At 45.5% G+C, this 115343-nt stretch carries 99 protein-coding genes, 2 tRNA genes and 1 pseudogene (1 of these 102 cut by a window edge); 43 read left to right on the top strand and 59 right to left on the bottom strand.

The annotated features are described in order from the left end of the window. From QZ938_RS05165 to QZ938_RS05145, 5 genes are all read left to right on the top strand, one after another. Positions 1-8608: the 3' portion of a DUF4114 domain-containing protein gene (locus QZ938_RS05165; protein WP_293365378.1), read on the top strand. It extends 5942 nt beyond the left edge of the window; the window shows 8608 of its 14550 coding nt (coding positions 5943-14550); its start codon lies off the left edge, out of view; its stop codon occupies positions 8606-8608. A 128-nt stretch (positions 8609-8736) separates the two neighbouring features. Beyond that, the gene (locus QZ938_RS05160) at positions 8737-8889 is read left to right on the top strand and encodes a hypothetical protein (protein WP_293348440.1); all 153 of its coding nucleotides are present in this window, start codon (positions 8737-8739) and stop codon (positions 8887-8889) included. 44 nt (positions 8890-8933) lie between these two features. Then, positions 8934-9704 (top strand): hypothetical protein, encoded by a 771-nt coding sequence (locus tag QZ938_RS05155; protein ID WP_293348443.1) that lies wholly within the window; start codon positions 8934-8936, stop codon positions 9702-9704. 685 nt (positions 9705-10389) lie between these two features. Then, complete coding sequence (locus QZ938_RS05150) at positions 10390-10557, top strand: hypothetical protein (RefSeq protein ID WP_293348446.1); 168 nt, start codon at positions 10390-10392, stop codon at positions 10555-10557. Continuing rightward, positions 10547-14458, top strand: a complete 3912-nt coding sequence (locus QZ938_RS05145; RefSeq protein WP_293365376.1) for an FG-GAP-like repeat-containing protein — start codon at positions 10547-10549, stop codon at positions 14456-14458. The genes QZ938_RS05150 and QZ938_RS05145 overlap by 11 nt, the downstream gene beginning before the upstream one ends. A gap of 318 nt (positions 14459-14776) precedes the next feature. Here the strand turns inward: QZ938_RS05145 and QZ938_RS05140 are convergent, their stop codons facing one another. Beyond that, a complete protein-coding gene (locus QZ938_RS05140) occupies positions 14777-15058 on the bottom strand; it encodes a hypothetical protein (protein ID WP_293151889.1) in 282 nt (93 codons plus the stop codon). Positions 15059-15351: 293 nt separating this feature from the next. On the opposite strand from QZ938_RS05140, the gene QZ938_RS05135 reads away from it, so the two are divergent. Next, on the top strand, positions 15352-16398 hold the full coding sequence (locus tag QZ938_RS05135; protein WP_293348455.1) for a GNAT family N-acetyltransferase: 1047 nt from the start codon (positions 15352-15354) through the stop codon (positions 16396-16398). A gap of 21 nt (positions 16399-16419) precedes the next feature. Here the strand turns inward: QZ938_RS05135 and QZ938_RS05130 are convergent, their stop codons facing one another. Next, a complete protein-coding gene (locus QZ938_RS05130; RefSeq protein ID WP_293151895.1) occupies positions 16420-16689 on the bottom strand; it encodes a hypothetical protein in 270 nt (89 codons plus the stop codon). A gap of 117 nt (positions 16690-16806) precedes the next feature. Here QZ938_RS05130 and QZ938_RS05125 point away from each other — a divergent pair. Further along, positions 16807-16950, top strand: a pseudogene (locus QZ938_RS05125) (Uma2 family endonuclease); the annotation flags it as partial. 5 nt (positions 16951-16955) lie between these two features. Here the strand turns inward: QZ938_RS05125 and QZ938_RS05120 are convergent. Further along, positions 16956-18242 carry a folylpolyglutamate synthase/dihydrofolate synthase family protein gene (locus tag QZ938_RS05120; RefSeq protein WP_293348458.1) on the bottom strand — a complete coding sequence of 429 codons (1287 nt, stop codon included), beginning with the start codon at positions 18240-18242 and terminating at the stop codon, positions 16956-16958. 82 nt (positions 18243-18324) lie between these two features. Here QZ938_RS05120 and QZ938_RS05115 point away from each other — a divergent pair, with 82 nt between their 5' ends. After that, the gene (locus tag QZ938_RS05115) at positions 18325-19380 is read left to right on the top strand and encodes a DNA cytosine methyltransferase (protein WP_293348461.1); all 1056 of its coding nucleotides are present in this window, start codon (positions 18325-18327) and stop codon (positions 19378-19380) included. Between the two features lie 46 nt (positions 19381-19426). Here QZ938_RS05115 and QZ938_RS05110 read toward each other — a convergent pair whose 3' ends face one another. The 6 genes from QZ938_RS05110 to QZ938_RS05085 form a co-directional block, all read right to left on the bottom strand. Beyond that, positions 19427-19969 carry a hypothetical protein gene (locus tag QZ938_RS05110; protein ID WP_293348464.1) on the bottom strand — a complete coding sequence of 181 codons (543 nt, stop codon included), beginning with the start codon at positions 19967-19969 and terminating at the stop codon, positions 19427-19429. Beyond that, positions 19966-20463 carry a DUF4365 domain-containing protein gene (locus QZ938_RS05105; RefSeq protein ID WP_293348467.1) on the bottom strand — a complete coding sequence of 166 codons (498 nt, stop codon included), beginning with the start codon at positions 20461-20463 and terminating at the stop codon, positions 19966-19968. Before QZ938_RS05105 ends, QZ938_RS05110 begins: the two co-directional genes overlap by 4 nt. 165 nt (positions 20464-20628) lie before the next feature. Then, a complete protein-coding gene (locus QZ938_RS05100) occupies positions 20629-20787 on the bottom strand; it encodes a hypothetical protein (protein ID WP_293151907.1) in 159 nt (52 codons plus the stop codon). Beyond that, entirely contained in the window at positions 20784-22607 is a 1824-nt protein-coding gene (locus QZ938_RS05095) for a CHASE2 domain-containing protein (protein ID WP_293348470.1), read from the bottom strand. The genes QZ938_RS05100 and QZ938_RS05095 overlap by 4 nt, the downstream gene beginning before the upstream one ends. A 3-nt stretch (positions 22608-22610) precedes the next feature. After that, positions 22611-23456, bottom strand: a complete 846-nt coding sequence (locus QZ938_RS05090; RefSeq protein ID WP_293348473.1) for a FecR domain-containing protein — start codon at positions 23454-23456, stop codon at positions 22611-22613. A gap of 296 nt (positions 23457-23752) precedes the next feature. Next, positions 23753-25015 carry a Zn-dependent hydrolase gene (locus tag QZ938_RS05085; protein ID WP_293348475.1) on the bottom strand — a complete coding sequence of 421 codons (1263 nt, stop codon included), beginning with the start codon at positions 25013-25015 and terminating at the stop codon, positions 23753-23755. Positions 25016-25255: 240 nt separating this feature from the next. Here QZ938_RS05085 and QZ938_RS05080 point away from each other — a divergent pair, with 240 nt between their 5' ends. Beyond that, a complete protein-coding gene (locus tag QZ938_RS05080; protein WP_293348477.1) occupies positions 25256-25654 on the top strand; it encodes a gamma-glutamylcyclotransferase in 399 nt (132 codons plus the stop codon). Between the two features lie 327 nt (positions 25655-25981). Here the strand turns inward: QZ938_RS05080 and puuE are convergent, their stop codons facing one another. The 11 genes from puuE to rsmI all read right to left on the bottom strand — a co-directional run bounded on the left by puuE (position 25982) and on the right by rsmI (position 37847). Beyond that, a complete protein-coding gene (gene puuE / locus QZ938_RS05075; protein ID WP_293348479.1) occupies positions 25982-26905 on the bottom strand; it encodes an allantoinase PuuE in 924 nt (307 codons plus the stop codon). A gap of 127 nt (positions 26906-27032) precedes the next feature. Continuing rightward, positions 27033-27725, bottom strand: a complete 693-nt coding sequence (locus tag QZ938_RS05070; RefSeq protein ID WP_293348481.1) for a GntR family transcriptional regulator — start codon at positions 27723-27725, stop codon at positions 27033-27035. A 452-nt stretch (positions 27726-28177) separates the two neighbouring features. Continuing rightward, positions 28178-30460, bottom strand: coding sequence for an iron uptake porin (locus tag QZ938_RS05065; RefSeq protein ID WP_293348483.1), 2283 nt, complete (start codon positions 30458-30460; stop codon positions 28178-28180). 208 nt (positions 30461-30668) lie between these two features. After that, positions 30669-31001 carry a hypothetical protein gene (locus tag QZ938_RS05060; protein ID WP_293348485.1) on the bottom strand — a complete coding sequence of 111 codons (333 nt, stop codon included), beginning with the start codon at positions 30999-31001 and terminating at the stop codon, positions 30669-30671. An 11-nt stretch (positions 31002-31012) separates the two neighbouring features. Continuing rightward, positions 31013-31579 (bottom strand): ABC transporter substrate-binding protein, encoded by a 567-nt coding sequence (locus tag QZ938_RS05055; RefSeq protein WP_293151933.1) that lies wholly within the window; start codon positions 31577-31579, stop codon positions 31013-31015. A gap of 222 nt (positions 31580-31801) precedes the next feature. Beyond that, positions 31802-32308 carry a 2-oxo-4-hydroxy-4-carboxy-5-ureidoimidazoline decarboxylase gene (gene uraD, locus QZ938_RS05050; RefSeq protein WP_293348487.1) on the bottom strand — a complete coding sequence of 169 codons (507 nt, stop codon included), beginning with the start codon at positions 32306-32308 and terminating at the stop codon, positions 31802-31804. A gap of 113 nt (positions 32309-32421) precedes the next feature. Then, on the bottom strand, positions 32422-33435 hold the full coding sequence (locus QZ938_RS05045) for an aromatic ring-hydroxylating dioxygenase subunit alpha (RefSeq protein ID WP_293342575.1): 1014 nt from the start codon (positions 33433-33435) through the stop codon (positions 32422-32424). A gap of 88 nt (positions 33436-33523) precedes the next feature. After that, complete coding sequence (gene uraH / locus QZ938_RS05040) at positions 33524-33886, bottom strand: hydroxyisourate hydrolase (protein WP_293348491.1); 363 nt, start codon at positions 33884-33886, stop codon at positions 33524-33526. A gap of 308 nt (positions 33887-34194) precedes the next feature. Next, positions 34195-35355, bottom strand: a complete 1161-nt coding sequence (hpxO, locus tag QZ938_RS05035) for an FAD-dependent urate hydroxylase HpxO (RefSeq protein ID WP_293348493.1) — start codon at positions 35353-35355, stop codon at positions 34195-34197. A 307-nt stretch (positions 35356-35662) separates the two neighbouring features. Then, positions 35663-36883, bottom strand: coding sequence for a glycosyltransferase (locus QZ938_RS05030; protein WP_293348495.1), 1221 nt, complete (start codon positions 36881-36883; stop codon positions 35663-35665). A gap of 82 nt (positions 36884-36965) precedes the next feature. Further along, the gene (gene rsmI / locus QZ938_RS05025) at positions 36966-37847 is read right to left on the bottom strand and encodes a 16S rRNA (cytidine(1402)-2'-O)-methyltransferase (protein WP_293348497.1); all 882 of its coding nucleotides are present in this window, start codon (positions 37845-37847) and stop codon (positions 36966-36968) included. 172 nt (positions 37848-38019) lie between these two features. Here rsmI and QZ938_RS05020 point away from each other — a divergent pair, with 172 nt between their 5' ends. Together QZ938_RS05020 and QZ938_RS05015 are read left to right on the top strand one after the other, a co-directional pair. Continuing rightward, positions 38020-38883 (top strand): sugar kinase, encoded by an 864-nt coding sequence (locus QZ938_RS05020; RefSeq protein WP_293348499.1) that lies wholly within the window; start codon positions 38020-38022, stop codon positions 38881-38883. 268 nt (positions 38884-39151) lie between these two features. Continuing rightward, positions 39152-40285, top strand: a complete 1134-nt coding sequence (locus QZ938_RS05015; RefSeq protein ID WP_293148913.1) for a cupin-like domain-containing protein — start codon at positions 39152-39154, stop codon at positions 40283-40285. Positions 40286-41562: 1277 nt separating this feature from the next. Here the strand turns inward: QZ938_RS05015 and QZ938_RS05010 are convergent. Then, entirely contained in the window at positions 41563-42846 is a 1284-nt protein-coding gene (locus QZ938_RS05010) for an ABC transporter substrate-binding protein (RefSeq protein WP_293348501.1), read from the bottom strand. Between the two features lie 17 nt (positions 42847-42863). Beyond that, a complete protein-coding gene (locus tag QZ938_RS05005; protein WP_293363119.1) occupies positions 42864-43157 on the bottom strand; it encodes a hypothetical protein in 294 nt (97 codons plus the stop codon). A gap of 77 nt (positions 43158-43234) precedes the next feature. On the opposite strand from QZ938_RS05005, the gene pilM reads away from it, so the two are divergent. The 8 genes from pilM to QZ938_RS04965 all read left to right on the top strand — a co-directional run bounded on the left by pilM (position 43235) and on the right by QZ938_RS04965 (position 54402). Beyond that, positions 43235-44329 (top strand): type IV pilus assembly protein PilM, encoded by a 1095-nt coding sequence (gene pilM / locus QZ938_RS05000; protein ID WP_293148917.1) that lies wholly within the window; start codon positions 43235-43237, stop codon positions 44327-44329. A gap of 443 nt (positions 44330-44772) precedes the next feature. Beyond that, positions 44773-45690 carry a PilN domain-containing protein gene (locus QZ938_RS04995; protein ID WP_293348503.1) on the top strand — a complete coding sequence of 306 codons (918 nt, stop codon included), beginning with the start codon at positions 44773-44775 and terminating at the stop codon, positions 45688-45690. Beyond that, entirely contained in the window at positions 45687-46502 is an 816-nt protein-coding gene (locus QZ938_RS04990) for a pilus assembly protein PilO (RefSeq protein ID WP_293148920.1), read from the top strand. Before QZ938_RS04995 ends, QZ938_RS04990 begins: the two co-directional genes overlap by 4 nt. A 303-nt stretch (positions 46503-46805) precedes the next feature. Then, positions 46806-49253, top strand: a complete 2448-nt coding sequence (locus QZ938_RS04985; protein WP_293348505.1) for a type IV pilus secretin family protein — start codon at positions 46806-46808, stop codon at positions 49251-49253. A 1228-nt stretch (positions 49254-50481) separates the two neighbouring features. After that, positions 50482-50775, top strand: coding sequence for an HU family DNA-binding protein (locus tag QZ938_RS04980; protein WP_293148925.1), 294 nt, complete (start codon positions 50482-50484; stop codon positions 50773-50775). 15 nt (positions 50776-50790) lie between these two features. Continuing rightward, on the top strand, positions 50791-51927 hold the full coding sequence (gene cobD / locus QZ938_RS04975) for a threonine-phosphate decarboxylase CobD (RefSeq protein WP_293348507.1): 1137 nt from the start codon (positions 50791-50793) through the stop codon (positions 51925-51927). Between the two features lie 298 nt (positions 51928-52225). Beyond that, positions 52226-53701 (top strand): NAD(P)/FAD-dependent oxidoreductase, encoded by a 1476-nt coding sequence (locus tag QZ938_RS04970; RefSeq protein WP_293332927.1) that lies wholly within the window; start codon positions 52226-52228, stop codon positions 53699-53701. Between the two features lie 278 nt (positions 53702-53979). Continuing rightward, positions 53980-54402 (top strand): hypothetical protein, encoded by a 423-nt coding sequence (locus tag QZ938_RS04965; protein WP_293148931.1) that lies wholly within the window; start codon positions 53980-53982, stop codon positions 54400-54402. Here the strand turns inward: QZ938_RS04965 and QZ938_RS04960 are convergent, their stop codons facing one another. The 8 genes from QZ938_RS04960 to QZ938_RS04930 all read right to left on the bottom strand — a co-directional run bounded on the left by QZ938_RS04960 (position 54403) and on the right by QZ938_RS04930 (position 64287). Then, entirely contained in the window at positions 54403-55641 is a 1239-nt protein-coding gene (locus QZ938_RS04960) for an FAD/NAD(P)-binding protein (RefSeq protein WP_293348509.1), read from the bottom strand. A 185-nt stretch (positions 55642-55826) separates the two neighbouring features. Next, positions 55827-57200 (bottom strand): ABC transporter substrate-binding protein, encoded by a 1374-nt coding sequence (locus QZ938_RS04955; protein ID WP_293332933.1) that lies wholly within the window; start codon positions 57198-57200, stop codon positions 55827-55829. An 844-nt stretch (positions 57201-58044) separates the two neighbouring features. Next, a tRNA-Ser gene (locus tag QZ938_RS04950) sits at positions 58045-58131 on the bottom strand. A gap of 60 nt (positions 58132-58191) precedes the next feature. After that, on the bottom strand, positions 58192-60843 hold the full coding sequence (locus tag QZ938_RS04945) for a ComEC/Rec2 family competence protein (protein WP_293348511.1): 2652 nt from the start codon (positions 60841-60843) through the stop codon (positions 58192-58194). A gap of 429 nt (positions 60844-61272) precedes the next feature. Continuing rightward, entirely contained in the window at positions 61273-61752 is a 480-nt protein-coding gene (locus QZ938_RS04940) for a DUF4079 domain-containing protein (protein ID WP_293149068.1), read from the bottom strand. A gap of 79 nt (positions 61753-61831) precedes the next feature. Continuing rightward, entirely contained in the window at positions 61832-62647 is an 816-nt protein-coding gene (locus tag QZ938_RS04935; protein WP_363318778.1) for an RNA-guided endonuclease TnpB family protein, read from the bottom strand. Positions 62648-62663: 16 nt separating this feature from the next. Further along, entirely contained in the window at positions 62664-63008 is a 345-nt protein-coding gene (locus QZ938_RS32985; RefSeq protein WP_363318779.1) for a helix-turn-helix domain-containing protein, read from the bottom strand. A gap of 934 nt (positions 63009-63942) precedes the next feature. Then, the gene (locus QZ938_RS04930) at positions 63943-64287 is read right to left on the bottom strand and encodes a DUF1815 family protein (protein WP_293148941.1); all 345 of its coding nucleotides are present in this window, start codon (positions 64285-64287) and stop codon (positions 63943-63945) included. A 154-nt stretch (positions 64288-64441) separates the two neighbouring features. Between QZ938_RS04930 and QZ938_RS04925 the strand changes: the two genes are divergently transcribed. Further along, positions 64442-64573: a hypothetical protein gene (locus QZ938_RS04925; protein ID WP_293348513.1), complete on the top strand. Its 132-nt coding sequence runs from the start codon at positions 64442-64444 to the stop codon at positions 64571-64573. A 32-nt stretch (positions 64574-64605) separates the two neighbouring features. Here QZ938_RS04925 and radC read toward each other — a convergent pair whose 3' ends face one another. After that, on the bottom strand, positions 64606-65337 hold the full coding sequence (gene radC, locus QZ938_RS04920; protein WP_293348515.1) for a DNA repair protein RadC: 732 nt from the start codon (positions 65335-65337) through the stop codon (positions 64606-64608). A gap of 232 nt (positions 65338-65569) precedes the next feature. Continuing rightward, on the bottom strand, positions 65570-65809 hold the full coding sequence (locus QZ938_RS04915) for a hypothetical protein (protein ID WP_293148946.1): 240 nt from the start codon (positions 65807-65809) through the stop codon (positions 65570-65572). Positions 65810-66048: 239 nt separating this feature from the next. On the opposite strand from QZ938_RS04915, the gene QZ938_RS04910 reads away from it, so the two are divergent. From QZ938_RS04910 to QZ938_RS04900, 3 genes are all read left to right on the top strand, one after another. After that, complete coding sequence (locus QZ938_RS04910) at positions 66049-67065, top strand: succinate dehydrogenase/fumarate reductase iron-sulfur subunit (protein WP_293148948.1); 1017 nt, start codon at positions 66049-66051, stop codon at positions 67063-67065. Positions 67066-67293: 228 nt separating this feature from the next. Beyond that, positions 67294-67485, top strand: coding sequence for a chlorophyll a/b-binding protein (locus QZ938_RS04905; RefSeq protein ID WP_293148950.1), 192 nt, complete (start codon positions 67294-67296; stop codon positions 67483-67485). A gap of 240 nt (positions 67486-67725) precedes the next feature. Next, positions 67726-67866 carry a hypothetical protein gene (locus QZ938_RS04900; RefSeq protein ID WP_293148952.1) on the top strand — a complete coding sequence of 47 codons (141 nt, stop codon included), beginning with the start codon at positions 67726-67728 and terminating at the stop codon, positions 67864-67866. Positions 67867-67887: 21 nt separating this feature from the next. Here the strand turns inward: QZ938_RS04900 and QZ938_RS04895 are convergent, their stop codons facing one another. The 6 genes from QZ938_RS04895 to psbX all read right to left on the bottom strand — a co-directional run bounded on the left by QZ938_RS04895 (position 67888) and on the right by psbX (position 74709). Further along, positions 67888-68520, bottom strand: a complete 633-nt coding sequence (locus tag QZ938_RS04895; RefSeq protein WP_293348517.1) for a pre-peptidase C-terminal domain-containing protein — start codon at positions 68518-68520, stop codon at positions 67888-67890. Positions 68521-68685: 165 nt separating this feature from the next. Next, positions 68686-70134, bottom strand: coding sequence for a trypsin-like peptidase domain-containing protein (locus tag QZ938_RS04890; RefSeq protein ID WP_293348520.1), 1449 nt, complete (start codon positions 70132-70134; stop codon positions 68686-68688). A 198-nt stretch (positions 70135-70332) separates the two neighbouring features. Next, positions 70333-71472 (bottom strand): redoxin domain-containing protein, encoded by a 1140-nt coding sequence (locus tag QZ938_RS04885; RefSeq protein ID WP_293348523.1) that lies wholly within the window; start codon positions 71470-71472, stop codon positions 70333-70335. A gap of 294 nt (positions 71473-71766) precedes the next feature. Beyond that, complete coding sequence (locus QZ938_RS04880) at positions 71767-73200, bottom strand: transposase (protein WP_293148959.1); 1434 nt, start codon at positions 73198-73200, stop codon at positions 71767-71769. 284 nt (positions 73201-73484) lie between these two features. Further along, positions 73485-74297 carry a Ycf66 family protein gene (locus QZ938_RS04875; RefSeq protein WP_293148961.1) on the bottom strand — a complete coding sequence of 271 codons (813 nt, stop codon included), beginning with the start codon at positions 74295-74297 and terminating at the stop codon, positions 73485-73487. A gap of 292 nt (positions 74298-74589) precedes the next feature. Continuing rightward, positions 74590-74709 (bottom strand): photosystem II reaction center X protein, encoded by a 120-nt coding sequence (gene psbX / locus QZ938_RS04870; RefSeq protein ID WP_293148964.1) that lies wholly within the window; start codon positions 74707-74709, stop codon positions 74590-74592. An 89-nt stretch (positions 74710-74798) separates the two neighbouring features. On the opposite strand from psbX, the gene QZ938_RS04865 reads away from it, so the two are divergent. Beyond that, positions 74799-74957 (top strand): hypothetical protein, encoded by a 159-nt coding sequence (locus QZ938_RS04865; protein ID WP_293363122.1) that lies wholly within the window; start codon positions 74799-74801, stop codon positions 74955-74957. Positions 74958-74991: 34 nt separating this feature from the next. Further along, positions 74992-75276: a YggT family protein gene (locus tag QZ938_RS04860; RefSeq protein WP_293148966.1), complete on the top strand. Its 285-nt coding sequence runs from the start codon at positions 74992-74994 to the stop codon at positions 75274-75276. A 270-nt stretch (positions 75277-75546) separates the two neighbouring features. Here QZ938_RS04860 and accC read toward each other — a convergent pair whose 3' ends face one another. Beyond that, entirely contained in the window at positions 75547-76899 is a 1353-nt protein-coding gene (gene accC, locus QZ938_RS04855) for an acetyl-CoA carboxylase biotin carboxylase subunit (RefSeq protein WP_293348529.1), read from the bottom strand. Between the two features lie 229 nt (positions 76900-77128). Here accC and QZ938_RS04850 point away from each other — a divergent pair. The 5 genes from QZ938_RS04850 to QZ938_RS04830 all read left to right on the top strand — a co-directional run bounded on the left by QZ938_RS04850 (position 77129) and on the right by QZ938_RS04830 (position 78560). Beyond that, positions 77129-77212, top strand: a tRNA-Leu gene (locus QZ938_RS04850). 228 nt (positions 77213-77440) lie between these two features. Beyond that, the gene (locus QZ938_RS04845) at positions 77441-77683 is read left to right on the top strand and encodes an AbrB/MazE/SpoVT family DNA-binding domain-containing protein (RefSeq protein ID WP_293148968.1); all 243 of its coding nucleotides are present in this window, start codon (positions 77441-77443) and stop codon (positions 77681-77683) included. Continuing rightward, positions 77680-78024, top strand: a complete 345-nt coding sequence (gene mazF / locus QZ938_RS04840) for an endoribonuclease MazF (protein ID WP_293348532.1) — start codon at positions 77680-77682, stop codon at positions 78022-78024. Before QZ938_RS04845 ends, mazF begins: the two co-directional genes overlap by 4 nt. 88 nt (positions 78025-78112) lie before the next feature. After that, positions 78113-78316: a hypothetical protein gene (locus QZ938_RS04835; protein WP_293348535.1), complete on the top strand. Its 204-nt coding sequence runs from the start codon at positions 78113-78115 to the stop codon at positions 78314-78316. 31 nt (positions 78317-78347) lie between these two features. Continuing rightward, positions 78348-78560 carry a helix-turn-helix transcriptional regulator gene (locus QZ938_RS04830; protein WP_293348538.1) on the top strand — a complete coding sequence of 71 codons (213 nt, stop codon included), beginning with the start codon at positions 78348-78350 and terminating at the stop codon, positions 78558-78560. Positions 78561-78757: 197 nt separating this feature from the next. Here QZ938_RS04830 and QZ938_RS04825 read toward each other — a convergent pair whose 3' ends face one another. Next, entirely contained in the window at positions 78758-79126 is a 369-nt protein-coding gene (locus QZ938_RS04825; protein WP_293348541.1) for a hypothetical protein, read from the bottom strand. 4 nt (positions 79127-79130) lie between these two features. Continuing rightward, entirely contained in the window at positions 79131-79619 is a 489-nt protein-coding gene (locus tag QZ938_RS04820; RefSeq protein WP_293348544.1) for a hypothetical protein, read from the bottom strand. Positions 79620-79999: 380 nt separating this feature from the next. Between QZ938_RS04820 and QZ938_RS04815 the strand changes: the two genes are divergently transcribed. Then, positions 80000-80431 carry a hypothetical protein gene (locus QZ938_RS04815; protein WP_293348547.1) on the top strand — a complete coding sequence of 144 codons (432 nt, stop codon included), beginning with the start codon at positions 80000-80002 and terminating at the stop codon, positions 80429-80431. 20 nt (positions 80432-80451) lie between these two features. On the opposite strand, the gene QZ938_RS04810 is transcribed toward QZ938_RS04815, so the two are convergent. Beyond that, complete coding sequence (locus QZ938_RS04810) at positions 80452-81807, bottom strand: NB-ARC domain-containing protein (protein ID WP_293348551.1); 1356 nt, start codon at positions 81805-81807, stop codon at positions 80452-80454. Positions 81808-82023: 216 nt separating this feature from the next. Between QZ938_RS04810 and QZ938_RS04805 the strand changes: the two genes are divergently transcribed. Then, positions 82024-82473, top strand: a complete 450-nt coding sequence (locus QZ938_RS04805; RefSeq protein WP_293348554.1) for a hypothetical protein — start codon at positions 82024-82026, stop codon at positions 82471-82473. Positions 82474-82518: 45 nt separating this feature from the next. Further along, a complete protein-coding gene (locus QZ938_RS04800) occupies positions 82519-83073 on the top strand; it encodes a hypothetical protein (protein WP_293348557.1) in 555 nt (184 codons plus the stop codon). Between the two features lie 17 nt (positions 83074-83090). On the opposite strand, the gene QZ938_RS04795 is transcribed toward QZ938_RS04800, so the two are convergent. The 4 genes from QZ938_RS04795 to QZ938_RS04780 form a co-directional block, all read right to left on the bottom strand. Next, on the bottom strand, positions 83091-83297 hold the full coding sequence (locus QZ938_RS04795) for a hypothetical protein (protein ID WP_293363124.1): 207 nt from the start codon (positions 83295-83297) through the stop codon (positions 83091-83093). After that, the gene (locus QZ938_RS04790) at positions 83297-83761 is read right to left on the bottom strand and encodes a hypothetical protein (RefSeq protein ID WP_293348563.1); all 465 of its coding nucleotides are present in this window, start codon (positions 83759-83761) and stop codon (positions 83297-83299) included. The genes QZ938_RS04795 and QZ938_RS04790 overlap by 1 nt, the downstream gene beginning before the upstream one ends. Before the next feature lie 167 nt (positions 83762-83928). Further along, the gene (locus tag QZ938_RS04785) at positions 83929-84603 is read right to left on the bottom strand and encodes a DNA-binding response regulator (RefSeq protein WP_293348565.1); all 675 of its coding nucleotides are present in this window, start codon (positions 84601-84603) and stop codon (positions 83929-83931) included. A gap of 277 nt (positions 84604-84880) precedes the next feature. Then, on the bottom strand, positions 84881-86152 hold the full coding sequence (locus QZ938_RS04780; protein WP_293348568.1) for an FAD-dependent hydroxylase: 1272 nt from the start codon (positions 86150-86152) through the stop codon (positions 84881-84883). Between the two features lie 39 nt (positions 86153-86191). Between QZ938_RS04780 and QZ938_RS04775 the strand changes: the two genes are divergently transcribed. Next, positions 86192-86425 carry a hypothetical protein gene (locus QZ938_RS04775; protein ID WP_293348571.1) on the top strand — a complete coding sequence of 78 codons (234 nt, stop codon included), beginning with the start codon at positions 86192-86194 and terminating at the stop codon, positions 86423-86425. 79 nt (positions 86426-86504) lie between these two features. Here the strand turns inward: QZ938_RS04775 and QZ938_RS04770 are convergent, their stop codons facing one another. The 3 genes from QZ938_RS04770 to QZ938_RS04760 all read right to left on the bottom strand — a co-directional run bounded on the left by QZ938_RS04770 (position 86505) and on the right by QZ938_RS04760 (position 93093). Continuing rightward, positions 86505-89648, bottom strand: a complete 3144-nt coding sequence (locus tag QZ938_RS04770) for a PAS domain S-box protein (RefSeq protein WP_293348574.1) — start codon at positions 89646-89648, stop codon at positions 86505-86507. Positions 89649-90488: 840 nt separating this feature from the next. After that, a complete protein-coding gene (locus QZ938_RS04765; RefSeq protein WP_293348577.1) occupies positions 90489-91628 on the bottom strand; it encodes a serine/threonine-protein kinase in 1140 nt (379 codons plus the stop codon). Positions 91629-92430: 802 nt separating this feature from the next. Beyond that, positions 92431-93093: a glycosyl hydrolase 108 family protein gene (locus QZ938_RS04760; RefSeq protein WP_293148985.1), complete on the bottom strand. Its 663-nt coding sequence runs from the start codon at positions 93091-93093 to the stop codon at positions 92431-92433. Between the two features lie 99 nt (positions 93094-93192). On the opposite strand from QZ938_RS04760, the gene QZ938_RS04755 reads away from it, so the two are divergent. The 4 genes from QZ938_RS04755 to QZ938_RS04740 all read left to right on the top strand — a co-directional run bounded on the left by QZ938_RS04755 (position 93193) and on the right by QZ938_RS04740 (position 98363). Then, entirely contained in the window at positions 93193-95385 is a 2193-nt protein-coding gene (locus QZ938_RS04755) for a tetratricopeptide repeat protein (protein ID WP_293148987.1), read from the top strand. A gap of 340 nt (positions 95386-95725) precedes the next feature. Then, positions 95726-96310, top strand: a complete 585-nt coding sequence (locus tag QZ938_RS04750) for a tRNA isopentenyl-2-thiomethyl-A-37 hydroxylase MiaE (protein WP_293348580.1) — start codon at positions 95726-95728, stop codon at positions 96308-96310. Positions 96311-96401: 91 nt separating this feature from the next. Continuing rightward, positions 96402-96899 (top strand): GNAT family N-acetyltransferase, encoded by a 498-nt coding sequence (locus QZ938_RS04745; RefSeq protein WP_293148991.1) that lies wholly within the window; start codon positions 96402-96404, stop codon positions 96897-96899. Between the two features lie 72 nt (positions 96900-96971). Beyond that, entirely contained in the window at positions 96972-98363 is a 1392-nt protein-coding gene (locus tag QZ938_RS04740; RefSeq protein ID WP_293348583.1) for a cytochrome P450, read from the top strand. Positions 98364-98782: 419 nt separating this feature from the next. Here the strand turns inward: QZ938_RS04740 and QZ938_RS04735 are convergent, their stop codons facing one another. The 3 genes from QZ938_RS04735 to QZ938_RS04725 all read right to left on the bottom strand — a co-directional run bounded on the left by QZ938_RS04735 (position 98783) and on the right by QZ938_RS04725 (position 106204). Continuing rightward, positions 98783-102619 (bottom strand): PAS domain S-box protein, encoded by a 3837-nt coding sequence (locus tag QZ938_RS04735; RefSeq protein WP_293348586.1) that lies wholly within the window; start codon positions 102617-102619, stop codon positions 98783-98785. A 528-nt stretch (positions 102620-103147) separates the two neighbouring features. Then, positions 103148-104539, bottom strand: a complete 1392-nt coding sequence (locus QZ938_RS04730) for a malic enzyme-like NAD(P)-binding protein (RefSeq protein WP_293348589.1) — start codon at positions 104537-104539, stop codon at positions 103148-103150. Positions 104540-105808: 1269 nt separating this feature from the next. Next, positions 105809-106204, bottom strand: a complete 396-nt coding sequence (locus QZ938_RS04725; RefSeq protein WP_293348592.1) for a hypothetical protein — start codon at positions 106202-106204, stop codon at positions 105809-105811. Between the two features lie 418 nt (positions 106205-106622). On the opposite strand from QZ938_RS04725, the gene argS reads away from it, so the two are divergent. Then, complete coding sequence (argS, locus tag QZ938_RS04720; RefSeq protein WP_293348595.1) at positions 106623-108401, top strand: arginine--tRNA ligase; 1779 nt, start codon at positions 106623-106625, stop codon at positions 108399-108401. Between the two features lie 22 nt (positions 108402-108423). On the opposite strand, the gene QZ938_RS04715 is transcribed toward argS, so the two are convergent. The 7 genes from QZ938_RS04715 to QZ938_RS04685 all read right to left on the bottom strand — a co-directional run bounded on the left by QZ938_RS04715 (position 108424) and on the right by QZ938_RS04685 (position 112209). After that, positions 108424-108822 carry a type II toxin-antitoxin system RelE/ParE family toxin gene (locus QZ938_RS04715; protein ID WP_293149003.1) on the bottom strand — a complete coding sequence of 133 codons (399 nt, stop codon included), beginning with the start codon at positions 108820-108822 and terminating at the stop codon, positions 108424-108426. Beyond that, the gene (locus tag QZ938_RS04710; protein ID WP_293149005.1) at positions 108812-109309 is read right to left on the bottom strand and encodes a hypothetical protein; all 498 of its coding nucleotides are present in this window, start codon (positions 109307-109309) and stop codon (positions 108812-108814) included. The genes QZ938_RS04715 and QZ938_RS04710 overlap by 11 nt, the downstream gene beginning before the upstream one ends. Positions 109310-109372: 63 nt before the next feature. Beyond that, positions 109373-110215, bottom strand: a complete 843-nt coding sequence (locus QZ938_RS04705) for a YheC/YheD family protein (RefSeq protein WP_293363127.1) — start codon at positions 110213-110215, stop codon at positions 109373-109375. A gap of 211 nt (positions 110216-110426) precedes the next feature. Further along, positions 110427-110858, bottom strand: a complete 432-nt coding sequence (locus tag QZ938_RS04700; RefSeq protein ID WP_293348601.1) for a DUF4279 domain-containing protein — start codon at positions 110856-110858, stop codon at positions 110427-110429. A gap of 22 nt (positions 110859-110880) precedes the next feature. Beyond that, a complete protein-coding gene (locus tag QZ938_RS04695) occupies positions 110881-111051 on the bottom strand; it encodes a polymorphic toxin type 33 domain-containing protein (RefSeq protein WP_293348665.1) in 171 nt (56 codons plus the stop codon). A 129-nt stretch (positions 111052-111180) separates the two neighbouring features. Then, positions 111181-111870 carry an ImmA/IrrE family metallo-endopeptidase gene (locus QZ938_RS04690; RefSeq protein ID WP_293348604.1) on the bottom strand — a complete coding sequence of 230 codons (690 nt, stop codon included), beginning with the start codon at positions 111868-111870 and terminating at the stop codon, positions 111181-111183. A 15-nt stretch (positions 111871-111885) separates the two neighbouring features. Next, the gene (locus tag QZ938_RS04685) at positions 111886-112209 is read right to left on the bottom strand and encodes a helix-turn-helix transcriptional regulator (RefSeq protein WP_190739559.1); all 324 of its coding nucleotides are present in this window, start codon (positions 112207-112209) and stop codon (positions 111886-111888) included. A 254-nt stretch (positions 112210-112463) separates the two neighbouring features. Here QZ938_RS04685 and QZ938_RS04680 point away from each other — a divergent pair, with 254 nt between their 5' ends. The 4 genes from QZ938_RS04680 (at position 112464) to QZ938_RS04665 (ending at position 115013) form a co-directional block, all read left to right on the top strand. Continuing rightward, entirely contained in the window at positions 112464-112730 is a 267-nt protein-coding gene (locus QZ938_RS04680) for a hypothetical protein (RefSeq protein ID WP_293149015.1), read from the top strand. A gap of 116 nt (positions 112731-112846) precedes the next feature. Then, positions 112847-113548, top strand: coding sequence for a hypothetical protein (locus QZ938_RS04675; RefSeq protein WP_293149017.1), 702 nt, complete (start codon positions 112847-112849; stop codon positions 113546-113548). Positions 113549-113609: 61 nt separating this feature from the next. After that, a complete protein-coding gene (locus tag QZ938_RS04670; RefSeq protein ID WP_293348607.1) occupies positions 113610-113978 on the top strand; it encodes a hypothetical protein in 369 nt (122 codons plus the stop codon). Positions 113979-114035: 57 nt separating this feature from the next. After that, positions 114036-115013, top strand: a complete 978-nt coding sequence (locus QZ938_RS04665) for a hypothetical protein (protein ID WP_293348609.1) — start codon at positions 114036-114038, stop codon at positions 115011-115013. The last annotated feature ends 330 nt before the right edge of the window (positions 115014-115343 follow it).

Raw genomic sequence — 115343 nt, 5'->3', positions numbered from 1 at the left:
ACAATTAGCCAAACAAGCAGAGCAACAAGCAAGCGCCCTGAAAGAACAGGCAAGAAAGTTAAAAACTAACATTAAAGATTGGCCTGTTTTGAAACAGGGAATTGACTATGAAATTGCCGCAGATGTGTTACGGTTGCAAGCGGAAAAAGATTTGTTTGCTTTGCACGATCCGGTACAGAGGCAAAAGTTAGAAACGCTGTTTAAAGAAATCGATTTAGCCCAAAAAGAACTGCAAAGGCTGGAGAATGAAAAGATTCCCGCGCAACAGCAGTTAACTGATGCAACCGAAAATCGATTGAAAGCAAGTCAAGCTGAGTTAGAGGCAATTCAAGCTGAGAAAGCGGAAGCTGCGAAGAATTTGCAAAACTTCTTAGAAACTGCTGGTTTCTTATTGCCCTATCGCGAGAGATTGTTGGCGGTTGACAAACAAATTGAGAAATTAGAATCGGAACAATTGGATGCGTTCAAGACAGTTTTAGAGTTACAGAATCAATTGCAGAAAAATCCCAGCGATAGTTTGCAGCAACAGTTGAACAACTGGCGAAATTATTTGCAGAATTTAGAGCAAGAATTGGGTTGGGCGAAGTTGCAGCGCGACCAGTTAGCAATGGCTTTGGCTGATTCGCCGGAACGATTGGCAATAGCTGACTTAATCAAAACTCTCGAAACCGCACCTGCATCTCTCAATCCTCAAGCTAAAATTGCATTTTTGAAGTCGATCGAAGGAAGTGGCGCGAATTTCCTGGCTGGTTTTGATAATTTAAATAATCGCTTAACTCAAGGTAAAACCGAGCAAGCACAAACTGAGAAATCTCTGGCTGTATTCCAGAAGGAATATCGCGAATTGGGTTTGAAGAAAGCCGATTTAGAAAAACAGATTCCAGAGAAACAAAAACAAATTGTCGATAAAGACAAGGAAATTGAAGGGACAGAAAGTGCGATCGCCCAAACTAAATCGAATCTATCGACAATTTCCGCAGCACAACTAACAAATATTCCAAATGCGATCGCATCTACAGATACCGCAATTCAGCAGCAAAAATCGGCGGTACAAGGCTATCAAAATCAGATCGGTCAAGCCTTTGCTGCTGCTAACTTCTGGGAAAGGGAACGACAAGGACAACAAGCAGCAGCAGATTGGTGGAATAGTCAGATTTATGTGTTTAATGCCCATGCTTATCTAGCTCATAACCCTGATGTTGCAAAGGCTTTTGGCTGGAACCACGCATTAGCTTATCGACATTATCTCTCCTATGGTCGATACGAAGGACGATTGCCAAATCCACAAGCAGCCATCTCTCGAAATGCCGCCCAAGCTGCTGCTAATAATGCTGCACAACAACGAGATTTAGCTAGCTCAAATGCACAACAACTAAATGCCACTTTGCAGCCTCAAATTGCTGTGGCTCAACAACAAATAGGCAAACTGGAAACAGACAAAAACCTTTTAGTTCAGCTATCAGGATTAAATACCCAACTCTCTCAACAACAACAGCAACGGGATAATCTTGTCAAAGATTTGGATAAGCTGAATCAACAAAAAGCTGATACCGAACAAAAACTGATTGACAAATATCGCGAAATCGAACTAACTAATAAATACTTGGAGCAAGTTGAAGGTGAAGTCGATCGCCTGCAAAGTCGCCTCGATGTTCTCAATCGTACTGGTGTTTTACAAACTAAATACCAGCAGGATTGGAACGCATGGCAGCAAGCAAATCAAACTCAAGTAACTGCTACTGAATCTTTATTAGCCACCCGTCAAGCTGGATCGGCAGACAGGCAACTATTGGCAGATTTGCAGTCACAATTAAAGCCCGCTCAAGAGAATCTGCAAAAAGGTCGATCGCTCCAAACATCTCTTGCCGATACTCAACAAGCCCTCGCTTTTACCAATCTGCAAATCGGCAATCAAAATTTAGTGATTCAAAGTGCGATGGATAACGATGCTGGACTCGCAGCAGCGGAACGCTCTTTCTTGAATTTGGCTGATGCAAGTCGGCAAAAAACCTGGTATTGGAATGGCAGTGCTTGGGCTTACAATGCTGGCGAAGCTGCGGCCGCTCGCAGTCATTTGCAAACAGCTTCATTTATCGCAGATGAGCGGAACAAATTGTGGCAGCGCCGTCAAGATGCAGCCAAGAAAATTAACGAACTAACTCAGAAAGCGGCAGATCAACAGTCACAAATTGCCAGTCTGAACTCCCAGTTACAAGCGCTGGGAGGGATGCCGCAACTTGAGGCAGAGTTTAATCGAGTGCAAAGTGCGATCGCATCTGTGAATCAGCGCTTGCAACCCCTGCAAAATCGCGAAAATCAACTGATTCAAACCATCAAAAATGCAGCGTCTCAGGCCGCAAATCTGGCCGCAGAAATGGCGCAAACAACTCAATTAAAATCAACTTCACTGCGTCAGTTAATTGGTTTGGGAATGCTGGCTTCCGAATCGGATGTTGATTTCTTTGCAACACAAGTCGAGCCGCAAGTCAACACTCATTTGCAAAAATTGCGCGGTCAAGGTCAAGATTTGACAAATCAAATCGACAGCATTAATAACTTAGTTACTAATTGGGAACAGCAACTCGCCAATACAACCGATCCAGAGGAGCAAGAATATCTGAAGAGTTCGATCGAGCTGTCAAAATCTCAAATTAGCAGTTTAGAAGCCTTAAAAGCATCGAGTCTCACTACTGCTGACGATTTAGAAAAATTGCTGAAACAGGCAACAGATGCCCTGCTTCCCTTGCGCCAAAAGCAAGAATTAGAAATCCGCCAGAAGTTAGAAAGCAATGAAAATCGCCTCAATGCTTTGCAGTCTCAACTGAATTCCGAAAACGTGGCGGAGACGGCAATTAAAGATAATACCGTGCTAGCTTATGCCCAACTGAGCGATCGAGTTCGCGAAGATTTAACTAATAGCGTCAATAACTCGACTAAAGCGCTATTAGAAGGCAACCCGATGACGAAAGAATTGGGCGAAAATCAGCAAAAACTGTCTCGATCTGTTGATGCTTTGATAACTGAAATTGACGCTCGATTTGCCGATCCCTACGGTGACTATCAGCGGAGTCATGCGAATCTGGAAGATGGAATTAAGACTCTTGGAGTTGTGGAAAATCGTGCGGATGCACTGGATGATAGTGTTACTCCTACTGAGGAGGCGATCGAGCGAATTAAACTCCGCATCAAACAGGATGAAGAGTTGTGGCAAGAAATTGCTCCGATCGCGATGCGTTACGGTGTTGAATCGCAGGAATTGAAGGGTTATCAGCAACAGTATCAAGGGATATTAGAAGCTAAATCACCTAAGTTAGCTCAAGCTCAGACTTTACTCACCAATGCTGAATCCTTGCAGAAACAGGCTGCATCGGAGTCTAACCGCGCTGCAATTTTGACGCAACAAATTGCAGCCCTAAAAAATACACTCCCACTAGCAATTAGGAATTTATTAGATCGATCGAACCAAAGCAATAATGTTCAGGGGATATCTCCTTTTGCTCAAAAATCAAACATCAATCTAGCCAACCAATTGACATCAATTTTGAAGGCTTATCCTAGTTATGCTGGCATTATCAACCAGATGAATTCGCTGCAACAACAAGTTCAAGCGGCTCAAAATCAATCTTCAGCCCTAACTCAACAAGCAACTAACTTGCGCCAACAAGCCGATCTTCTCAAACAACAGGCGAATGATGATGTTAACGCAGAAGTAAAAACATTGCGTTCAAAATTCCTAGAAGAGCATCCCGACAATGGCACTGCGATCGATTTATTGCAAGGAGCAACTTTAGAAGGACGCAGCCCCGATCCGCACATATCCAAGTTGTTAAATTCAAGAGTGGATGAATTGTTAGCTGCTGATGCTGTCGAAGGGCGAAATCCAAATCAAACACTATTTGATAAAGCAAAAGCCGAACAAGCATCCCACGAAGCGCAAGGTTATGCAGCTTTAGCACAAGCTGATTGGTACGAACAACGAGCAGCATATCATTGGTCTGTTATTAACAGAAATCGCGCCAATTGGCAATCTAGTCCCTATTGGTCAGAAGAACGCTGTTACCGAGGCAGGAGTGGCAAGAGAAAATGTGAATGGGTAACGCACGTTGACCATAATTGGATTCTTTGGGATAGTTACTCTAAGCTATTTCCCCAGTTGCGGCAACAAGGAATTGCACATCTCGCAGAAGCCGATAAATGGCGCAAGGAAAAAGAGCGCATCGAACCGCTGGCAAAACAGTGGACTGACGCAAATAATGCGGCAAATCAAGCTCAACCTCCTGTTACAGAAGCCCGCAATTTCTTTGCACAATTAGAAGAGGCTCGCAAGTCGATTCCCGGTGACAAAATTCAACTTGAATTCTTAGAAAAGCTGTTGCCAACGCTGAAGCAACAGTTAGAACAAGCCGAGTCTGAAGCCGCCGCCCAAAATGCTAAAGTGCAGCAACAATGGGAAGAATACGATACTAATTCTGAGGAGTATCGGGCTGCTGTTGCTGATATCCTGGCACGTCGCGGGGAACTCAACAAACAAGCCATAGAAACTCAGCAAGAAATTGCAGATGTAGAAAAATGGGTTGAGCGGCAAAGTGTAGCCCTAGCACCGGAATTAGCAGGCACGAAAGCGCTAATTGATTCCCTGAAACAGCAACAGCAGGCAATTGCTAATCAAATTGCCGAATTTGTCAAACAAGGTGCTACTGTAGACGGTTTGCAAGACTTATATAGCAAAGAAGCACAGTTAAAACAAACCTTGCAGCTAGTGACAAATAAAGCTGCAATCCTCACCGCCCAGCAAACCGCGCTGACTCAAAAACGGACGCTGTTAACAGCACAAAATGAGGTAATTATTGCCGAACAAAGGTTACTTGACGCCTACACCAAAGACCCCGATGCCGACACTAGCAATTTGCAGAAACAATTGCAAGATGCCCGCGCTGCTTTAGCCGAAGCCCAGCGCTTAGCAGAACAAGCTGAAGCTGCTAGCAAGATTCTCACCGCACCATTGCAACAATTGAAGGAAGATTTGTTGGTGCAAAATGATGAGCATCTCAAACTAGCGAGGGAAAATCAAAAGATTCTGAAAGCGTTGGTAGAAGCAACTCAGGCGAATGCTAATTACACGCTGCAAGCTGCACAAAAACAGCAAGAAGTCAATAACTTTGAGTTCCAGATTTTGCAGCGATTGCAGCAAGCAACTGACGCGGGTTTCCAAGAAGCCAAAGCACTGTTAGACGTGGCTAAGCAGAACGACATGGCGACGGCGGCAGAGATTTACTATCGCGATTACAGCGACTTAGCCAGCGACAGAGGTAGCAAAAGCAGTCCCGGTTTAGCGCAGCCCCAAGACCGGATTTTAGCCGATCGATACTATCAGGAAATGCTGGTAAATCGGGAATTGCAGCGTCGCGCTCAAGCACAAGCTGATGCCTTTGGAGCAGCGAGAAAAACTGCTGAAGCACAGATGAAAACGCTGCAAGCACAGCAAGAAACGGCTGCTAAAATATTGAGCGATTTGAATGACAAAATTGCCACTACCCAGGAGGAAAGGGAGAAAAAAGAACAGGAATTAGCCATTGCACAAGCACGTCTCGATGGGATTACCCGCATCCGCGAACAAACGGAACAAACGTTTATTCAGTTAGTAACCATCGAAAAACTGGATTTAGCCCAAGCTAAATTAGAGCAAGAAATTGCCGAATCGCGTCAGAAGGGAATTGATGAAGCAGTGCAAGCGAGGATGGAGCGAGACAGACTAGAAACGGCACGTCAGAGAACAGAAACTGTTGCCAAAATCGAACTGTTGCGGCAACTGCAAGCGGAAGACAATCTGCGCCAATCGTTAAATGAAGCGCGGGGAAATCTGGGAATGACAACCCTCGAAGCAACGGACGATCCGGTGCAATTGCAAACACAATTAGCGGGACTTCTGGCATCGCTGAAAGATTTGGAAACTCAGCAGCAATCTGATTTACCAGCGGATTTGAAGGCATTGTTAGCAGAAGCGCGGGGTGATATCCATGAAGCGCTGCAAGGGAAAGAAGCGGCGAATATTCAGGAAAATCTGCTGAAGGCAATGGACGGTTTGATCGGGCAAATTCAGCATTACAAAACTGAGATAAATCGCATCGATCTAGAGGAACAGTGGGATAATCAGTTGTTGCAAACTGCTCAGACAGATTTGCAAGGTGCTTCTCAACAATTGTTGAAAGAGTTGCAGCGTGCTGAGGAATTATCGGGTGAAAAGCAGGTGATTGAACCGCTGTATATGGAGGCTTTGACTAAGGTTGCTTATGCGGAACAAGCGGTAGATATTTCTGAGGATTTGGCGAAGCAGTCGAAGGAGATGTTGGATCAAATTATCAAGCAGCGGGTGGCGGAACGGAAGGCTCGAAAAAAGGCTTTTTGGCAAAAACTTTTGGGGATTGTCAGTGGTGTGATTGGTCTCCTGAGTGCCATTACATTTTTTATCCCAGGTTTACAGCCACTTTCCATAATTCTGGGTGCTGCTAGTGCTGGAATTAATGCGATTCAATCAATCATCAACGGCGACTGGTTGGGTGGTATCTTCAGCATTGCGATGGCTGGTATTAACACTCTTACGGGTGGTTTGGGTAGTGCGATTAGTCCAGCCTTGCGGACGGGTTTGATGGCGATGCAATCTCTCGCTTCGGGCGCATTTAATGGGGCGCGATCGATCATGTCAGGTGAGAGCATTATGGGCTTTTTGCAAATCCTGAGTGGTGTGGCGGGTGCTGCGGCGACGGGAATACAAAGTGTCATAAATCAATCCTCGACCATTTTGCAAAAGTCAATGTATCAGGTCTTTAACACGCTGAAGACGTTGCCGATGCAGATTTATGGTGGGATTAAGGCGATTCAGAAGGGGGATTGGTTTAATGCGATTTCTAATATCTTCAATGCGGTGATCACACTAGGTGGCAATCTTGCATCGGTGTTTAATAATGCAGTCGCGAATGTGATTCAGAAGATTGGTGATGTGGGGAATACGGCGTTGGCGATCGGTGGGGCGATTAAGGAGGGGAGTATTGAGGGTTGGTTGTCGGGTTTGACGAGTATTGTCAATATCTGGGGGGATGATATTAAGGGGCTGGTTGAGAAGGTTTCAGGGAAGGAGAAGTGTGAATGTCCGCCTGGGCCTGAATGCGAGCTTTGTATAGAAGATATCGAGTTGGAAAGTATGAGTATTGAGGAAAAAGTTTCTCTGCTCGACACACTCAATGAAGAAGAAAAGCTCGATTTTGCAATTGAAATGATTGGGGTTTCGACTCCAGAAGAGGAGATTGAAATTCTTAATCATCTTTCTGCTGAAGATCAATTGCATACAATTGATTTAATTTCACCACAAGCTAAAGAGGTTATTACTGCTAATTCTATTAAAGATGTAGAGAAATTTTATCAAGAGATACTTGATAGTCGTAGTACCAGTGCGAGTATTGTAGGAATAATTGGAAGCTATTCATCATCGGAAAAACCTCGATTTGAAATTTACAAAAAAATTCTTGGTGAAGCGCTAAAAAATTTGCCTGCTGAAATAGGTGAAGGGCTACTTAAGCAGTTCTCTGATCCTGCACAATTAGCACTTTTCCTGGCATCAGGTGTTGCTACTCGTACTCCAATTGCAGGTTTATTGACTGCATTGCATACCAATCCTTTGACTTTGCCAATAGCTGTAGGAATGGATGCAGTTGCGACAGGATGGTTACTTTATAGTGTTGGAAAGCCTCTTTATGATGCTTGGGAAGCATCTGGTAAAATTGTCAATTCTTCAAATCAATCACTAGATATTCAAGAAGAAGCTCACAAGTTATCTCAACAGGAAGGAATTGTTATTGCAGGATTAGCATCTGGTGCAATTTTAGGTTTGGGTGTCGGTCTCAAAGCGGGAATCGGGCAGCGCTCTGTAAAGGTTGGCACTGCTGCTCCAGAAGATTTTCTCAAAAAGTTTGGACTGGAAACTACTGGACGAGGTTTAACCAGTGTTTCCCCGAACCCTTTAACTATCGGTATTCCGAAGGGAATGGTTGAACGCGCTGGTTCAATAATTAAACCAATTGATAACTCGCTTCCGTCACCTGGATTGTCTTTAATTCCACAGCAATTTATATTGAAAACTTCTTCAGGAAATGTTCATGTTTCATCTGGTTTCAACAAGGAAACCTCGACAATTCTGGTAGACGGAAAGGAGAAGATTAAACAAGAGGGATACTCAGGTGCTCTCAAGCATATTTTTGGTGAAGAATTAAGAACTAAGCCGAAGCCGTATGATTCTGTAGCAGGCAAAAAAGTTGGTTTTGATTTGGAAGTGCCAATTGTTATGGAAGCTCTTGCTATAGAAAAACTTGAATCAGTAACAGCAACAGCTCTTCGCAAATTTGAATCTGAAGGAGTAACTTTCAATCAAGAAGGAAAGGCAACGGTCTATGTGCAAAGTCAAGGTCAAACATGGGAACTTATGTTTGACAAATCTCCTCATTCCAATATTAATGATACTCGAATGAATAACCTCCCTGATTTAAAACTCTTTCACTTACGATCTTTCAAGAAGCCAATGCCAGAGTCTGTTCCAATTATTGATTTTGATGATTAGTTGTTATCTGAGGTTCTGGGGTTTTGCAAATTGACAATTCTTTTGTACTATATTGCTGAATTGATCGCGCTCTATTTAATCTCAAATTCCAAACCCACGCGATCGCCATCAAAAACTCAGAGGTAATCATGTCTTCTCAAAACATCCTGCAACAAATTAAAAACTCCCAATCCCTTTTACCAGCGAGTCGCGATCCGCCTTTGCACCCTACGCGATCGCCCTCTCGCTGTCTCGCCAACCCTCTATTTCTACGCTTGTGCGATCGCCTTAACAAAACTTAGAGATTAGAGGAATAATCGTTCAAAACTTATCTGAAGGAATTTATATGTCTCTTCTCAAAAAAACCAAAATTATGTTGATGGCGGCTTTCATCTTGGGTATGGCCGCTAAACCCAGTTTCTCTGCCATTTTCAACGTCGCATCTGACTTTTCCCTAACCAATAACCCCAATGGCGCTTGGCGCTACGGCTGGTCATCAAGCCTTGAATCTAACTTCAACCTGTATAGCAACGTAGGAAAGCAGACTCCTACCATCGACTCGTGGTACGATCCTGCAAAAGCTTCGTGGCCTTTTGTCACCCACAACTCAACCGCAACCGAAGATAATTCTCATCCGACAACAACTTATCAACCGAATCAACTAGGGTTTCACCCCGGTTATTACGGAGAGTATAGTATTGTCCGCTGGATTGCGCCTGAAGCGGCAACCTACTCACTTGCTACAATGTTTACCGGCCTCGATCATGTTGGGCCGACTACAACAGATGTTCACGTTCTTCATAACAACATTGTACTTTTCAGTAACTTGATTAACGGCTTTGGTGCTTCTAGTATCAAGTCATTTGCGACGGCTGGGACAATTCAAGCTGGTGACACGATTGATTTTGCTGTTGGTTATGGCAGCAACCAGACTTACTTGTTCGACTCGACGGGTTTGGATGCCACTATTTCAACGACACCCGCAGCCGTTTCCGAATCCGTACCCGAACCTTCTACTGTATTAGGTGGATTGGCGTTTAGTGCTTTTATTGCCAAAATGCGGATGAAACGCAAATGGCAACAAAAACTTTTGGAGTCCAAAGATTCTGACAAATGAATCAAAGCAAACATCTTTTCTGGTTGTTCGCAGCGAGGGTCTAAAATTAGAGATAAATCTGATATAACGCGATCGCACCTCTCTCCCAGAAACCGGGTTTCTCCGATAACTTTTGCATCTCACCAAAATATTTAGGCAGAAACCCGGTTTCTCGATCCAAGTCTCTTCATAATTAGAATTCAAGCCACTACAAATCCTGTAAACTGTCGCGGTAATCTAGTCTATCCATAGCGCTATCTCCTCCTTTTTAACAACAAAATTTACCAAAGTTTTGTATGATTAGTATATTGCCAATGTTTTAGCTAAAAATCAGAAAAATTATCTTATTCTCGCCACTCCGCTGTCATCGCCGGTTATTGAGGAGATAAGCTGTTACGCATTTAAACCACTAACGAGGCCTGTAGGGTGCGTCAGCTAGAACACTGACTAGGTAAGGGAAACGAGAAAGGGCTGACGCACCCTACAATACTCCTGCACGCGCCAACTAAAGAAACCGGGTTTTTCAGCAGATTCAAGGCTGTGATTCAGTATTTGCGTAAAAAACCCGGTTTCTGGGGCCTACGTTTAAGTCCTATATATTAACTTTTGTTACAAAAACTCCGATTTTGCGTAAAAACATCCCCCGAAATCCCAATACACAATAGAAGACTTTCACCTTCGGAGCAAATTCACCCCCCAAAAACCGATGACAGCCACAACTATACCGATCGCCCCCATCACCACTTACAGCCATCGTCTAGCCACCGCAGAAGACGCAAACGCGATCGCCCCCCTCTGGCAAGCATTCGCTGCTGAACGCGAAGCGATCGACCCCTCATCGAAATTACCCGGAAAAATCTACTATGCCAAATAGCATTAGTTTCTCACCAGCCACCAACTTCAAAACACAATCCAGTCCTCGATCGATCGCTGTTGCCGACTTTAACGGCGACTCAAAATTAGACTTAGCCACAGCAAACCGTACCAGCGATAACGTCTCAATTTTATTAGGAAATGGTGCGGGAATCTTTACCGAATCCCCTACCTCTCCCTTGTCAGCAGGAGGTAGTCCTCTTTCCATTGCTGTTGGCAACTTTAACTCGGATACTTTGCCAGATTTAGCCGTAGCAAATTACTTATCTCCAGGCGCATCAGCATCAGTTTTATTGGCAGCAGGTGCGGGTAACTTTAACTCTGTTATTACACTACCCACTCCTTCAGCAAAAAGCCCGCATTCGATCGCAACCGGAGATTTTAACAATGATGGCAAACAAGATTTAGCTGTTGCTAATTTATATTCAAATGATGTTTCAATTTTATTAGGAAACGGTGCCGGCAATTTCAGCCAAAGCACAACTATTAAATTGCCAAGTGTTGTATCGCTATTTGGTTATTCTGGTGTTACTACTGCTGTCGCAGTAGCAGATTTTAACGGCGATTCTCGACTTGACTTGGCTGTGACAAATAGCCCGATCGGTCAAGTTTCTATTTTCTTGGGAGATGGGAATGGGAACTTTGCAAAAGCTAATAATTATAGTACCGGTTTGTTTGCTTATTTTGTTGCTACAGCAGATTTTAATCGAGACAGTAAACCAGATTTAGTTGTAGCAGATTCAGGTATCCCTCAACTTGGTTTATCGGGTAATGTTTTCGTTTTGCTAGGAAACGGTACGGGTGGTTTTAGTTCGCCTCTCAAATTAGATGCGGGTAGAAATCCTCTTTCTGTTGCTGTAGCGGATTTTAATGCTGATTCCTATCTCGACATAGCCGTAGCAGACAACAATACTAATGATGAAACAAATCCCGGTAGTGTTTCAATTTTACTGGGCAATGGTACGGGCGGATTTAACGATATTCCGACTAAATTTAATGTTGGGATAAATCCTAGTTCCGTCGCCGCCAGAGATTTTAATGGAGATGGCTTTCCAGACTTAGCTGTGGCTAACAATACATCTAATAATGTTTCTATTTTACTCAATCAACCGAGTATTCTTGAATTTACCTCTGCAACTTACCGCAATCCTGAAGGAAATAATGGTAATATCAAAACTGCTGTTGCTACAGTCAAACGCACTGGCGGAAGTATCGGGAAAGTTGCTGTGTCTGTAGGTTTATCAAATAATGTTGGTAGTGCTGAATCGAGTACAGATTATGTAAATAATTTCCCAATTACTGTTACTTTTAATGATGGCGATACTGCGGATAAACTTGTGGAAATTCCCATCGTTGGCGATACCGTTAACGAGGCTGATGAAACTTTAAATTTTCAGTTAAGTTCGGCAAGCGGTTATGCTAAATTGGGAACGACAACTGATGCTACTTATACCATCGCCAATGACGATATTAATAACAGTACAGTTCCAAGTATTTTAGAATTTACATCGGCAACTTACAGCAATTTTGAAGGCAATACTGGAGAAGTAAGAACTGTTGTTGCTAAGGTGAAGCGCACGGGAGGAAGTAGCGGGAAAGTTACGGCTTCTGTGGATTTAGCAAATAATCTTGGCAGTGCTCGATCGGGCACAGATTATCTGAATGTTTTTCCAATTACTGTTACTTTTGATGGTGGCGATACGGCGGATAAACTTGTGGAAATTCCCATCGTGGGCGATAGGGTTGTGGAGAATGATGAAACTTTAAATCTTAAATTGAGCGATGCGAGTGGAAATGCCAAATTGGGAACAACAACTGCTGCTATTTATACCATTACCAATGATGATGATAATGGTACAGTTCCAAGTATTTTAGAATTTACATCAGCAACTTACAGCAATCCTGAAGGCAATAGTGGAGAAGTAAAAACTGTTGTTGCTAAGGTGAAGCGCGCGGGAGGGAGTAGCGGGAAAGTTACAGCGTCTGTGGATTTAGCAAATAATCTTGGTAGCGCTCGATCGGGCACAGATTATCTGAATATTTTTCCAATTACTGTTACTTTTGATGGTGGCGATACGGCGGATAAACTTGTGGAAATTCCCATCGTGGGCGATAGGGTTGTGGAGAATGATGAAACTTTAAATCTTAAATTGAGCGATGCGAGTGGAAATGCCAAATTGGGAACAACAACTGCTGCTATTTATACCATTACCAATGATGATGATAATGGTACAGTTCCAAGTATTTTAGAATTTACATCGGCAAATTACAGCAATCCTGAAGGCAATAGTGGAGAAGTCAAAACAGTTGTTGCTAAGGTGAAGCGCACGGGAGGAAGTAGCGGGAAAGTTACAGTGTCTGTGGATTTAGCGAATAATCTTGGTAGCGCTCGATCGGGCGCGGATTATCTGAATGTTTTTCCAATTACTGTTACTTTTGATGGTGGCGATACGGCGGATAAACTTGTAGAAATTCCCATCGTGGGCGATAGGGTTGTGGAGAATGATGAAACTTTAAATCTTAAATTGAGCGATGCGAGTGGAAATGCCAAATTGGGCACGATAACTGATGCTATTTATACAATTATTAATGACGATCTAGTGCCGATACCAACTCCGAATCCGAATCTAATTCCCACTCCGAATCCGACGCTGGGAGGGACGGGTACGGCGACAAGTCCCCTACCAATTCCAATCGACTCGATCGACTTTTCAACTATCTCAACTTCCCCGCAGCTAATCAAGGAATTTCTCGAAGTTGCAACTTCCCCGCAGGCGATCGCAAATATACTTCCGATCGCAAATTCCATACCCGAACTTATTAATATTCTAACACCAACTCCATCACCAATTCCCACTCCTGCAACAACACCAACTCCCTCACCAATTCCCACTCCATCACCTATTCCCACTCCCGCAACAACACCAACTCCATCACCAATTCCCACTCCTGCACCAATTTTCACTCCCTTACCTATTCCCACTCCCGTAATAACACCAACTCCATCACCAATTCCCACTCCCTCACCTATTCCCACTCCCGCAATAACACCAACTCCCACGCCAATCATCACTTCTGAAACAACTCCAATTCTCGTACAAAATCAAGAAAATCGAGATGAAAATAATAGCTTTATTTCGCCTATTCCCGAAACAGAATGTATTTGCAATACTCTAATTTTGCCGGATCTCAAATCTTTGATGTCCGATCGCACTTATCATTTAATTCTACCTACTCCTGAAAACGATCGCGCGATCGGTACTAAAAATAACGATCTCATTTTAGGCAATTCTGGTCAAGACTCGCTCTTGGGAAATTGGGGAGAAGATTTAATTAACGGCAGAGAAGGAAATGATACAATAAATGGCTGTCAATTATCAGATTTTATTGATGGTGGCAAAGGCAATGATTCCTTGTTAGGAGGTAAAGAAAGCGATTTAATTGTTGGCAGTAAAGGCAACGATACAATTTTAGGTAATTCAGGAAATGATACTTTATGCGGTGGTGAAGATGACGATTATTTGAGGGGAGATGAATATGGCGATTTAATCGATGGTTGTGAAGGAGAGGATACTATTTATGGAGGTGAAGAAAACGATACTTTGATTGGTGGTAGCGGTAATGATGTTTTGAGTGGAGATTTGGGCGCGAATCTGCTGGTTGGTGGCGGCGGCAGTGATTTATTTATTTTCAAAGCGGGTAGCGGTTTGCAAACAATTGCCGATTTTGAAGATGGTAAAGATACGATATCCCTTGCTTCCAGTATGAGTTTTGCAAATTTAGAAATAGTGCAAAATGGCAATAATACTACAATTAAACTGAGAGATTCGCAAGTGGCGATCGCTCAAATATTGCAATTCAATTCGACACTTATAGGTGCTGAAGATTTGATATTTTTGTAATCTCTGATTCGGGTATTCCGTACTTAGTGTGCCAAACTATTAGTTTAATTAGTTAAAACCCAAGCTATGTATAAATCCAAGGAAAAAATAGATTTAAATTAATCAAGGTAAAACCGAAAATCCTTGCTATGTAAAAAGTTATGTTATTAATTTTAGATAAATTACCACATTAAGTACGGAAGAATCGAAACTCGATTTCTTTATCCCATTGTGTCGCCCTTCTCCCAGAAACCGGGTTTTTGCGATAACTTTTGCATCCTACCGAAATATTGAGGAAAAAACCCGGTTTATCGATCCACGCGATCGCCAGTTTTTCAATTACTTCCGCAACACCGAACTAATAATTATTGTCAAAGTCGCACTGGCAATTAAAGTGAAAGCAAGTTGCACCACCCACTGAGTTGCTTGCTGGTAATTAGAAAAGCGATCGTTGAACTTCTCGGAATCATTCGATAACCTATCCACACGACTAGATAGCTGGCCTACATTCGTCGATAGCTGGTCTACATTATTCGATAGCTGGTCTACATTCGTCGATAGCTGGTCTAATTTTTCGATTACATCCGCCAATCTTGGTTCTACATTTGGTGTACTGGTCATTTGTGGTTTCCTCTAATCCATAATTAGATTATACTATATTTATGGAACTATTGTTATCAAACATCGCATAATTCTTCGCTCCAAAAACCGCAGATGTCAGACAGATAAACACAGATGAACGCAGATATTTTTAGGGTATTTTGGTAAAAAACAAGGTTTCTAGACCCCTATTGTAAGTCCCATATATTAACTTTTATTACAAAAACTCGCCTTTTGCGTAAAAATCCCGCGCAAAATCGCAATACACAATAGAAGTCTTTCACCTTCGCAGCAAATTCACCCCCCAAAAACCGATGACAGCCACAACTATATCTATCGCCCCCATCGCCTCTTACAGCTACCGTCTAGCCACCGCAACCGATGCAAAGGCGATCGCCCCCCTCTGGCAAGCATTCGCTGCTGAACGCGAAGCGATCGACCCCTCAATGCTGGTCAAACCTAACTTTGACTTTGAAAAATACGTCACCAACCAAATCGAAAAACCCCTTTGTTTCTGTTGGTTATCAGAAGACAGTGACGCCATCATCGGCTGTCTATTTATCTATTATTATGACGAAGCCCCGCCCGCTAGTCTTCCCGAATACTTGACTCAACAACACGACATTGAAAATCCCTTTCAATCCCGCCGCGTCGGTTCAGTTTTGGGAATGTACGTTCAACCAGAACATCGGAAATCAGAAGCAATTCTAATGCTAGCTAAAAGTGCGATCGACCATGCTAAAACTATGAAAGTTAGTGATATAGATTTATTAATTGCTGCTGACCAAACTGGCATTCAAGCTATGTTACAGCGGGCTGGATTTACCAAAGCAGCCGTGCAATTTACTCGCCATTATGACATTCCCACTAATGCTGAATTACCGAGTTTGCACCCGCCGCATCCCGAATTTCCTGATGTGGAATTGCCTACACCGAGAGCAATTCCGCTGCGCCATCCCCAAACTAATGAACTCCTGCGCGATTCCCAAGGAAAACCTATCTTTTTGATGCCCTTAGTTGATGATAATGGTGAATTGCTGAAGTCATCTAATGGTCAACCTATTTACCCGGAATTGTTGCTCGATCCGGCTACTAATTCTTGGGTGATTGATGGGGAAGATAAATTGGTTACTTGTCCGATTTTGCGGGATGAAAATGGACAAATTGCCGAAAATCAAAACATGGTTTTATTCTCTCCTCCGGCTTACGATATCGCTGGCGGACAACCTTGTTTGATGCGAGACGCAGCAGGCAATTACGTATTTCAGGAAGTCGAACGAGATCGACAGGGAAAAATTGTAAAAACTCCTGACGGATTTCCAGTATTTAAACAGCCAAAAATTTTGGTAAATTCACTCTAATAGCCCCGGAGGCAGGGAGATTCAGAAACCGGGTTTCTGTGATAATCCTTCGCTGTCGCCGGCAGCAGGAATAAAAAATCCGGTTGCTTTGGATAAATTCTCGGCCTCTGCTTGGGAACCCATTCCTAACATTTGAGGCAGAGTCTCTAGATCTACATTACCAGACTCTGTCTGATAACGAGTAAACCGAAGTGCGATCGCCCATTTTTCAATTATTTCCGCAGCACCGAAGTGATTATCACTGTAATAGTAGCACTCGCAATTAAAGTGAAAGCAAGTTGCACTACCCACTCGGTTCCTTGCTCGTAGTTAGAAAAGCGATCGTTAAACTTCTCGGAATCTCTCGATAGCTTATCCACATCTGTCGATACATTATCTAAATTAGCCGATAGCTTGTCCAGTTTTTTAATTACATCTTATCGATCGACTGGTGAACCGACTATTTTAGCAAATGGGGATATTTTAACAGTACCAGAGCTTTTTCCCGGTTGGGAATTGCCCGTTTCGGAATTGTGGCCTCCGATTTTTACTGAGGAAGAAACACAATCCTGATGCGTTTAAGTTTGAGATTGTTGTTGCAGAAAATAGCCGACTAGATAAAGGGAACCGCACAAGATTGTGAGGTTTTCGTGGGTAACAGCCGCATCTAAGGCTGTGGTTAAGTCGGGAAAAGCTTGACAGACTGCTAATTCAGGGCAGATATTTTCCGCAATGGCGGCTAATTCTGTGGGGGATGTTGAGTTTTGATCGGGTACGGGAACTAGATAAAGCCGATCGCCCTTTTTGAGTAATGCTTGTAAAATATCATCGCAGTCTTTCGTCGCCAGAATGCCGATTACCCAGTTAATCGGTGACGGGGAAGTGGTAAGATTATCGACGTATTCGCGCAGGGCGATCGCAGCAGCGGGGTTGTGCGCGCCGTCAATCAGGATGTTGCGGTTTTTCCAAGTTGTCTGCTGAAGTCTTCCCGGCCATTGGGTTTGAGCGATTCCATTGGCGATGGCGGTTGGGGAGATTTGCCATCCTAGGTTTTGGAGAGTTTGGATAGTGGCAAGTGCGATCGCCGAATTCATTAATTGAACTTGTCCCAACAATGGCAATTTATATCTTATTGTAACCGCAGATAAACTCGAATTAACGCCGATTTCTGGACTTAGATAATATTCTACAAATCCGTCTTTTAAATCTAGCGCAGGTTTTACCCAAACTACCGGACAGTCTAATTCTTGAATGCGTTTTTCTACTACTAATCTAGCAGATTCCGGCAATTCTCCAACAACTACCGGACACTTTGATTTAATAATTCCCGCTTTTTCTCCAGCAATATCAGCGACAGTCGGGCCGAGGATTTGCCAGTGTTCGAGACTGATAGAAGTAATCGCACTCACAAGCGGAGTTTCGCAAACATTAGTCGCATCCAATCTACCGCCCAATCCTGTTTCAATCACCGCGATATCTGCTTTTTGTTCGGCGAAATACAGCCAAGCTGCGGCGGTGATGATTTCAAATTGAGTCGGAGTTTCGGTATTACCTTCCGCAGCCCTGACAACTTGTTCGAGACACTGTTGCAATGCTATTGTAGAAATTGGTTTTTGGTTAATGCAAATTCTTTCTGTCCAATCGATTAAGTGCGGGGATGTGTAGCGCCCGACTCGATAGCCTGCTGCTGTGAGTACCGATGAGAGATAAGCGCAAACGGAACCTTTGCCATTTGTGCCGGCAACGTGGATAATGGGTACTTGTTTGTGGGGGTTGTCGAGTTTTTCGAGGAGTTGGTGAATTCTTTCGAGGCCGAGGTGGACGCCGAAGTGTTGGTAAGATTGGAGGATGGAGTTTGCATTCATTGAGGTTTCATTTTACGAACCGCGAAGGCGCAAAGGGCGCGAAGGAAGAAAGAAGAAGGAAAGAAAGTAAATGTTGATAAATATGAATATTATTTCTCTGTTTGCGGGTTGCGGTGGGTTAGATTTGGGTTTTCGTTTGGCTGGGTTTAATCCGGTTTGGGCGAATGAATATGATAAATCGATTTGGGATACCTATCAATTTAACCATTCTGACACTATTTTAGATCGCAGAGATATCAGAAAAATTAATTCTGATGAAATTCCTGACTGTGTTGGGATTATTGGCGGGCCTCCTTGTCAAAGTTGGAGTGCGGCGGGCGCGAAACGCGGGATTGATGACAGTCGGGGTCAACTTTTTTGGGAGTATATCAGAATTGTCCGAGACAAGCAGCCTTTGTTTTTCTTAGCTGAGAATGTTAGCGGTATCTTAGCTCCTAGAAATCAGGAAGCTTTCACTTATATATTATCGCAGTTTGAGGAACTTGGGTATCGGGTTTCGTTCAAGTTGGTGAATGCTAAAAATTTTGGTGTACCGCAAGATAGGCAAAGGGTGATTGCGATCGGTTATCGTCAGGATATGGGTTTTGGTTTTGAGTTTCCCGAACCTGGAACCGAGGTTTTGACACTGCAAGATGCGATTTTTGACTTGCAGGCGATCGCGCCAATGCTAGTTAAGGGTAAATTAGATAATTATCACGATTCTGTCGCGAATCACGAATGTGCAGATTTGGGATTTTCCAGCATTTATATGTCGCGGAATCGAGTTAGAAGTTGGGGTGAACCTTCTTTTACAATTCAGGCCAGCGGCAGACACGCGCCTCTGCATCCTCAAGCTAATAAAATGATTTTAGTTGGCAGAGACAAGCGCATTTTCGATCCGAATTCGCCTCAGCCTTACCGTCGGCTTTCTGTGCGAGAGTGTGCGCGAGTTCAGACTTTCCCGGATGACTTTGTTTTTAAGTACAAGCAGATTGCTGACGGCTACAAAATGGTCGGTAATGCCGTACCTGTTAATTTGGCTAGAGTTTTGGCAAGTAAGATTTTTCAGGATATTGTCATAGGGCATAAAGTAGTGGGCATCGTCGAACAAAAGCATGATAATCAGTCCTGGATGCAAAAAACCGCTATCTTAACATAAATCTCTCTATTCTCTCTCTGTGTCCTCTGTGTTCTCTGCGGTTAAATCATTCCGATTGGTCATCTAGGATAAAGTTGCGTGAATTTTTCAGAATAAATACTTGATTCTCTTTGATTAAATCACCCGTACATAGAAAAGGCAAGCGTTCTTGATAAGCTTTGATGGCGAGGATATAATCTTTGTCTGCAAGTTCGGTTTTGATTTTCTGTAATTTGTCAGCAATCACACCTAATAAGGTAATCTCACCACTTAATTTGTCAGCGTTAGGAGTGTGGATTTGCATCACAACTCCCTGAATTGTTGTATTGGGAATCCCGGTAATTAAGTCTGCTAAAATTTCAAGTTTTGATCGACTTTCTACGGACTCTAGTATTGCGATTGTCTCCCGGATTCGGGCAGCATAATCTCCGAGATTTTGTTGGTTGGGGAGTAATATTTCAAATTCCTCTCCGGCGACAGATTTGTGCCAAAGCATGGCATTTTCTAAGAAAGGTTGGTCTTCATTCCATCCGTGAATTTGCAGGTAATTTCTAACTTGATTTAGGTTGACAGTTTGGAGGGTTTCGCTATCTGGAAATGTGACTTTCATGGTTGAACTCCTTGGCTAATCCCCTCCATAATTGACTGAAGGGCGATGACTGTAAATTGATTGGTTTTGGGTATAGTGACTGTGACAGCGGTGGTGTTTTGTGTTTCTGGCATTCCCCGCAGAGATATCCAATATCCGCATTCCTTCATGCAGGTTTCTGTTTCCGACTGCGTTAACCAGTCTTCTATTGTTTCGGGGATTAAAACTACAACTAAAATTCTGGGAATGGCGAAGTCATCCATTTTTAAGTCATCGTAGTTTTTGAGTTTGAGGGGGTAGCGGAGCGAGTTATTTTCTCGAATATCTCTTGATGTCGATTTTAACTGCAATTCTAAGCGCGGTGATCGGATGCTACCTGTCCCTCCTTTGGCGGCTATTCCCCAGTCTACGCTATCGTCGTCTACAAATGGTTTGTAAAGAGAATAGCCTGCAACGCTGGCGATGGCTTGCAGGTAAGTGTTACTAAATTGTTCTTTTTGTTGGTTGATATCCACGATGGCTTGTATCTTTTATATGGTAACTCGATAGTCCTAGACTAATACCAATTTAGGTGATAAAACTCTGCTATTATCTAAGATTGCGGTGCGTGACTGCTGAGGCTTTCTACTACCGTACAAATTGATTCACAGTCACGCACCATACATGACTTGAGAAGTAGATTATCGATCGCCCTTAGCAGCATACACAGCATACAGTCGATCGCCCTTAGCAGCAGGTTTGCAGCAGCGCATTCGCCCCCTGAGTACACTCTGCTGGCGAAGTATACTCATCTCTGCATGGCTGATGCCACCCCGAGAAGCCACGAAAATCGCCTTCATTTTTTGCCAACGATCGCACAAATAGTTGTTTCTTGTTTTCTGCCTCTTAATTGAATACTTTTAACGGGTTTTGCTTCGTAGCTATCGCTCACCAAATCCCAGGTTTCTCCTGTTATTAATACCCGATAAGGATTGTCTTCTTTAATATCTTTATTCATTGGTTCTAACCTGGCGGCAATATTCACAGTATCTCCTAAAACCGAAAAATTTAATCGATTCCCGCCGCCGATAGTTCCAGCAATAATCGACCCTGTATGAATGCCTACGCCAAATTCAATTTTTGGCTTTCCTTCCCTTTCAAATTGCTGATTTAATTCTTTCAATCGTTCTGACATATCCAAGCAAGCGGCAATACAATTTTGAGCGTCCTGTTTGATTTCTTCAGGTTTAGTATGAGGAAAAGGAATGCCAAATATTGCCATAATTGCATCTCCAATATATTTATCGATCACGCCGTCGCGATTCATAATACACTCACTCATGGCATTTAAATATTGATTCAGCCAAGGCATCAATTCACTCGGAGATAGTTGCTCGGAAATGCTAGTAAACCCTCGAATATCCATAAATAAAACAGTGGCGACCATTTCTTGCGGTTGCATTTCGCCATTCTTAAATATTTCGTCTTTTCGCTGCCAAATTAATTCAGCAGTTTCTTTTGCCATGTATTTTTCAAACAGGCTCATTAATTGTTGTTTCTCTTGTTGTTCTCGCAGTTGCAGTCCAATTCCAGCTAAGACGATCGTACCAATCGGTGCAGCGATCGGCATTAGTAGAGAATTAAACGTAAATAACAAGAAAGAAACTGCATACCAGATTAGAGGGAAAAGGATAGCGATCGCAATTCGTCCCCTGGGCCCAGATTTCGATAATATCCCGCTAGTAATTGGCCCAACTAAAAGTAATATCAGCCAACTTGTCCAGCCAGGTAAATGTTGCAGCAATCGGTTATTTAGCAAGTTATCAATAACTGCGGCATGAAGGTAAATCCCGTGGGTTGGTGGAATTCGATCGAGAGGAGTCCGGAATGGATCTAAACCTGTTACTGTCGTACCTACTAATACCAATTTGTCTTTAAAAGCATCTTGGGTAATTTTACCTGCCAGAACATCAGCAAACGAATAAGTCGGTAAATATTGCACTTTTCCAGGCCAATTTATCCAAGCCTGCTGAAATTCTAGACTGCCATTATTAGGCGGTGATAAAAACTTTTCTAGCCCTCCAGATTGCGGTTGCTTGTCGGCGTTGTAAACGCGCAGCATGGCAATTCCTAATGAGGGAATATCTCGCACCCACAGGATGGCTTGACGACCGATCCCATCTGTGTCTGAGTTGTGCAAAATATGACCTCGATCGGCGGCTGCGGCCTCTAAAGTTGGTACAATTTGTAGCAGTTTTTTTTGGTCATCCGGAGCCTTGGCTAACACTACATTACCTATTGCACTCATAGCGTCTGCAAGTTGGCCATCTTGGGGACTGGCTTCGGCAAAAATAATGTCGAAACCAACGACTGCGGGTTTAGCAGGGGAAAGGGCTTGTAATAATTGAGTGTAGCGATCGCGCGAAAATGGAAATCTCCCCAACTTCGTTAAACTTGCTTCGTCTATGGCAATGACTACCACTCGTTTATCCCAAATAGGTTTGGGTAAAATTCCACTTTCGTGAAGTTGAAACAGGCTGTTAGAACTCAGTTGTTCCAGCGGTTTCCAGGCATCCAAATGCAATGCACCCAAGGAAATAATAGCAGCAGCAACTCCCGGCAGCAAGGATTGGCCGCGGGCAAAAAAAACTCGCAAACGAGGGATGATTAATTTAGTCATTACCTATTTCTTAATTAAACTTTCACCGAGTTCATAAGATACCTCATTTCCTACCGGACTGCGAACAACTAGCCAGTAGTCAGAGTTAGCTGGCCTCGGCACTACCTCGTCGATTTTACCTGTTCGATCCATCTTTAAGGGTTGGTCATTCAAATAGACTAAATTCAGCGGATCGACAGTACAAACGCATCGAACTTTGCCTGGACTGATGACTGATAAACTGATCAGTTCATAGTTCAGATTTTCTTTGAATGCCTGGGGTGGACTGGGAGGATTGCCGGGAAAAGTGACAGAAGCATAGCCCTTTTCTATCTTCACACTTTGCCCTTGAGCGCTAGCGTCAACCTTCCCCTCAAATAAGGCAGTGGCGGCTTTTCCCTCTGGGCCAACACCCACGGAGAATTCAGTCCCCCTGACGCCCACAACTCCGGCTGGGCTGTTAATTTCTAGGCGCGAATTGGCGTTAGTCAAGCGTCGGGCCGAAACTCTTGCCAATCCTGCGGGGACTGACAGCAGGGTAACTTTACCTCCGCCGACAGCAACGGACAGACCTTTAACTTGGACGGTGCTTAATTCTGCTACATTAATCGTAGCGATGCCAGAGTCTACGGCTAAAACCGCGCTAGATTGTTTGCCTGTGGAGATTTGTTGGCCGGCTGCTGTCAGGCGATCGCCCACTTTTGCTGGTCTGCCTTGATATGTTACGCTTCCCCTAACTTGCCGTACTTCTACCCACCGACTCCCCGGCAGTTGAATCTCCCTAGCCAGCAAAGGCAAGGCGAAAGTGATTAAAATACTAGCAAATAGGATTGTCAACCATTTAGAAATACCAGACCGATTTAATTTCATAACAAAAAATTATTTAGCCGAGACTATTGTCTAGATTACTATTCTTTCGGTAACTTATCAGGAAAATTTTTAACTAACAGGATGTACGCAGACACAATATATGTAGTGTGGATCACAACTACGTTAGCGAAGCACTCGTTGCAGGATCGCACCCCGCTTAACTATTAGGGCATCGGCTGCTCAAAGGCGATCGCCCTTGAGGCAATCGCTAACCCTTCTTGAAATCTCGAAACGGATAATATTGGCGTATTTTTTAGATGCTCAGCAGTCACTTATTATCACGTTTTAATGATGCCTTACAACTCCATGAATCGATCGCCCTCTGCATACAGCCGATCGAGCTTTAGGAAGGTTTGCAGCAGCGCATTCGCCCCCTGAGTACACTGTTCTGGCGAAGTATACTCATCTTCTGCATGGCTGATGCCGCCCCGAGAAGCCACGAAAATCATCCCCATATCGGTAAAGCGTCCGATTTCTTGGGCGTCGTGTCCGGCCCGGCTAATTAAATGCCTGTAACTAAACCCTAATTCTTGACAAACTTCTACAATTGCATTCTGAATCTTTGGTGCTGCTAGTGTTGGCTGTACGTGCAGCAATTGAGTTATTTCGATTTCGGTTTGGGTGGCAGAGGCTATTGCCCCAAACTCCAATTTCATTTTAGCTAACAACTGTTCCAAATTAGTTTCAGACAAATCGCGCAAGTCGATTTTAAACTCGACTTTTCCCGGCACAGTATTCGTAGCATTCGGCCACACAGTTAAGTAACCTACCGTTGCGACTTGTTCTCCTGGTGTTTCTACTGCCAGTTTGTTGACTGCTAGTACCATTTGTGAAGCAGCTACTAGCGCATCCTTTCTAGCGTGCATAGGCGTCGATCCAGCATGATTGGGGGTGCCTGTTACTCTCACTCCCAGGCGGTACTGTCCGACAATACCTTTGACTACTCCTATGCAGTCGCCCGTACTTTCCAAAATACCTCCTTGTTCGACGTGCAGTTCCACAAATGCTGCTATTTCTTTGGGATGGCGTTTTGCCTCCGCAATTTTCGACCAATCTCCGCCAATTTGTGCTAAACAAGTTTGGATGGAAGTGCCATCGCTGCGACGGTAATATTCGGGGTTGTTGACTGTATTTCCCGCCATGGCTTTGCAGCCAATAACGGTGCTTTCTTCGTCGGTAAATACGATCGTCTCAATGGCGTGTTCCAAGCGCAGGCCGTTTTCTCGCAACACCCGCACAACTTCAATTCCTGCCAAAACTCCCAAAACTCCGTCGAAATGGCCCCCCGTAGGAACAGTATCAATGTGAGAACCGGTTGCTAGTGCGGCACCTTCGCGCAATCCGGGATATCTGCCAATTGTATTTCCAGCCGCGTCAATCCGAACTGTCATCCCTGCTTCTCGCATCCAAGACTCAACAAGTTTGCGCGCCAGCAAATCTTCTTTGGTAAAAGCTACCCGACTGACGCCTCCTCCCGGCAGTTTGCCGATTTGGGCGAGTTGGGCAATGCTGCTGTTGAGGCGCGAACCGTTGACTGAAAGTGCTAGCCTAACTGTCATGTTACATTCTCCTATTTTGGTAAATTTAATGATGCGATCGCTCTTGTATTATTAATCATTTAACTAATTTTTTATATACAGTATGCAATATGAGTTAAATGTGTACAATAATGTAGTCTTGCCTACAACAGGCGATCGGCTGTAGCACTTAAACTGCTGCAATCAAAATACAGCACGCAGCATAAAGCGATCGCAGCGATTTAACTGTAGAAACAAGTACATTTTTATCGATCGGGTGATATGAGTCAAACAGCAATTGTAAGTAAACGAGTATTCATTTGCGGTTCCGCCCTGCGGGGCCAGCCGGACAACAGCAACCTGGGAGATGCAAAGTTCATCAGAGAAGCCAAAACTCGTCCGATTTACCACTTACACTCCGCAGAAAATGGCTGGCATCCTGCAATTTACGAAGTAGCTACCGGAGGCGTATCAATTCCGGGAGAAGTGTACGAATTAACTCCAGAAGACTTTGAACAGCTTGCAGCCGGGGAACCTCCACATATGTATCCATCCGATGTAATTTTGGATGATGGAGAAGTGTTGACGGCTTTTTTGTACCCCCGCGAGTTAGTGGAGAAATACGAATGGGAAGATATTTCCGATCGGGGTGGATGGGCCGCTTACAAAGCCGGTTCGTAGTAAGGACTTCAGTCCTCCCAGGTTCGTAGTAAGGACTTCAGTCCTCCCAGGTTCGTAGTCAGGACTTCAGTCCTCCCAGGTTCGTAGTCAGGACTTCAGTCCTCCCAGGTTCGTAGTCAGGACTTCAGTCCTCCCAGGTTCGCAGTCAGGACTTCAGTCCTCCTAGGTTCGTAGTAAGGACTTCAGTCCTCCCAGGTTCGTAGTCAGGACTTCAGTCCTCCCAGGTTCGCAGTCAGGACTTCAGTCCTCCCAGGTTCGTAGTCAGGACTTCAGTCCTCCCAGGTTCGTAGTCAGGACTTCAGTCCTCCCAGGTTCGTAGTCAGGACTTCAGTCCTTCTTAGAAACCATCGGTTTATGATATTCATGCCAGTGTCGAGCAATATCAATGCGGCGGCATATCCAAACCCTCTCATGCTGCTGTACGTAATCCAAAAAACGCGCCAAAGCCGCCGCCCGCCCAGGCCTCCCCACCAAGCGGCAGTGCAGCCCCACACTCATCATCTTCGGTGCAGTCTCGCCCTCGGCGTAGAGTACATCAAAAGCATCGCGCAGGTAAGCAAAAAACTGATCCCCAGAGTTAAACCCCTGACTCGTCGCAAACCGCATATCGTTATTGTCGAGAGTATAAGGAATTACCAAGTGAGGCCGATCGCACTCGTACACCCAGTAAGGCAAGTCATCCGCATAGCTGTCAGCATCGTAGAGAAAACCGCCTTCTTCCACTACTAGCTTGCGGGTGTGCGGGCTCGTGCGTCCCGTATACCAACCGAGGGGACGGCTGCCAGTAACTTGCGTGTGAATGGCGATCGCCCTGTGCAAATGTTCCCGTTCCGCCTCTTCCCCAAAATACTTATAATCAATCCAGCGGTAGCCGTGGCTGGCAATTTCCCAATCAGCCTCCAACATCGCTGCAACGGCTTCGGGATGCCTTTCTAACGCCATCGCCACCCCATAAACAGTCACCGGTATCTTCCGAGAAGTAAACATCCGGTGCAGGCGCCACAAACCGGCCCGACTGCCGTATTCATAACACGATTCCATATTCATGTGGCGCAGTCCCGATAGGGGTTCGGCGCCGACAATCTCTGACAGAAATGTTTCCGAAGAACCGTCGCCGTGCAGGATGCAGGTTTCTCCACCTTCTTCGTAATTGATCACAAATTGCAGTGCTATGCGCGATCGATCTGGCCATTGAGGATCGGGGGGATTTTGCCCGTAACCGATTAAGTCTCGCGGATAATTTTGTGACATATAAGTTATTTGTTAGTGGTTATTTGTTAGTGGTTATTTGTTAGTGGTTATTTGTTAGTGGTTATTGATAATAACCAATGCCCGATGCCCGATGCCCAATTCCCGATGCCCAATTCCCAATCTCAAATTATTGATGTTGTTCGATCTGTTGAATTTCTTTAATAACCCGCGCTTTACTGGCAATTAAATGTTCTTTAATTGCTGCGGCTGCTGCGGCTGCATTCTGTTCGCTGACAGCTTGAAAAATGCGACGGTGTTCGCTGCGGATTTCCAATACTCCGGGATTGTATTCCATCGTGCGAAGCCACACTAATATCATTTTGTCAAATACCTGATCTAACAAAGTTACCAACCAAGGATTGCCGGAACTTTGGGCTAGCAAGCGATGAAATTGGCAGTCAGCGTAGAGCAATTGATAATTTGTCAATTCGCCCGATCGCAAATATGTCGTACTTTCTGCCTGCAACACAATCGCTTCCAATTGTTGAACTTGAGCCGGTGTAGCATTTTGGCAGGCCTCGGCTACCGATAGCTGTTCCAAAGCAATCCGACAATCATAAAGATCCGCTGTATCTGCGATAGACAGCGTAGCGACGCGCAATCCGTGATGCGGATCTGCTGTAACTAAATTTTCACGTTGCAGTTCGCACAAAGCCTCTCTCACCGAAGTCCGGCTGACGTTGAGCATATCTGCCAGTTGAGTTTCGATCAAGCGTTCTCCAGCCGCTAATTCCCCCGACAGGATAGCAGTTCGGAGAGCTTGATAAGTCTGTTCGTGCAGAGATTGAGTGCGGCGAATCGCGCGAAATGAAAGACCCAAAATCAGTTGTCCTTAAGTTAAAATTAGAGTTAATACTGTTGTTAAAAATTTTTGATTCAGCCTCATGTCTAAGATGTTTATGTTAAATAACAGTTTGGTTGGGCTGACTCGTTTTCAATGATACATCACATTGACGCTGGTGTAGCAGGACTGTCGGGAAAGCGCGCGAAATTCGGTTGCATCGGACATCTTGCACGCCTTGTGAAGCGGGTTATTTGGAGCCTATTCGTGGGAGGGGGCGGGTTTATTTAACCTGTTTGCTACGTTTTTACTCCTTGGTGAACCCGCCCCTACAGCGGATGGGAAACGGTGCAATATTTCAGTTAAGATTTACCCGCCAAAACCACGATCGTCCATCCTGTAGGGGCGGGTTCACCGATAATATTTGACCCAGATTCATAATCTCATAAACCCGCCCCCACCCACTAAATAAACCCGCCTCTACCCCTTGCTTAAAAGCTGAACTGAGTGCGAAGATTGCCCACAAACACGGTGGGATTGCCATCAAAGTTGTTGGCATTAAAGATAGCGTAGAATGCCGGGACGATCGCAATATTATTAGTAATTGGGTAATAATACGAACCCTCTACCTCGTACTGAGTACCTCCATTGCCACCGCCCGAGAGCAAAAACCTGCGACCCGAGATATAATCGTGGGGAACTACAAATGAAAGCACGCCCAGCGCGCCCTGTTTTCCCAGATCCGGAAATCCCATTCCAACTTGCAAAGATTGTACTTTAATGTCTCCGCCAGAGCGATCGCGATTTACCGGATTCACCTCAAGCTGGCCGTAGGAATACCGCCCAAACAAACCAAAATTCCGGCTCAACAACCAATCAAAATTAACCACAAAAGTATCGGCACCGGAGTCTCTAACTCTTCCCCCAAAACCGTCATCCGCATAACCGTAAGGCAGCGGTTCGCCCACAGCACCGCCAATAAATCCATTATAAGGTTTGAGGCTCGATCGCGCGTAAAGCAACCGCAGATTGAAAGAATTGCTGGGGGCGTATTCCAACTGCGCTGTCATCGTGTTGGAACTGTTGAACAAACCATCCCTGGGATTGCTAGCAGTATTATATACAGCAGGATTCAAAAATTCGGTATTTTCAGCCATATAAGCAGCCGTAAACCTGAGCGGTTTGGCAACTTGCCAAGTGACAGCAGCGCCCGATCCGCGATCGACTGCATTTAACAGTGTACTTCCGTTCGAGTTAAAACTCGTTGCCCCTTTCAGAAAAAATGTAAAGCGATTGCCGTCAAAATATCGATAATAATTCAATCGCGGCCCGATCGCAACTTGGACTTTATCTCCGACGGGAAACGTGTAGGACATCTCGCGAAGTCCCACAGCATTAGCCGTTGGCGCACCAGTTTGATCTAAAAAAGGACTTCCCCACGAGTTGTAAAAACCACCCGAAACTAATTCGTTTGCAGGCGAGTTGCCGTTGCCAAAAACCAACTGAGTTACGAGGGAATCTTTGCCAGTAAACGAAGTATTTAGAGTCAGGAAAGCGTAGTAACTAAAAGTAGTTTCAGGCTGCCCGCGCTCAACGCGAGTCGGTCGGTTGTTGGCATCGCGAGTCGGGGTAGCAAAGGGGCTTTCCGGGGCGGTGCGGCTGCGTTCTGCGGTGATATCGCCTGTCGGAAATGCTGAGGTGAGGTTGAACCAAACCGTCGCATTGAGTTTTGTGGTAGTTGAGAATTGATTCGATTCTAAATTCGCCGTGCGAGCTTCTAATATATCGATTCTACCGCGCAGCGTTGCTAGTTCTGCGGCAAATTCTTCTTGCAGTCTCTGGAGTTTCTGTAAATCCTCTTTTTTAACTAAATTCGAGGTTCCTGCTGTTATCAACTCAGCAACTTTATCGAGGCACGCATTCAAACCTGCGGCGAATTCGTAGCGAGTCATGGCTCGATTTCCGCGATAGGTGCCGTCGGGATATCCAGCTATGCAGCCGTAGCGTTCAACTAATGATTGCAGTGCTTGAAATGCCCAATCTGTGGGTTTAACGTCGCTGAGTTGAGAAACTGAGGTGACTTGTTCCATCTCCGGCGAGGCGGAAGGATTGGTTGCTTCTAAGCTGTCTGCCTGGACTTGGGTGATGTTTGTCGGTGCTGGTTTTTCTGGGGTTTGAATTGATTCTGATAAGAGGTTTGATTCGCTGGATTCTTGAGTTGCTGTATCTGCCGGTTGCAGATTATTTGGTTGGGAAGCTGCGGCGACTTCCGATTTTTTGTTTGTTGTTAGTTCCGGTGAAATATCGGCAGTTGGTTCTAGGATTTGTGCAGGCTTTGTCTCTGTGGAATTTGGCTCTAGCGCAACTGGCCATCTAGTGGATTTTTCGGATGCTATATTTGTCTGCTTGACATCGTTGGCTTGAGAAATTTCTGCTGTTTTTTCGCTGTTTGTCGCGAGGGAAATACTCTCGGGTTTTTCTGGCTTTTGTGGTTTGGCATCAGCGATTATTTCTGGCGTTGATGCGGGATTTGGTGCTGTTTCAATTTGGGCGATCCTCTTCGTTGGCGTAGCCCCCGTAGGGGCGGGCTTCGCTAACGCACTTTGTGACTGGGCGGCATCAACCAGCGGTAAGTCGGCTGGCGAGGCTATTGCTTGCTGAGTTTCTGTAGCGGCAACTTCCGCAGCAGAGCTTGCCGGAGAATGCAGCAGGCTCATACAAATTAGTGCTGGCGTTGCTGTCAGCAGGATTTGGGAATAAAAATTTTTAGACATTATCCTCACACCGTAAATATGTATGTTCAATCAAATTGTTTGTAGTAATGACTTTAGTCATTATTAAGAGAGGACTGAAGTCCTTACTACGAACCTTTTTAGGACTCTTTGTCCTTATTACCAACTTTTGAGGACTGAAGTCTTTACTACGAACCGGGATGCGGACTGAAGTCCTCACTACAAACCGAAGTAATCATTTTAGTCAGTTTTAAGTCAAGGGTTTGCGATCGGCAGCAGGAGGTAAAGCTCGCTGCTCTAGAGGAGGTAAGTAGCTTTCATCAAATATCTTATTGACTGGGGGAGCTTCTATTTTTAAGGCTCCTGCTACTTGTTTTGCTGTCGCTTCCAGACGAGTTGGATCGACTCCGCCCAAGCCAACTTTTTCAACTTCGGGAGAGATATAGAGTCTTTCTAGGGCGATTTGCAGGCGGCGCTTTTCGGCGTTTTTGTCCATCAAGCTATCTCCCACTTTCGCTACCGACTCCAATCCGGCTGCTGGATCTTTTAATGTGTCTTGCAGTCCTTTAAAATACGCTCTCAAAAATCCTTTGACTACTTCGGGATTCTGGTCGAGAAACGCTTTTTGACCACGATCGCATTTCCGTACAAATCTAGACCGTTCTCATTATAGTAGAATACGTTTATATCTTCTGGCTTTTTGCCTGCTTTTTCTAATGCCGGGATGATGGTTGTGGCAAATCCGCTCACTGCATCGACATCGCCTTTAATTAGTAAGGTTTCCCGCAGCTTTGGTTCCATTGTAATCCACTCTACGCTGTCGGGCTGCACCCCTACTGTTTGGGCAAATACCGGCCACAGTTTGCGCGGTGCATCTCCTGGTGGAGATCCTAGCTTTTTGCCTGTCAATCCTTTAGGATCTGCAATGTTCTTCGACTTGAGGCTGACAATTGAAAAAGCCGATCGATTGTAAGGCACTGCAACTGCTACTACCGGATCGTTGGGATTCTTGGCGTTGAACTCCATCATCGAGTAAATATCGCCAAATCCGATCTCGAATTGACCTGCTGCTACTTTGGTGATGGCGTCTGACGAACCGTAGCCCCGCTCGATTTTAACATCCAATCCTTCTGCTGGGAAATATCCTTTGTCAATGGCGATCGTCAGCGGTGCGTTGTCGCCTTATGTTTTTCTGTGCCTTATGATACTATTCTACAACTATTTTGGGGGAATGTATCGGGCGATCGGGTGATATTTTCCAGTTTGTATGTGGTTGCGCGTTCACTCGCCCTCATGAGCGCTGAAACGCAAGTACGTACCAAAGAGCGCTGAAGCGCAACTACGTACCAAAGAGCGCTGAAGCGCAACTACGTGCCTGAAATTTCAGTCTTGTTTCCCAATTGCTGACTCAAGGCGAAACCGCGCAATCTCATAGATTTCTGTTAAAGCCTGCTGCATTTCAGTTTCTGGGGAATTGTTGAGGCGGCGCTCCAATGCTTCAAGAATGCTGGTTTTTGTGTGGTTTTTCACCGCCACAATGAAGGGAAAACCGAACTTTTTGCGGTACGATCGGTTGAGGAATTGCAGGCGATCGAACTCTGCGACAGATAGCCGATCCAAACCTGCGCCGGCTTGTTCGTTAACCGATGCTACAGCCATTTTTGCTTTGCTTCCCAAGTCCGGGTGTGCTTGAATTAATGCTAATTTTTCTTCCCCAGTCATGGAATTGACGGCTGTTACCATTTTAGCGTGCAAGTCGGCTGTGGAGGCAAAAGGGCGATCGTCCCAAGTGCAACGGGCGACTGTGGGAGTGCGTTCAAAAATCGCGCCCAAGGCTTCTGTAAATACCTCCTGGCTCATTTCGTTGAGTTCAATGAGAGAGTATTGCATTGTCGATCGCATGAATTAATTTTAGTAGTATGTCATTCGGAGTGAAACGAAAAAAATTGCGGACTAAAGTCCTCACTACAAACTGTCAACTGTCAACTGTCAACTGTCAACTGTCAACTGACTTTAGTTTGTTCAACTTCGCCGTGGGCTTTTAACAGTGCAGCAATTTTGCGGCGGATGATGATTCCCGGCTTATCTGTCAGCATATGCTGTTCTTGTGCGATGTCGAGCGGTACGTCCCAATCTGTTGTTTCTAAAATCCGCTTGTCTTCTAAAGTAACAGCGCGATCGAAGGCGATAATATCGCTGGTTTTTGCCTCGCTTTCGGTATCGTTGCGGAGGCAAAACTGCACCATTTGAGAAGTTGAATCGTCAATCGGAGTCATGGTATTGACGATGATGTGAACGAGTCCGTTTGGGTAAGCAATCCGCAGCTTGACGGTAAACGGCAAAAACCAAATTCCGTCTATTGTCCGCACGGTTTCTGCTTGCTCTATGTTTAAGTTTTGCTGTTGTTCGGCGGGATTGGCGACACCCAAAACACTTCGGTAATGCAGTTCCCATTCTGTTTCTGTAAACTCCATCACATCGGGCGTGAGATGCTCTTCGCTGCCGAAAGTTGCGGTATGTACAAAAGTAGGATGAGCCATATCTAATTCGTTTTCCATCACCCGCAATCCCGCACAATTCCAAGGTTCGTAAAATTCGTGAATTTGGCGGTAGTTGGGGTCTGCTGCTTCGGTAATATTGGGAATCTCGGCGATTGGTTCCCCCAAACAAACCCAAACGTATCCGTAGCGATCGCAAGCCTGATAAGATTTTACTTTGTAGTTGCCAGAAATCGAGCCGTTTGGCTGTTGCGGAACGCTGACACAAGTTCCTGACGAGTTGAATGTCCAGCCGTGGTAAGCACAGGAAATGTTGCCGCTGACAACTTTTCCCAGGGAAAGTTTAGCAGTGCGGTGACAGCAGCGGTCTTCTACTGCTGCGGGTTTACCTTCAGAATCGAGCCAAAGTGCGATCGGCTGATCTAATAATACAAAAGGTTTTGGCTCCCCGGACAATTCGGCTGTGGGAATCACTGGATACCAGAATCTTTTGAAAACAGCTTGCTTGGTAACTAACATAATTCCTCCTCTTTTAAATAATAACTCAACCCATCTTCGTTCCATCCGCTACATCCGTTCCAAAATCCGTTGCCGAACTTCCTTCTTTTCAACTACCGCGATAGGTACTGTAAGACCAAGGAGAAACAAGCAAAGGTACGTGATAATGTGCGGTGACATCCGCGATGCCGAACTGAATTGGAACGCTGTTTAAAAAAGGCGGATCGGGCAAATTTTGACCAGATTGCGCGAAGTATTCGCCAACTGCAAATACTAATTCGTAAATTCCCGATTTGAACTCGCTTTCTGATAATAGCGGAGCAGCCGTGCGGCCGTCAGCATTAGTTGTTACAGTTTTTAGCAGGATCTTGGCGCCGGAGTTGGGGTCAATTGATTGTAGGGCGATCGACATATTTGCAGCCGGACAGCCGCGGGCTGTGTCGAGAACGTGAGTAGTAAGTTTGCCTGACATTATTTTCAACAGTTGACAGTTAACAGTTGACAGTTGACAGTTTGATAGCGACATCTACCTAGAAGGAAGAGGATTTGAGTAATGAATAGTCTGATTTTAATTTCTCCCTCAAATGGAGAGGCTTTCAATCCATTCTTTCAGACCAGGTTAAATGCTGATTTTTGCTCGATTTTTCCGCTAATTTTTTCGTGGTAAGATAAGAGAATAACAGAGGTAGAGCCTCTGCATATCCGTTTTCAAGAACAGCCAGGTAACCACTTTACATCCGCTACATCCCGCACATTGCTCGTTGCCAAACTTCCTTCTACTTAGTGTAACGGGCCTGCCATGATGACTTTGGCGATCGCATCTGTCACGTCAGTTGGCCGTTCCTTAGCCAGTTGTTCGTACCAAAGTTGTGTCACCTGCGGATCTTTGCCGTGAATTTGTTCGGCACGCTGGCGCGCTTTTTCGACAACTGCATTCGCCCGCTGCTTGCGCTCAGTTTCGTAGCGTTTGAGGGCGTATTCTACGCCTAAATTCGTAGTCGAAAGGTAGTTGCTGAGTACCAGTCCATCTTCCATGGCTTGACAGCCTCCCTGGCCCAAATCCGGGCAGGTAGCGTGGGCGGAATCTCCCAGCAAAGCAACTCTACCGCGAACGTAGGAGTCGATCGGGCCTACGTCGTGAATTTCCGGGCGGGCGACTGTTGCGGGATCGAATCTTTCTATCAGCAATTGCACTGGTTCGGCCCAACCTGTAAAATGTTCTTTAAGTTCGGCTTTGTAATTGTCGGGATTGGCGGGAGTTCCTGTGGGTAACGGAACATCGAAGAAAAAGTAAAATCGATCGCCCGCTACGGGCATTAATGAGGCGCGCTTGCAGTCACCGACATAAATCGCCCAAGTATTTTTCGGCGCTAGTGCTTCATCCGCCGCTACTAGCCCGTTCCAATTGATATAACCGCCGTATTTCGGCTGTACTTCGCGGCCCAATACATGGGTTCGCAAAATTGAGCGAACACCGTCAGCAGCCACCAACAAATCGCCGCGCGCTTTGTCTCCATTCTCAAAAATTGCAGTTACTCCGGTTGCGTCTTCTTCCACAGCAATACATTTGCGATCGAGCTTGACTTCTCCCTTAAAAGCTGCTAATAACATTTGTTGTAAGTCGCGGCGCGCCACCGGATAAGGACGCTGACCGACTTGTTGAATTAGTGGCATTAAATCGATGTCATTTAGCAGTTGACCGATTTTGGTGCGGTATTCCATGCGCTCCATTTTTCCGCCAATTTGCGCCATTTTTTCGCCTAAACCAAGGCGGTTGAGAACTTTGACGCCGTTCGACCACATGGAGATACCAGCGCCTGCTGGACGCAGTTCTTTGACGCGATCGTAAATTGCAACTTCATAACCTGCTTGTTGGAGGGCGATACCCGCAGTTAAGCCACCAATTCCGGCACCGATAATGACAACTTTTAAGTCGTGCATTCTGTGTTTCTCCTGCTGAGTGAAATCCTAATACATACTATTTTAGATTTTAGATTTTAGTATCGAGAATTACATCTATTGTATTTATATCAAGGTCTGTCAATCACCCGTAATACGAACCTGTTTGTAGTGAGGACTTTAGTCCTTCTTGGATTCGGACTAAAGTCCGTACTACGAACCTGGTTTGTAGTGAGGACTTTAGTTCTTCAGGTTTGTAGTGAGGACTTTAGTCCTTCTTGGATTCGGACTAAAGTCCGTACTACAAACCTAAAAAAACAACTTACACACCATACATATTAATTTGGAATTAGCCTAAAAACTTGGTTAATTCACCAAGATTTTGCCCAATCGCATTTGTCCCGCGAATGTGAGATAGGGGAGAACCTCCGTACAAAAAACTATCCAAGCTGACTTGATAATTTTGCTGCACCGCCAAATCCAGCCACAAATTCTTAAATGCCGCTCCCGGTTTGTAGTCGGGAATGTTATGCTGGTAGTAGGGAAAACTGTCAAGGCAAGTATTGAAAAAGTTCTTGCGGCCGCAATGCTTTAAATACTGATATCGCGGTTTGAATTCAGTTTGATTTTGCAATACTGTATGAATCGTATCCGCTAAGGATTCCGCGTCAAATTTGGAATAAAGACCCGCACCTTCCGGGAAAACGGGCGAGTTTCCTCGGGCGTATTGGTTGAATTCTTCAAAACAAATTACGGGTACGTTGCAACTCATGGCTTCGGTAATTCCCCGGTTTTTGCCTTCGAGGAGGGAACCCAGGACGAATGCTTGCGCCCGCGAATAATAGTTAGGGATTTCTTGGTAGTAGTCAACTCGCGGCAGTAAGTTGATGTAGTCGGAGGTATTTCCTAAAATTGTTTCAACTTCGTGCAATTCTTTTAAGGCATTCTCGTCAAGAGTTTTCAAGTTATTGACATCAAAGTCGTGACCGCTGACAACTGTTAATTTTATGAGTTTTTGCGGATACTTTTGCCGATAAACTTTTAAGGCTTTGGCAATCATCGGCAAGTTCTTTTCTTCGGAAAATCGGGCGACTGCGAGGAGTTCGATGTCTTTGGCGGGGACGTTGCGAGGGGAAATTAAGTATTCGTTGATAAAGTCGGTGTCTTGTAGCGGTATAATTGGTTTGTTGGCGCGATCGGGATATGTTTCGCGAAACCACTTGGCTCGCTGCGGATTTTTGTATAAACTAGAGTAAGCGTCGGCTACGGGTGCCCAGGAGTAGGAGATTCCGGGGGAATAGGTGAAGGAATGAAATACTGAGGAAAGTTGGGGAAATAGTTTATTTATCAGTTCGACTCCTTCGCTGAAGTAAATCCCTTTGATGAATTTTCCTTCGTAAAACAGCGGGGGAAGCAAGACGTAGAAACTGACTGTATCGAAGCGGTGGGGTTGGTCTTCAAATATCTCCCAGCTAAAGGCGTCTAAGTCTGCATAGATTTCGGCGATTGGTTTGTTGATGTGGGGGTTGCGTAAATAGGGTTTTTGGCGATCGTAGTTTCCGCGTACCATAGATTTTGTAGTATGATTGTTTAACTTTTTTATTTAACCGCAGAGAACGCAGAGGGCGCAGAGGAGGAGAAGAGAGAGTTTTTTACAAGTCGTTTAAGGGTTTTTCTGGTGGTTTAGTGTCGTCTATTGTTAGGGCTAGTTGGTAGATTTGGCGGCGGGAGATGGATGTTTGTTGGGCTAGCTGGCGGCTGGCTTGGGAACGGCTTATTCCTGCTTGGATTAATGTTTGCAATTCGGCTTTGATGGCGTCTTCTGAGAAAATTGGTGCGTTTGTTTGGACACCGGCAATCACTAGGGTAAATTCTCCCTGGGGCTCGCGGGTGGTGTAAAGTTCGATCGCACTTTCCATACTACCGCGCCAAAATTCTTCGTGCATTTTAGTCAACTCCCGCGCCAGCACAATCTGTCTGTCGCTTCCCAAGCTGTTTGCTAAATCTTGTAAAGTTTGCCGCAATCGGTGGGGAGATTCGTATAAGATAATAGTCCGAGATTCAATTTGCAAATTTTCTAAACTGAGTTGGCGTTCTTGACCTTTGACTGGCAAGAAACCTTCAAACACGAATCTATCTGTTGGCAATCCAGACGCACTTATCCCAACTATACAAGCACTCGGGCCGGGAATCGGAATAATATTGATATTAGCATCGGCGCAGGCTTTGACTAACTCGTATCCGGGGTCGGAAATTCCCGGCATTCCGGCGTCGGTGACGAGGGCGATACTGTTTCCTAACAGCAGTTTATCGATTAATTCCGGGAGTCGCTGCTGTTGGTTGTGTTCGTGATAGCTGATTTGGGGCGTTTTGATTTGAAAGTGGTGTAAAAGTTTGCCTGTGTGGCGCGTGTCTTCGGCGGCGATGAAGTCTGCTGCTTGCAAAATTCGGATGGCGCGATATGTCATATCTTCCAGATTGCCGATCGGCGTTCCGACAATGTACAGTGTTCCTGTATTGGGATTTGCTTGCATTTTGATAAGAAGAAGGAAGGAGGCAACGGATAATGTACGGGATTTAACGGATGGAAGATGATTAAACCGCGAAGACGCGTTAGGCGAAGCCGCGCGTAAGCGCTAGGACACGAAGGAAGAAGGAAGGAGGCTTTAGGGAAGAACAGATTTAATAATATATGTAAAAGATAATATGAAAACTGGATTGTTTTTGGGATTGGCAACTTTGGATTTAGTTTATTTAGCCGAGAAGCCTCCGGGGGAAAATCAGAAAGTTGTTGCTGTTGATTCTACCATTGTTGCGGGCGGGCCGGCGACAAATGCTGCGGTGGCTTTTAGCAGTTTGGGGAATGCGGCGGTGTTGGCGGGGGTTTTCGGTACTCACGCGATCGCCCAATTAATCCGTGCAGACTTAGCAGAGTACAATGTCAGGATAATGGATTTGCAGCCAGGGCGATCGCACTCTCCGCCAGTCTCTTCGATTATCGTAACTGAACAAACGGGCGATCGGGCAGTAATCTCAGTCAACGCTACTAAATCCCAGGTTGACAGCCAAGCAATTAACCGAGATATTTTAACATCAGTTAATATCATACTCTTTGACGGACATCAAATCCCAGCCAGCCAAGAAATTGCTCAACTCGCCCAATCAAAAAACATTCCAATCGTCCTCGATGGCGGCAGTTGGAAACCCGGATTAGAAAAAATATTGCCCTTCGTTGAATGGGTTGTATGTTCGGATAACTTTCATCCGCCCGACTGCCACAATTCCGAACAAGTCTTTGCTTATCTCTCAGCAGCCGGAATTCCCAACATTGCCATCACGCGCGGCGAAAAACCAATCCAATACTTGTGCAAAGGAAGTTTTGGTAGTTTAGAAGTGCCTCAAATTCAAGCCACAGACACATTAGGCGCCGGCGACATCTTCCACGGCGCATTCTGTCACTACATTTTACAAGAAAACTTTACAAACGCCCTAATCGCCGCAGCTAAGATAGCATCCGATTCCTGCAAATTTTTCGGAACCCGCCAATGGATAAAAAATCTGCAACCTTAACTTTAAATTAACAAAAAAATCCGGACAAAAGCGATCGCACCCAGAAAACTCAAACAGCCAACACTCATTAAGCTAAAATAGTCCTAGCAACCCTTTCAAAACTTTTCAACTCCTCTCCTCTCTTCCTACCCTTCGGGAACGGCTTCGCCGAACGCGCCCTTTGCGTCTTCGCGGTTCGCAAAAAAAAATCACAAATCCAACCAGATTGCTATATTAGTTAAGCAACTTCAAGCAAAACAAAACCACCCCAAAACAAAACACTCCAATCATGCCTGACACCCAACCCCTAACCATCACACTTCCCCCTTTGCGGATTACCCTAACCGAAGAACAACAGGTTAATCTAGAATGGCTGACGCAAAACTTACCCAATCTACTCGCAGCAGCGCCAAGCAAACCAGAAGTCCCCGACAACCTCAAACAGTGGGTGGCGGCCAACAAATTATTAAATCAACCAGATACAGACATCATTCAAGGCCTAATAAATACAGGCATTGATGCCGAAACAGCAACCGCAGAAGTTACCAAAATATCCTCTCATCCGTACTTCCAAGCAGGCAGCCATTACGTGCAGTTATTGCAGAAACTGGAATCGCAACTCACCATTAACAATCAATTAGCAGCCCTCTCTTCCAAGTTTGGCACAATCGAACGCAAAAGCAGTCTTTCCCGAGAGTATTTTCTGGAAAATTATTACGCTAAAAATACTCCGGTAATTATTACCAACATCATGCACAACTGGAAAGCCTTACAGTTGTGGACGCCAGAGTATTTGCAGGAAAAATATGGCGATGCAGAGGTGGAAATTCAAGCCAACCGCAATTCCGATCCGGATTACGAAATTAAGATACACAACCACAAAAAAACCGTTCAGTTCCGCGAATATATAGATATGGTCGTCAACGGCGGCCCTAGCAACGACTGCTACATGGTTGCTAACAACCAAACTCTGGAAAGAGAGGAATTTAAGCCGCTATTCAACGACTTTGAAATTTTCCCAGAATATCTGACTCCCGACGATACCAAAGGCAGAATTTTCTTTTGGTTTGGCCCGAAAGGTACAATTACACCGCTACACCACGACCCGGTTAACTTAGTTTTAGCACAGGTATCGGGACGCAAACTGATTAAGTTGATTTGTCCCCAGCAAACACCTCTGCTTTACAATCATGTCGGAGTTTTCAGCAAAGTTGACGGTGAAAATCCTGACTATGACAAATATCCGCTTTACAGAAATGCAAAAATCATTGAGGTGATTTTGGAACCGGGAGAGGTTATCTTTATTCCTGTGGGTTGGTGGCATCACGTAAAATCGCTGGATGTGAGTATTTCGGTTTCGTTTACTAATTTTGTGTTTCCCAATTATTACGAATGGAAATATCCTCATATTAATTGGTCGTAGGTTGGGGTTCGCTTTACAAAAACACTCCCAAAATCCCGTAGGTACTGTCTTGACAAGTCAAGAAGGGGCGATAGAAAAATTGAGTCGAAAGGCTTTTGGGACTTAAAAACCCCAAAAGCTAAATGCACCAACTAAAGTCTTCTCTTCATCCCTTGGGCTTGCCTTGACAACTAGAATAACTTCTAGCCCTACTTATTCAGCCGATACCATTGTCCTCCATTCAAATCTCTATTCTCTCTCTGTGTCCTCTGTGTTCTCTGCGGTTAAATTATTCCCATACAACTCGAAACGATAATATTAGTTTTACTAAAGAAGGACTAAAGTCCTCACTACGAACCTAGGATAATAATTTTAATGCCGATATTTACCTATATATATTGCGGCACAGATTTCCATTATTTAATGATATGTCAAGTTGCCAAAAAAAGCAAGGGGCGGACTCAAAAAAAAGTCGCCCCAGCTTTAATGAAAAACTACCTTTGATTCCAAGCCACCGCCGTATCAGTGACAGCTTGGTCTACAGGTTTTTCACCTAACATTGCCGCTTGCAAATTGTCATAACCTGCATTCAGATCTCTATTCTCTCCCTCTGTGTCCTCTGTGTTCTCTGTGGTTAAATTATTCCCATACAACTGGGAACGATAATATAGCAGTTCTCAGAAAGATTCGCGGACGTTGTTGGGCTTGGGCCCTCTTAGTTTAAGCGGTTATGTAAGCTGTCAATTATACCTCATCTTTTTGATAAAGGCTATATTACTTTTACTAAAGAAGGACTAAAGTCCTCACTACGAACCTAGGATAATAGTTTTAATGCCGATATTGACCTATATATATGGCGGCACAGATTTCCATTATTTAATGATATGTCAAGTTGCCAAAAAAAGCAAGGGGCGGACTCAAAAAAAAGTCGCCCCAGCTTTAACGAAAAACTACCTTTGATTCCAAGCCACCGCCGTATCAGTGACAGCTTGGTCTACAGGTTTTTCACCTAACATTGCCGCTTGCAAATTGTCATAACCTGCATTCAAATCTCTATTCTCTCTCTGTGTCCTCTGTGTTCTCTGCGGTTAAATTATTCCCATACAACTGGGAACGATAATATTAGTTTTACTAAAGAAGGACTAAAGTCCTCACTACGAACCTAGGATAATAGTTTTAATGCCGATATTGACCTATATATATGGCGGCACAGATTTCCATTATTTAATGATATGTCAAGTTGCCAAAAAAAAGCAAGGGGCGGACTCAAAAAAAGTCGCCCCAGCTTTAACGAAAAACTACCTTTGATTCCAAGCCGCCGCCGCATCAGTGACAGCTTGCTCTACTGTTTTTTCGCCTAACATTGCCGCTTGCAAATTGTCATAAATTGCCTTTTGCAACTTCTTAACATCCTTGAGAGGCGGAATCAACAACTCTGCTTTGTCCAACCCAGAAGCGCTGATAATCCTAGCTCGATCGCTCGAAGCAGCATCGGCAGGCACGCTCTTAAAATAACCGTCCTGCAAAGTCTCAACCGTGGAAGGCAAAACATTGGCAGCCTTGGCAAAAGCTAACTGATTTTGAGAGTTAGTTACGTACAAAGCAAACTTGACAGCATCATCAGGGCGCTTGCTATCGCGAGGGACAACTAAATTCATTACTGCCACAGTTTTCTTGCCAGTTTCTCCGGTAATTTGAGGCGCAGCAGTTGAAACAGCACCAATACTCGGAGCATTCTCGGCGATCGCCTTTAAAAACTGAGGCCCGGAACCCAACAAAGCAGTTTCTCCAGCTTGATAAAGCTCGATCGCCCTCCGGTGTCCCTGCACCAAAACATCCTGCGGTAACAGCCCGCCTTTGTACAAATCAACCCAATACTGAAAAACAGCTTTGCCCTTAGCTGTATTAAAAGCAGCCTTACCTTGAGCGTCCACCAACGGCACACCCATCTGCACGAAAGATTGCAACACTTCCGCCGAATCCTCCGGTACAAAAGTCGCAAAAAAAGCAAACTTACCAGTTTTCTCTTTTACCTGTTTTGCAACAGTTGCTAACTCGGCATAGGTAGCCGGAGGCTTGGTAATTCCAGCTTTTTTAAACAAATCCGTATTGTAAATAGTTACCGGAGTTGTCAGATACCAAGGAATGCCAAACGTCTTGCCCTCAAGTACACTAGCTTTCCAGATATTTGGGAGATAGCTCGATCGCACTTGCTGCGAAATCCGAGAGTCCAAATCCAGCCAAGCATTGCGCCCCGCCAACAGCGAAGCAAAATCAGGATTCAGGTTCACCACATCCGGCGCAGTTTTCGCCGACACAGCCCCCAAAATCTTGCTTTCCATCGCCGACCAAGGCACGTCTACCCAGCGCACCTTCACTCCGGGATTTTCCGCTTCAAAACCGGCGATCGTCTTGTTGAAATACTCAGTAAACTGAGGTTGCAGTTGCATAGTCCAGAACTCGATCGCGTCCGCATTGTTGGTCTGGGAATTAACAGCCGGCTTGCTGCAACTTACCACCGCAGCCAGCAGCAGCCCCACCAGCCCAAAAACAGCGAACAGTTGCCAAGATTTACGTTTCATAGGATTTAATTTGAGATTCAAGGTTGGCTAAGGAGAAAACAAGCATCGCCCTCCCAAAACCCGAGAGACTTAAGCGCCAGAGTTTGGCGTGCGGGCTTTGGGAGGGAGAGAGTCGGTTTTGCTGCATAACCGGCAGTTTTCGGTCGATCGAGTTTAAATTTGTTGACATTCGCAGCAGAATAGCTATTGTCAAGTAAATTGGATAGCATAAAATCGGAACTGGCGATCGCGCCACAAAGACTGTGCAGCGCAGAATCAGGCGGGATACCGAGATCGCTGCGATCGCAGTATCGGCGGGAGTTGGAAACCAATCTTCCAACAGCCAACAGCCCAATCAGGCTGGCAAGCGTACAACATAAAAAATACCAATTACCGACGACCCAATCCTATGGTTAACTTTTTCAAAGATCTACTTTCCCCACGCAAGCCAGGAATCGGGATCGAAATAGCCCCAGACCGCATCAACATCATTCAGCTCGAAAAGAAAACTCAGGGATTAAAACTAGCCACTTTGGCTTCAATAGAAGTTCCAGAAGACATGGTACAAGAAGGGCAAATAGTCGATCCGCCTGGAATTGCAGAACTAATACGCACTCTCCTCGCCGAAAACAAAATCAAAGCCAAGAAAGTAGCCACAGCCATTCCCGGCCGCGAAGCCGTGATCAGGCTAATTCCAGTTCCCGCAGAACTCAACGAAGAAGAACTCCGGGATTACATGAACGCAGAAGCAGGGCTGTACTTGCCGTTTCCCAGAGAAGACGCCGACGTAGACTATCAAAAAATAGGCCTATTTGTAGATGACGACGGCGTAGAAAAAGTGCAAGTGGTATTAGTTGCAACACGCAGAGAAGTTACCGATACCTACATCGAAACATTCAAAGAAGCCGGACTGGATATAGACGTACTAGAAGTAACCAGCTTTGCCCTGATCCGCACCCTCAAAGACCAACTGCAACAATTTTCGTCCCAAGAGGCCGCAGTTCTCACCGCTATAGAATTTGACAGTACCGAGTTAGCTATAGTAGTGGACGGCATACCGCAATTTAACCGTACCATCCCGATCGGCACCTACCAAATCCAGACCGCCCTCAACCAAGCCATGAACCTGCCTCCCACCAGAGACACCAGCGAACTGCAAGGCATGACCCTGCCAGTCACAGACACAATGGGCGCGTCTGGAGACACCAATCCCGGCACCAATGCGATGATTAAAGTATTGGGAGAACTAGCAGACGAACTCCGCCGCTCAGTAGACTTTTACCTCAACCAGAGCGAAGAACTCGAAGTAGCACAACTGTTGCTAGCAGGGCCAGGAGCTGCGATCGGCAAACTTGACGAATTTTTCATGCAAAGATTAAGCTTGCCGGCATCTCAAGTAGACCCAATCGAAACCCTAGGACTCGAAATCAGCGAAGAAATTAGCCCAGAACAGCGAGCAGGCTTAGGAGTAGCCTTAGGTTTAGGACTCAGGGAGGTTATGTGACCTAAGAGTTTTAGATAATAGAAAAACAGATTTGAGAATTTTAGGAAAAAGCTTCTTCCGCAAAAAGAAGCCCCCTGATGCACAAGGTAGAATATTGGAGGTAAAAGGTAAAAGGTAAAAGGTAGAATATCGGAGGTAGAAGCAACCACTTCCTTCAGTAGAAGGCAGAAAGTTGTTTCTTTCTTCCCTAAATAAATCCTTCACTTATACCGGCAATCTGGCGCTCTGTCTAAAATCTAAAATTTCAAATTAAAATCTATAGCAACAGCCAAGACGGTTGGGACGTTCTTAATTGCTCAAACCATGCGGCAGATGGCACCTTCCATAGGATTTCCTCCTTCTTCCTTCTCTCCTAAATAACTAAAACCTTCTTCCTGACATCCGTTACATCCGTTACAGAATTCCTTGCCGAACTTCCTTCTGCTATAAAATCGAGTGAAGCCATGTACAGCCTAGATATTAATTTTCTCAACGATCGCCCCGACTACAAACCAGTCACAGCAGCCAAAAGCTCAGCTAGAAGAAGTTCCGGGGGAGCCAAAGACCAACTGCCCCTAATTGGGGCGGGGCTGTTTGCCTTGGGTCTCAATGCCGCCGTCATGGGCACCTGGTGGTGGGCGACCAGCCAAAATAGCAGCTTGGCTACAGAACAAGCAAACATCGAACAAGAACTGGCAAGGTTAAGCACTCAAGCCAACGCCATCAAAGCCATCAACGCCGAAACCGACAAAGTTACCGCCGAATACAAAGCATTAGCCGGAGTATTCGACCAAATTAAACCTTGGTCAGCGATGCTGCAAGACCTGAGTGCCCGCACTCCCGCCGGAGTGCAAATTGCCAAAATCGAGCAAATCGACCCCAGTCCCTCCCCCGTTGCCGCAGCACCCCCTCCGCCCGCAGCAACTCCCGCCGCATCCCCCGGCGCGAGTCCATCCCCCGGCGCGAGTCCATCCCCAGCCAGCCCCACCCCGGTGGCTGCTCCTATCCCAGTCGCCCCGCCACAGGCGGCAAAAGTACAAATTTCAGGGATAGCCAGTACCTTTGCTCAAGTTAACGACTTTATGCTTCTAGTCCAGCGCTCTCCTTTCTTCCTCAACACCGATACCAAACTGGTAGCGGCCACATTAAAAAGCAACCCCACCCAATTACAAGTACGCAACCCAAACGCAGCAGCAGCAGAACTTCCCAAACTGCGGCCGGTGGTGGAATATAAAATTGAAACAACGCTCAGCCCGACTGGCGCCTCCGAGTTGCTCCCCGAGCTGCGGAGCAAGCAAGCAGACGGGCTAGCAATACGGATAGAAACACTTCAAGAAAAAGGAGTGCTAGAACCACAAAAAACAGAGGTGAAAAAACCATGACAGCAGAGTTTATTCCCAGCGGGGCACAAGCAGAAGAAGCAGGGACTCAGGAAATATTCGGCATTAAGCTGACACCCCAAGTCCAAGCAATAGCCATCGCGGTTCTCGGCCTCGGAGTAGCCGGCTACATCGGCTCCCAGTTCGTACTCCCCGAATTCCAAAAAAGCGACGAAATCAAGCAAAAAATTGCCGCCAGCAAGAAAACGCAAGTCGAATTGCAAACTCTAATTCTCAAAAAGTCAGAAGCACAAGCAAAGCAAGATGAAGCCAAACAGCGCCGGGCCAACGTGACGGCAATGTTTGCCAGCGACGCAGGTTCCAACACGCTGCTGCTTGACATGAACCAACTGGTTAATCGCATCAACGCCGGCGTGCAAGGGGACGACCTCAAGGCTAAAATTACCAAATTTGAGCCGGATGTCCCGCCAGCAGGATCGCCAACACCCGTGCCGGGAGCCCCTGACCCTGATATTCTCAGCGATACGTCCTTCGGGCCGTCCCTGGCTGGCAAGCTCAGACGCAAAAAATACAAGTTAGAGTTTGAAGGCAGTTTCGCTCAAACCCGCAATTTCATGCGTAACTTGGAGTTGATGCAGTCGCTGTTGGTAGTGAGGAATTTGAAATCTGAATTGCTAACATCAACTGGGACACTAAATGTCGATTTTTTGAAGGGAAGAATAGTCCCTGTGGAGCAGCCGCAAACTAAAATTAAAACGACTTTTGACTTGCACGCACTGCTGCCGTTAAAGCAAGAAGAAAAACCGCCAACTCCGGCTCCAAGTCCTGCTGCTCCAACTCCTCCTGCTAAGTAGCAGTAGTTGGTCAGATATTAGGTATTCTGAGTCGCTATAGCCTTTCGAGATCCCATATGAGGGACTCGTGGGCATGGGCCAAACAGGGCATAGGGCATGGGTAGAAGTCCCCATACCTCACAATGCTTGAGAACCGAAGAAGGCGTTCTCAAGTAATTCAGGTACTCACGATCGCAATTGGCAATTCCCTTCTACGAAAAGCAACCAATAATGCTATAAATGCCCCATGCCCCATGCCCCATGCCCCATGCCCCATGCCCCATGCCCCATGCCCATAAATAATATAAGTGTAGAGGAGAGAACGTGAAACAGCATCTACGGTTAAGTGGAGGACTCTTGAGCAGCGTTGCCGGAGTTCTGATCGCCCAAGCGCCCGTCTCGGCCGCGCCGACTAAAGTCACAGGAGTGCAAGTAAGTCAAGCTAATAATGGCGTAAGTATTGTTCTAGCTACCGAAAAGGGCGATCGCCCGCAAGTTTTTGCCATCAACAACGGCAATACCTACCAAGCCACAATTACCAACACCCAGCTCCGCCTGCGCCAAGGCAACAGCTTCCGCCAAGATAACCCAGCTCCGGGCATTTCCTCAGTAGAAATCACCCAGGTAGAAGCTAACAGCATCCGCGTTGTAGTGGCAGGCACCAACGGAATTCCCAACGGACAAGTTGTCCCCGGACAAGGCCAAAACATCGTCCTCAGCGTTGCCGGACAGGGCGGGACAGCCCAGTCTACCCCAGCAACACAGGCTGCATTGCCCTCGCTAAACCAAGCCCAAAATGTACCTCCGCCGCCTCCAGGACTGCCGCTAAGCCCAACAACTTCCCGGCCTGCCCCCGTCCGCACGTCGCAAACCCCGGGCGTGATGCTGCAAAATCCCGAAGTTACTATTACTAGGAACGATCGCCCGCCCCTCCCCAGCGAAATACAATCTCAGAACAATCAAGCTCCGTCTTTCCAGCCGCGGGCTGTAGCGCCACCCTTGGGAGATATCGCGGTTTCTAACATCGCGCCGGCAGGGGCAAATATTGAACTGAGTTCGGGAGAACGCATCCCCCGTTTGGTGCTGCGCGATGCCCCAGTCCGCGACGTTTTAGCTCTGCTGGCCCGCGCAGCCGGATTGAACATTGCTTTTACAGGCGGCGGGGCCCCCGGCCAACCGGGCCAAGCCGCTCCAGCAGCACCGGGAGCAGCAGGAGGCGCCGATGAAGGGCCGAAAATTTCCTTGGACATCGAAAACGAGTCGGTGCAAGATGTTTTCAACTACGTGCTGCGGATCAGCGGGCTGCAAGCCAACCGCGTCGGGCGCACGATTTTTGTCGGCTCTAATTTGCCTCTCGACTCCCGCAATATTATCGTTCGGACGCTGCGACTCAATCAAGTCAGATCTACGGATGCAGCTAACTTTTTGAGCGCTCAAGGTGCGGAAACTCAATTGCCGATTACTCGGGTGACTATTCAAACCGTGGGCCAGGGAAATGCGGCGCGGGATGTGGAAATTCGGGAACCGGACATTAAGGCAATTGGCGCTAAGGATGGCAACGGGCCGCTCTTGCTGAGGGGACTGTCGGTGCTGGCGGATGCGAGGCTCAATTCGATCACTTTGGTGGGCGATCCTCGCAAAGTTGATATTGCGGTAGCTTTCTTGACTCAGCTAGATTTGCGCCGCCGTCAAGTGGCTGTCAACGTCAAGGTGATCGATGTCAACTTGCTGGGAAACAACAGAAGTAGCAGCAGTTTCTCTTTCGGAATTAATAACAATTTCTTTGTCAATGACAACGGAGTAGCAAGTCTCAATTTTGGTGGCATCAATCCGCCCGGTGGGACTACCCTTGGGGGGATCAATGCTCGGCCGATCGTCCCGAACCCCCTAGGAAATCAGGAACCTTTCTACGATCCGAACGGCAATTTAATCAACGTACCCCTGACAGGTTCTCCTGTTAGAGATCGGAATGGTAATTTAATCCCCGGCTCTAGTGGCGGGTTGTTCGTGCAGCCGACAGCGCCGATCACTAATGACCCCTCACGAGTTGGGATTAGCACTTACGATCCTGGCTCGGCTACCGCTGGCGGAAGTGCAACTTTCGCGCTGTTCCCGCTGTTCCAATACCCGAGGAGGTTCCTGTCGGCGTTGCAAGCAACTATTGAAACCCGGAATGCCAAAATCCTTACCGATCCAACTCTGGTGGTTCAAGAAGGAGAAACGGCGAATGTGAATATTACTGATGAGGTACTCAGTAACATCACTCAGCAAACGCAGACTACGGGAAATACAAGTACCACAACCACGACGGCAGTGAAAGATAAGGCCGGTTTGCAGTTGGGTGTGGCGATCGATCGGGTTGACGATAATGGCTTTGTTTCTTTGCGGGTGAACCCGGTTATCAGGACACCTGGCCTCGAACAACAACTGTCTACTGGCGCGAACACCAATATTATCAGGCTGCTGGGCGAGCGATCTTTGCAATCGGGGTTAATTCGCCTGCGGGACGGTCAAACTTTGATTGTTTCCGGGATTATCCGCGACGAAGAACGGATTACAGCAAACAAGATTCCGATTTTGGGAGATTTGCCGATTATCGGTTCGCTGTTCAGGAGAACCAGTAAGGACAACCAGCGGGCAGAGTTGATTGTATTGCTGACTCCCCAGATTTTGGATGATAGCGATCGATCGAACTTTGGCTACCAAAACAACATCAGTCCCGACGCCCGCCAACTGTTGCAGCGCAGTCAACCCGTTCAGCCCAGACAGTAGGCATGGGGTATCGGGCATCGGGCATCGGGCATCGGGCATCGGGCATCGGGCATCGGGATGAAGGAAGACGTTTCAACTTAAGGTCAAAAGTAGTGCCGGCCTGCTGTCTGACGATTTGCCGAGTCTCGATCCCCCCTAACCCCCCTTAAGAAGCAGGGTGGATTAATTGTCAGGATAGGAGATATAAAACTACCAAAAGTATCGCTCAAAGGTCGGCTCGCGCGATCGGCCAAGGTACGTAGTTGCGCTTGGGCGCTCTTTATAAGATTAAGAAAGAGCGCAAAGATCGCAACTACGTACCTAATTTGTCTGACGACAATAAAACCGCCCTGCCTAACCCCCCTTAAGAAGGGGGGGACAAGAGCGTCGTCCAAGTCCCCCGACTATCCGGGAGAGAAGAGCGTCGTCCAAGTCCCCCGACTATCTGGGAGAGAAGAGCGTCGTCCAAGTCCCCCGACTATCCGGGGAGAGGGACAGGATTCTTCTCAAAGTCCCCCTTCTTAAGGGGGATTTAGGCGGATCTAGACTCGGCTATAAACGAGAGATACAAACGACTATCCGGGGAGAGGGACAGGATTCTTCTCAAAGTCCCCCGACTATCGGGGGGATTTAGGGGGATCGAGACTCGGCTATAAACGAGAGATACAAAGGTTTTTAGGCGATTGGTGACACGAATGGGAAGAGAGAAGAGGTTCGAGGAAAAGAAATTTTTCTTTTCCCCTTGACAATTCAGACTTTATTCCTTTTAATTCACCTTCTTTCTCTCAGAAGCAATCAGGAATCAGGAAAAAAAGTTTTGTTTAACCCTTGACAAATGACATTTTATTCCTTCTATTTCTGCTTTTTCCCTCATTTCAAATCCACGGAGGCGAGAAATCTTCTCTCCAAAGAGGTATTTTTTTACCGAAATTTAGGTATTAATTTAAAAAATTGTCCAAATCCATATAAATTAAAGGTTCCACCGATCCATAACGGTCGGCAAGACTTTAGAATAATGCAGTGAAAATTAGATGCTGTCGGGTTTTCAGCAACTAAAAACGAAAATTCCTTTTCTGACCAATTACCCTAGGGTAATTAGTATTCAGCAGGAGTTCTTAATTGGGGAAGCGGGCTGGAGTAATAGGGGACAACCCAAACGCTCCCAACCCAAACTCCAATACAGTTACAACTCACAGCTAATAGTTGAACTCTGTTTAACGTATTTTGCAAATCCCAGAAGGAGTTCGGAATGAACAAAGGTGAATTGGTTGATGTAGTGGCCGAAAATGCTAGTGTCACGAAAAAACAGGCAGATGCCGTTTTGAGTGCAGCCTTGGAAGCAATCATGAAAGCTGTCTCCGACGGCGACAAGGTGACATTGGTTGGTTTTGGCTCGTTTGAGTCGCGGGAACGCAAGGCCCGGGAGGGTCGCAATCCCAAAACTGGCGACAAGATGGAAATCCCGGCAACTAAAGTTCCTGCATTTTCCGCAGGTAAGTTGTTCAAGGACAGAGTTGCACCGCCGAAAGAACCCAAAATTTAATTGGTGAACTGAGTCTTGATTAGACCTGTACACGGTGGGAATTTAGCTTGGGCAGCCGCATTGGCTGGCTGCCCTCCCTCTGCTATTCTCGATTTTTCTGCCAGTATCAGTCCTTTGGGCCCTCCTGAGTCTGCCCTGGCTGCGATTCAAGCTCATTTGAGCAGTCTCACGGCTTACCCAGACCCGGATTATGGAGAGCTCCGGACTGCTTTGGGTGAGGCATTGAATGTTGATCCGGATTGGATTTTGCCGGGGAATGGATCGGCGGAATTGTTGACTTGGGCGGCTTGGGATTTGTCGAAGCTGGAGGCGACTTATTTGGTGACTCCGGCTTTTGGCGATTACTGGCGAGCTCTTTCGGCTTTCGGCGCGCAGGTGCTCGATTGTCCTTTGGATCTGAAATCGTTGAACCCGGAGACGGGTAACGGGTTGGTAACGGATGATTTATCGGTTTCTAACGGTTCCCTTGTCTCTCCTTCTTTGGCTCTCCCGGTTCCTCTTCCTCTCGGTGCCGATCGAGCTTTGCTGCTAAACAACCCTCACAATCCTACGGGTTTGCTCTTCGGTAGGGAGGCGATTCGGCCTTATTTGGAGCAGTTGGGTATGGTGGTGGTGGATGAGGCCTTTATGGACTTTCTACCGCCAGCAGAGCAGCAAAGTTCGATCGCTCTTGTTGAGGAATTTCCGAATTTGGTGATTTTACGATCGCTCACCAAATTCTATTCTCTGCCGGGACTGCGGATGGGATGTGCGATCGCCCATCCCGACATCCTGCGTCGCTGGCAGTTGCTGCGCGATCCTTGGCCTGTGAATGCCTTGGCGGCGGCTGCGGCTGCTGCTATGGTGCGAGATGCTGCTTTTGAGCGGCAAACTTGGGATTGGCTGCCTGTGGCTCGGCGAGAGCTGTTTGAGGGTTTGGCTGATTTACCCGGTTTGCGGCCAATGGCTGGGGCGGCTAATTTCTTGTTAGTTGAGTCGTCGGTGTCGGTGGCTGCAATTCAAAAAAGTCTGTTGCAACAACACCGGATTTTGATTCGAGATTGTTTGAGTTTTCCTGAGTTGGGCGATCGATTTTTCCGAGTCGCCGTGCGCGGGAGGGCGGACAATCTGCGATTGATTGCTGGACTTGCCGATGTCTGTTGTCAGTTGTGAATCCCCTGATGTTGCTGGGAGTGCGAGATGTTTCTTGCATTGCGAGAGAGATGCTCGCACTCTTATAAATTATTTGGAAGTAATAATATATTCTCGCTCGCGCTGTTGATTGATTTTTTGAACGAACCGCGAAGACGCGAAGGACACGAAGAAGGAGAAGAAGGAGAAGAAGGAGAAGAAGGAGAATAAAGAAATAGAAATATAAAGATTCGCTGGTATTTTTAAGCTTGCTATGACAAATGACAAATGACAAATGACAAATGACAACTGACAACTGACAACTGACCACTGACTATTTATGCTTGATTATGATTTAGTGATTATTGGTGGAACAGCAGCCGGACGTTATGCTGCTTTGACTGCAACTAATTTCCCGGCTCGCGTTGCTTTGGTGGAACCGCTCAGTAATTCCCAAGATTTGCCGGCGGGGGGGAAAGAGTCGATCGCCCTGGGTTTGAAATACAACCAAACTTTGAGGGAGGCTGCTCGTTTTGCTCACCAGATTAGCCACCCACAGTTCGGACTTCGCCCAGATCTGGCTAATTCCGAAATGCCGATCGCATTGCAGTTTAACGGGGTTAAGAAGTGGGCTGACGGCGTTGTTTCTAATTTGTCAGAAATTGACGATCTTGGCGTTTTAGCTGCTCGCGGGGTTGATATTATTTTTGGTAATAGCGAGTTTGTTGCCAAACCGAATTTGGCTTTGATTGCGGGCGATCGGAAATTGCGATCGCGCTGTTATTTGCTAGCTTGTCCAACAATGCCTGCAATTCCCAATATTGAAGGACTTTCGTCTGTCGGCTTTTTTACTTCCGAAACAGTCGGGGAATTAGCAAAACTGCCAAAGTTGCCGAAAAGTTTGGCTGTAATCGGTGCAGATCCCAGCGGTGTCGAAGTGGCTCAGATTTTTTCTCGGCTGGGCGTTGCTGTGACTTTGGTGGTGAAAAGTTCGCAGATTTTGGCTAAAGAAGACCGCGAGGCTGCTGGTTTGGTGCAAGCTGGAATGGAAGCTGAAGGAGTGCGGATTCTGACTGCGACTGAGGTGACTCAAGCTAGGATGATTGACGGTAAAAAGTGGATTCAAGCTGGGCCAAGGGCGATCGAAGCTGAGGAGATTTTTCTCGCCGCTGGCCGCGGACACAATTTTGCATGGTTAAATCTGGAAGCTGCTAGGGTTAAATTTAACGATCGCAGGTTGATTTTAAATGAAAAGCTGCAAACAACTAATTCTCGAATTTACGCTTGTGGCGATGTTGCTGGCGGTTATTCGTTCCCTCATATCGCCAATTGCGAAGCTGCGGTGGCTGTGAAAAATGCTTTGTTTTTGCCGATGTTTCACATAGATTATCGCGGAATTCCTTGGGCAGTTTTTTCCGATCCGCAGTTGGCGAGAGTTGGCTTGACAGAAGCGCAAGCAAGGCGACGTTTTGGAGACGATCTGATTGTGGCTCGGGAATATTTCAAGAATGTTGAAAGAGCTCAAATGTCCGGGGAGACAACGGGTTTTTGTAAGATTGTCGGGCGGCGTGACGGGGAGATTTTGGGAGCGACTATTGTGGGCCCGCAAGCTGCGGAGTTGATTCATGCGATCGCCTTTGCTGTGCGTCACGGAATGAAGGTTGAGGCGATCGCCGAACTTCCTTATATTTGGTCGAGTTTTTCGGCAATTAACGGTCAAACTGCTGCTGTTTGGGAGTCGCAGCGTCTCCGCAGCAATACTTTTATGCAGAATTTATGGGAGAATTTGTTTCACTGGCGCAGGTATTGGAATTGATAGTTTTGGGCATGGGGCATTGGGCATTGGGCATGGGGCATTGGGCATTGGGGTGCGGGTAGTCAGAAACCGGGTTTTTTGGGAGAATGCTTTGTTATGGCGTGCAAATTGGGAAAAAAACCCGGTTTCTGAATGATTAAACCGCAGAGGCCGCAGAGAGCGCAGAGGAAGAGAAGAGAGAAAAGCCCTTGATTTAGTGGCCGATTATGAATATGATAATCAATATCAAAACTTGAAATACAGTCTAGACACACTACTAACTACCCGAGGTTTGATTCATGGATTGCAAAACTGCTACTTTGGTTTACGAAACAGGAAATCCCCTGGAAAACATTCGCAAGATGTTTCCCGAAGCTTGGCAATTTTTGACAGCTCAGTCTGCTGCTTTTGTGGCTGGTAAAGATGATGCTTTTGATGCAGAGATTAAAAAGTCGATCCTCTCCGAGGGCTGCGCTAACGGCAAAACGCCTTTTGAGTTCAGAATTACTCACCGCGACGATACTGAACAATTGACAAAAGATATCTCTGAATTGTTGGGCGATATCACTTCTCGCTTACTTTTGGAACAGCATTTTTCTCAAGTTGTCGGTCGTCCTATTTATTTCAGCACAATTTGCTGCTCCAGTCACCTGACAGCCGATCGCGAATTGACATTAGACGAAGTTTTGCCAATTCAGCGGGCTGCGGTTAAGTTGCAATAGTTAAGCTGTTGTTTTAATTATTGCGGGCGAGAGTGCAACGCTGGATTTGACGATCGCTGGTACAATGCGATCGCACGCCATTCTCGCCCCTGAAAGGTTTCTCGCCACTGGGCCAACTTGCAGCGCTGCTAAACCACCAGTTACAAATAATTCGCATCCAGCCCAACGCAGGTGTTTGTCTAAAACTGGCAAACCTTTAACTATTTCAATGGGATGAGTTTCTAGCATTTCCTCGAACAAAGGATCGGCTGTAATATCTAATTTAGTGCCAGTTGCCAGCCAAATGCGATCGACAAATAACATCTCCCCACCGCTACAATCCACAGTCCATCTGTTATTTTCCCACCGAACTCCAACAACTTCGCACTCTTCGTGAAATTTCAGCTTTTGGCTGTGAGACAACCTGCGTAACTGCGTCATGATTTCCGGTGTCATCGAGCCGCCATTGCGAGCTTCTTGAATAGCTTCCCAACGTTTATGACAATCAGCTTCAGCGGCGAATCCTTTCAGGTATTTTGGCCCCAACCAACCGGCTTCGGCATCAAATAGTTTTTCTTGGCAATAGCGCCGCGTCATTAACAAAACTTTTGCTCCTCTAGCAATTGCTCCTACTGCTAAATGTCCGCTAGTTAGCCCGCCACCGACAATTAATATTTGTTCTCCTGATAATTCTAAATTTCGTAAATCTACTTGGCTAGAGTGGCGAATTCTTTCGGCGGGATGCTGTGTTTTAATTTGATTTACCCAGGCTGGGAAATTCAGTTTTCCGCCGCCTGTGGCGACAATTACTCGGCGGGCGATCGCACTTTTGCCATCTTCAAACCACAGCCGAAAACGGTCAGATTTCGGCTGAATGCGAGTTACTTTTGCTTTGATAACTCGATCGCCCAAATCCCACCGTTTAACTGTATCAGCGCAAAATTCCTCAAATAACCGACTTCCTGGCAAATCGTAGGGGGGAAACAATTCGGAGGAGCGATTTTCGGCAAACCTCCGCAATTCGTAAGGGTTGGGATCAGGGTGGTGCACTGCGGGCGATCGCAAATGCCCAATTTCTAAAGCTGCAAATTGCCTCCGCCACTGTGTCAGCCATTCGCCGCTCGGATCGAATGCTAAAAGTTTATCCCGCAGGCAGTTGCGTTTTTGCAAAATGTGTGCTGTCAGAGTCAGGGCGTGGGGCCCAGCGCCGATTAAAGCTAAATCAATTTGGGGCGGCGTAGCTGCTGATGTCGCTTGCATGGAGAATTGCTGATTTGCGAATGATAACAATTCTCATTATAGGTCGATCGAGCATTTCCGCTTGCAGGTTTCCAAATAGACTGTATTCCAAGCATTCGCTCTCAATTCTAGGAATTATCTGCGTTAATCAGTGTTAAGGAGCCTCATATCTGCGGTTGCTCTGTCGATCGAAGATTTACGCAACTCTAAGGCAGCGCCACAAACCTGTAATCATTGCCTTGGCGTTGAACCTGTACTAAAATCGCTTTGTTCCATCGATCGCCCGTTGGCAAAAACCTCACATCTTCACTCGCACCAGAGGTAACGAAATTCGGAGCCCTAAGTGCTTGTTGCAATCCTTCTCGCGTATTGCTGCGCTGCAAACCGCTGATAATAGCTTTAGTCGCGTCAAAACTCGTAGCGGTTCGCCAATTCACGGCACCTCCCCACTTTTGAATCGCATTCTTAGAAAATGGGTTGTTGGGATTAGTGTCAGGATGCCACGGAACCGACAAAACCAGCCCGTCAACGTCTTTGTTCCCCTCTTTTACCGTTTGAAAGGTGTACAGTGTCGTGCTGCCGTAGAGTGCTAATTTGCCAGCATTGAGGCGAGCTAGGTCGATCGCGCGATCGATGCGATCGATATGAGGTGCTAGCATTAACGCTTGTGCACCTTTGCTAACAGCATCAGCAATGCTAGCACTCGAATTAAAAGTTGGCGTTGAAAAGTCACAAACTGTAGGCACTACCTTGCCACCCAAAGCCGAAAACGACGAAACAAATTCATCCTTAAACGATACGTTATCAGGAGCTTGAGAATCATAACAGATAGCAACATTAGTTTTGCCAGCTTTCTTAACCATATATTCTGCTAAAGGAGCCGCCATCGATTGAATCGCGGGGACTGTCCGAAAAATATAGCTACCGAAAGCTGATAAATTGTTAGCAAAGCTAGTTGGTGTAACCATCACCAATTTTTTTTCTTGATAAATGGGAGCAGCAGCCAAAGAAGCATTGCTAGCATTGTGCCCGATGACTGCTAAAATTTTCTGATCCTTTACGAATTCGGTTGCAACTTCTTTGGCAAAATCTGGACTGTTGTCATCGTTGGCAATCAAAACTTGCAAACCCGCACCATTAATCCCTCCCCCAGCATTAACTTCCTCTTGAGCTTGGGCAACTCCTCGGAGCATTTCTTGGGCTACATTCGGGTTAGTGCCAATCGGAACGCTGACGGCTATTTGCAGAGAATTATCATTGTTGATTTTGGCATTATTTAAATAAATTAGAGTCTCTGGATCGTTGCGATTTTGTTGCAGCGATTCCCGAAAGTTTTTAACAGCTTCTTTGTAATTACCCTCAGCAAAAGCTTTGACACCTGCTTGTTTTCCTGCTGTTGTTTGCGATGGCATCAATATCTTATCTCCCCAACTGAGACGACTGTTACCAGAAACTAATCTAGGTGCAGTGCTGCCATTTAATATCTGTGGAATAAACGTGAATGCACCCCAGGCAATCAAAGGAAATGCAATAAAAACAATTGGGGGCGGGCCTTTCCTTTTTTGAGGTTGCTGATACATAATTAGTTCTCCTGCACTAGATTTTGTTTAGATACTTTGATTTCTGTCAGCATTTCCTGGCACAGTCTAATAAATCTGTTACTTACCAGCAAATACTCCCGCTTACAACCTGTAGAAATATCTACATATAGCCCTTCTCAGATAGGTGAGGTACGTTGTTGGGCTTTAGCCCTCTGAGTTTAAGCGGTTATATAAGCTGTCAGTCATACCTCATGTTTTTGAGAAAGGCTATATATTTGATTTAGCTCGACGAGCGCAATATTAGCTGCTAGGCTTTGGCGACATGAGTTTCTTCCTGTCCTAGGTTTATATGATGATTATGAATAAAAGCTTTTTTAAAGTCAATTCATAAAGTCATTGGATGGACTCATAAAAATCATATTATTAAGTTCATAAAAGTCATATTCGCCTAGGTTGGCTTCAATAACTCATCTCATGCCTGTTGTATTACCGCAATAAAACGTGTTTGTAGTGAGGACTTTAGTCCGCATCATCCGAGGACTAAAGTCCTCACTACGAACCAACTTTATTGGGAGCGTTCTTTTCGGACATGATAGAATTCTTCCACAATACTGTGTATGTGGCTCAAAACAGCAGTTGGGCGATCGCTCTTTCCGTACATAAATAAGATGCGCGGTTTGAAGTTTAAGAATTGTGTCAAATTTTCTATCATTGTAACAAAAGCAAATTGTCAAGTCCCTCAAATGAGTTGTCACCTAAACTCTTAGTAACAGCGAGGTGGAGGAATTATTGCCTTTCGCTAAATCTTCACTAAAATATGGCGTAAGATATGCAAGTTTTTCTTGATGTACTTTGCATATCTTACGCCAGAAGTCTTCAAAAACGGAGAGGGTGGGATTTGAACCCACGTTAGAGTCACCCCTAAAGTAGATTTCGAGTCTACCGCATTCAACCGCTCTGCCACCTCTCCAATAAACTTGGGATGCGAGCTAAAAGTATTTTACCGCACTATGTGCCACATTGTAAATCCTTACAGAAAAGAAGTTTGATTTTCTTCCGATTCCAGAGTCGTCTTAAATCCCCCTGCTGGCGTCCACTGAAGAGCTCCGTCGCGCCCTGTCCAGAAAATCTGGGTTTTGCTTTGGCGCAGTTGGGCGGCGGTTTCTGGGTCGATTTCGTCCGCAGATGCGATCGCCACTTGCGGCCGAACTGCACCCAATAACTCCGCTGTCAGGGTTTTTCCCGACCACCAAAGCACTTCTACCCGCTTCAATGTTCCCGTGGCTGCTAATCTCTTTGATAACATACTTTGCGCTTCTGGTGTCATTTCACCGACAAGCAACCAAGTACGCTCGCCCACCAGCAATTCTACCACCGGGATTTCGGCATCCACGAACTGCAACCGCGTCAAACCCAGATCAATTTTGCTGTCAGTTTCTAAAGGAAAGTAAACGCCTTGGCGAGATTGCACAGCCGTTATAAATTCCTGATTGCTGCCGCGGTTAATTTGTTTGGGAGCGTTGTTATCATAAAACGTTTTAATTGGCAAGCGTTGTAATAATTTTCCCCAACCGCCGCTCAAACCTAAATGACCGTGAGTGGCGATCGCAAAATTTACAGAATTAATTCCTTGCTGCTGCAAAAAAGGCAATACTGTAAACCTCACCGTATTTTCATCACCAGTATTAATTAGCGCCACTTTTCCCTTATCTTGAATCACTAAAACTGGTTCATCAGATGTCGTCGCCAGTAAAGTAACTTGAAACAAAGATGCTTGAACGTGCCAAGCTGGTAAAACTATGATACTAATTCCCGCCATCAGCGCCAGCGGTAAAATCCAAGCCGAAGAAATCCGCAACGCAAAAACTCGGCTTTTCCCTTTCTTCCCTCTCCCATTTCCTTGATTCTTGCCTTTTCCTAATTCCTGTTTCCCTCTCCTATCTTCCTGTTTCCCTTTTCCCTCGGACTTTTTCCTTCTATCCGTTACATCCGTTACATCCCGCACATTGCTCGTTGCCGAACTTCCCCCCAGCCAAACCCAGCAGATTAAACTGTAAAGCGCGATTAGCTGAAACACCGATACTTGACCGACAGCTACTGAATTACCGGGCAATTGCGAGAAATATTCGGCGATCGCAATTAACCCCTTTGCCGGATAGTCAAGCAATTGCGCTAACACACTCCCAGCCGGTGGAAAAATCAATCCAGCCAAGGCGCTAATCATCCCGCCAATACTCAAAATCCACAGTAAAGGAGCCGCAATAATATTGACTAAAATGCTGTAAGGTGATACCACACTAAAAACGTAAAGTAGCAGCGGTAGCACCCAAACTGAAGCGGCGATGGGAACCACCAGAATTGAAGCGATCGCAGGCGGCATCCAGTCGAACTTTGCCATCAGCGGCGGCGCTGTCACCACTAATCCCAAAGTTGCCAAAAAACTCAGTTGAAAACCTAAATCCCAAATCCACAAAGGATTAACTAGCAGTAAAATAGTAGCAGCGATTAACAGCAATCCCAAGGGCTTAACTTCGCGACTTAGTACCAAAGCAAATAGTGTACCAAATCCCATTAAAGCGGCGCGGCAGATTGAAGCTTCAAAGCCTGTTAATCCCACGAGCAAAAATAAAGCACCGACGCCAAAACCAAATTGTAATTGTTTGGAAAAACGCCTGGTTAAAGCTAAAACTAAACCCAAAACCATCGAAACTTGAGTACCCGAAGCTGCGATCGCGTGGGCCAATCCAGCCTGCACAAAAGAGTCGCGGATGTTGTAAGGTAAATCAACTGCTTGTTTGCCCAGGGCGATCGCACTAATCAACGGCCCTTCGGGAACACTCAACTGCGATACTTGCGATCGCACAATCCGCATCCGCATCGCTTGAATTGGCGACGGCTGCATCCCGGTTGACTCCCAGAAAGCACCCATTTTGGTGTTAAGTCGATTGACATCCGCGATCGCATTTTCTCTCTTCCAGTCAATCTGACGCCCTTTGAGTCCTGCAAAAGCCCCTTCTCTGGCTAAATATGCTTGAAAATCAAAACCCCCTGGATTTGACGGCGGCTGCGGTTTGTACAACGAGCCCACAACTGCGACTGTATTGTCGGCGTACAAGCCCGTTGCTTGCAGCAGCGGCACTGTAACGTAGAGTTTGCCGGATACTGGGCGGTTGACGACTACTCCTCCTTCGCCGCCGTTGATTTCGCTAACTGCATCCGTGTCCAGCCAAAATTGCGATCGACCCGATCGAGTTAATCGGGGCGTACTAGCCAGTCTACCGCGAACTGTCACCGCCACTTCTTGAGTGTTTCCGCCAACGGGAATCAGTTTGCTGATGTCATTCATTGCCGGTTGGGGCGATCGAATTGCAAAATAAATGCTAGCCAAAAATGCGATCGAACCCGCGACAGCCCACACCCATTTTGCTCTCGGCAGCATCTCAAGCAAACTCAATTTTTCCCTCGTTTCTAAGGGTTCCTCCAGACCATTTTCTTTAGTTCTGCTGCGTCTTTTATTAGTGGTTTTGAAAGAGTTCCTTGTATGCTTTAACAACAATTTAGGCATGGCGACTGCGACCGCTATTCCTAAAGCAAATATCGCGTACCTACCCCAAGAAACTCCTGTAGAAATCAATCCCACAATGTAGGCAAGACAGAAAATGACACCCGTTACTTGATTCATTAATTAGAAACTATGGAATAAGTCATTGGTCATTGGTCATTAGTTATTAGTCATTAGTTATTAGTAGGTCAACTGTCAACTGTCAACTTTCATCAGGGACAATGAAATAAATAGAATCCATCGTTCCCGCAATTTAATAACGTCCTGACTGTCTTGGTAGTTACTAAGATTAGCAATTTTTGCGATCGCAAATATAGTTTGTTTTACTTTTCCAAACCGCACAGATTAAGCTGAAAACCAGATATTTCCCTTTGATTATTGGTCTCCATTCCCCTAAATCCTCCTTAAAAATGGCAGTAGGAGTTGACTTTAAGCGCTCCAGTCCTGCTCCTGGTGTTAAGAGACACTTTGCGTCTCTTGTCCCCCCTTTTTTTTAAGTGGGTTAGGGGGGATCGGAACTCATCTGAAGAACTACAGACTGATATTACCTTAAATAGACAGACCTAATTTTAAACCGAAAGCCGCGTGCAGCACCATAAGTGCCAGGGCAGTTGTGCCCAAATAAGCGTGAACCGCCCGCAGTGCCAGCTTATTGCCTCCAAAACCTGTCAGCGAAATCAGGCTACCAACAGCGAGCAAAACCAGCACTCCCGAACCAGTCCAAAAGTGCGGGCTTTCCATAACAGGCTTGTGCTGCATTACCAGCGACAGCAAGCCGCCTGTGTAGCCCAAAGCTAGAAACAGAAACATCCACGGTGCTAGCTTGCGGTGATCCGCTCGACTTTTGAGCGCGACATCCTTATCGGCGGCCAAACGTCCTTGCCATCCCGTATATCCAACGAAGCTACCCATGGCCACAACCACGATTCCCATCATTACAGGATGTCCCCAATGGGTAATTGGTTCGGGAATTCCGAGACTGCGAAATTGGCTGGCGATGGGTTCTAGAAGTTCGCTTAAATTTACCATTTGATTCTGACTCCAAGCTTGGGGATAAATATTTTGGGAAAAATTATTAAGATATTTTGACATTCCCCGCCCCAAAGGGCTAGGATTCTTCGTTCACAGGGAGATGCCTTGTAAAAGCAGTGCCTTTACTTGGTCTTACTCTCCCTCCCGAAGCAGTAACGGTATGCCCTACCGTCAAAATTCGTAAACCTTCATATAGAATATTCTTAGCAGCATTAATATCTCTATCATGGTTTTCCCCACATTTAGGACATTGCCAACTACGAATATCCAAACTCAAGCTATCCACGCGATTTAAACAGTTATTACAAGTCTTAGAACTTGGATAGAACCTATCTACTTCGATGTAGGTTTTTCCTGCCCACTGGGCTTTGTAGTTCAACATGGTGCAGAATTGTCCCCAACCAGCATCACTAATAGATTTAGCCAGTTTGTGGTTTTTCACCATGTTTCTAACTGCTAGATTCTCTACAACTATGACTTGGTTTTCGCCAACTAATTTACGACTTAGTTTGTGTAAAAAATCTTCGCGACACCGAACTATCTTCGCGTGAACTTTGGCCACTTTAACCCTAGCTTTGTTGCGGTTTCGAGACCCTTTAAGCTTATGATTTAATTGCTTTTGTCTCTTCGCTAATTTCTTTTCATACTTTCGATAGTATTTGGGATTCCCATGTTTGGTTCCATCGGATGTAACAGCATAGTGAGTTAGTCCCACGTCTATGCCAATGGCTTTTCCTTCTGTTGATTTCTCAGGTAAGTCTTTGCCGTTATCATAGAGGCAGGCCGCCAAGTATTCCCCCGATGGATTAACTGAAACCGTAACAGACTTTAGAGTACCCTCTGGTTGTCGTGAGACTTTACAACGAACATCACCAATCTTAGGCCGTTTCAATGTATCATCTTTTAATTCACAACAAGAGAGGAAATCTAATAGACTGTCTATTTTGTTTCTTTTTGAAGTTGGGATATTTAGCCCTACCCTCGAAGAAGTTCAGGAAAGCACTAGAAAGATTTAAAGCAGCTTGCTGAAGGACTTGTGATGGTGCTTCAGCCAACCACTCATACTCTTTCTTCATGGAGGGTAGAAGTTTGATTATTTCATTTCTGCTTAACCCCTTCCCCGTTTGCTTGTAAGTTTCAGACGTTAAGTTGAGGGCATAGTTATAGAACCATCTAGTACATCCAAACGACTTGGCAAGCAAAACTGATTGCTCACTTGTCGGATAGATTCTGTACTTGAAGGCTTTTAACATTTTTTTACCAAACCAGTGATACTATGGTAACACAGGACAGCCTAAATGCAAAGCCGTCTTAAAAGACGGGGTTTTAAGCCTATTTTTTTGATAAGATATTAGTAGCAACTGCGATCGCGCACTTCAAAAAACAGTTGACCGTTGACCGTTGACCGTTGACCGTTGACTGACTGATGACTGAGACTTGTGGTACAACAGCCAAACATCACGCAGAAGCTTAAATTCAGACAAAACTTAGCCGGCTAAAGCCGGCTGTGAGATTTTTTACAGCAGTGATGCTGTTTTAAGTTAATTTTGAGCCTTATCAGCTAAATCGAAAAGCAAAAATAAACGCAATTCGTCCGCATATCCACCCTGGGGCGGCTTTTCGCCCAATCTTCACAGCCTCATCCTCACTCTGGATGTTAAATTTTACCTGCCTGCTCATAGTTAATTTCAATGCCTTGACTTTTGAATGTCAAAGTGAGAAATTAACATCGCAGGCGACGAGCATTAGCACTTTTACTTTTGGCGAATCGCTCTTAAGACAGAATCAACTGCTGCCAAAAAACTAGAGGTTCCAAGTTAGACACTTTTTGCATAAAGTATACAGATACCTTTAAACCAGGAAAATCAGGCTGATGCCGGAGTTTTCTGTCTGTGGCACAATCTGAAATGAAACTTTCACGTCAGATGTTGCGGTATCTGTCAAAGCTTTTAACTGAATGTTAAAAGCACCATTGATATCGCGTCATATAGCATGACTGCTGTCGGCCCTGGCAGACTTCGATCGACTGACGGCTAAAATGAGTGTCTAAAAGCACCCTGAAATTCGCCTTGTCTATTGAGCTGCCATTGCTGTGCAACCTGTTCCTCTCAACTAACTCGTTGGGGATTTGGTTGCAGGTGGCAAACACCGACTTTCGCTGCCGCTTTCCTCGGAACCGTGCAATTGCTAAACTCGCTGCGCCGTCGCCAAAGTAGCTTCCGAAGGTTGGATTTGGTACTTTACGAGATTTGCCAGTTCTTGTAACTGACTAATCGCCTCTGCACCTTCTAGTTTCATCAGTTCGCGATCGTCCCGCATCTCAGTCCATGTGATACCGTAATCTGACACTAAAAATCGAATCAGATGGTTGTCCGTCAAACTGACCATAAATGAGGCACTGTTCATCTGACCCCCGCAAGTGTAGCAGGATGCCAGATAACCTCGACGCTCTAGCACGATCGCCAAAGCCTGGAGGTTCATGACCAAATCTTGGACGAATTTACGGTGTTGTTCTGCAAGTCTCAGAAACACAGTTTTTCTCCTATCACCACGCCGTATATTTTACACCCAATTTCATAATTTCTTAAGAATTGAGTATCTAGGTGCTGGTTCAGTATACGTTTAGTATGCTGAAAAAAAATCGAATTAGCGACCTCTTCAGCCTACCTTTACTAGATTAACCGAGTTGCGATCGCAACTAAGTATCAGCAGCGACATTAACCTCAAACACTATGTAATCGGAGACTACAGCCCCCAAAAAACTTCTGCTGTGACGGCTGATTCAGCCCTCGAACAGCCCAAAGATACAAATAACTAATGATAGCAATCGAGTTAGTTAAGTATAATAGTTCAATCGCCCTGGGGATACTCCTCCCAAAGTGTCGTAGTCTGCCGCAAGCTCCGAAAATCGCCATTTCCCAAAATCAAATGATCCAGCAGCGGAATCGACAAAAACTGCGCTCCAGCAAGCAACTGCCGTGTCAAAGCAATGTCCTCCGGGCTCGGCTCGACATTCCCCGAGGGGTGATTGTGCGAGATAATCGCCCGCGTTGCCCCAAGGCGGATCACTTCCCGAAAAATATCCCTCGGGTGAGCTAAAGTTTCGGTAGCTGTGCCGATCGTAATTACTTGAGTACCCAGCAGCCGATTTTTGACATCCAGCAGCACCACAGCAAAACGTTCCTGAGACTGCCACATCAAATCCTGACTGAGAGCATCCGCAGCAGCTTGTGGAGAGTCCACTACGGCCATATCTGGCGGCCGCGACTGAAACACTCGTTTTCCCAATTCCACCGCAGCCAAAATCGAAGTAGCCTTGGCTGGGCCAATCCCGTGAATCTGGGTCAACTCCTGGACGCTAATGCTCCGCAGTACACCCAGAGGATCGCGCTGGTGCAAGCTCAACTGATTTAAAATATACTGTCCGAGTCCGACAGCCGAAAGTTTGCCGGGGCCCTGACCAGTACCCAGTAGAATAGCAATCAATTCCGCAGTCGCTAAACTTTTCGGGCCGCCGGCCATCAGCCGTTCCCGCGGCCGTTCGCTACTCGGCAAATCCACAATTCTTAAGCTGTAAGTCATAGATGCACTGGCACCGCAAGCTCAACAATTAAATCATCTTAGCCGATGATCGTGCTTCTTGAAATCAGTACGATCGCCCAAAACAGCTAAATTATTAACCGAGGCTGTTGGCGCGTGCAAATCTAACGCAGCGTTTCGATTGTCGATCGAGTCTTTATCTCGATCGAGCCGATCAAAGCTACCTCTAACAGGTAAAATTGCTCGTAACTATGCTATTAAAGCACTCCCTCATTTATCGCCAAGAAGCGATCGGCCTAGATTCTTGCCATTCTATCGAGGTCAGCAGCGAAGAAACAGGCTGCGGCTGCTTAGGTGCTACCAAGCCAACCGATACAAACGAAGCGATCGTCAAAACGCCGTAAACAGCCACAGATAGCTTGCGAGTTGCCAGTCCCACCCATTGAGGATTTACCAAGCCCAGACAAAATGCTGGCGTTGAAAACATGAAAGTTAAAACAAACAAGCTGGACATCAGGCACCTCCTCCTTCGCCAACTGCACCGATCGATCACTTGTTTATCCAATTATCAGCTAAAAAATCCGCTGAAAACAGTTGCGATTGATGATTTATAACTTAAGGATTATTGCCGTTTCTCAAACAATAATCAAGCTGCTTAAATCTCATGCTTTAGCTAGTTGTTAAAAAATAAATGTCTTTTTAGGTCGCCAGAAAATCCAGCTTAAAATAGAAACTAAATTCTTTACTCAAAATATGCAAGTCCGCTTTAACGTAGTCCGCCAAAATCAAAATGAGGCTCCCCGCGTACATACTTACACCCTAGACGTGGATGAGAGCAATACCATCCTAGACTGCCTCAACAGCATCAAGTGGGAACAAGACGGCACTTTAGCTTTTCGCAAAAATTGCCGCAATACAATTTGCGGTAGTTGTTCGATGCGAATTAACGGGCGATCGGCTTTAGCTTGCAAAGAAAATGTCGGTAGCGAACTTGCGAGATTGCAAAAAATAGCTAATTCAAGTTCAGCACAACAGCCTGCCGATTTCATCCCAGAAATTACCGTCGCGCCCATGGGAAATATGCCGGTAATTAAAGATTTGGTGGTTGACATGACCAGTTTTTGGGACAACCTGGAAGCTGTTGAACCCTATGTCAGCACCGCCTCGCGAGCAATTCCCGAACGCGAATTTCTGCAAACTCCCGAAGAGCGATCGAAACTCGACCAAACTGGTAACTGCATCCTCTGCGGCGCGTGCTATTCTGAGTGCAACGCTCGGGAAGTCAACCCGGATTTTGTCGGCCCCCACGCCCTCGCCAAAGCTTACCGGACGATCGCCGATTCCCGCGACAGCGAAACCGAAAATCGGCTCGAAAAGTACAACGAAGGAACCGCAGGCGTCTGGGGCTGCACTCGCTGTTACTACTGCAACTCGGTTTGTCCGATGGAAGTGGCGCCGATGGATCAAATTGGTAAGATCAAACAGGAGATTCTCGATCGCAAAGACGACCAAGCCAGCCGATCGATCCGCCACCGCAAAGTCTTAATTAATCTCGTCAAAGAAGGTGGCTGGATAGACGAGCGCAAATTTGGCATCGAAGTAGTCGGAAACTACTTCCGCGACGTTCAAGGTTTGCTGAGTCTGGGCCCGTTGGGTTTAAGAATGCTCGCCCGCGGCAAATTCCCCTTGTCCTTTGAGCCTTCTGAAGGTACCGAAACCGTGCGAGATTTGATCGAATCGGTGCAAAATTTAGAAAAGTCGGCAGATTAGCGATCGGCTGTCATTTTCGGATAAATTAAAGATTGTGCGATCGGCACGGCGAGGGAAAAATAGGACTGATGGAAAGAAACCGGGTTTCTGGGCAAAATCTAAGATTCTCAACTATAGAGCTGCGAAGCAACCCGGTTTCTGGTCTCGATGTGCGTCCAATACTAAAAAAGTCATTGCCGGCTTGCACTCAAAAATCTCAACTCAAAACTCAAAAATTCAAACTTAGAAATGGCTGCTAAAACTCCTCCGTCTCCAACACCGCCAACTCCTGAATCCCCCAAAAAACCAGAACCTGCATTTGGTTGGAATGCCTACGCCGAACAAATCAACGGACGATTTGCAATGGTGGGATTCGTGGGACTTTTGCTGCTAGAGTTTTTCACCCGCCAGGATTTTTTTACCTGGCTGGGTCTCCGTTAAATTCATGTAAATCAATCCAGAATGAAAGTTGAAAAAATATCATTTTTTCGCTTTCCTTCTAATTTTAATAGATATTTACAATACAGTGTGTCGAATTATAGATGCAGTTTAAAAACATTGATAATTGCAGACAAACCGATGAATTTACAAAAGTTAATAGTAGTTGCTTGTAGTGCGATCGTCCTAAAATTATCAAGACACGGCAATGCCGTGTCCTGACTCCGAAGTTGCGTTCATATCATGTCCGGTCAATTACCATCACAAGAACAGTTTGTAGTGCGGACTTCAGTCCGCAGCATTTTGCAGTTTGTAGTGCGGACTTCAGTCCGCAGCATTTTGCAGTTTGTAGTGCGGACTACGAACTTATCTGATTGCGGTTAATCGATCGGATACGATATCAAACTAATTTACAGTCACTTCACGGATAATCAAACTGTACTTACCTCTACCTTTTGGAGGTGGATCGTAAGCATTGACAACTACTCGGTAGCGACCGCTTGCAGACAAGGTAAGAGTTAGCTCAGAATTGGAATTTTGCTGCGTGACATCATCATTTTCTCCCAGTAGCTCGCCCTGGGAGTTGAGGACAGCCAGATAAGTATCAAACTCGCTACTTTCTACATTGACAACCACTTTCTGACCCTGAGTGCCTTCAAAGGTGTACTCATCGTACAAACTGCTGTCCGAGGGCAGTACCGAAGACTTAGAAGTTGTGAGTTCTCCCTTTTGCTCTAAAATGATTTTAGACGATCGCCCATCAGGACTTGGCGAAGGTTGTACAGTTGGGGTCTGAGTTGACGAGGGCTTTGGAGTTGGCGGCCCGGAAGGCGACGGGTTGGGGCTTGCTTGAGCTAAAACAGCCTTGCCCGCTTGACTCGCATTATGTACATTTTGAGGAAATTCTGCTGAAAGGATCGGGGAAATGCTGTTGGTAACTCCACCTAAATTTGACACTGGTACGGAGAGAGTCGGTTTCCCAGAAAAAATAGCTAGTAGAGCAATTGGCGCGATCGCCCAAAATCTAATTTGACCCATGAATTACCTCGATAGTCAGTTGACAGTTGACAGTTGACAGTTGACAGTTGACCTGTGGCAGTTGACCTGTGGCAGTTGTCAATAGTCAGTTGTTAGTTGTTAGTTATGAGAATGAAGAACGTTTTAACTGCCAATCACTAATCACCAATTACCAATTACCAACTTTTAGCGGATAGTTAGATTGTAACGACCCCGACCTGAAGCATCATAAGCATTGACAATCACGCGGTAGCGACCCGTAGCTGGCAAAGTAACGCTCAGAAACGCATTTTTGCTCGAATCGCTCGCATCGTCATTTTCTGCCACTAATTTGCCGTTAGGGTCAAAGATAGCCACATAGGGATCGAAATCTGTACTTTCCAGGGAAATGCTGACAGACTGACCCGATCGACCTTCAAAAGTATACTCGCGATACAGACTGTTATCAGAAGGCAATACCGGGCCACCTGCGACTAAAGCGCCTTCTTCTTGCAAAATCGCCCGAGAAGGTGCGCCAGGAGCACTCGCTTTCAGTTCTAACGTATAAGCCCCCAACTGCCTAGCTTCGTTGGAATTTGCCAGCAACGTGTAAGTGCCATCTGCTGGGAGCCTGACTGTAATTCGGGCGTTTTTATTGCCCGCTCCGTTATCATCTTGCGCGATTTCGCGCTCGTTGGGGCCGAGCAAAATTAAATAAGGGTCTATCTCTTGACTTTTCATTTCTATTGTGATTTGCTGTCCCGCTTTTCCCTCAAAGGAGTAGAGGTCAAAAAAGCTGTTGTCTGCGGGCAGAATGCTAGACTTGTCGGTAAGTTTGCCTGTGACGGCGGGCCCGTTTAACGCAACTTTTTGAGGTGATTTGTTGCCAAAGGGCGATCGCCTTTGAGCAACGCGGGGAGCTCGCCCTTCTCGCACCGCAGTCAAGAAAGCTGGCACTTTGTCTATGACAATTGCAAAACCGATACCGATATTGCCTCCGCCCTGGCCGCGAGTAAAAATAGAAGTATTGACGCCAATTAATTCTCCAGAACTATTAAGTAGCGGGCCGCCGGAATTACCGGGATTGATGGCCGCGTCAGTTTGAATTAAGCCGCGGGCTGCGTCGATGCGGCTGACAATTCCGACTGTAAAAGTACCTTGAAATCGACCGAAAGGATTGCCGATCGCAAATGCTTGTTGTCCGACTTTCACCGAACCGGCACGGGCTAAAGGAATTGTGGGCAAATTGTTTTGACCGCGAATCTTCACCACCGCTAAGTCTAAACCTTCTTCGCCGAATCCAACGACATCCGCGACCAGTTTTCTACCGTCTGACAAAATTATATTTACGGTACCGCCGGCAGAAACAACGTGAGCGTTGGTTAACACCATGCCGTCGGGGCTGATAATTGTGCCGCTACCGTTAGATTTAGCTGTATCGACGGTAACAACCGCCGGACTGGCTTTTTCGTATACCCGAATATTCGTTTGTTCTTCGGCATTTTCGGCGATCGGGCCTGTCCGAGGCACCGAGTTAAATTCCGCTAAATTTGCCTTCTGCTGTCCGGGGGGCACCTTAACAACCGCAGCAGCCCTGGCTGCAACCCCAACTATGAAAATTCCTGATACCGCTAAACTTAGAAGTTTGAAATTCATGATCGTGAATTAGTATTTTTTAACGATCGGCAGTTAGCAGTTAGGTGTTCGGGTCAACTGCTAACTATGACCTGTAATTATTTTAGGACTTGGAGAAGGGTATGGATAAATTAAAGCTTGAGATTGCTTTAAGATTTCGCCTGCTGCTGAGTTTTCGGTAAGTCGATCGACTTATAGGGCCAGAGTTTGGTTGCAAAACTAAGATAAGCCAGCAGTTTCGGCAATTCTCGAATCTTCTGGCGGGCGATCGACAATATACTTAAGATTAGCGTCCCGCACCACAGCATCCTCATCGCCGTAGAAAAAAGACAGCAAAGCAAAACGCTCACCGCTAATCATCGCCGTCGCTTCGTGTAGCAAAGAACACGAAAAAATAATCGCCGTACCAGAATCTCCTTTATAACCGTGCGGTGCGTACTCCGGAAAGCGCAAAAATCCCCCCGTGTACTCCCCCACATTCAAATTCAAAGTCATCGCAAACCTGCGGTGTACCGTACCTTTGCTCGTATTGTCGCGGTGTGGATGAAAATAACCGCCACTTTGGGCATCGTAACAAGCTATTAAATACCGTTCAAACCGAGTAATTTTAAACTGGAAAGCTTTTTGTACTTCCGGTACCACCCTACGCAGAATAATCGCACTCAATTGTCGCTGCAAATTCGGGTTTTCAATAAATAAATCTCGACGTTTCTTGAAATTATCATCGTGAATGCCAACAGTTTTCCCGTCTATTTGCCTCATAAAACCTGAGGGAGTGCCGCCGTCAGCCTTGTATATATCGATCAAACTGCGACAAGATGCTTTGTCCAAAACGTTAGGAATTACCAACACCGGGGCGTGGCGAGTGGCGGCTCGGGCTTCCTCAATTGGGGGCAAAGTTTTCATAAAATCCAACACTTGCTGAGCGTGTTGGTGCGGTTCGCCCATCGGCAAAATGTTAATTACCTGAAGGTTTTCGTTGAGAACAAAGGTTTGGGGGGCATATTGAACTCCCCCAACTCCATTTTGTTCGACATCTCGGGAAACACCGTATTGTTGGCTGAGTTTTTTGTCGAAGTCCCAGAAAAAGATGAATGATGGAGCAATTGTTGTCGGTCTGTTTTGTTGTTTGTCTGCTGCATCAACGCTCACTCCGAACAGCGGTACTTGCAAAGTCTTGAATTCTTCTGAAAGCTCTTGAAAGTTTTTGAGGATAACTTGGATTTGTTCAAAAGCTGCGCTAGCAAAGAAAAACAGCACGACTCGTCGGCCGCCAACCGTCGAGAAATGAAATAAGGGGTTATTGCTCGAAGCAATCGAAAACCAAGGAGCCGGGTCTCCTATTTCCAGTAAGGGCATATTGATGATTTTAGATTTTAGATTTTAGATTTTAGACTATTGTACTTTGGGTTAGTTCCAGAATTTGTATTTTGTGCGATCGCAAAGATTTGTAGTGATGACCTTCGTCCGCAAATATGAGAAGGACTAAAGTCCTCACTACAAACCTCATAAGGATTATTTATAGGAATACTATTAAATATATTTCAAGATTGTTTTTATTAGCTTTTTTCACTACTTTAGTTATTTAAACATTCTAAGATCTGAGAATAAGTAGATGGGCATCAATAAACGCAACGTGAACAAACCTGACGGTCAACTGAGTACAGTTAGACCGCAGGCTTCTTTTTCCTTTTTTGCAAAGGCTTTTTTGAGTGACGGAGTTCCCCCGCCACTTTCGTGATTCAGACCAATTTTCTTGATAAGTTTGGCCGAATTTTCATCTCGATCCAAAGACTCGCCGCACTGACAAGAATGCCACCGCTGGGATAATTCTTTCGGAACTTTGTTGAGGCAATGCCAACAATGCTGGGAAGTTCCCTTCGGATCGACAAACAAAACGATTTTACCCAATTTCCAGGCGACATACTTGAGGACGTTGGCAAATTGACCGTGAGCAGCATCAAGTATTGATTTATTCAAGCCACTTTTAGCCGCTTGACCGTTTGGCAGATAAACCAGACTACCGTTTTCAATCTCAGTCTTGGGTTTGGCACATCTAGTTAGATTCTTGAGACTCAAATCTTCAACCACTAAAACATCGCATTTGCCAAACAACTCATGTGCTGTTTTGAATTGAAAATCAAGTCTCGCTAAGGCTACAAATTGATGCAGCTTAGAAATTTTGTCTTTGATAATTTTCCAAGGCTTAGAACCTTTAACTCTCGACGCTAGTTTCGCCTGAAGATGAGCTAATTTCTCGGCAGATTTCCTCAAGAACCTAGGATTTTCAATCCTTTCGCCATTAGAAAGGTAAGCGTAATTGGTAATTCCCAAGTCAATACCAAGAGTGTTTTCATCAGTCGGTTGAATTTCGGCAACCGTCACGGGAACCGTCTTATCTTCTAGCGTCAGGGCAATATACCACCCGTCTGCTCCTTTGATAACTGTCCCCGTCTTAACCGTGAATCCTGTAGGTATTGGACGATGGAATGCCATCGGTATTTGACCTATTTTGGCAAGGTTAATACAAATCCTATTTTGCTGATCCTTGATAATATCTAAATTATCTAATTGGGGATAAGTGAAAGATTTGTAGTAATGGAATCCTTTAAACCGAGGCTTGCCTCTACGATTGCCATTTTTGTCGGGCGTGGTGAAATTTGAGAAGGAAGTTTCCACTCGGTTGACCACATCCTGCAAAACTTGAGAATTCAAAACTTTGTAGTCAGGAAACAGCTTCTTAATGTTTTTTAGATCGGCTAACTGGATGGTTTGCCACTGCACATATCCGCCTTCAATGTTTGAAAAAACATCACCTTTCCTGGTTACAGGATTGCCTGACTCATCCTTCTTTCTGCCATCCCTAGTTTGCACTCTGGTCAAGGGAATATTTTGATAAATCTCGTCAACAGGTACTATGGATGCAGTTAAAGGGCAAGAGTTGACGGGTGTTCTCGTTGCTTCCCACCATATAAATCTTTCGCTCAATCGGTAGTTGTACTGACGGCGGCATAGTTCTAGGTGAGTCGCAATCGTTACCAATTGGGTTTTTGTGGGCTTGAGGCGGTATTTGTACGTCAGTTGCATAGAAACTTCCTTTTTTTTTCGACCTGCTCACAGTTTTAGCACTTAGGAAGTACATTGAAAATCAAGACGCCCCCGAAGACTAATTCATCGTGGCTAAGCTTAATTGTCGGCTTCCGTTCCTCCATCCGACGAGCCTTTCATCCCTCCGGTAATTCATTCGGGGTACTTCGCTTAACGCTCAGATTCATCCCCTCTGAATATACCGAGGGACTTCTCGGCTGGCAGTTAATATTTGTCTCGATCGCGCGAGAAATGTTTAGTTTAACCCACCTACTTATCTTTGCCTATTTGTCGAAATTGGGGGAACTATCCGGTTGGTCTTCCGGGTATTCTACGGGGCGATACTCCACGTAGTCTGATGGCGGTGCTTCTATCTCGCGGTTGCCGGGGCGAGACCTTGATGCTTCGGAAGGCCGGGGTTTTTTGGTTCTCGGCGGCGCGTCAGAACTGCGGTTTTCCGAAGTTGGGGGGCGGTTGCGGCTGCTGCGGGCCGGTCTTTCTTCGGGGTTGTCTGAAACGTCCCAGTTGTCAGAGCCTTGGGCGGGCGGGGCTTCTGGGCGCGCCGGACGTTTGCGCGAGGGAGGGCGATCGATCGACTCCCGAGATGCGTTCGCGCTACCGTTGCGATTCGACGAGGGACGGCGGCGGGGCTCATCGTCGTAGACTTCCCGCGAGGAACGATTTTCTTGACTGCCTCTAATCCGGGGACGCTGCGGGTAGTCTTCCTCTGGTTCTATCTGGTCGAAGTCGTTATCGTAGCCATCGTAAGCGTAGGCGTTGCTGACTGGTCGCTCTTCATCTACGTATTGGGAGCGACTTTTAGCTTGGGCTGTGGTCGCTCCCCGCAGTTTGATGCTTTCGGCTGCAAAAAATATGGCGGAACCTGCAAGTAAAAATTGACCGAATGCCAGAATTGGGTCAAGCCGCCATCCTTGAAATAACAGAATACCGCCACAGAGCAAGCCCACGGCTGCAAAAAAAATATCGTGGTCTCGGGCTAGTTTGGGACGCCACGATCGCAGAAAGTACAGTCCTGCCCCTGCTACTGCTAGGATGATCCCTAACAGGCTGCTCAAGTTCAATCCTAAATTGACCATTAGCCTATCTCCTATGTCTTTCCTATGTTAGCGAGTTAGATTTTACATCTATCAATAAGTCTGTCAGTCTGTTATCCCGACTGTGGTTTCACAGGGCAGCCTCCGGTCAAGCTTTCAGAAGAGGGAAGCGCACCTTATAACAATGAGTTTAACGGGAAAAAACCTCAGCTTGGCCGTCAACCGAAGGTTTTGCCTTCACAGTTGCTGGTAGCCGAGGTTTCACAAGCCGGAAAATGCCCGACGTGCAGCCGAATATTGACTTACAGCGCCTGACTTAAGTCCCGCCGACTTTTTAGGTGCGCTTGATTTTGTCTTTTTGGCTGATAAAGATCAGGGCGATGGTTGCTGGAATGACTACCAGCGAAACGCCGACCAGCAGGCTGTACAAAAAGTTCGCGAGTGAAGGAGTCATAAATTCAAGACCTTTGTTACAACAATTTGATTTTTATTAATTTTATCAGCAGTCAGTTCTCAGGGAGAAGTTCGGCAACGGATTTTGCAATGGATGTGGTGCTACCAGCAATATTTTTACCCTGGAAAACTCTCAGTCTCGCACCCTCAAACCCTCTAACTCTTTCCATCCGAAGGTATAAGGCCGGAATAATTCTGCCGATCGTGTTCGATCGCACCTGGGAAACGGTTAAAATTATGAAAGGCTGACTTCACAAAACTTAAGATTTTCGAGATAAGACCCATGACTGGTATTACCGTTGCAAGTTGGATTCTGGGCTCTGTTCTAGTATTGATGACTTTGCTATTTATTTTTCGGATCGTTCTGACTTGGTATCCCGAGGTGAATCTGAGTCGTTTACCGTTGAGTTTGATTGCTTGGCCGACGGAACCTTTTTTAGCCGTAACTAGAAAGATTGTACCGCCGATCGGCGGAGTGGACATTACGCCGATTATCTGGGTGGGCATCTGTAGCTTGCTGCGAGAAATGATGCTCGGCCAGCAAGGCATCCTGACGATGATGATGTAAAATTTATTACTCACATCAAGGTACGTTGTTGCGCTTCAGCGCTCTTTTGCATATGTCAAGGAACCCAAATTAAATAATTTACACATATTTTGTGGGATGGGCGTCCCGCCCGTCCTTTCTTGACGGGCGAGACGCCCATCCCACAATACTGTAAAATTTGTTACTCAAATCTAGGTACGTAGTTGCGATGAAAGCGCTCTTTTGCATATATAAGGAGCGCTGAAGCGCAACTACGTACCTTTGTTGCTGGCAGGGTTTGATTAATGACCACTAACCATTTTGGCCCATGAACTGTTCGACAAAATTCGTGTAAACTTCGCCCCTGAGAAACTCGGGGGAATCGAGGATTTTTTGGTGGAAACTGAGGGTGGTGGGGACGCCGGTGATGGCGCATTCCCGCAACGCCCGTTTCATCCTGCGGATGGCTGAAGGTCGATCGCGCCCCCATACAATCAATTTACCAATTAAAGAATCGTAGTAAGCCGGTATTTCGTAATCGGTGTAAACGTGAGAGTCCATCCGCACGCCAGGGCCGCCGGGAGGCAAAAAGCCGGTGATTCTGCCGGGATGGGGTCGGAAGTTGCGATCGGGGTCTTCAGCATTGATTCGGCACTCGATCGCGTGGCCGCTGAGAATTACTTGGTTTTGCTTGATTTGCAGTTTTTCACCTTGGGCGATCCGAATTTGTTCGGCAATCAAGTCGAGCCCTGTAATCATCTCCGTGACAGTATGTTCCACCTGAATCCGGGTGTTCATTTCCATGAAGTAGAACTTGCCCGATTTGTCAAGCAAAAATTCCACAGTCCCTGCACCCGTGTAGTTAATGGATTTGGCCGCGGCAATGGCGGCGTGACCCATTTGATCCCGCAGTTTCTGGCTGAGGGCTGGGCTGGGGGCTTCTTCCAGGAGTTTTTGGTGCCGGCGCTGAATTGAACAATCTCTCTCGCCGAGATGGATGACGTTACCGTAGTTGTCGGCGAGGATTTGGATTTCGATGTGGCGCGGTTTTTCGATGAATTTTTCGAGGTAGACTCCGGGATTGCCGAAGGCTGCATCGGCTTCGCCTTGGGCTGCTGAGAAAAGTTTGGGGAGTTCGGATGCTTCTCTGACTAGCCTCATGCCACGGCCTCCACCGCCGGCGGTGGCTTTGATCATGACAGGATAGCCGATGTCGCGGGCTATTGCTAAAGCTTCGCGATCGTCCGCCAGCAATCCGCCGCTACCGGGAACTGTGGGGACTTTCACCCGCTGCATGGTTTCTTTGGCGGTAGATTTGTCGCCCATCGCCCGCATCGCAGCCGGAGAGGGGCCAATGAAAGTAATTTGATGATCCGCGCAGATTTCGGCAAATCGGGCATTTTCGGCGAGGAAGCCATAGCCAGGGTGAATGGCTGCGGCGTTGCGCGTCAGGGCAGCCGAGATAATGTTAGGGATGTTTAAATAGCTTTTGCTACTGGTGGGGGGGCCGATGCAAACGGCTTCGTCGGCCAACTGAACGTGCAGGGCGTGCTTGTCTACGGTGGAGTGAACGGCGACCGTGGCAATCCCCATTTCCTCGCAGGTGCGTAGTATGCGGAGGGCGATTTCCCCCCGATTAGCGATTAAAATTTTCGAGAACCCCATCTTCGGTGCTTATTCACTCAATATTCTGTAGAATAATCCCTTTCGGTATCTTCTGGATAATGGTTGCCCATAAATTCTTAATAAAAATTTATTTTACATTTTGGTGATAGTTGTGCTATGGTTTTAAATCGGTGGTCGAAAAGGGCTAGTCACAAGTTAAATGTCAGGAACCTCAACCTGTGCGTGTTTAACTGGTAACGCAAAAAAATCCCAGAGATTGTCGGAAAGAGCGGATGTGGCGGAATTGGTATACGCGCACGCTTGAGGTGCGTGTGGCATTATGTCCTTGCGAGTTCGAGTCTCGCCATCCGCATTGAATATGTAAAACAACTGTTGACAGTTTTTGCTGTTAGCAGTTGTTTTGTTTTTGATGGGTGGGTGCCCAGAAACCGGGTTTTTGCGACAGACTTGGTTAGGATGCGAAGATTTGGGAAAAAACCCGGTTTCTGAGATTTAGTTGCTATACTGTAGACACTATGTATATACATCCTTAAACAAGGTGAACTCCTGAGAATAATATTACTAGCTAGAGGATTTGACTATGGTTGGGACGATCGCAAAGTGGGGAAACAGTCTTGCTGTTCGGATTCCACAGCATTTAGCTAAAGAGATTAACTTAGTGGAAGGTTCCCAAGTGCAGCTTGTCTTGATAGATGGTAGGCTGACGATCGAACCGATAACTCGTCGGCGGTATTCGCTTGAGGAGTTGATTGAGGCGATTACTCCAGAAAATCTTCATACTGAGATTGATAGTGGAGTTGCTGTGGGGAATGAAGTTTGGTGACACAATCAAATCCCTACATTCCGAGTCGAGGCGATATTGTTTATTTAGACTTTGACCCCACTAAGGGACACGAACAAAAAGGACTTAGACCTGCTTTTGTGCTGTCGCCTCGTGCTTATAATCAGAAAAGTTCTTTAGCTTTATTTATGCCTATTACCAAGCAACAAAAAGGGTATCCTTTTGAAGTTGCTTTACCAATTGGATTAAAAGTTCAGGGAGTGATTCTTGCAGATCAAATTAAGTGTCTAGACTGGAAAGTTCGCGGTGTTCGATTCGTTGAGTCTGTATCTGAAGATGTGATTGAGGAAGTGCAAACCAAAATTGAGCCATTATTACTCTAAAAGTAGTGGCGAGAAACCGGGTTTTTGCGACAGACTTGGTGACAACTCCTAGATTTCGGAAAAAACCCGGTTTCTTAGATTTTGGATTGTGGGTGGGTGGCGAGAAACCGGGTTTTTGCGACAGACTTGGCGACAACTCCCAGCTTTCGGAAAAAACCCGGTTTCTGTGGTTTTGCGCGAGTATCGTCGGGTGCGTCGCTATCAGATATCTTCAAGTACGATCGAACTTCTGACAGCGACGCACCATACAAAATACTCTTTAACTGTCGATCGACAATTGTGTTTGAATTAAAAAGATAGATACTTATCGTTTGTCAAGTAGAATGGGGTTAGTTAGGTTCCGAATCCGAGAGTTTGCGGACGAAAAGGGATGGACGCTAAAAGATGTTGCCGATCGCTCCGAAGTTCCGTACAGTACAGTCAGGCACTATGCTCGTTCGGAAGGACTAGCAACGGTTGATATCACATCAATTCAGAAAATAGCTCGCACCCTCGATGTTTTGATTGAGGAGTTGATGGAAGTTGTTAAAGAATAAAATGATCGATCGGTAATTAGGATCTCAGAAACCGGGTTTTTTCGACAATACTGCGTTGAAGACGACAGATTAAGTAAAAACCCGGTTTCTTTTGTCGGAGTGGGTAAATCGAGATTGATTTAGGTGAAAAGGGCGATCGTCCTTTGATGTTTTTAGGGAAAGGGCGATCGGCTTTTTATCAGCAGGTGTGAATTCTGCTATCGGCTCTCTTTAAGCTGGTTGTAATTTTGGCGCACTGGTGCATTCAAACCAGGTTGTTCAAAGCGCACAGCTTGCCCAAGTACCAGGATAATGATAGTCAAGACAACAAAGAAAGACTGCGAACCTTGGAAGGGTTCGACTAATTCATCGATTTTGTAGAAATTGCCGCAGTCGCACAGCCGGATATTCGAGTTTTCAGGGTGGGAATGCCAATTGCAGGGCAATTTTTTGAGGCTGGAATTGTCTTTGTAAGGGCAAGTAGTCATCTGATTTTTCCTCGTCAAGTAAAGAGTGTTGATGTATTGAAGATTGGCAAAATTTAGCTGTGGGGAGGCGATCGCATCACTATCAAATGCGATCGCCAATCGTTTAAGATTCAGTTCGGTTCGGGAAATGAATGTTAAGCGTCATAGTTGGGCAGATCGCAGAGCCCGGACAACAGAGATTGTGAGGGCGATAGCGCATCAATTGCGAGAATTGCCCTTTGCTGAGTTTCTGTTCTTCAACGAGTTTCGGTTTACCGCCACGAATTTTGTATTTGCTGTCAATTGCTGCTTCGCCGGCAATCAAAATATTCACGTTGTACCAAGAATCGTGACAGTGAATTCCTGTATCTGTCGCCGGTGGTAGGTGGATCAGAAGAATCTCGAACAAGCAGCAGGAAAACAGCCGGATATAGCTGTAGCCACGCCAGTGAGTCTCGATTAGTTGGGGGCAAAGCTGTTGCAGTTGCGACCATTTGTCGCTGGAAGTGTTGGCTTGCAAGAGAATGAGGAGAATTTCGCACAGCAGGATGATGCCGTTGGCCTGTCGGGGGTTTGGCGACGGGCGATCGGGATCTAGAGATAAGTTGTCCATGATGCTATCTTGGAGGTATGTTTATTTGACTAGCGGCGATTCCTCTGTGGAGCGCCGTTTTTCGTTGTTTTGAGACAACAGTGCCATTTTGCTCTGTGTAAGCATCTGACGCAGCGTTCCCAGTGAACTTAATATCAAAAATAAACGACACATCAAACATTAATGCCGATCATCAGCGCCGATGTAAAAAAAAATATGTTAAAGTTATCCAAATTCAATCACAGTAAGCTTCTCAGCAAATTGTGCTAGGACAAAGCCCCATATCCTGCCGATAATCGGCATTTTAGAGCTAAGTAGGCAAAATGCCTAACCCCAGATTCGGGGTTTTTAGTACGGAAAGCAAAGTCGATGGTTAGGACCAAAACACCAAAAATTCTGTTATGTCTAAAAATTGTTATTTGACTGGCAAAGGGCTGCAAAAAGTACAAACTGCTTTAAGGAAATTGTCTCAGGGTTATAGTCAGGAAAATTGTTTAAAATCAGTGAACAAGCCGTTTCCTGAAAATGTCAACCTTTCAAAATTAGAATCTATGGTTAGACAGCAGCGTGAAACACTCAAGAAAATACTCCATAGGACACATCCTGTTAATAAAAAAAGTCTGGATGATCTGTTTACTGCTCTTTCTATAGACCTAGAAGAAAGTGATTATGAAAACCGTGGTCGTGATCCTAAAAATGCAACCTCTACTAACCAAAGGATAAGCGCAAACACCCACAAAGCTCCAGGAGAGCAAGTCACGCAGGTGATTGCATCAAAGAATGGCATCCCTAAAGTTATTAGAACGATCAGTCAGAACAGGAGAAATTTATAGATTGATTATCTTATCTAGCGTTAAGGCTCTACCACATCGGTTGTATTGCCAGATTTGATATATTTGGTAATGTACTTTTGCACCACAGGTTGTACAGTAAAAAGTAATTCACTGCCTTTTGTAATTTTTTCTATTAAGAAGCACCATACTAAAGATTCTAAAGCTTGTATAACATCTGCTATATCTGCTTTTGACTGAAACTCTTCTTGCAATTGTTTGAATGAAATTGGATAGTGATAATTCGCTACATAGCATATAAGGTTATTTTCTAAAATTGATAATGCTTGGAACTGCTCATCCAATATTTTTTGAATCCCCGGCATGATTGTTATTGTGCCGAGTTGTAAATACTCAGATACTTTGCCATTAAATAGGCTTTTAATTGTCTTAGCAACTAGCTTTAAGCCCAAGGGATTGCCTCGATATAGTTGAATGAGGTCACTCCATTTATCCTGGTCAGATAAAGATTCTTCTTTGAAGATTTCTGATGCTGTTTCTACGGTTAACCCATCCAATTTTAATGAACGAACAGGTCTTATGGAGCCTTCTAGCAATGCAATCTCTCTAAATCGTTGCCGACTGATTAGAACTAAGCAACTTTGATGAGATACTTCTCCTACCCGTTTAATGAGATCGCCATACCCTTCGTAGCCCTCTTTATATTGTCTATATAGATGCCCAGGTTCTAAAATCAACTCAGCATTATCGAGTACCAACAGACATCGATGCGATCGCAAATACTGGATCAGGATCGACATGAGATTAGCTGCGTCTTTTGGTAAATTAGTGAGTTCCTGATTGGAAAAAAATTTGATCGAGTCTGCTAAAAACTCTGTGACAGGTGGGGCATAATGAAGACTTCGCCAGATGACGTACTGAAACTCACCCTCAATCTGTTTTGCCACTTTCACAGACAGAGCAGTTTTGCCAATCCCACCCATGCCCAATATTGCCACCAGTCGGCAGCGATCCTTCACGATCCATTGGTGTAGGGTTGCCAGATCCTCAGTGTGTCCATAGAAAACAGGTACATCTGGTGCTTCACCCCAGTCTTGGGCTGAGATGGCGCTCGCCCCTTTATCCTCTACTTTCGTTTGGAAAAGTGGGATTGATTGCAAATGCGAGCCTCGCTCCAGCACAGTTCGCAGATTAGTTTTTGCGACTGGTTCCCCTAATACTGATGAGAGTTGATTCCACAACTGAGCAGCAACGCTCTTGACGTAAATTGCATTATATGAGTGTTGTTCAGCAATGTGGTGATACCTTTTACCTTTCCAAGTGTTCAGAACTATAGCCTCTTGCAAATGCGTCAGGTGTTTTCCTGTTGTGGTCCAGATTAACTCATCAGTGATTCTTAAGGCTTCCTCAACGTTCATTGCTTAAGGGGGAGTCTAGTTATGACTGTAATCTTACCATAATCTTACCGCTATCTTACCTTTACTCTAAAATATTACTTTTTAACACTTTTTAACCGACTGTATCTTGCTGACAAGTTTGGATATCCGCAGTAGAGTAACAAGTATGTATTCACTTGCATAAAATTATAAAAACTCCCCGATATACAAAGAAAAAGCCAAAAGAGGAAGCCAAAAGTGTATAAGACATCCACTAGAGTTCGCGATCGGCATTCTTACAAACCAGTTTTGGGAACGGTCAAAAAGGCGATCGATCGGAATTTGTCTGAAAAAGTCTATCTTCAAGGCACTTACTGGCAGCTAAGGGTCGTTTCATCTGCTGATATTAATGGAGCAAATGCGGCTTTTGATTACACTACAGATACTATTTATTTATCAAGGGAATTTCTGGCCAAAAATGTAAATAACCTACAGACAAAACTAAGTGTTCTGTTGGAAGAGATTCGCTTACCTAATGTCAGCGAGCGGCATCGTTATCAATTCACAGCTAGCGAAATAGAAGAGTTTGAGTCGGATTGCGAAGAGCCATTACCAAAAGTCGTTCGCTCAGCGATTGGCATCAAAAGACATCGCTATCGATTCACAGCTAGGGAAATAGAAGAGTTTGAGCCTGATTTGAAGCTATAATACTCCAATTCATCACAAAAAGTGGTTGGAGTTTACTATTGAATTATGCGTATTATTCCAAGTTCAGCGATGCCTGAGCCAGTACGCCAGATTTTGGCTGAACTAGAAAGCAAAGGATATGAGTTTACCTGCTATCAAAAGAAAAATGGTGAAACCTTCATTCAATTTTCGGATGAAGTAAAAATCATAGATACTGATGAAGTAGAGCCTTGTGATACCGTTATTTATATTAAAAAAGTTGTCAGTTTAAAACCGCCTCGTGATTCAGATTACGCAATTTTTGCTACCTTCATCTGTCACGGGATAGAGGGAAACAAAGCTGAATCTTTCAATAAAGAGGTTGATACTCTCAACTACAAAAACTTATTAGGAAAGTTTGTGCGCGACTGCGATGATGAGGTTCGCTATATTCTGTGCTTTACCAATGAGGGTGAGAGTTTCCTGATTTCAGAAGATCAATCTGAATCTCAGGATATTTTGTATGTTACTAATCATTGTGTGACTCACCTGAATTCAGAAGTGGTAGAAGCCCGTCTTGAATATCATAATAAGATGAAAAGTAAAGTTTTTCCAATGTTGGAAAAATTGAGAAACTCTTAAACTCAACTACCGCAGATCTACAATTCTATTGGCAAATCCCGATACTCAATTGGCTGACGCACCAGCGATCCCTCTGCTCCGAAAACTTTCTGACGGTCTTTTGTCTTACCAAGTCGATCGGCAAAGTCTTGAATAATTGTGAAAACTCGATCGTCGTGAGAGAGTTCGCGTAGCTGATTTTCAAGAGTTTCCAGATTGTTAGGCTCATTATTTGCTACAGCCATCACGATCGATCTATCCTGTTGTCGATCGCACTCTCAGATTCCAAAGGACGATCGATTTCATCAGGATCGAGCATCACTTCATCATCTTCATCCAAGTCCAAATTCTCTGGAACTAATCGATCGAAACTATTGCGAGTAGGAAGCTCAGGCATATCTCCCAGCATCGCAACTGCTTCCGCAAGTAGATTGAGATTCTCAGGATCTGGGTGTTTTTGTGCCGCCCGCACAGCCAAGATGACGATACGCAATCCTCCTCTCATGCGATCGACATCACGGGCCAGTCCATACATTGCTTGAAAGTCATTTTCCTCAATAATGCGGTACTGTCCTGTTTTTGTCTGGAGGGTAGCAATGACACCATTGGCGATCGAACTGAGTGCTTCTGCGCCTTTCAAACGAAACTTCTCAAATGATGTCCAATTTGCACCGCTTCGTAACCTAAATTTTTTATTTGTAATTTGCATAGTTTAACCTCTTTCTTATATCCTAACGCAAATCCAACGAAAAAACAACGGCTATTGATTTTGATGGGTGGCTGGCCAGAAACCGGGTTTTTGCGAGAATATTTGGTGACAGGCGAAGAGATGGGAAAAAACCCGGTTTCTTCGATCGCGCGGAACCGTATCAATTTCTACCCAATCCCGTACAAGTAATCGAAATTACCGTCTCCCACAGAGTTTCTAAGGGTATTGATGATTTTCTTTGTGTCATCGTAGGGCCCCTCAATATAATAAGGTTTTCCATCGCGACCGAATTTCAAGCTGATTTCGCTGGTTGGTTCTCCTAAATGAGCCTTCGACTCCTCGAAATCGCGATGCGGTTTAAAGCCTAATGTTTTGGCATAGGCGATCGCACCCCAAACCAAAGCTTGTGCTTGCTCTAAACTAATCTCTTCGTATCCCACAAACGGCGAGTAAGAATTCTCGATGAGATTTTTATATTGGCTATCGTTGCAGTTACGCGGCGGCATGGCATCCTTCACCCCCAAACACCAGTAGTCGATCAAATAAGTGGCTGCAACAAAACGATTGTATCCCTTGGAACGGGTAACCATCACTAAACCCAAACCGCCCGCTTCAGTGGTTTCATTTCGCAACAAGACATTGGCAAAATTTACATCCACGAGACATTGAGCAACGGGCAATAAATCTCCTTTTTCGGCGCTAGCGAGGGCTGTTTGTTCTGCCTGGGATCTAAGAAAGGTACTGACTTCGGATGCTGTCAATCCTAACTTTCGGGCGATTTGTTTGGGCGTTAATTGGCGATCGCGCAGGCTGAGTATCTCTTGTTCTTGTTCGGGTTGCATGGTTTGTCTACTCCCGTCAGGGCTGGGTTTGATCTGAGCGGATTATTGTAGCGCGATCGCGCACGAAAGTACAGATTGACTTTTGTGACGAGGGTTGAGAAACCGGGTTTTTGCGACCAACTTCGTAACATTGCAAATATTCAGGAAAAAACCCGGTTTCTGAGATGGTGCGCGGGTGGCGAGAAACCGGGTTTTTTTGAGATTATTCGTTATTATCGATAAAAATCGTAAAAACCCGGTTTCTTGGATTGGAAGGACTGAAGTCCTCACTACGAACCTAGTTTTGCGCTAATTTCGGTGGCCGCCCCATTAAACCGGTCATCAATCGCAATGCTAAAAACCTGACTGGGGGAATTGTCCGCAAACACCACAATCCGAAGCGGCGGAATGCTACAATCGGCAGCCATGTATTGGAAAACAATCTATCTAGAAAATCGGTAAATCCCAACACGACTAAATTCTCTTTTTTGCGCCAGTTGTGATACCGTTTCAACACTCGCAAGTCGCCGATGTCTTCGCCTTTTTGGTGCGCTTGCTGCAAGATTTGGGCGATCGCACCTGCATCTCGAATCCCCATATTTAAGCCCTGTCCGCCCACGGGATGGCAGCAGTGGGCCGCGTCGCCAATGAGTGCTAATCTGGGCAACACGTAGCGATCGCTCTGCATTAACTGTACCGGAAACAAAAAGCGATCGCTCTCTAATTCCAAATTCCCCAAAAGCCCGCCGGTGCGCTGTTCCAACAAAGCTAAAAACTCTGTTTCTTCCATTGACTGCAAAGCTTTTGCTTCCGCGTGAGGCGCAGTCCAAACTACTTGACAGCGGTTCCCCGGTAATGGTAGGACTCCCATCGGGCCGCTCGGCCAAAAGCGCTCAAAGGCGATATCGTTGTGCGGTTTTTCGGCTTTAATGGTGATAGCTACGCAGGATTGCCAGTATTTCCAGCCGCGAGTGCTGATATTGGCTTCGCTGCGGATTCGGGATTTAGAACCGTCAGCAGCAACTAATAATTTGGTGCGAATTGTGCGAGTTTCGCCCTGTTGTTTGATTTGAATTTCGGCGCAATTAGTTAAATATTTTACCTCGACTACTTCCGCAGGACAAACCCAACTAAAATTATGGTTTTTTGCTAAGGATTCCTGCAAAGCTGACAGCATGACTCGATGCTCACCAACATAACCTAATGCCTCTTTTGGTACGGGTAATTTCCCAGTATTTCCTAAATCGGGGCGGTGGAATTCGACGACTCCGGGATAGTCGCCGTCGCAGAGGCTAATTTGCTCGAAGGTGGTTATTTGCGGTAAGATTTGTTGCCAAACTCCGATTCCTTCTAAGATCATTCCTGACAGCAGGGTGACTGCGTAGGCTTGTTTTTTGGCTGCTGCTGCTGCGGGGAGTTGGGTTTCAATTATGGCGATTTTTAAGCCGGAATCTTTGAGGGCGCACGCTAAGGTGGCCCCGACTATGCCGCCTCCGACTATGGCTATGTCAAAGTCTAATTCCGGTGTTTGTGCAGGGGCTGTTGTTGCTGAAAGTTGGTTTACGGGCATTTTCAAGGGATTTTTTTAAGTGAATAATTATATTTACTCTTGTATTGTAAAGAATTATTTCGATTTTGGGCGATCGACCCAGACGGGGAGATGACTATTTTGCAAGGTGCGTCGCTTAATACTGCGGAGGGTTTTATGTGGCGAGGTATGTTGCTGGGCTTTAGCCCCAAAAGCGCCCAAGCGCAACTACGTACCAAGAAAGGTATGTTGTTGGGCTTTAGCCCCAATAGCCCTGAAGCACAACTACGTGCCTATGGTATCTCTGGTATGTAGTTGGGCTTTAGCCCTCGGAGCGCTGAAGCGCAACTACGTACCTAAGAGCGCTGAAGCGCAACTACGTGACACTCAGAAATTAATGACTGATGACTAATGACTGATTACTGCTCACCATTTCCTTTTCCTTGATGTTTTCCGTTGCTTGGGCTGATAGATTCTGGGAAATGGGAATCTCTATGATAAACTCTGCACCTTTCCCGGGTGCAGAAACACATTTCAATTTTCCTCGGTGTTTTTCAACTATAATTTGATAGCTGATTGATAGTCCTAAGCCAGTGCCTTTGCCGACGGGTTTGGTAGTAAAAAATGGATCGAACAATTTGCTCATAACTTCAGGATTGATTCCCATCCCGTTGTCGGCAATCCGAATGGTTACTGTGTCTGTATTCGCACTGGTGTTAATCTGAATGGTGTTGGGGCTAGCATATATTTCTGTTGGAGAACGCTTGCTATTGTATTCTTCGAGGGCATCGATCGCATTTGCTAACAGATTCATAAATACTTGATTGAGCTGACCTGCATAGCACTCGACTTTGGAGAAGTTACCGTAGTTTTTGACGATCTCGATCGCCGGACGAACTGAATTAGCTTTGAGCTTGTGCTGCAAAATTACTAAAGTGCTTTCGATTCCTTCGTGAATGTCTACTCGCTTCATCTGCGATTCGTCGAGTCGGGAAAAGTTACGCAAGGATACAACTAAGTCGCGGATGCGATCGGCTCCTACTTTCATTGATTCCAAAATCTTCGGAAAGTCTTCCATTAAGAAATCAATTTCTATCTCTTCGGCTGATAAAGCAATTTCCGTGACGGGATATGGGTATTTTTCCTGGTAAAGGTGGAGCAATTCGAGCAAGTCTTTGGCGTATTGGCTGGCGTGGGTGATGTTGCCGTAGATGAAGTTAATCGGGTTGTTGATTTCGTGGGCGACTCCGGCAACTAGCTGCCCTAGTGATGAGATTTTTTCGGTTTGGATTAGTTGGGCTTGGGTTTCGTGCAAGTCGCGGAAAGCTTTTTCGAGCTGGGCTGCTTGCGATCGATACTGTGCTGCTGATTGCTTGAGTGCTTCCAATACTTGGACGCGATCGCTAATATCCGTGTGCGTGCCCACCCATTCGCGAATGCTGCCGTCTGTTGCTAAAACTGGGACTGCGCGCACCCAAAAGTGCCTGTAGCTGCCGTCAGACGCCCGCAAGCGGTGTTCGATTTCATAGAGGTTTTTGGTTTCGACTGCGCGCATCCAAGCTTGCAGCGTGAGATCGCGATCGTCTGGGTGCACCGCCGAAAACCAGTTGTCTGTAGCTTCCTCCAAGCTTTGGCCTGTATATGCCATCCAGTCTGTGGGCGCGATCGGCTTTCCTTGTGCGTCTGTGATCCATACGAGTTGCGCGGTAGCAGCGATCAGCGATCGGTATCTTTGCTCGCTTAAACGCAGGGCTGTTTCGGCTTGGAAGCGATCGCTGATGTCGCGGGCGATGGTAGAAATATATGCGAGTTGGCCGTCTGGTGCTGAGTGGGAGATGATGACTTGGCTGACGGGAATTTCGACTCCCGAGGCTGACACGAAGGCTGTTTCTCCACTCCAAACACCGCCTGAGATTGCGGTGGCGATCGCTTCCTGGAAGGTGTTGCGGGCTGAGGCTGCGGCGAATTCTCCAACTTGTTTGTTCGATATATCTTCGTTTTCGTCGATACCCACCATTTTTCTGCCTGCTTTGTTCATGTAAACAGCGTGCCCGTCGAGATCGCAGATACCTACAAAATCCGGTGTTGCTTCGAGAATTGCTGCCAGACTTCTGTTGGCGACTTCTGCTTGTTTGCGATCGGTAATATCCCGCGCGATGCTAACTATACCGCTGATTTCTCCTTGCCCGTCTCGATAAGCGTTTTTTGTCGAAAGAAATGTCCGCAATTTTCCTTGAACTAGCAATTCTTCTTCCATTACTTGCGTTTTTCCCGCTGTCACGATCTGGCGATCGGTTTTGGTAATATTGGCTGCAATTTCCGCCGGAAATAACTCGCTGTCATCTCGGCCGATAATGTCGTCAAAAGACTTGCCAATGATGCTAGCTCCCGCAGCGTTGAGCATCATGTAGCAGCCCTGAATATCTTTGACAAATAGGGCGGTCGGCGTACTGTTAATGACTGTGAGCAACAGGTTGTAGTTTTTTTGGAGCGCCTGCTCTGTTGTGTGAGAATCGAGAATTTGCTGCTGCAATTGCTCGTTAGCAAGTTGCAGTTCAAGAGTCCGTTTCTCAACTTGACTTTCTAAGTCTGATTTAGCTTTGATCAGCCCCAGTTGGGTTCGATAGCGCCTCCTGTCTGCGATGCAAATAGTTTTGGCATTCTGCCAAATCAGAACAGTAAAAACGATCGCGTTCAATACGCTTAACAGCGATATTCCTAACTCCGGAGAGTAGGCTTGCAACCGCTCTCCCGAGATGATGAAGTAACCTGCCAAAGTCGGAATAACCATCGCCTGTGGTAACAACCGCCTTGCCATGATGCCGCCCGCGCGATCGCTCGCAATTACTGCTATCAATCCTCGCTCTGGACTGGCAAATAAAATGCCGAGGCTCAGCAAAATAAATGCTACGGAGGTGTGCAAAGCCATTCCTGTATAGCCAATTGTGTAAAAGAAAGGTTTGCCGTAGATGTAGCCGATCAAGCCCAGATATGCAATTAAAAATGCACAACAGCTTAAGATTTGAACCCGCAGGTATTTGGGGCGGCGTAGAGACAGCAGCAGCAAGGCAGTTCCCTGTAATAAAAAAGCAGTGGCAGTATTCGGCGCCATCCGTCCCGGTGCTGAGATACTTGTGAGGTTGGAATTGTCTTTAAATAGCAGTTGGTCGATGCCTAAGTCTAAATTAGAGCTATATTGAATTAGGGTGAATAGACTGATTAATATAATTAAAAGTGAACTGGAAACAATTAAAGCTTTATCTATTTTCTGAGGTTTAATTGTTGTTGATTTGGCGCGCCTGCGCTGTTGCAGAAATAGAGACAATCCGCTCAAAATAAAGCAGAACGCTGTGTTCGCTTTCATGCTCGGGAGTTCTGGAAAAATGCTCTTTAAGAGTTGCAGGTCAAAGATCCAACCCAACATGACTGTACAGCCGATCGCGATTACTGCAATACCAGCTTTTTTGGAAAAAGACTGGAGTGCTGCAATTGGGGTTGAGGGCGGCTGCACTTTTTGCGATCGTTCAAAAAATTCCAATTTCTCGCTCCCTCAAATTATGTGAGTTTCTAGGTGTAGAAGGTAACAATAAACACTCTACTTATATTGTTGCCAGATATACCAAGCTGCTTAAGATATTGTTATAACGGTGTAGATAGCACATAATACTAACGATCTTATCTAACTTGAGATAGATTGTCAACTAAAAGTAACAGGCTTTGATGTATAAGGCATTCGTCAGAATTCAATGATTTTTCTTGATTGTTAGTTAAAATAAAAAATTCTTTTTTCTTTCGGATTTGTCCTTATTGTTTGTTACTTATTCCTTGTTCCAGCGAGGTGGTAAAAAGTGCGATCGCCCGATTCATCTTCCGGGCAGAGTGTTTTTACTCACTCATTCGAGGGGTAATGGTAAAGGATTGTGCGATCGACTCCGCAGGGCCCTAACAACAAAAATAGCAGTCGGATTGTCAACCGGCTGCTGTGGCTGTTGTTCGTGCTATCCTATCCGTTGGCTCCGCTAACCTCACAAAAGATAAAACTGTGCGCTTGAAACCAATCCTAGACAAACTTTCGTCCGCTTTCGCGGACTCAAGAGCAGGGTGGTTTTATTGTTGTCATATAAATTAGGTACGTAGTTGCGCTTCAGCGCTCTTTCTAAGATTAGGACAGAGCGCTGAAGCGCAACTACGTACCTTGGCAAAAGTGCTATCCGACCTTTGAGCGATGCTTTCGATAGTTTCAGATTTCTTTTTCCGACAATAAAACTGCCCTGGGTTTCGCGGACTCAAAAAGGGGATATTCAAGCCAGATTTGGTATCAAATCTGACAACCAGGAGGGCGGGCGCGGGGGCACCGCCCCTACCAACTGACTAATGACTAATGACGACAGACTCCCAAGTTTTGAACTGCTTCCAAAGCTTCAGTTGCTGACTGGTAACGCTGGGGGAAAGAGTACAGCACCATCTGGTCTAAAATGCTAGCAAACTCCGGCGTCACAGTTGCATTTTTCTGCCAAATAAGATTGCCTAAATTATCGACTTTGAGTTGTTTCGGGCGCATCCCTGTCAAGGCTTGAATCCCGATGATCCCGACAGAATAGATGTCGCTGCAAAACTTCGGCGCACCGATGGCTTGTTCGGGTGGTATGTACTCTTGCTGAGTGCCACCGCCACGCGATTTGGTTTGACCGTTGCTATTTTGCGAGGTATTGATTTCTTTGACTGCCCCAAAGTCAATTAATACAATTTTGCTATCTGGTGAGCGCTTGATTAAGTTTTGAGGGTGCAAGTCGCGGTGAATTACATTTTCTTTGTGAACGAAGACTAGCACTTCTAAGATATCTTTCAACAAAGCAATAACTTGATGTTCTTCCCAGGGTTGACCTTCGATGAGTTCTTGATAGAGTGGTTGTCCTTCGATGAATTGATAGACTAAATAAAAATATCCATCTTCTTCAAATCGAGCTAACAATTCTGGTATGCGATCGTGTTGGCCTAAGCGATATAGCACTCGCGTTTCTAGATCGAATAGCTTGCTGGTTTTCTCTGACTGGCTTTTCAGGCGCTTGACGAGACACAAAGGTCGATCGGGCAAATTTTCATCTTCAGCGAGATATGTATCGCTGTACTCGGTGCTGACTAAGTGTTCTCGGATTCGGTAACGCATCCGCAGCAGCTTTTGCAAGATCGGATCGACCGATTTAACAGGTTTTGTGCCTTTTTCTAGAGATCTCATGATACAGTCCCAAAGATTTGCTCCGACTACTCTTTCTTCTGGTCGAATAATTTCTGCTTGCTTGAATATCTTGGTGAGATCTTTCCACAATTTGTAGCCGACATATCGGCCCAGGTATCCCACTGTGTACCCGCGGGCGATCGGATCGTTTTGCTGAATTTCTTGGTACGTCAAACCAGTTAAAACGCCTTTAATTATCGACTGCTGCAACCGACTCAGGTTTTTTTCTGTTTGTTGGTATACCAGGTTGTCCAAAAAAAATATTGCTTCTTCTACCGTCATAGGCTTCATATTTTAAGTGATTTGTACGGGAGTCACGCATTTTTCTATGCCTGAGTTTCTGTTATACATGATTTGACTTAACTTTGATAGCTTTGGCTACTGATTGAAATATTTTTTTATAAATATGACTTTTATGATTTTAAGTTATGACTTTTATGAATTGACATTATTCTCAGTTCCGATTATTGTATCAAGTACAAGTTTTAACTACGGAATATATTCCCAAATTAGCACGTTGCAAATTTGGCTGTACCCAATTAAAAAAAATCCTTAGTTAGCTTTTTACGCAGAGCGAAGCCGAAGGGCTGTCTTTCTTCTATAACTACAGCAAAGTGCGATCGACTCGGTACCGATCGTAGCGTTACTTTAATCGGCGCCAGCGGTAACGATTTTATCAGCGGCAGATAATCAAGTTTTGGCAACGGTGACTGGGTTCAATAGTTTGGTTACTGCATGGGATTTTGTGTTGCTGTAGATTCATTTTTTAGATTCCCTACTTTTTTAAGAAGTGGGGAATCTCGCAACTACGATTTTTTCTGGATGATTTTACCGCAGAGGCCGCAGAGAGCGCAGAGAAGAAGAGAGAGATAATATTAAAAAGGCAGAAGGAAGTTCGGCAACGGATTGTGTAACGGATGTAACGGATGGAATTCCGATGGAAGAATGAATAAGGAAGAGGGAAGAAGGGAAGAATTGGACAATTGAAGAGAGGGAGAAACGGCTATTAATTCCCAATGCCCAATGCCCAATCCCTCCGCTACGCTCCGCCCAATGCCCTGTTTGGCCAATGCCCAATTCCTAATTACTTAATCTTGTTCACGTAGCCCCACAAACTGTAATCGCGACTCAGCCAACCCCGGAAAAAAGCCATTTGACTCGGATCTTCTTGCACTCGTTTGTAGCGGTAAATAATCCGTTCGTTAATCATTTGCAGCGCCGTATTTTTGTTATTAGCAGATTTTAGCGCATCCCTCGTGCGCGCATCAAAAACACCAGTTTGTGGCAATCCTAAAGCTTGCTGCAAAAATGTAATAGAATTATTAATACCAAAATTAACAGCAGTGTCAAACATGACGATCGCCAAAGCAGGCTGCATCGTACCCGACAGGCTCGAATCCCAGTAATATTTATAAATTTCCATGAGCTCTGCTTCCGACATCTGCGTCACGTCGAGGGGTGGCAGCCCGCGACTGTAGCGGTAGGAGTTGTATTCCGTTTGCAGGATGCCCCGATAGGTTCTGCCGCCCTTATCTGCGGGGTGATTGCTGAATCCGCCCTCAAAATATAGGGTGAAATAAAGGGCTGTTTGAAATAGTCGCTGCCGAAAGTCGGCTGTCTGCTTTTGCGCGAGAGTATTTTGGGCAAAGGGTAAGGGGATTGCTAAGGCTAACAAGAGTATCCCCAGCAGGAGGTTTGGTTTCCACTTGATGTGATGTTGGCGCTGTGTCGCTTGCTTCTCGCTCATAAATTATCTGTGACGATCGCCCGTAGTTCCGCTAAAACTGCTACTCTGCAAAATGATTTAGATTCAACCTCTAACTTGATAGCACAGATAGGGCGCCAAATGAATTCCGATTTTCACAACCAATCCGAAACACCCCAATTAGAAGATTCTGCATCGCTGACTGTCGTTGCAGAAACTTATTACTCTGAAGGCAATTTAGCAGCCGCCGTCGCTGCTTGTCGCCGAGCTCTGGAATTGCAACCGAATTGGGCGGCGGCTTACGTGACAATGGGCAATGTGCAGCAAGCAAGCGGCCAGATTCAGGAAGCAATGCGGTTTTATTCGGAGGCGATCGCCCTGAATCCCGATTTTGCTGAGGCTTATGCTAATTTGGGGAGTATGCTCTACAAACAAGGGCATTTCGTGGAGGCGATCGTCAATTACCAAAAGGCGATCGAACTTAAACCAACTTTGGCTGCTGCTTACTGGAATTTGGCAGGCGCACTGAAGCAGCAAGGGCAGTCGGATGCAGCCGTAGCCTACGAGCAAAAAGCTCTCGAACTCAATCCCCATCTCGCTCAGGTAGATTTTCACATAAATTTAGGCGATAAATTAGCGCGACAAGGGAAGTTAGACGAGGCTGTGGCTGCATGGCAACGGGCGATCGCATTTAAACCCGATTTACCCGAAGCCTACTGTCAAATTGGCATAATTTTGCGCCACCAGGGCAAAGCAAAAGAAGCCATACCCAACCTGCAAAAAGCGCTAGAAATCAAACCCGATTTTATTGCCGCCCACCAACATTTGTGTGGCATCCTCCGAGATACTAGCGATTTAGCGGCCGCGCGGCAAGCCGTACACAAATACAGCCAAATGTGCGCCGAAACCGATCCAATTATGACGGCGATTTACTACGTCAGCACCTATCAAGTCTCGGGATTGAATCAAATTGCGGGCGATCGATTTTTAGAGTTAGAGTCGTACTTGCAACAGAACTTAGAAACGGCTAGCTCGGTAGAAATTAAATCGCTTTATGCAAACTTCTTATTCAGCACGCCCTATGTGCGAGATGACTTAGCAGCCAACTCTAAACTTTACAGATTAATTGCCCAAAAGTATATCGAAAAATGTATCAAACCCAATTTTTCTCAACCCGCAAATTACAGTTTAAAACCACAATCCCCAGCCAGCAAATTAAAAATCGGGTTTTTATCCAATCACTTCAGCCGTCATTCTGTAGGTTGGTGCAGCGCTGACATCATTCGCGAATTGTCCGAGTTCACACCCAATTTATATCTGTACGCTTCCGAAAGAATTACTCCTGACGATCGCACTCAGCAATTTGATAGTTTGGGCAAACTCACTTTCCCCAAAACTTACCCAAACGGACTTGCCAATTCCGCAGAAATTATCAACCAAATCCAGCAAGATGAATTGGATATTTTAGTCGATTTAGATTCTCTCAGCGTCCCAATTCACGCTGAAATACTTCACCAAAAACCCGCACCAGTTTGTGTCTCTTGGCTGGGATTTGACGCCCCATACATATCCTCGGAAAATTACTTTCTTACCGACTGGCATTCGCACCCAGCAGGTAGGGAAAAATATTATGACGAGCAGCTAATCAGAATGCCGGATTCCTTTGTGGCCGTGTCAGGTTTTCAGAGGTATGGAGTCGATCCGGTGGCGTTGAGAAAGTCGAATCGGATCGGTTTCGATCAGATAGTTTACCTGTGCGTCGCTCCCGGCAGAAAATTCAATTCCGATTTAGTAAAAGCACAAATTGCGATTCTCAAACAAGTGCCGAACAGTATTTTAATTCACAAAGCTTTGGGCGATGCTGCCGTATTTGAAGGTGCGTACCATCAAGCTTGCGAAGCTGAGGGAGTTAGTCGGCACAGAATTAAGTTTTTGCCCAGGTTTGCTACGGAGGAAGAACACAGAATTGTCTATTTGCTGGCTGATGTTTTGTTAGATTCTTATCCTTATAATGGAGGTACTCACACTTTAGAGGCTTTGTGGTTTAATTTGCCTGTGGTGACTCGCACTGGAGAACAGTTTTTGTCGAGAATGGGTTATTCGTTCTTGCAGGCTTTGGGAATTGAAACTGGTGTGGCATGGTCTTGGGCTGAATATGTGGATCTGGGTGTAAAATTGGGTAAAGATGGTGAATTAAGAAAGGCAATTCAAGCACAGTTGATGAAATCTAAAGACGCAGCCAATTTGTCGCCGTTGTGGAATCCGAAAAAGTTTGCTGGTGATATGTATGCGGTGTTTGAAAAGCTATTTCAACAGTTGACAGTTGACAGTTGACAGTTGACAGTTGACCCCCAGAGAGGGACCTCTACCCTTAAGTCCGAGTATTGGAGTAATGAATAGTCTGATTTTAATTTCTCCCTCGAAGGCGGGCGGGCTTTCAACCAATTCTTTCTGGTAAAATCTGAATTAATAGTATGATTTCCACTGGAATGACCGCGATTAAATAGGTTTGTAGTGAGGACTTCAGTCCGCACCAATCAAAGGACTGAAGTCCGAACGATAAAACAAACCGAGAAAGGTTATTTACTCGAAGGCTATTTAACTACTGACTACTGAGTAATAACGTTCGCGAGCGGGGACACCACTATGACAACTGACAACTGACAACTGACTAATGACAACAATTAAGTTTTTGAAACAGCCGACTTCGCCAGCTTGGATCGAACAGGCGATCGCACATTTGGATACAATCTTATTAGATCATTCTCACTGCGAGCGGAAAGCAGCCGGAGTAGCGTTAAATTTAATGTTTCGCTACCCAGCGCGGGAAAAAATGGTAAGGATGTTAACCGCCATCGCCCGCGAAGAATTGGAGCATTTCGAGCAAGTCAACCAGCGCTTAGAAGAGCGCGGGATCGCTTTGGGCCCTTTGGCTGCGCCTCCCTACGGTGGGGGTTTGTCCGCCCAAATTCGCAAGCAGGAACCGGAGAGACTTTTGGATTCTTTGTTGGTTTCTGGTTTGATTGAAGCGCGGAGTCACGAGCGGTTGGGGCTGCTAGGCGAGCATTGTCCCGACGCAGAATTAGCTAAGTTTTACCGCAGTTTGATGGCTTCGGAAGCGCGCCATTACGGGGTATATTGGATTTTGGCAACAACTTATTTCGATCGCGCTCTTGTTATTGAGCGGCTGGAGCAATTATCATTGATAGAGAGCGAGTTGCTGGCAACTCTTTATCCTGAACCGAGAATTCATAGTTAAAAGTTGGGTGCATTTCCAGACTGTAAAACACTAATTATCAGTAAAATTACAGTTGCCAAAGTCAAAAAATAAGTATAATTAGCAACAAGTAATGAGAACCCAACATCGGGATTTTTTAATTCGTTCCTGGGAAACGCGCGATCGGGCTGAGGCATTCCATTTAATTCAGAATGTTTTGGTAGAGTACGGTTTACAATGCGAAGTTCATGGCGCCGATCGAGATGTCTATGATGTAGAACTACACTATCAGAAGAAGGGCGGGGAATTTTGGGTAGTTGAAAAGCACGATCGAATAGTCGGTACAGCGGCTTACTATCCCGTCCAACGCGGAAAGAATGCTGTGGAAATCCGCAAAATGTATATTTTGCCAGCAGCAAGGGGACAAGGTTTGGGGAAATTTTTACTGCAAGCATTGGAAAGTAAAATTATCGCTCGCGGCTTTGATGAAATCTGGATCGAAACTGCTAGCGTTCTCAAAGAAGCTGTTAAAATGTACGAAACTAGCGGATATCTACCGACAACGGGTGTGGAAACAGCAAGGTGCGATCGGGTTTACGTAAAATCTCTCGGCGTCAACAAGCTAGAATAGAGATTCGCGATCGCTTGGAAATAGTAATAATGCTTTCAGTCATCTGAAACAACAAAAGCAGGATAAAAACCAATGACTATCCTCACAGAAAATTCTCAATCTCAAAATAACACTAGCAACAAATCTCTCGACGGCCCAAAAGAAGGGAGATTTGTTCAGACAGTCCGGGGGATTTTAAATCCCCTCTATTATTTAGAGAAAAATTATAAGACATACGGCGACATTTTCACCACCCAATTCAGCAACTTTCCGCCCCAGGTAGTTATTAGCAATCCTCAAGCAATTCAAGAAATTTTCACAGGGGATAGTAAATTCTTTGAATCTGGTACGGGAAACCAAGTAACGTTACCTTTAGTAGGCCCCAATTCCTTATTGTTGTTAGATGGCGATCGACATTTGCAGCAGCGCAAGCTTTTAATGCCACCTTTGCACGGTGAACGTATGAAAGCTTACGGAGAAATCATCCGCGACATCACCGAAAAAGCAATTAATACTTGGACTCCTGGTAATACTTTCGTAGCCCAAGCAACCATGCAAAACATTTCTTTGGATGTGATTTTGCACGCAGTTTTTGGGCTGAGCGAAGGAGAACGCTACCAACAAATTCACCAATTAATGGTTGATATGTTCAGCGTGTTTAGTAATCCATTAAATGCTACCTTTTTGCTGGTAAAGTCACTGCAAAAAGATTTGGGTGCTTGGAGTCCTTGGGGACGGTTTTTGCGGCAGAGACAGCGTTTGGATGAACTACTTTATCAAGAAATTCGCGATCGCAAAACTCAATCTGAACCCTTGGGCGAAGACATCCTCAGCTTGTTGGTTTCAGCCCGCGACGAAGCCGGAGAGCCGATGAGCGATGTTGAATTGCGCGATGAATTAATGACAATGTTATTCGCGGGACATGAAACTACAGCTACAGCTTTAGCCTGGGCTTTGTATTGGATTCACTATCTGCCGGAAGTTCGCGAAAAACTGCTGCAAGAACTCTCTTCTATTGATGTTGACAATTGCGATGGGATGGAAATTGCTAAACTGCCGTATTTGAATGCTGTCTGTTCGGAAACGCTGCGAATTTATCCGATCGTATTTTTTGCATTTCCGCGCGTTCCGCAAGCTCCGATGCAGTTAATGGGTTATGATATTCCCAAAGGAGTCATGCTTTCTACCTGCATTTATTTGGTTCATCACCGAGAGGATCTTTACCCCGAACCAAATCGTTTTAAACCAGAACGTTTTCTAGAAAGGCAATTTTCACCTTACGAATATTTGCCGTTTGGGGGAGGGAACCGTCGCTGTATTGGCGCAGCATTTGCGATGTTTGAAATGAAGTTAGTTTTGGCGAAAGTGCTGTCGCGATATTCTTTGGAACTTGCAGAAAATCGTCCGATTTTGCCAGTACGCCGGGGTTTGACAATGGCGCCCGCTGGCGGTGTGCGTCTGGTGGTAAAGGGTAGTTTGTCGTAATTTGTCGTAGTGTCGTAGGGTGCGTCAGTATGCGCGATATTTGGTGATGTTGAGAAGCTATAGCCTTTCTTAGATAGGTGAGGTACGTTGTTGGGCTTTAGCCCTCTTATATTTCAATACGGTTTACTTAACACTTTTTTGCGAAGTTCATCTGACGATTTTATATGCAGTACAGGAGTTTTTTGCAAGTCAGATCCTTCTTAAGTCAACCGTATTGTCTTATATTTATTATATAGTAAGCGAGGTCGCATCAAAAACTTCATTTACACTCATATCTCATCTTTCTGATAAATGCTATAGTGGCTGACGCACCATAGTTTGTTGAAAGGTGCGTCAGCTTACAGGATTTTCTGTGCTATTTGAATCCCTAACTGACGCACCCTACGAACAACCAATAACCAATAACCAATAACTAATAACTAATTTCTTTTTTGCCGCAGCGGAATCTGGATCGCAAATTCGGAACCTTCTCCCAATACAGAATTGCACGTCAGCTCGCCGCCGTGTTTTTCTACGACAATAGAGTGCGAAATCGCCAATCCTAAGCCTGTGCCTTTGCCGATGGGTTTTGTTGTGAAAAATGGGTCAAACAACCGCCTTTTCACGTTTTCGCTCATTCCGGGGCCTGTGTCAGCTATCCGCATCATTACGCAGTTATTGTTGGTTACTTCGGTGCGAATTCTAATTGCTAAATCCTTACCTTCCTTGCATTCTGGTTTATTTGTCTCCATTTCCAATGCGTCGATCGCATTGCTCAACAAATTCATAAATACTTGGTTTAACTGACCGGGATAACATTCAACTAAAGGCAAGTTACCGTATTCTTTAGTAACATTTATTTGCGGGCGATCGGCTTTATTTTTTAGGCGATTTTGCAAAATCATCAGCGTGCTTTCTATGCCTTCGTGAATGTCAACTTGCTTCATTTCGGCTTCGTCCAATCTTGAGAAAGTCCGCAGGCTCAAAACTATGTCGCGGATGCGATCGGCTCCGACTTTCATAGATGTGACAATTTTTGGTAAATCTTCAAAAATATAATCAATTTCAAAGGATTCTCTGGCATTTAAAATTTCTGTGCTAGGCTGGGGGTATTCACGCTGGTAAAATTGCAGCATCTTTAGCAAGTTTTCAGTGTATTCGCTGACATAGGTGAGATTACCGTAGATAAAGTTAACTGGGTTGTTGATTTCGTGGGCGACTCCTGCTACTAATTGTCCCAAACTGGACATTTTTTCACTTTGAATTAATTGAGTTTGAGTGCGTTGAAGTTGGTACAAAGTTTGTTCTAGCTGTTGAGTTTGAGCTTGAGCTAATCGAGCGGTTGTGCGGGTTTGGGTGTACAATTTTGCGTGGTCGATCGCGATCGCAATTTGAGCAATCACCGCTTGCATCAGTTCGACTTCTGAGTCGCTCCAATGTCGCACATACAAAGCCTGATAGCACGTAATCGCCCCAATATCGCCGGAAGCAGTGTGAATTGGTAGCGACAGCACTGAGTTAACTTCTATTGCTTGAAAAGCTTGGCGCAATTCTACATTGTCAAAAGTGCTAACATCATCAATTCGCAGAATTTCTCGGCGCAAAATTTGCTCGACTCCTACACTTGATTTGTCCTGTATAACATAAGTACCTAGGAAACTTGGCAAAGCTGCATTTTTGGCTTCGCAAGTCACGTCCCAAGCCGGAGGATTGCTGTTGGGACGGTACCAAGTGAAGATGCACCAATCTGGCTGCATGAGATTGTGAATTTCTTGAACGGCGGTTGCTAAAATTGTGTCTAAATCTAAAGAAATGCGAATTTGGTTGGCTATTTGATTGAGTAGTTGTTCTCTCTGAGCTTGCTGTCTGAGGGCTTGTTCCGATCGCACTAATATTTCTTCTGCAAGGAAGCGATCGGTTAAATCTTGGACGACTGCTTGAATAACGCTTTCATTTCCAACTTCGATGACTGTCAGCACGACTTCTGCGGGAAAATTCGTACCGTCTAAACGCTGGTGAACCCAATCAAAACGGTGATTACCACATTCAAAGGCGATCGCCATCATCTCATTCGCCATGCTCAAAGAGTCTCTGCCGTTGGGTTGGAAAGGAGGCGAAAATTCGCCTGGATTCTTGCCGAAAAACTGCTCTTTGCTAGTGGCTCTCAATAGTTTTATGGTGGTGTTGTTGACATCGCGGATCCCATTTTCATCTAACATTAAAACAGCCAAACTGGTTGATTCGTAAAGCAATCTAAATTTAGCTTCCGACTGCTGCAATGCCATTTCTGTTTGCTTGCGATCGGTAATGTCGGCAACCATTGCCAAAGCGCCGATATAGCGCCCTTCTTTGTCTGGCAATGGATTAGTAGAAAGCATCGCCCACAACTCGCTCCCGTCTCGGCGCAGGAACTTAAAATCGTGCTGTTCGCGAATTCCTTGACTGCGGCGGTTGAGATTGGCTTGGGCGATCGCGATGCCTTCTGCATCCATGAAAGCAAATAGTGACTGCCCGATCGCTTCCTCTACGGTGCAGCCTAGCATATCAGCCATTTTTTGGTTGACAAAAGTAGTTTTACCCTCCGCATCGATCATCCAAATGCCTTCATCGGCTGTTTCGACAATGCACCTGTATTTTTCCTCGCTTTCCCTGAGGGCTTCTTCTGCTAATTGGCGAGCCGTAATGTTTTGAGTCATTAGCAATCCGCCGGTGATTTCTTGCCGTTCGTTTCTGACTGGCAAAGTATAAGCGAGGTAAATGCGATCGCCATAGGTAAATTCTGTAACAACTGTTTCTCCAGTCAGGGCCGCCAGATAATTTGGCTCGACAGCAGCGCAAAAATCCGGCTGGAATACTTCCCAGATTGTCTTGCCTTCCATTAACTCTTTAGAAAGCCCCACTCCTGCTAATTCTGTGCCTTCTACCAGGGTAAAGCGCATTTCGCGATCGAACAGCATCACCGCACTGTTGGGAATGTTGCTTGCCATAGTGCGGTAGAGCTGTTCGCTTTTTTGGAGGGCTGCTTCTGCTTGTTTGCGATCGCTAATGTCAATAACCAATGCACCCATGCCGATCGCCTCACCGTCTTTGTCGAGTAGAGGAAAATAAGAGGCTGTCATGTGTCGCATAATCCCCGGATTTCTGGGATTCTCAGCGCTCATTTCCATGTTAATTAGAGGTTGCTTGGTTCTCAATATTTGTTCGTATAAAGGCTCTACCATTGGAGCGATTTCCGGCAATATTTCGCGGAAAGTCTTGCCAATGTGTTCTGCAGGACTCAGGCTATTTATTTCGGCTAGAAATTGATTAATTTGCACGTACCGAAGTTGGGAATCAAAAATGCAAAATCCTGCGGGTGCCTCCTGCAAAAAGGAATCAAATAGTGCTTGTCTCTGTGCTAATTCTTGTTCTAATTTTTTGCGATCGCTAATGTCTCTGATGCATCCCACACTTCCAATAATTTCGCCACGAACGTCTTTTAACAGAGAAAGTGACAAGTGCGAGTAAAATTTTTCTCCAGACTTGCGCTGCATGGTAATCTCTAGATCCGACTCGCCTGTTTCTTCTAGCTGTTGAGCCACTAATATAGATAGTAATTCTCGCTGTTCCTGCAGATAAAGTAGAGCAATATTTTGACCAATTACTTCACTATTCTCATATCCGTAGAGTCTTTGAGCCTGTTTATTCCAACTGGTGATTGAGCCGCCAGCATCCGTGCAAATTACGGCTTCGCGAATTTGCTCTAAAATCTGATTTTGGAGTTGCAGTTGCGATTTTGCAAGTTCGAGTTCGGCGATTTTTTCTTGGAGTAGTTCGTGAGTTTTTGCCAACTCAGTATTCTGGTTTTCCAGCAATTTTTCTAGATGTGAATTGCAGTGCGGCGGCGCTGATTCCAGCAGCTCGCTATTTTCAGGCTCCCAATTAACAACTTGTTCAGCACTCAACCAAATCGCCCACTCTCCGTCTGTTTCAATTGCCCGCTCCGACACTCGCACGGGTACGAGATGGTTGTTCTTATGTTTGTATGCTGCTGCACGCGTACCCGCGCACCTATTTTTTGTGGGAATTTCTAGATACTTGTCTCTGCTAGTACACTGTGTTTGAACAATTTCCCAGTAGTTGAGGTTGAGAGTTTCTACAACTGTCCGACCAATAATATTCGCAAAAGCTGGATTTACGTCAAGAAAAGTCCCGTCTGTCCGGCACAATGCCAGCCCGAGCGGGGACGGTTCTAACAATTTGCTGTTGCTGCGCTCTTCTCCTAACTGGCTTTGCATCTGACCTAGCTGGCTTGGGATAATTAATTATATCTTTATTCTCTAAGTTATATGGTTTATTGGTGTGATTTTTATCACTCAGCAAAAAAGCAGGAAGAAGGAAGTTCGGCAACGGATTTCATTCAGTTGACAGTTGACAGTTGACAGTTGACAGTTGACAGCAGGAGGGCAACCTCTCCCGGTCAGTTCGAGGATTGGAGTAACGCCGATCCGCTACGGGAGGAGAGAGGGACAAAGAGAGGATGGGGAAGAAAAAAGCAGTAAGAATGAACGGGAAGGAGGAAATAGAAAATGAGAATAAACCAGAAAAATCCCAAAATAAGAAGTACAAAACTGCCACAAAGACGATGAATTTATACATAGTATCTTCCCTATTCCTTCTTCCCTCGAACCTCTTGTGTCTCTCCCAGGTCAACTCTTCTCAACTGTAAACTGTCAATTATGAACTAAGAGGGCGGGCACGGAACGAAGAGGGCAGGCACGGGGGCACTGCCCCTACGACACACCAACTGTCAACTCTTTTTTTTGTTAATCGCGGGCGATACCTTCGGATCGGGCGGCCAACTGCACTGCACCGGCGACAGCAATGGCAACTCGCTCGTCAAAAACTGAGGGTATAATGTGTTCTTTGTCAAGCTGCGAAGGACTGACTAAAGAGGCGATCGCGTAAGCTGCACCTAGATACATACTGGTCGTAATCGTGCGAGCTTTGCAGTCCAAAGCGCCTCGAAATATCCCCGGAAACGCCAAAACATTGTTGATTTGATTCGGGTAATCGCTGCGTCCGGTGGCAATGATGGCGGCATCCTCCATGATTAATTCTGGCTGAATTTCGGGAATGGGATTTGCCATGGCAAAAACGATCGGATTCTCGGCCATCGATCGCACCATCGATCGCGTGAGCACCCCGGGCGCGCTGACACCTAAAAATACATCCGCACCGGCGATCGCATCTTCCAAGGTACCGCCTGAAGCCACAGCAAATTCGAGTTTTTCTGGGTTCATATCCGTGCGATCTTTGGAAAGGACGCCTTTGGAGTCGCACATGATGATGTTTTCGGCACCTGCTTTCCGCAGCAAACGGGCGATCGCGACTCCGGCCGCACCGGCCCCGTTAATTACGATACACACTTCTGCCATTGTTTTTTTGACAAGTTTCAAGGCATTAATTAATGCTGCCAAACTAACAATCGCAGTTCCGTGTTGGTCGTCGTGGAAAATGGGAATATTTAAGGTTTCCCGCAATCTTGCTTCAATTTCAAAGCAGCGAGGTGAAGAAATATCTTCGAGGTTAACGCCACCAAAAACCGGGGCGATATTCTGCACTGTGCGAATAATTTCGTCAGTATCTTGGGTATTCAAACAGATAGGAAAGGCGTCAATTCCGGCAAATTCTTTAAATAGCATTGCTTTGCCTTCCATGACTGGCAGGGCGGCTTCCGGCCCCAGGTTTCCCAGTCCCAAAACTGCGCTACCGTCGGTAACAATGGCAACAGTATTTTGTTTGATTGTCAGGTTGTAAACTTGTTGGGGGTCATTGGCGATCGCGGTACAGATGCGGGCGACTCCTGGAGTGTAGGCCATTGCCAAATCTGACTGGCGTTTGAGGGAAATTTTGCTTTCTACGCTGATTTTACCGCCGCGGTGCAGGTTGAAGGTGCGATCGTACACGTCGATCACTTTGATATTCGGTAGCGCTTTCACTGCTTGCACTATTTCTTCGCTGTGTTCGGTGCTGTAAGCATCGACGGTGATATCGCGCACTGTAGTAGCCCGGGTTTGCTCGATCAAGTCGATTTGGCCGAAGTTGCCGCCCACAGAGCCGATCGCACTGGTGACGCCTGCTAGCATTCCCGGCTGGTTCGGCAGAGCAACGCGAATCGTTAAACTAAAGCTGGGGTTCGGTGTCAGTTTTACCATGATGGCTTGATTTGAGATTTGAGAATTGCAATCTTAGATTTTATCGCCAATGTTAGACATAAAATTTAATAATTAAAATTTTCAACTGAAATTTTTCACAAATTTTATGAGCCTGGGATGCGATCGCACTATATATCAATACGGTTTACTTAACACTTTTTCTGCCCCGGAGATCCCCCTCGCATCCCCCTGGTTGTAGGGGGACTTAAGAGCTTTCTTGTCCCCCCCCTTGGGAAGGGGGGTTAGGGGGGATCTGCCTTAAGTAAACCGTATTGCACTATATATCTCCTTCAACAGTTGACAGTTGACAGTTGACAGTTGACAGTTTGAGATCGACCTCTACCTAGAAGTCCGAGTATTGAAGCAGTAAATAATTTTGTTTTATTTCCCCCTGCTTAAGGAGGAGGCTTTAAACCCATTCTTCTTGGCAAACTGCGTCAGTTTCTCTGTGTTTAAATTCTGTCAAAACTTGGGACTGACGCACCTTATACCAATTTTTAACGAAATAACAGTATTCTTGTCCCCCCCCTGATTCATGGGGGGGCTAGGGGGGGTCGAAGAGTGTTGCACAATTTTAGATAATTGGTATTACTAACTATCTATTTTTTTCAATATTTCTGCTCGCTGCAAACTTAATGAATATCTAGCAAAACTCTATTTTGCAACGAGCAGTAAATCCACCTAACTCTACCTAAAATATCTCTCGATAAAAAGCTTGCTGTGTATCTCTTCTGCCCTGTAACCTCTTCCTTCTTTTTACGCGATCGCGCAGCCCAAGCGAGCCTTTTTCTCTCTTCCTTAACTTTTAAATCCGTTACATCCCATACATTGCAAGTTCGGATGACTGACAACTGACAACGAAGAGGGCGGGCACGGGGGCACCGCCCCTACAACTAACAACTGTCAACTGTCAACTGTCAACTGTCAACTGTCAACTGTCAACTGTTTGCTATCTTTTGAAGCGAGACACCGAGGAAAGTTAGTGCGGCTTTTTGGCGGCTTTGATTGGGGAGCTAAAAAGTAGATGCACGGCTGCTTGAGCCGGCAGGTAAAAATCAGATCGACTGACAAGCGGGCATGAAGGTATGTTAATTTTGCCTGCTTGTTGAACACTCTTTGATAGTGAGTGAAATCTTGCTTTCGATCGAATTACCTGCACGCTTTGCCCTCATGATTCCAGCGATTGTTACTAATATGCAATCTCTCCCGCACCGGTACTGGCACAGGTTCGGCACAACACAGCGAGTTGCTGGTTGCTAAGTGTCAATGTTACCGATCGCTCGTAGCATCGGCACACATAATTGTAAAGAATTTGCAAGCGAGACAATCGGGGGGAACTTTTTCTAAGTTTTGCAGATCTACTGGTTCCTCGGGTTCGCTGCCGGGGGGAACTATGCACAGAGCAACTTGTCCGACTCCTGCCATGAGTTCGGCAACTCGCTCTAAAATGTTGTCGATTTTGTCAATTAGTTGCTCGGCAGCCTCCAGACTCGGCGCGATAATGAAAAAGGTTTTGACTCCCTCGGGACAAGGGGCGAAACCGAGGGTACACTCTCGTAATAGTGCTTGAGTCGAAAGACTCAGAGGGTCATCGAAGCGATCGATTACTGCTTGATAAAAGGCTTGGGTCAAAGAACGATCGCCAAAAACAGGTTGAGATAACATAACTACTTCCTTCCGTAGAATTTGGGGGAGCATTAAAAAAATATTAACATACCTTAATGTAACTGATTTAAATAAATTATCTAGCGATCGCGATCGTTGACTAGATGTGATCTTTTTTGCTTTGTGTAGCGATCGCAACTGTGATAAAATGTACTATGTGTTAATACCGTCAGTGATTCCACTGCACCAGCAGCTAAAAGCTAAGTACGCAAAATTTTCTCGGGAATCGGGAAGAATAGGAGAGGGGAATCGGCAAGAATAGGAGAGAGGGAAAGAGGGGGAGAGAGGGAGAGGGGGAGAGGGAGAGAAGGGGGGAGGGGGAGGGGGAGAGAGGGAAATTGCCTGAGTTGTAAGAATATTATTGGCACAAAGTGCTTAATCTAGAGTTTAAAATAAACATCCAATCAAAATATAAAAGATGAACTCGATCGCCCAACAGTTAAAAACAAGATTTGAAAAAGCCTTCACCTCGGCATTCGGCGAGAGTTATGCCGATACGGATCTGATGCTAGCGCCTGCGAATAATCCGAAGTTTGGGGACTTTCAGTGCAACGCGGCGATGAGTTTGGGCAAAAAGTTAGGTAAGCCACCGCGGGCGATCGCCTCTACGATCGTCGAAAATCTAGATATTGCCGACATCTGCGAAACCCCAGAAATCGCCGGCCCGGGTTTTATCAATTTGAAGCTGAAACCCGCTTATTTGGAAGCGCAGATAAGCGCGTTAGCGAAGCCCTCGAAGAGGATCGCCGCCGACACCCGTTTGGGGATTTCACCGACTCAAACGCCTCAGAGAATCGCGATCGACTTTTCGAGCCCGAATATCGCCAAAGAAATGCACGTCGGACATTTGCGATCGACAATCATCGGAGATGCGATCGCCCGCACCCTCGAATTTCAAGGCCACGACGTAATCAGAATCAACCACATCGGCGACTGGGGCACCCAATTCGGAATGCTAATCGCCTACCTGCGGGAAGTTCACCCCGAAGCCCTCACCACCGCAGACGCCCTAGACTTAGGCGATTTAGTCGCATTTTACCGCCAAGCAAAACAGCGCTTCGACGCAGACGAAACCTTCAAAGAAACCGCCCGCCAAGAAGTAGTAAAACTCCAAGCCGGCGCCGAAGACACCCGTCGCGCCTGGAAACTGCTGTGCGATCAATCCCGCCGCGAATTCCAAGTAATATACGACTTGCTCGACATCAAACTAACCGAACGCGGCGAATCATTTTACAATCCATTATTACCCGCAGTAGTCGAAGATTTAACCGAACTTGGTTTGCTAGTAGAAAGTGACGGCGCAAAATGCGTTTTTGTAGACGGTTTCACCAATAAAGAAGGCGAACCATTGCCGCTAATCGTCCAAAAAACCGACGGCGGCTACAACTACGCCACCACCGATTTAGCAGCAGTGCGCTACCGGATCGAAGAAGACGGCGCAAAACGTTTAATTTACGTCACCGATTCGGGACAAGCCAACCATTTCGCCCAAGTATTTGCAGTCGCCAGAAAAGCCGGTTGGATTCCCGAAGATGTCGAAATTGTCCACATTCCCTTCGGTTTGGTATTGGGAGAAGACGGCAAAAGATTAAAAACTCGTTCTGGGGAGGCAGTGCGGTTGCAAGATTTGCTCGATGAGGCGATCGTCCGCACGCGGAAAGATTTGGAACGAAGATTGGAAGATGAGAAAAGACATGAAACAGAAGAGTTTATAGCTAATGTAGCTCACGTAGTTGGTTTGAGTGCAGTCAAATATGCCGATTTGAGTCAAAACCGGGCGAGCAATTACACTTTTAGTTACGACAAAATGCTGGCTTTGCAAGGAAATACCGCTCCCTATATGCTGTATGCTTACGTGCGGGTGCAGGGAATTCGGCGCAAAGGTGAGATTGATTTTGACAACTTAGATGCAGATGCAAAAGTTATTTTAGAGTCGGATGCGGCGTTAGTTTTAGCCAAGCATTTGTTGCAGTTCAATGAAGTTGTAAATGCTGTTGGGGGCGATTTGTTGCCGAATCGGATTTGTCAGTATTTGTTTGAATTGAGTCAAAAATTCAATCAATTTTTTGAACAATGTCCGGTGTTGAAAGCTGAGGAACCGTTGCGGACTTCGCGATTAATTTTGTGCGATTTGACGGCGAGAACTTTGAAGTTGGGTTTGGAGTTGTTGGGAATTCAGGTATTAGAGAGAATGTAATATAAAGTTTGTAGTGAGGACTTTAGTCCTCATCTTGTATTTCTTCTGTTGTTTCTCCTGAGTTTTCAATCAACTCATTAAAACCGCTGATAATTTCTAAAATTCGATCTGAGGCAATATCTGATTGTTCTGATTTTGAATAAATAGCAATCAAGATTACCATTGTCATTGTTTGAAGATAGTAAATGAATCTATATCCACCGCTTTTTCCTTTTTGAATGTCGCTGTTTTTGACACGCACCTTAAATATCTCGTAACCAGTCCCAGGTATTGGAACTCCCAGCAACTCTCCAGCTTGCAGTTTTTCAATAATCGGCTGAACATCCGATCGAATATGGCGGTACTTTTTAGAGAGAGTCCGCAAGTCGCGTTTAAATTCTCGTGTAGGTATAATCTGCCTTAAAGGAGGATTATTCTGCATCAATTCCCTCCCAAAGTTCAGCAAGCGTTATAGTCTGCCCTGTCATTGCTTCGTACCATCCTTGACGAAAACACTCTTCTGCTGACTTTAGCGTTTCATCAGCAAGAAGCATTTCTTGTTTTGCGCGTTGGGCAGCAGCCACAAGTTGCGGTTGCGTTTTCTTGAAAGATTCTTCCCATCGAAGCTCATCTTTTAATTCTTCAATATACTCTTTCAAGTCTTCTACTGCTTGCTGCTGTAAAGTTTCTGGCAAAGACTCAATTATCTCGATCGCTGCATCAATACCTTCCCACAGTTCCGATACAGGTCTAGTTTTCCCGGTCTTTATTTCCAGCCATGCTTGCCGAAAACTTTCTTCGGGAGATGGGAGTACCTCTTCATCTTCCTCAGCAAGAACGATGATGCGAACTCTGAGTCCAGAAAATTTTGCTGCTTGGGCGAGAATCTCTTCCCACGTTCCCTCTAGTTCTAACACTTGTGCTGTCATTGCTGTTACTTTTTTTTCAGAATTGGATTTAGTAAATTATAGCGCATTCCTCAAATTGAGCATTTACGGCCTTTTGTTAACAACCAAGCTCTCCAAGATGCCTTTGAACATTGTTACCGCAATTTGGCGATCGTTATCTCTCACAAAAATCTCAAAATTAGGACTTGAGTTAATTTCAATTAACCAGTATTTCCCCTTTGTATCTAAGGCGATATCAAACCCGGCATAATTAATCTTAATCTCTTCAAAAACAGGGCGGACAAAATTTTCAATTTCCGAAATAATCTTTGAGTCGGTAATATGCTTAGCTTTTGCACCATCCCAGTGCAGCGGGCTTAAATTCCCCGCAAATTTAGCGTCTGATTTATCTTTTTCATACAGCAAAACCAGCTTGTGATTGAAAAAAACCGCCCGATATTCGTGTCGGATATCAATGTACTCTTGAGCTAGACAAACATAGTCATAATCTTTGCTATTGATATTAAATACAGTTGCGATCGCTGCTTGAACTTGCTCTTTCGTTTCACAAAGCAATACATTGTTTCCAGCGGAACCGCGATTTCTTTTCACAATCACAGGAAGCGAAAATGTTTTGCCAACTTCTGCTGCAATTTCTGCACAATCTTTAAACTCTAAATATTTGTGATACTTTTCCTCGCAAAAAGGCGATAGAAATCCTATAGTTTGAGGAGTTTTAATCTTGCCTTTTAGCAAGTGATAGGTATATTCTTTGTCTTTAAATATGTGTACAATTTGCTCGTTGTTAAACGGCATACTGAAATTGACAAAATAATAATCTTCACCGTTCAGGTTGATTCTAACTAAGTTTTGGTTGGGCGAGAGGATTTCATAACTGATATTTAACTTTTGACAAGCTTCGAGAACCAGACTGATATTTGTCTGCATAATTTGCACAGTATATTTGTTTATAACTTGCACGCGCCACTCCACAAACCGGGTTTCTTTGTCTATTTGTCGTCACTCTTCGTAAAAATCGTAGAAACCCGGTTTTTAGCGACCATGCGTAAGCCCTGATTTTTTTCATTCATACTGTACCACAGTAGGAAGCAAGGAACCCAAAAGGGCGATCGCTCTTGGCACAACAACGCTATACCCCTCATGCTGCTACTGCTTCCTCCGAGGCAGTCTGTTCTGGCAAAATATAAAAATCTACATCAATTTCCGCATTCAATTGATGTACCTTTTCAACGATACTTTTATCAAAATGAATCCCTGGCACACTGCCACTTCTGTAATAAATGACGCAAGCAATCTCCGCAGCATAAAACTTGCATAACTCTCGCAAAGCACTCCACCCAGGCTGAAGCTGTTCTAAAACCGAATTAATGTGTTCTTCTAAGTCGGCAGATTTTTCAATTTTAGAATACACACTCCAACCATTTTCTTTATGCCGTCTAGTACCCCTGGTACTAATTAAGTCCCCTTTCCTCCAACTTTCAGTTGGATTGATGCTTACCTTTGCAGTCACTTCGTCGGGATCGAATTCCATTCCAGTCAACATAAAGTAAGCGTAAATTTCTGACTCCATCTGCCCGCTCCTCTTTGATTAATTAAAAATCATTAATATTCAAATCAGTTAATTCACCTGTTCCAATACCACCTTTAGGTTTAACATAAATATTTCCTTCTGTGTCTTTGTAGATATCTCTTTTTGAAGCATGGCGTTTACCTTTGAGTAGATGAATATCTTCACCCCCCTTTTTGAAGCCTCTCAATCTCATCAATAGTTAGCAGCTTGTCTTGTCTCCAGTTTCGCTCTTCTTCAGTATTCTCTAAATCTGTTTCCGTCATTCCTCACACCCTCAAAAGATGATAGAGATTTGAAATAAACTCTCAAATCCCATCGTACTTTACCCGAACAACCGCTGCTGACCGTTTGCCGCTTCTTTCCCGGCATAAATTTCGCGGGTTCCCTTGGGAATGTAAATCCAGCCAAACTCTTGCAAGCGGTTGGTCAAATTGGAAATGCTCACTCCCAATTCATCTCTCATTTTGTATAAATGCGACCACTTGGTTAAATCCCGTCCCTGTCTTTTTTCCTCCAAAATACATCGAGGCATTAACAAGCAACTTGCAAAATATTGGGCTTGCCATTCGATCGACAAAACCTTATTATCTGCACCCGCGCCCCGACATACAAACGGTTCCTCCACATCCTGGGCGGTTTTTTCTGTATCGCCCAAGTTTAGTTCCAACTGTTTCACAGTCCCGTCTGCTTCGTCTTGATTGACGTGCAGCACCCAGTGGCCGATTTCGTGGGCGATCGTCGATTCGATAAACCCCGGCGGTTTTTCGAGAATCAATTCGTTGATTTCGATTAACCGCTGCTGGGGTAAAATTCTGGCGGCGATCGCACCTTCCTCATCTGGTTCAATGCAGTCCCAGACTACGCCCAAGTCCAGAAAATCAGCTACCGTTGTCGCTTCAAAAGGCCATTTCGGAGCAAAATTTTGCGTTTTCTGCATCTGCATCAGGATGTCATTTGCCAAACGCTCGATCGATTCTTTGGGATAGAAGCAATACGGTTTAAAAATACTCACTGTGATAGGCCTCTGTTACGCTTCAAAAGATTGTTTGAGCCAATCTGGATTTTCTTGCATCCGCCGGAAAAGAGCCTGCATTTCCTTCGGATTCTGCTTCAGCAGCGCTTCATACTGTTGAGGCAGTCTCCCCGCCAGAAAAATCAATTCCTCTTCGTTGATATCTAGATTCCGCGCTAATGCTCGAATTACCTCCTCTTTTGGTGCGTAATCGGCGCGATCGTTCTCCAGCTTCGACAAATAAGTAAAATCCACACTTAACATACCAGCTAGCTCACGTTGTGAGTAAGCCTTGTCCTTGCGAGCTTGACGTATCAGTCTTCCAAATGTTTGTTCCACGGTTTTTCGCCTCCTGACAGGCATTCTAGCCTGTTTTGATCAAAAGTTCAACAAAATACTTGACGGGAAAATCAACCCGCGCTACCATGAGGTTAGTTGACGGTTTAGTCAACTCAATTAACCACACAGGTATGGTTGAGGGTGCAAAATATCCAGACAAAACACTAGATATAGCACCATTAACTTTAGAGGAGCGATCGGCGCTGGGCGTCAAAACGCTTGTACGCAGCAAATTAAGGAGGAACAGATAGCAAATGCTGAGAACCTGGACAGACACGCATTACAAGCTCGAAGACGATGACTGGCTGTACATCGCCACCCACGAAGAACAAAGCTCGGCCTCACTGGTTTGTCCGGGCTACGCACGGGATGGCGAAGGCTTCAGCATCCACTTCACCCCAGCGCACTTAGAAACGTTAGAGCATTTGCTCACCGCGCTGCGAATTATTCAAGCTCAACAAGAGGCGCTGCTTGAGTACACATATCCAGAACCAAAAGCCACAACACATCTCATTCGGTAATCAATTGAAGGAAGTTCGGCAACGAGCAATGTACGGGATGCAACGGATGTAGCGGATTAGCAATTGCCAATTCCCCATAGTCAGTAAATCAATAAATAACCAAGGAAAAACGAACAATGACTACTACAAAAGAAAGACCTACATTTTCAGTATTTGGAGCCAAACCAACCAATGCTTTGCTAGTACCAGAAATTCCGATCGCAGTTCGCAACAACTGCCAAAGCGGCCAATGGGCGATCGGCGATACAGACTACGGTTCCAAGTGTTCGATCACCATCCTCAAATTTGCCAAATTCTTCGGTTCCCTCGGTCAAACTTCCCACACACTTTGGGGTCAACTTTGGTTCGTCGCAGAAACAGGCGAACTGCCCCAAGGAGTTGTCATGGTGACCTACATCAAAAACCGCAGCTTGAACGATTTTAACCGTTTAGTCGCATCAGTTCAATCACGCGGCGTCGAGCCAGCAACCGGAATATTTATCCCCGAATTTGTCAAACATTCCGGTCAAAAACCCGACGACAGCGGAGTAGTAAAACCGATCAATTACTACAGTTTAAAATGGTCGTGGATGGAGCGGAAAGACTGGGGAGTTATCGATCAAGCAGCAGCAGTTTTATCCGATCTGAGCAATCAATCGCGGATGATTGACTTGGAAGGAACCAGGGCTATGATTTGTTTAGACAACCTACCAGCAGCACAAGTTGCGTCCTTGATGGCCGCTCACGCCAACGGTGAAAGCGATGCTATTGCTTTGAATTCCAACGGTAATATGTCCCTACCATCAGCGGAAGACAGAGCAACTGCTGACTTGTTCTAATTTTGTGGAAAAGGCGCGATTCAATCGCGCCTTTTCCGTAACTGTGACAGCGAAAAGTAAAATGAAGAAATTAACGAAAATTAAAACCAAACCAAACCTGCAAGAAAGCCGTTTGCGAGAAAATTGCGAGCTACTCGACCAAATTCGGGCAGATACAGTTAACGACATCGAAAGTCTCACCGAAGACTTCCAGCACATGAGTGTAGTTGCCGAATCAATCCGGCGAAATTACCAAGCTTTGCTCTCGGAAAATCAACTGCTTAAAGACACACTTGTAAGTATAGTTGACGATTGCGAGTGCTGGCAAGCCAATCGGTGCAACCGCTGTAAAAAAATTCTCAAATCTCTTGAGAGCAATCATCCAAACTTCCCACCAAATGCAGCCAAAAAATATCGATCTATTCTCAGCCAACTCCGGAACTTAGGATAGTTCAACACGTCTTAGAAACAAGGCCTCGAAAAGTTCAAATCAGGAGCAACAAGCATTATGACATTGGCAAATGTTAAAGATAGCAAAGCCAAAATTTTGCAAAATTTTCAGCAGATTTTAGCTGAAAAGAAAAAGATTGAATCTAAAGTCGAAACGAAAGAACAATCAGCCGAAAAAGCTAAAAACAAACAACTCCTCGAAGTCGCATCTACCTACACAATTGACAGCATTGTCAAAGGCTTGGCAGACTTACAATTAGATTTCGGCAGCATCACCAGCGGACTTTCCGAAAAACTGAAGGCGGAATCTGCAAAATTAGATGAGTTAAAAAAGGCGATCGACATTGAAGCTGAACAATTACAGGAGTTGCAGCAAATTCGAGTTGTAGCAGATGCCCTCCACATTTTAACTCAAGAGCATCAAGAAAAATTGACTTTACTCGAACAAAATGCTGCGAACCAACGCGAGATTATCGAAAAAGACACGACCCAAAAACGCAAGACTTGGGGGAAAGAACAGCAAGAATTTGACACCGCAGTTTCCGAAAAAACTGCATTCACAACTAAACAGCGCCAGCAGGAAGCGGCAGATTATCAATACCAATTGCAGCGCGATCGCAAAATTGAAACCGACGAATACGAAGAAACGAAGCGCAAATTAGAACGAGAATTGCAAGAGTCTACCCGCGAAAAAGACAAAAACTGGGCCGAAAGAGAAAAAGTCCTGAGCGACAATCAAGCGGAGTTTGAAAAGAATCAGACCAAAGCTGCGGGATTTGAAGAAGAACTCAAACAGGCTTACATCAAAGCCAAAGAAGAAGCAATTCAAGAAGTTTCCCGCGAAGCTAAAGTCAAGGCAGATTTAGCGGATAAAGAATGGGAAGGAAGCAAGCAGGGATATGAGTTGAAAGTACAATCTTTACAGCAAACTATTGCGCGTCAAACTGAACAAATTGCCGAAATTTCTGCACAACTGCAAGCTACGATGAAGCAAGCACAAGATTTGGCAATGAAAGCTTTTGCGAGCAAAGCTTAAAACCCGGTTCGTAGTGAGGACTTTAGTCCGCATACGGGTTCGTAGTGAGGACTTTAGTCCGCATCCGGGTTCGTAGTGAGGACTTTAGTCCGCATCCGGGTTCGTAGTGAGGACTTTAGTCCGCATCCGGGTTCGCAGCATCGGAATGCAAGTCCTTATTTTCTCAAAACTTTCGGACTGAAGTCCTGACTACGAACCTAATAGGACTGAAGTCCTGACTACGAACCTAATAGGACTGAAGTCCTGACTACGAACCTAATAGGACTGAAGTCCTGACTACGAACCTAATAGGACTGAAGTCCTGACTACGAACCTAATAGGACTGAAGTC

Origin of the sequence: Microcoleus sp. CAWBG27 (genome assembly GCF_020883145.1) — a bacterium.
In the GTDB taxonomy this organism is placed as follows: domain Bacteria; phylum Cyanobacteriota; class Cyanobacteriia; order Cyanobacteriales; family Microcoleaceae; genus Microcoleus.
Note: the sequence above shows the minus strand (reverse complement) of the source record. Positions and strands in the feature narration are given on the sequence as shown.

What these genes read in the sequence shown, in the direction of transcription:
- QZ938_RS04705 (WP_293363127.1), bottom strand. Translation starts at nt 110,215, where the DNA reads ATGCAGACAAATATCAGTCTGGTTCTCGAAGCTTGTCAAAAGTTAAAT.
- QZ938_RS04845 (WP_293148968.1), top strand. Translation starts at nt 77,441, where the DNA reads ATGGTTGGGACGATCGCAAAGTGGGGAAACAGTCTTGCTGTTCGGATT.
- pilM (WP_293148917.1), top strand. Translation starts at nt 43,235, where the DNA reads ATGGTTAACTTTTTCAAAGATCTACTTTCCCCACGCAAGCCAGGAATC.
- QZ938_RS04680 (WP_293149015.1), top strand. Translation starts at nt 112,464, where the DNA reads ATGCTGAGAACCTGGACAGACACGCATTACAAGCTCGAAGACGATGAC.
- rsmI (WP_293348497.1), bottom strand. Translation starts at nt 37,847, where the DNA reads ATGCAAGCAAATCCCAATACAGGAACACTGTACATTGTCGGAACGCCG.
- QZ938_RS04710 (WP_293149005.1), bottom strand. Translation starts at nt 109,309, where the DNA reads ATGACAGCACAAGTGTTAGAACTAGAGGGAACGTGGGAAGAGATTCTC.
- QZ938_RS05135 (WP_293348455.1), top strand. Translation starts at nt 15,352, where the DNA reads ATGACAGCCACAACTATATCTATCGCCCCCATCGCCTCTTACAGCTAC.
- QZ938_RS05090 (WP_293348473.1), bottom strand. Translation starts at nt 23,456, where the DNA reads ATGAAATTAAATCGGTCTGGTATTTCTAAATGGTTGACAATCCTATTT.
- QZ938_RS05080 (WP_293348477.1), top strand. Translation starts at nt 25,256, where the DNA reads ATGAGTCAAACAGCAATTGTAAGTAAACGAGTATTCATTTGCGGTTCC.
- QZ938_RS04940 (WP_293149068.1), bottom strand. Translation starts at nt 61,752, where the DNA reads ATGGTAAATTTAAGCGAACTTCTAGAACCCATCGCCAGCCAATTTCGC.
- QZ938_RS05155 (WP_293348443.1), top strand. Translation starts at nt 8,934, where the DNA reads ATGTCTCTTCTCAAAAAAACCAAAATTATGTTGATGGCGGCTTTCATC.
- QZ938_RS04905 (WP_293148950.1), top strand. Translation starts at nt 67,294, where the DNA reads ATGGCTGCTAAAACTCCTCCGTCTCCAACACCGCCAACTCCTGAATCC.
- QZ938_RS05030 (WP_293348495.1), bottom strand. Translation starts at nt 36,883, where the DNA reads ATGGTACGCGGAAACTACGATCGCCAAAAACCCTATTTACGCAACCCC.
- QZ938_RS04765 (WP_293348577.1), bottom strand. Translation starts at nt 91,628, where the DNA reads ATGACGGTAGAAGAAGCAATATTTTTTTTGGACAACCTGGTATACCAA.
- psbX (WP_293148964.1), bottom strand. Translation starts at nt 74,709, where the DNA reads ATGACTCCTTCACTCGCGAACTTTTTGTACAGCCTGCTGGTCGGCGTT.
- QZ938_RS04965 (WP_293148931.1), top strand. Translation starts at nt 53,980, where the DNA reads ATGGATTGCAAAACTGCTACTTTGGTTTACGAAACAGGAAATCCCCTG.
- QZ938_RS32985 (WP_363318779.1), bottom strand. Translation starts at nt 63,008, where the DNA reads ATGTTAAAAGCCTTCAAGTACAGAATCTATCCGACAAGTGAGCAATCA.
- QZ938_RS04980 (WP_293148925.1), top strand. Translation starts at nt 50,482, where the DNA reads ATGAACAAAGGTGAATTGGTTGATGTAGTGGCCGAAAATGCTAGTGTC.
- uraD (WP_293348487.1), bottom strand. Translation starts at nt 32,308, where the DNA reads ATGCAATACTCTCTCATTGAACTCAACGAAATGAGCCAGGAGGTATTT.
- QZ938_RS04725 (WP_293348592.1), bottom strand. Translation starts at nt 106,204, where the DNA reads ATGTTATCTCAACCTGTTTTTGGCGATCGTTCTTTGACCCAAGCCTTT.
- QZ938_RS05095 (WP_293348470.1), bottom strand. Translation starts at nt 22,607, where the DNA reads ATGACTAAATTAATCATCCCTCGTTTGCGAGTTTTTTTTGCCCGCGGC.
- QZ938_RS05085 (WP_293348475.1), bottom strand. Translation starts at nt 25,015, where the DNA reads ATGACAGTTAGGCTAGCACTTTCAGTCAACGGTTCGCGCCTCAACAGC.
- QZ938_RS05045 (WP_293342575.1), bottom strand. Translation starts at nt 33,435, where the DNA reads ATGTTAGTTACCAAGCAAGCTGTTTTCAAAAGATTCTGGTATCCAGTG.
- QZ938_RS04665 (WP_293348609.1), top strand. Translation starts at nt 114,036, where the DNA reads ATGACATTGGCAAATGTTAAAGATAGCAAAGCCAAAATTTTGCAAAAT.
- QZ938_RS05115 (WP_293348461.1), top strand. Translation starts at nt 18,325, where the DNA reads ATGAATATTATTTCTCTGTTTGCGGGTTGCGGTGGGTTAGATTTGGGT.
- radC (WP_293348515.1), bottom strand. Translation starts at nt 65,337, where the DNA reads ATGACTTACAGCTTAAGAATTGTGGATTTGCCGAGTAGCGAACGGCCG.
- QZ938_RS04885 (WP_293348523.1), bottom strand. Translation starts at nt 71,472, where the DNA reads ATGCCCTTACTGGAAATAGGAGACCCGGCTCCTTGGTTTTCGATTGCT.
- QZ938_RS04875 (WP_293148961.1), bottom strand. Translation starts at nt 74,297, where the DNA reads ATGGTCAATTTAGGATTGAACTTGAGCAGCCTGTTAGGGATCATCCTA.
- QZ938_RS04880 (WP_293148959.1), bottom strand. Translation starts at nt 73,200, where the DNA reads ATGCAACTGACGTACAAATACCGCCTCAAGCCCACAAAAACCCAATTG.
- QZ938_RS04760 (WP_293148985.1), bottom strand. Translation starts at nt 93,093, where the DNA reads ATGAGCGAGAAGCAAGCGACACAGCGCCAACATCACATCAAGTGGAAA.
- QZ938_RS04670 (WP_293348607.1), top strand. Translation starts at nt 113,610, where the DNA reads ATGAAGAAATTAACGAAAATTAAAACCAAACCAAACCTGCAAGAAAGC.
- QZ938_RS04795 (WP_293363124.1), bottom strand. Translation starts at nt 83,297, where the DNA reads ATGGCTGTAGCAAATAATGAGCCTAACAATCTGGAAACTCTTGAAAAT.
- QZ938_RS05015 (WP_293148913.1), top strand. Translation starts at nt 39,152, where the DNA reads ATGCCTGACACCCAACCCCTAACCATCACACTTCCCCCTTTGCGGATT.
- QZ938_RS04960 (WP_293348509.1), bottom strand. Translation starts at nt 55,641, where the DNA reads ATGCAAGCGACATCAGCAGCTACGCCGCCCCAAATTGATTTAGCTTTA.
- QZ938_RS04780 (WP_293348568.1), bottom strand. Translation starts at nt 86,152, where the DNA reads ATGCCCGTAAACCAACTTTCAGCAACAACAGCCCCTGCACAAACACCG.
- QZ938_RS04755 (WP_293148987.1), top strand. Translation starts at nt 93,193, where the DNA reads ATGAATTCCGATTTTCACAACCAATCCGAAACACCCCAATTAGAAGAT.
- QZ938_RS04910 (WP_293148948.1), top strand. Translation starts at nt 66,049, where the DNA reads ATGCAAGTCCGCTTTAACGTAGTCCGCCAAAATCAAAATGAGGCTCCC.
- QZ938_RS04715 (WP_293149003.1), bottom strand. Translation starts at nt 108,822, where the DNA reads ATGCAGAATAATCCTCCTTTAAGGCAGATTATACCTACACGAGAATTT.
- QZ938_RS04810 (WP_293348551.1), bottom strand. Translation starts at nt 81,807, where the DNA reads ATGAACGTTGAGGAAGCCTTAAGAATCACTGATGAGTTAATCTGGACC.
- QZ938_RS04750 (WP_293348580.1), top strand. Translation starts at nt 95,726, where the DNA reads ATGACAACAATTAAGTTTTTGAAACAGCCGACTTCGCCAGCTTGGATC.
- QZ938_RS05150 (WP_293348446.1), top strand. Translation starts at nt 10,390, where the DNA reads ATGACAGCCACAACTATACCGATCGCCCCCATCACCACTTACAGCCAT.
- QZ938_RS04890 (WP_293348520.1), bottom strand. Translation starts at nt 70,134, where the DNA reads ATGAATTTCAAACTTCTAAGTTTAGCGGTATCAGGAATTTTCATAGTT.
- QZ938_RS04865 (WP_293363122.1), top strand. Translation starts at nt 74,799, where the DNA reads ATGGATGTGGTGCTACCAGCAATATTTTTACCCTGGAAAACTCTCAGT.
- QZ938_RS04790 (WP_293348563.1), bottom strand. Translation starts at nt 83,761, where the DNA reads ATGCAAATTACAAATAAAAAATTTAGGTTACGAAGCGGTGCAAATTGG.
- argS (WP_293348595.1), top strand. Translation starts at nt 106,623, where the DNA reads ATGAACTCGATCGCCCAACAGTTAAAAACAAGATTTGAAAAAGCCTTC.
- puuE (WP_293348479.1), bottom strand. Translation starts at nt 26,905, where the DNA reads ATGTCACAAAATTATCCGCGAGACTTAATCGGTTACGGGCAAAATCCC.
- QZ938_RS05065 (WP_293348483.1), bottom strand. Translation starts at nt 30,460, where the DNA reads ATGTCTAAAAATTTTTATTCCCAAATCCTGCTGACAGCAACGCCAGCA.
- QZ938_RS04815 (WP_293348547.1), top strand. Translation starts at nt 80,000, where the DNA reads ATGTCTAAAAATTGTTATTTGACTGGCAAAGGGCTGCAAAAAGTACAA.
- QZ938_RS05100 (WP_293151907.1), bottom strand. Translation starts at nt 20,787, where the DNA reads ATGAAGGCGATTTTCGTGGCTTCTCGGGGTGGCATCAGCCATGCAGAG.
- QZ938_RS04785 (WP_293348565.1), bottom strand. Translation starts at nt 84,603, where the DNA reads ATGCAACCCGAACAAGAACAAGAGATACTCAGCCTGCGCGATCGCCAA.
- uraH (WP_293348491.1), bottom strand. Translation starts at nt 33,886, where the DNA reads ATGTCAGGCAAACTTACTACTCACGTTCTCGACACAGCCCGCGGCTGT.
- QZ938_RS04830 (WP_293348538.1), top strand. Translation starts at nt 78,348, where the DNA reads ATGGGGTTAGTTAGGTTCCGAATCCGAGAGTTTGCGGACGAAAAGGGA.
- QZ938_RS04695 (WP_293348665.1), bottom strand. Translation starts at nt 111,051, where the DNA reads ATGAGATTGAGAGGCTTCAAAAAGGGGGGTGAAGATATTCATCTACTC.
- QZ938_RS04820 (WP_293348544.1), bottom strand. Translation starts at nt 79,619, where the DNA reads ATGGACAACTTATCTCTAGATCCCGATCGCCCGTCGCCAAACCCCCGA.
- QZ938_RS04700 (WP_293348601.1), bottom strand. Translation starts at nt 110,858, where the DNA reads ATGGAGTCAGAAATTTACGCTTACTTTATGTTGACTGGAATGGAATTC.
- QZ938_RS04900 (WP_293148952.1), top strand. Translation starts at nt 67,726, where the DNA reads ATGTCCGGTCAATTACCATCACAAGAACAGTTTGTAGTGCGGACTTCA.
- QZ938_RS04730 (WP_293348589.1), bottom strand. Translation starts at nt 104,539, where the DNA reads ATGGTAAAACTGACACCGAACCCCAGCTTTAGTTTAACGATTCGCGTT.
- QZ938_RS04860 (WP_293148966.1), top strand. Translation starts at nt 74,992, where the DNA reads ATGACTGGTATTACCGTTGCAAGTTGGATTCTGGGCTCTGTTCTAGTA.
- QZ938_RS05145 (WP_293365376.1), top strand. Translation starts at nt 10,547, where the DNA reads ATGCCAAATAGCATTAGTTTCTCACCAGCCACCAACTTCAAAACACAA.
- QZ938_RS04745 (WP_293148991.1), top strand. Translation starts at nt 96,402, where the DNA reads ATGAGAACCCAACATCGGGATTTTTTAATTCGTTCCTGGGAAACGCGC.
- QZ938_RS04735 (WP_293348586.1), bottom strand. Translation starts at nt 102,619, where the DNA reads ATGCAAAGCCAGTTAGGAGAAGAGCGCAGCAACAGCAAATTGTTAGAA.
- QZ938_RS05140 (WP_293151889.1), bottom strand. Translation starts at nt 15,058, where the DNA reads ATGACCAGTACACCAAATGTAGAACCAAGATTGGCGGATGTAATCGAA.
- QZ938_RS05160 (WP_293348440.1), top strand. Translation starts at nt 8,737, where the DNA reads ATGTCTTCTCAAAACATCCTGCAACAAATTAAAAACTCCCAATCCCTT.
- QZ938_RS04895 (WP_293348517.1), bottom strand. Translation starts at nt 68,520, where the DNA reads ATGGGTCAAATTAGATTTTGGGCGATCGCGCCAATTGCTCTACTAGCT.
- QZ938_RS05110 (WP_293348464.1), bottom strand. Translation starts at nt 19,969, where the DNA reads ATGAAAGTCACATTTCCAGATAGCGAAACCCTCCAAACTGTCAACCTA.
- QZ938_RS04995 (WP_293348503.1), top strand. Translation starts at nt 44,773, where the DNA reads ATGTACAGCCTAGATATTAATTTTCTCAACGATCGCCCCGACTACAAA.
- QZ938_RS04955 (WP_293332933.1), bottom strand. Translation starts at nt 57,200, where the DNA reads ATGTATCAGCAACCTCAAAAAAGGAAAGGCCCGCCCCCAATTGTTTTT.
- QZ938_RS04675 (WP_293149017.1), top strand. Translation starts at nt 112,847, where the DNA reads ATGACTACTACAAAAGAAAGACCTACATTTTCAGTATTTGGAGCCAAA.
- QZ938_RS04970 (WP_293332927.1), top strand. Translation starts at nt 52,226, where the DNA reads ATGCTTGATTATGATTTAGTGATTATTGGTGGAACAGCAGCCGGACGT.
- QZ938_RS04800 (WP_293348557.1), top strand. Translation starts at nt 82,519, where the DNA reads ATGCGTATTATTCCAAGTTCAGCGATGCCTGAGCCAGTACGCCAGATT.
- QZ938_RS04915 (WP_293148946.1), bottom strand. Translation starts at nt 65,809, where the DNA reads ATGTCCAGCTTGTTTGTTTTAACTTTCATGTTTTCAACGCCAGCATTT.
- QZ938_RS04990 (WP_293148920.1), top strand. Translation starts at nt 45,687, where the DNA reads ATGACAGCAGAGTTTATTCCCAGCGGGGCACAAGCAGAAGAAGCAGGG.
- QZ938_RS04945 (WP_293348511.1), bottom strand. Translation starts at nt 60,843, where the DNA reads ATGAATCAAGTAACGGGTGTCATTTTCTGTCTTGCCTACATTGTGGGA.
- QZ938_RS05010 (WP_293348501.1), bottom strand. Translation starts at nt 42,846, where the DNA reads ATGAAACGTAAATCTTGGCAACTGTTCGCTGTTTTTGGGCTGGTGGGG.
- QZ938_RS05020 (WP_293348499.1), top strand. Translation starts at nt 38,020, where the DNA reads ATGAAAACTGGATTGTTTTTGGGATTGGCAACTTTGGATTTAGTTTAT.
- accC (WP_293348529.1), bottom strand. Translation starts at nt 76,899, where the DNA reads ATGGGGTTCTCGAAAATTTTAATCGCTAATCGGGGGGAAATCGCCCTC.
- QZ938_RS05120 (WP_293348458.1), bottom strand. Translation starts at nt 18,242, where the DNA reads ATGAATGCAAACTCCATCCTCCAATCTTACCAACACTTCGGCGTCCAC.
- hpxO (WP_293348493.1), bottom strand. Translation starts at nt 35,355, where the DNA reads ATGCACGACTTAAAAGTTGTCATTATCGGTGCCGGAATTGGTGGCTTA.
- QZ938_RS04740 (WP_293348583.1), top strand. Translation starts at nt 96,972, where the DNA reads ATGACTATCCTCACAGAAAATTCTCAATCTCAAAATAACACTAGCAAC.